At 64.3% G+C, this 110,315-nt stretch carries 111 protein-coding genes and 2 tRNA genes (1 of these 113 running past the window's edge); 45 read left to right on the forward strand and 68 right to left on the reverse strand.

What is annotated here, in order from left to right; all coding sequences use genetic code 11:
- Positions 1-701: the 5' portion of an LPP20 family lipoprotein gene (locus ACFOKJ_RS02290; protein ID WP_390276376.1), read on the reverse strand. The gene continues 22 nt to the left of window position 1, outside the view; only the first 701 of its 723 coding nucleotides appear in the window; it begins with the start codon at positions 699-701; its stop codon lies beyond the left edge, outside the window.
- Between the two features lie 168 nt (positions 702-869).
- On the opposite strand from ACFOKJ_RS02290, the gene ACFOKJ_RS02295 reads away from it, so the two are divergent.
- The 3 genes from ACFOKJ_RS02295 to ACFOKJ_RS02305 all read left to right on the forward strand — a co-directional run bounded on the left by ACFOKJ_RS02295 (position 870) and on the right by ACFOKJ_RS02305 (position 2,763).
- Entirely contained in the window at positions 870-1,433 is a 564-nt protein-coding gene (locus ACFOKJ_RS02295; RefSeq protein ID WP_390276377.1) for a peptidylprolyl isomerase, read from the forward strand.
- A 20-nt stretch (positions 1,434-1,453) separates the two neighbouring features.
- Positions 1,454-1,951 carry a peptidylprolyl isomerase gene (locus tag ACFOKJ_RS02300; RefSeq protein ID WP_390276378.1) on the forward strand — a complete coding sequence of 166 codons (498 nt, stop codon included), beginning with the start codon at positions 1,454-1,456 and terminating at the stop codon, positions 1,949-1,951.
- Between the two features lie 77 nt (positions 1,952-2,028).
- A complete protein-coding gene (locus ACFOKJ_RS02305; protein WP_390276379.1) occupies positions 2,029-2,763 on the forward strand; it encodes a UDP-2,3-diacylglucosamine diphosphatase in 735 nt (244 codons plus the stop codon).
- Positions 2,764-2,823: 60 nt separating this feature from the next.
- On the opposite strand, the gene ACFOKJ_RS02310 is transcribed toward ACFOKJ_RS02305, so the two are convergent.
- From ACFOKJ_RS02310 to cmk, 14 genes are all read right to left on the reverse strand, one after another.
- Complete coding sequence (locus ACFOKJ_RS02310) at positions 2,824-4,308, reverse strand: carboxypeptidase M32 (RefSeq protein ID WP_390276380.1); 1,485 nt, start codon at positions 4,306-4,308, stop codon at positions 2,824-2,826.
- A 152-nt stretch (positions 4,309-4,460) separates the two neighbouring features.
- Complete coding sequence (locus ACFOKJ_RS02315) at positions 4,461-5,147, reverse strand: hypothetical protein (RefSeq protein WP_390276381.1); 687 nt, start codon at positions 5,145-5,147, stop codon at positions 4,461-4,463.
- Positions 5,148-5,247: 100 nt separating this feature from the next.
- A complete protein-coding gene (gene ribD, locus ACFOKJ_RS02320) occupies positions 5,248-6,357 on the reverse strand; it encodes a bifunctional diaminohydroxyphosphoribosylaminopyrimidine deaminase/5-amino-6-(5-phosphoribosylamino)uracil reductase RibD (RefSeq protein ID WP_390276382.1) in 1,110 nt (369 codons plus the stop codon).
- A complete protein-coding gene (locus tag ACFOKJ_RS02325; RefSeq protein WP_390276383.1) occupies positions 6,354-6,890 on the reverse strand; it encodes a GNAT family N-acetyltransferase in 537 nt (178 codons plus the stop codon). Before ACFOKJ_RS02325 ends, ribD begins: the two co-directional genes overlap by 4 nt.
- A 193-nt stretch (positions 6,891-7,083) precedes the next feature.
- Positions 7,084-7,539, reverse strand: a complete 456-nt coding sequence (gene nrdR / locus ACFOKJ_RS02330) for a transcriptional regulator NrdR (protein WP_390276384.1) — start codon at positions 7,537-7,539, stop codon at positions 7,084-7,086.
- Positions 7,540-7,749: 210 nt separating this feature from the next.
- On the reverse strand, positions 7,750-8,745 hold the full coding sequence (rfaD, locus tag ACFOKJ_RS02335) for an ADP-glyceromanno-heptose 6-epimerase (protein ID WP_390276385.1): 996 nt from the start codon (positions 8,743-8,745) through the stop codon (positions 7,750-7,752).
- Between the two features lie 52 nt (positions 8,746-8,797).
- A complete protein-coding gene (locus ACFOKJ_RS02340) occupies positions 8,798-9,376 on the reverse strand; it encodes a DUF924 family protein (protein ID WP_390276386.1) in 579 nt (192 codons plus the stop codon).
- A 27-nt stretch (positions 9,377-9,403) separates the two neighbouring features.
- Positions 9,404-10,366, reverse strand: a complete 963-nt coding sequence (gene rfaE1, locus ACFOKJ_RS02345) for a D-glycero-beta-D-manno-heptose-7-phosphate kinase (RefSeq protein ID WP_390276387.1) — start codon at positions 10,364-10,366, stop codon at positions 9,404-9,406.
- A 14-nt stretch (positions 10,367-10,380) separates the two neighbouring features.
- On the reverse strand, positions 10,381-11,127 hold the full coding sequence (gene pyrF, locus ACFOKJ_RS02350) for an orotidine-5'-phosphate decarboxylase (protein ID WP_390276388.1): 747 nt from the start codon (positions 11,125-11,127) through the stop codon (positions 10,381-10,383).
- A gap of 17 nt (positions 11,128-11,144) precedes the next feature.
- Complete coding sequence (gene lapB, locus ACFOKJ_RS02355) at positions 11,145-12,308, reverse strand: lipopolysaccharide assembly protein LapB (protein WP_390276521.1); 1,164 nt, start codon at positions 12,306-12,308, stop codon at positions 11,145-11,147.
- A gap of 33 nt (positions 12,309-12,341) precedes the next feature.
- Complete coding sequence (locus ACFOKJ_RS02360) at positions 12,342-12,635, reverse strand: lipopolysaccharide assembly protein LapA domain-containing protein (protein ID WP_390276389.1); 294 nt, start codon at positions 12,633-12,635, stop codon at positions 12,342-12,344.
- Positions 12,636-12,805: 170 nt separating this feature from the next.
- On the reverse strand, positions 12,806-13,102 hold the full coding sequence (locus ACFOKJ_RS02365) for an integration host factor subunit beta (protein WP_390276522.1): 297 nt from the start codon (positions 13,100-13,102) through the stop codon (positions 12,806-12,808).
- 9 nt (positions 13,103-13,111) lie between these two features.
- Positions 13,112-14,791: a 30S ribosomal protein S1 gene (gene rpsA / locus ACFOKJ_RS02370; protein ID WP_390276523.1), complete on the reverse strand. Its 1,680-nt coding sequence runs from the start codon at positions 14,789-14,791 to the stop codon at positions 13,112-13,114.
- 154 nt (positions 14,792-14,945) lie between these two features.
- The gene (gene cmk, locus ACFOKJ_RS02375; protein WP_390276390.1) at positions 14,946-15,605 is read right to left on the reverse strand and encodes a (d)CMP kinase; all 660 of its coding nucleotides are present in this window, start codon (positions 15,603-15,605) and stop codon (positions 14,946-14,948) included.
- Positions 15,606-15,751: 146 nt separating this feature from the next.
- Between cmk and aroA the strand changes: the two genes are divergently transcribed.
- Positions 15,752-17,044: a 3-phosphoshikimate 1-carboxyvinyltransferase gene (gene aroA, locus ACFOKJ_RS02380; protein ID WP_390276391.1), complete on the forward strand. Its 1,293-nt coding sequence runs from the start codon at positions 15,752-15,754 to the stop codon at positions 17,042-17,044.
- A 116-nt stretch (positions 17,045-17,160) separates the two neighbouring features.
- Positions 17,161-17,580 (forward strand): pyrophosphohydrolase domain-containing protein, encoded by a 420-nt coding sequence (locus ACFOKJ_RS02385; RefSeq protein WP_390276392.1) that lies wholly within the window; start codon positions 17,161-17,163, stop codon positions 17,578-17,580.
- Here ACFOKJ_RS02385 and ACFOKJ_RS02390 read toward each other — a convergent pair.
- Both ACFOKJ_RS02390 and ACFOKJ_RS02395 read right to left on the reverse strand, forming a co-directional pair.
- Entirely contained in the window at positions 17,577-18,032 is a 456-nt protein-coding gene (locus tag ACFOKJ_RS02390) for a YaiI/YqxD family protein (protein WP_390276393.1), read from the reverse strand. The two genes, ACFOKJ_RS02385 and ACFOKJ_RS02390, sit on opposite strands and share 4 nt — an antisense overlap.
- Positions 18,029-18,922 carry a prephenate dehydrogenase gene (locus tag ACFOKJ_RS02395; protein ID WP_390276394.1) on the reverse strand — a complete coding sequence of 298 codons (894 nt, stop codon included), beginning with the start codon at positions 18,920-18,922 and terminating at the stop codon, positions 18,029-18,031. Before ACFOKJ_RS02395 ends, ACFOKJ_RS02390 begins: the two co-directional genes overlap by 4 nt.
- Positions 18,923-18,992: 70 nt before the next feature.
- On the opposite strand from ACFOKJ_RS02395, the gene ACFOKJ_RS02400 reads away from it, so the two are divergent.
- Positions 18,993-19,265 carry a DUF4936 family protein gene (locus tag ACFOKJ_RS02400; RefSeq protein WP_390276395.1) on the forward strand — a complete coding sequence of 91 codons (273 nt, stop codon included), beginning with the start codon at positions 18,993-18,995 and terminating at the stop codon, positions 19,263-19,265.
- A 97-nt stretch (positions 19,266-19,362) separates the two neighbouring features.
- Here the strand turns inward: ACFOKJ_RS02400 and pabC are convergent, their stop codons facing one another.
- The 10 genes from pabC to ACFOKJ_RS02450 form a co-directional block, all read right to left on the reverse strand.
- Entirely contained in the window at positions 19,363-20,190 is an 828-nt protein-coding gene (pabC, locus tag ACFOKJ_RS02405) for an aminodeoxychorismate lyase (RefSeq protein WP_390276396.1), read from the reverse strand.
- Entirely contained in the window at positions 20,190-21,488 is a 1,299-nt protein-coding gene (locus ACFOKJ_RS02410; RefSeq protein ID WP_390276397.1) for an aminodeoxychorismate synthase component I, read from the reverse strand. The genes pabC and ACFOKJ_RS02410 overlap by 1 nt, the downstream gene beginning before the upstream one ends.
- 105 nt (positions 21,489-21,593) lie before the next feature.
- Positions 21,594-22,835: a beta-ketoacyl-ACP synthase II gene (gene fabF, locus ACFOKJ_RS02415; RefSeq protein WP_390276398.1), complete on the reverse strand. Its 1,242-nt coding sequence runs from the start codon at positions 22,833-22,835 to the stop codon at positions 21,594-21,596.
- A gap of 165 nt (positions 22,836-23,000) precedes the next feature.
- Positions 23,001-23,240 carry an acyl carrier protein gene (acpP, locus tag ACFOKJ_RS02420; RefSeq protein WP_019103041.1) on the reverse strand — a complete coding sequence of 80 codons (240 nt, stop codon included), beginning with the start codon at positions 23,238-23,240 and terminating at the stop codon, positions 23,001-23,003.
- Between the two features lie 152 nt (positions 23,241-23,392).
- Positions 23,393-24,130, reverse strand: coding sequence for a 3-oxoacyl-ACP reductase FabG (gene fabG / locus ACFOKJ_RS02425; protein WP_390276399.1), 738 nt, complete (start codon positions 24,128-24,130; stop codon positions 23,393-23,395).
- Positions 24,131-24,172: 42 nt separating this feature from the next.
- Complete coding sequence (gene fabD / locus ACFOKJ_RS02430; RefSeq protein ID WP_390276400.1) at positions 24,173-25,102, reverse strand: ACP S-malonyltransferase; 930 nt, start codon at positions 25,100-25,102, stop codon at positions 24,173-24,175.
- A gap of 162 nt (positions 25,103-25,264) precedes the next feature.
- Positions 25,265-26,224, reverse strand: coding sequence for a beta-ketoacyl-ACP synthase III (locus tag ACFOKJ_RS02435; protein WP_390276401.1), 960 nt, complete (start codon positions 26,222-26,224; stop codon positions 25,265-25,267).
- Between the two features lie 9 nt (positions 26,225-26,233).
- A complete protein-coding gene (gene plsX / locus ACFOKJ_RS02440; protein ID WP_390276402.1) occupies positions 26,234-27,268 on the reverse strand; it encodes a phosphate acyltransferase PlsX in 1,035 nt (344 codons plus the stop codon).
- Between the two features lie 64 nt (positions 27,269-27,332).
- The gene (gene rpmF / locus ACFOKJ_RS02445) at positions 27,333-27,512 is read right to left on the reverse strand and encodes a 50S ribosomal protein L32 (protein WP_390276403.1); all 180 of its coding nucleotides are present in this window, start codon (positions 27,510-27,512) and stop codon (positions 27,333-27,335) included.
- A gap of 30 nt (positions 27,513-27,542) precedes the next feature.
- Positions 27,543-28,043 carry a YceD family protein gene (locus tag ACFOKJ_RS02450; protein ID WP_390276404.1) on the reverse strand — a complete coding sequence of 167 codons (501 nt, stop codon included), beginning with the start codon at positions 28,041-28,043 and terminating at the stop codon, positions 27,543-27,545.
- Between the two features lie 127 nt (positions 28,044-28,170).
- Between ACFOKJ_RS02450 and ACFOKJ_RS02455 the strand changes: the two genes are divergently transcribed.
- Genes ACFOKJ_RS02455 through ACFOKJ_RS02465 form a run of 3 tightly spaced genes read left to right on the forward strand, consistent with a single transcriptional unit; the run spans position 28,171 to position 29,784 of the window.
- Positions 28,171-28,749, forward strand: coding sequence for a Maf family protein (locus ACFOKJ_RS02455; protein WP_390276405.1), 579 nt, complete (start codon positions 28,171-28,173; stop codon positions 28,747-28,749).
- Positions 28,749-29,453, forward strand: coding sequence for an SAM-dependent methyltransferase (locus ACFOKJ_RS02460; RefSeq protein ID WP_390276406.1), 705 nt, complete (start codon positions 28,749-28,751; stop codon positions 29,451-29,453). Before ACFOKJ_RS02455 ends, ACFOKJ_RS02460 begins: the two co-directional genes overlap by 1 nt.
- Positions 29,454-29,463: 10 nt before the next feature.
- A complete protein-coding gene (locus tag ACFOKJ_RS02465) occupies positions 29,464-29,784 on the forward strand; it encodes a hypothetical protein (protein ID WP_390276407.1) in 321 nt (106 codons plus the stop codon).
- A 17-nt stretch (positions 29,785-29,801) separates the two neighbouring features.
- Here the strand turns inward: ACFOKJ_RS02465 and ACFOKJ_RS02470 are convergent, their stop codons facing one another.
- Complete coding sequence (locus ACFOKJ_RS02470) at positions 29,802-30,671, reverse strand: Rossmann-like and DUF2520 domain-containing protein (RefSeq protein ID WP_390276408.1); 870 nt, start codon at positions 30,669-30,671, stop codon at positions 29,802-29,804.
- Between the two features lie 82 nt (positions 30,672-30,753).
- Here ACFOKJ_RS02470 and ACFOKJ_RS02475 point away from each other — a divergent pair, with 82 nt between their 5' ends.
- Entirely contained in the window at positions 30,754-31,323 is a 570-nt protein-coding gene (locus ACFOKJ_RS02475) for a LemA family protein (RefSeq protein WP_390276409.1), read from the forward strand.
- 1 nt (position 31,324) lies between these two features.
- Positions 31,325-32,206, forward strand: coding sequence for a hypothetical protein (locus ACFOKJ_RS02480; RefSeq protein ID WP_390276410.1), 882 nt, complete (start codon positions 31,325-31,327; stop codon positions 32,204-32,206).
- Between the two features lie 74 nt (positions 32,207-32,280).
- On the opposite strand, the gene ACFOKJ_RS02485 is transcribed toward ACFOKJ_RS02480, so the two are convergent.
- A complete protein-coding gene (locus ACFOKJ_RS02485) occupies positions 32,281-33,432 on the reverse strand; it encodes a pyridoxal phosphate-dependent aminotransferase (RefSeq protein WP_390276411.1) in 1,152 nt (383 codons plus the stop codon).
- A gap of 106 nt (positions 33,433-33,538) precedes the next feature.
- Here ACFOKJ_RS02485 and ACFOKJ_RS02490 point away from each other — a divergent pair.
- Positions 33,539-33,628 (forward strand) — tRNA-Ser (locus ACFOKJ_RS02490).
- Positions 33,629-33,715: 87 nt separating this feature from the next.
- Here the strand turns inward: ACFOKJ_RS02490 and ACFOKJ_RS02495 are convergent.
- Positions 33,716-34,207: an Lrp/AsnC family transcriptional regulator gene (locus tag ACFOKJ_RS02495; protein ID WP_390276412.1), complete on the reverse strand. Its 492-nt coding sequence runs from the start codon at positions 34,205-34,207 to the stop codon at positions 33,716-33,718.
- A gap of 157 nt (positions 34,208-34,364) precedes the next feature.
- Between ACFOKJ_RS02495 and kynU the strand changes: the two genes are divergently transcribed.
- Positions 34,365-35,615 carry a kynureninase gene (kynU, locus tag ACFOKJ_RS02500; RefSeq protein WP_390276413.1) on the forward strand — a complete coding sequence of 417 codons (1,251 nt, stop codon included), beginning with the start codon at positions 34,365-34,367 and terminating at the stop codon, positions 35,613-35,615.
- A 143-nt stretch (positions 35,616-35,758) separates the two neighbouring features.
- The gene (locus ACFOKJ_RS02505; RefSeq protein ID WP_390276414.1) at positions 35,759-36,634 is read left to right on the forward strand and encodes an EamA family transporter; all 876 of its coding nucleotides are present in this window, start codon (positions 35,759-35,761) and stop codon (positions 36,632-36,634) included.
- Between the two features lie 151 nt (positions 36,635-36,785).
- Here ACFOKJ_RS02505 and ACFOKJ_RS02510 read toward each other — a convergent pair whose 3' ends face one another.
- From ACFOKJ_RS02510 to ACFOKJ_RS02530, 5 genes are all read right to left on the reverse strand, one after another.
- Positions 36,786-37,235, reverse strand: coding sequence for a universal stress protein (locus ACFOKJ_RS02510; RefSeq protein WP_390276415.1), 450 nt, complete (start codon positions 37,233-37,235; stop codon positions 36,786-36,788).
- A 13-nt stretch (positions 37,236-37,248) separates the two neighbouring features.
- On the reverse strand, positions 37,249-37,989 hold the full coding sequence (locus ACFOKJ_RS02515) for a TerC family protein (protein WP_390276416.1): 741 nt from the start codon (positions 37,987-37,989) through the stop codon (positions 37,249-37,251).
- Between the two features lie 30 nt (positions 37,990-38,019).
- Positions 38,020-38,745 carry a substrate-binding periplasmic protein gene (locus tag ACFOKJ_RS02520; RefSeq protein ID WP_390276417.1) on the reverse strand — a complete coding sequence of 242 codons (726 nt, stop codon included), beginning with the start codon at positions 38,743-38,745 and terminating at the stop codon, positions 38,020-38,022.
- A 107-nt stretch (positions 38,746-38,852) separates the two neighbouring features.
- Positions 38,853-39,713, reverse strand: a complete 861-nt coding sequence (locus ACFOKJ_RS02525; RefSeq protein ID WP_390276418.1) for a pirin family protein — start codon at positions 39,711-39,713, stop codon at positions 38,853-38,855.
- Positions 39,714-39,722: 9 nt separating this feature from the next.
- Entirely contained in the window at positions 39,723-40,574 is an 852-nt protein-coding gene (locus ACFOKJ_RS02530; protein ID WP_390276419.1) for a pirin family protein, read from the reverse strand.
- Between ACFOKJ_RS02530 and ACFOKJ_RS02535 the strand changes: the two genes are divergently transcribed.
- Positions 40,573-40,716, forward strand: coding sequence for a hypothetical protein (locus ACFOKJ_RS02535; RefSeq protein WP_390276420.1), 144 nt, complete (start codon positions 40,573-40,575; stop codon positions 40,714-40,716). The two genes, ACFOKJ_RS02530 and ACFOKJ_RS02535, sit on opposite strands and share 2 nt — an antisense overlap.
- 160 nt (positions 40,717-40,876) lie before the next feature.
- On the opposite strand, the gene ACFOKJ_RS02540 is transcribed toward ACFOKJ_RS02535, so the two are convergent.
- The 3 genes from ACFOKJ_RS02540 to ACFOKJ_RS02550 form a co-directional block, all read right to left on the reverse strand.
- Complete coding sequence (locus tag ACFOKJ_RS02540; protein WP_390276421.1) at positions 40,877-42,271, reverse strand: EAL and HDOD domain-containing protein; 1,395 nt, start codon at positions 42,269-42,271, stop codon at positions 40,877-40,879.
- A gap of 101 nt (positions 42,272-42,372) precedes the next feature.
- Positions 42,373-43,473, reverse strand: coding sequence for a chorismate synthase (aroC, locus tag ACFOKJ_RS02545; protein WP_390276422.1), 1,101 nt, complete (start codon positions 43,471-43,473; stop codon positions 42,373-42,375).
- A gap of 160 nt (positions 43,474-43,633) precedes the next feature.
- The gene (locus ACFOKJ_RS02550; RefSeq protein ID WP_390276423.1) at positions 43,634-44,560 is read right to left on the reverse strand and encodes a LysR family transcriptional regulator; all 927 of its coding nucleotides are present in this window, start codon (positions 44,558-44,560) and stop codon (positions 43,634-43,636) included.
- Here ACFOKJ_RS02550 and ACFOKJ_RS02555 point away from each other — a divergent pair.
- From ACFOKJ_RS02555 to aguB, 4 genes are read left to right on the forward strand one after another with little or no spacing between them, the layout of a single operon-like run.
- A complete protein-coding gene (locus ACFOKJ_RS02555) occupies positions 44,559-44,681 on the forward strand; it encodes a hypothetical protein (RefSeq protein WP_390276424.1) in 123 nt (40 codons plus the stop codon). The two genes, ACFOKJ_RS02550 and ACFOKJ_RS02555, sit on opposite strands and share 2 nt — an antisense overlap.
- The gene (locus ACFOKJ_RS02560) at positions 44,678-45,772 is read left to right on the forward strand and encodes a polyamine ABC transporter substrate-binding protein (protein WP_390276425.1); all 1,095 of its coding nucleotides are present in this window, start codon (positions 44,678-44,680) and stop codon (positions 45,770-45,772) included. The genes ACFOKJ_RS02555 and ACFOKJ_RS02560 overlap by 4 nt, the downstream gene beginning before the upstream one ends.
- A 15-nt stretch (positions 45,773-45,787) precedes the next feature.
- On the forward strand, positions 45,788-46,906 hold the full coding sequence (locus ACFOKJ_RS02565; protein ID WP_390276426.1) for a class II histone deacetylase: 1,119 nt from the start codon (positions 45,788-45,790) through the stop codon (positions 46,904-46,906).
- Positions 46,899-47,768 carry an N-carbamoylputrescine amidase gene (gene aguB, locus ACFOKJ_RS02570; protein ID WP_390276427.1) on the forward strand — a complete coding sequence of 290 codons (870 nt, stop codon included), beginning with the start codon at positions 46,899-46,901 and terminating at the stop codon, positions 47,766-47,768. Before ACFOKJ_RS02565 ends, aguB begins: the two co-directional genes overlap by 8 nt.
- 300 nt (positions 47,769-48,068) lie before the next feature.
- Here aguB and ACFOKJ_RS02575 read toward each other — a convergent pair whose 3' ends face one another.
- Both ACFOKJ_RS02575 and ACFOKJ_RS02580 read right to left on the reverse strand, forming a co-directional pair.
- Positions 48,069-49,154 (reverse strand): polyamine ABC transporter substrate-binding protein, encoded by a 1,086-nt coding sequence (locus ACFOKJ_RS02575; RefSeq protein ID WP_390276428.1) that lies wholly within the window; start codon positions 49,152-49,154, stop codon positions 48,069-48,071.
- Between the two features lie 68 nt (positions 49,155-49,222).
- Positions 49,223-51,136, reverse strand: a complete 1,914-nt coding sequence (locus ACFOKJ_RS02580) for an amidohydrolase (RefSeq protein WP_390276429.1) — start codon at positions 51,134-51,136, stop codon at positions 49,223-49,225.
- 167 nt (positions 51,137-51,303) lie between these two features.
- Between ACFOKJ_RS02580 and ACFOKJ_RS02585 the strand changes: the two genes are divergently transcribed.
- Entirely contained in the window at positions 51,304-51,990 is a 687-nt protein-coding gene (locus ACFOKJ_RS02585; RefSeq protein ID WP_390276430.1) for a TetR/AcrR family transcriptional regulator, read from the forward strand.
- A 43-nt stretch (positions 51,991-52,033) separates the two neighbouring features.
- Here the strand turns inward: ACFOKJ_RS02585 and ACFOKJ_RS02590 are convergent, their stop codons facing one another.
- Entirely contained in the window at positions 52,034-53,239 is a 1,206-nt protein-coding gene (locus ACFOKJ_RS02590; RefSeq protein ID WP_390276431.1) for an MFS transporter, read from the reverse strand.
- A 123-nt stretch (positions 53,240-53,362) separates the two neighbouring features.
- Between ACFOKJ_RS02590 and ACFOKJ_RS02595 the strand changes: the two genes are divergently transcribed.
- Positions 53,363-55,033: an ABC transporter substrate-binding protein gene (locus ACFOKJ_RS02595; protein ID WP_390276432.1), complete on the forward strand. Its 1,671-nt coding sequence runs from the start codon at positions 53,363-53,365 to the stop codon at positions 55,031-55,033.
- Between the two features lie 12 nt (positions 55,034-55,045).
- On the opposite strand, the gene ACFOKJ_RS02600 is transcribed toward ACFOKJ_RS02595, so the two are convergent.
- Positions 55,046-55,672 carry a 2OG-Fe(II) oxygenase gene (locus ACFOKJ_RS02600; protein WP_390276433.1) on the reverse strand — a complete coding sequence of 209 codons (627 nt, stop codon included), beginning with the start codon at positions 55,670-55,672 and terminating at the stop codon, positions 55,046-55,048.
- Between the two features lie 70 nt (positions 55,673-55,742).
- Complete coding sequence (locus tag ACFOKJ_RS02605) at positions 55,743-56,750, reverse strand: YeiH family protein (RefSeq protein WP_390276434.1); 1,008 nt, start codon at positions 56,748-56,750, stop codon at positions 55,743-55,745.
- A 99-nt stretch (positions 56,751-56,849) separates the two neighbouring features.
- On the opposite strand from ACFOKJ_RS02605, the gene ACFOKJ_RS02610 reads away from it, so the two are divergent.
- Positions 56,850-57,728 carry a LysR family transcriptional regulator gene (locus ACFOKJ_RS02610; protein ID WP_390276435.1) on the forward strand — a complete coding sequence of 293 codons (879 nt, stop codon included), beginning with the start codon at positions 56,850-56,852 and terminating at the stop codon, positions 57,726-57,728.
- A 338-nt stretch (positions 57,729-58,066) separates the two neighbouring features.
- Here the strand turns inward: ACFOKJ_RS02610 and ACFOKJ_RS02615 are convergent, their stop codons facing one another.
- The 3 genes from ACFOKJ_RS02615 to ACFOKJ_RS02625 all read right to left on the reverse strand — a co-directional run bounded on the left by ACFOKJ_RS02615 (position 58,067) and on the right by ACFOKJ_RS02625 (position 59,957).
- Positions 58,067-58,489: a DUF6691 family protein gene (locus tag ACFOKJ_RS02615; protein ID WP_390276436.1), complete on the reverse strand. Its 423-nt coding sequence runs from the start codon at positions 58,487-58,489 to the stop codon at positions 58,067-58,069.
- A gap of 2 nt (positions 58,490-58,491) precedes the next feature.
- Entirely contained in the window at positions 58,492-58,950 is a 459-nt protein-coding gene (locus ACFOKJ_RS02620; protein ID WP_390276437.1) for a YeeE/YedE family protein, read from the reverse strand.
- A gap of 80 nt (positions 58,951-59,030) precedes the next feature.
- Positions 59,031-59,957: an alpha/beta hydrolase family protein gene (locus ACFOKJ_RS02625; protein WP_390276438.1), complete on the reverse strand. Its 927-nt coding sequence runs from the start codon at positions 59,955-59,957 to the stop codon at positions 59,031-59,033.
- Between the two features lie 198 nt (positions 59,958-60,155).
- On the opposite strand from ACFOKJ_RS02625, the gene ACFOKJ_RS02630 reads away from it, so the two are divergent.
- Complete coding sequence (locus tag ACFOKJ_RS02630; RefSeq protein WP_390276439.1) at positions 60,156-61,400, forward strand: DEAD/DEAH box helicase; 1,245 nt, start codon at positions 60,156-60,158, stop codon at positions 61,398-61,400.
- Between the two features lie 557 nt (positions 61,401-61,957).
- Here the strand turns inward: ACFOKJ_RS02630 and rlmF are convergent.
- From rlmF to ACFOKJ_RS02660, 6 genes are all read right to left on the reverse strand, one after another.
- A complete protein-coding gene (gene rlmF, locus ACFOKJ_RS02635) occupies positions 61,958-62,905 on the reverse strand; it encodes a 23S rRNA (adenine(1618)-N(6))-methyltransferase RlmF (protein ID WP_390276440.1) in 948 nt (315 codons plus the stop codon).
- Between the two features lie 96 nt (positions 62,906-63,001).
- Positions 63,002-63,934, reverse strand: a complete 933-nt coding sequence (locus ACFOKJ_RS02640; protein WP_390276441.1) for a GlxA family transcriptional regulator — start codon at positions 63,932-63,934, stop codon at positions 63,002-63,004.
- 12 nt (positions 63,935-63,946) lie between these two features.
- Positions 63,947-64,144, reverse strand: coding sequence for a DUF1737 domain-containing protein (locus ACFOKJ_RS02645; RefSeq protein WP_390276442.1), 198 nt, complete (start codon positions 64,142-64,144; stop codon positions 63,947-63,949).
- Between the two features lie 12 nt (positions 64,145-64,156).
- Positions 64,157-64,621 carry a GNAT family N-acetyltransferase gene (locus ACFOKJ_RS02650; protein ID WP_390276443.1) on the reverse strand — a complete coding sequence of 155 codons (465 nt, stop codon included), beginning with the start codon at positions 64,619-64,621 and terminating at the stop codon, positions 64,157-64,159.
- A complete protein-coding gene (locus ACFOKJ_RS02655) occupies positions 64,621-65,520 on the reverse strand; it encodes an EamA family transporter (RefSeq protein WP_390276444.1) in 900 nt (299 codons plus the stop codon). Before ACFOKJ_RS02655 ends, ACFOKJ_RS02650 begins: the two co-directional genes overlap by 1 nt.
- Before the next feature lie 116 nt (positions 65,521-65,636).
- The gene (locus tag ACFOKJ_RS02660) at positions 65,637-65,990 is read right to left on the reverse strand and encodes a DUF1272 domain-containing protein (RefSeq protein ID WP_390276445.1); all 354 of its coding nucleotides are present in this window, start codon (positions 65,988-65,990) and stop codon (positions 65,637-65,639) included.
- A gap of 145 nt (positions 65,991-66,135) precedes the next feature.
- Here ACFOKJ_RS02660 and ACFOKJ_RS02665 point away from each other — a divergent pair, with 145 nt between their 5' ends.
- The 4 genes from ACFOKJ_RS02665 to ACFOKJ_RS02680 all read left to right on the forward strand — a co-directional run bounded on the left by ACFOKJ_RS02665 (position 66,136) and on the right by ACFOKJ_RS02680 (position 69,361).
- The gene (locus ACFOKJ_RS02665) at positions 66,136-66,648 is read left to right on the forward strand and encodes a hypothetical protein (protein ID WP_390276446.1); all 513 of its coding nucleotides are present in this window, start codon (positions 66,136-66,138) and stop codon (positions 66,646-66,648) included.
- A gap of 75 nt (positions 66,649-66,723) precedes the next feature.
- Positions 66,724-67,431 (forward strand): response regulator, encoded by a 708-nt coding sequence (locus ACFOKJ_RS02670; protein WP_390276447.1) that lies wholly within the window; start codon positions 66,724-66,726, stop codon positions 67,429-67,431.
- Positions 67,432-67,444: 13 nt separating this feature from the next.
- The gene (locus tag ACFOKJ_RS02675; protein WP_390276448.1) at positions 67,445-68,545 is read left to right on the forward strand and encodes an ATP-binding protein; all 1,101 of its coding nucleotides are present in this window, start codon (positions 67,445-67,447) and stop codon (positions 68,543-68,545) included.
- Positions 68,546-68,653: 108 nt separating this feature from the next.
- Positions 68,654-69,361: a hypothetical protein gene (locus ACFOKJ_RS02680; RefSeq protein ID WP_390276449.1), complete on the forward strand. Its 708-nt coding sequence runs from the start codon at positions 68,654-68,656 to the stop codon at positions 69,359-69,361.
- Here the strand turns inward: ACFOKJ_RS02680 and ctlX are convergent.
- The gene (ctlX, locus tag ACFOKJ_RS02685; protein ID WP_390276450.1) at positions 69,345-70,292 is read right to left on the reverse strand and encodes a citrulline utilization hydrolase CtlX; all 948 of its coding nucleotides are present in this window, start codon (positions 70,290-70,292) and stop codon (positions 69,345-69,347) included. The two genes, ACFOKJ_RS02680 and ctlX, sit on opposite strands and share 17 nt — an antisense overlap.
- Before the next feature lie 183 nt (positions 70,293-70,475).
- Between ctlX and ACFOKJ_RS02690 the strand changes: the two genes are divergently transcribed.
- On the forward strand, positions 70,476-70,931 hold the full coding sequence (locus ACFOKJ_RS02690) for an Lrp/AsnC family transcriptional regulator (RefSeq protein ID WP_390276451.1): 456 nt from the start codon (positions 70,476-70,478) through the stop codon (positions 70,929-70,931).
- A 117-nt stretch (positions 70,932-71,048) separates the two neighbouring features.
- Here ACFOKJ_RS02690 and ACFOKJ_RS02695 read toward each other — a convergent pair whose 3' ends face one another.
- The 7 genes from ACFOKJ_RS02695 to ACFOKJ_RS02725 all read right to left on the reverse strand — a co-directional run bounded on the left by ACFOKJ_RS02695 (position 71,049) and on the right by ACFOKJ_RS02725 (position 78,743).
- Positions 71,049-71,903: a metal-dependent hydrolase gene (locus tag ACFOKJ_RS02695; protein ID WP_390276452.1), complete on the reverse strand. Its 855-nt coding sequence runs from the start codon at positions 71,901-71,903 to the stop codon at positions 71,049-71,051.
- Positions 71,904-72,042: 139 nt separating this feature from the next.
- Positions 72,043-72,786: a substrate-binding periplasmic protein gene (locus tag ACFOKJ_RS02700; protein ID WP_390276453.1), complete on the reverse strand. Its 744-nt coding sequence runs from the start codon at positions 72,784-72,786 to the stop codon at positions 72,043-72,045.
- A 206-nt stretch (positions 72,787-72,992) separates the two neighbouring features.
- Positions 72,993-74,519 carry a fumarate hydratase gene (locus ACFOKJ_RS02705; protein WP_390276454.1) on the reverse strand — a complete coding sequence of 509 codons (1,527 nt, stop codon included), beginning with the start codon at positions 74,517-74,519 and terminating at the stop codon, positions 72,993-72,995.
- A 184-nt stretch (positions 74,520-74,703) separates the two neighbouring features.
- Positions 74,704-74,780, reverse strand: a tRNA-Met gene (locus tag ACFOKJ_RS02710).
- A gap of 74 nt (positions 74,781-74,854) precedes the next feature.
- On the reverse strand, positions 74,855-75,040 hold the full coding sequence (locus ACFOKJ_RS02715) for a hypothetical protein (protein WP_390276456.1): 186 nt from the start codon (positions 75,038-75,040) through the stop codon (positions 74,855-74,857).
- Positions 75,041-75,295: 255 nt separating this feature from the next.
- Positions 75,296-77,365, reverse strand: coding sequence for a methionine--tRNA ligase (gene metG / locus ACFOKJ_RS02720; protein WP_390276458.1), 2,070 nt, complete (start codon positions 77,363-77,365; stop codon positions 75,296-75,298).
- A gap of 127 nt (positions 77,366-77,492) precedes the next feature.
- Entirely contained in the window at positions 77,493-78,743 is a 1,251-nt protein-coding gene (locus tag ACFOKJ_RS02725) for an MFS transporter (protein WP_390276459.1), read from the reverse strand.
- Between the two features lie 284 nt (positions 78,744-79,027).
- Between ACFOKJ_RS02725 and apbC the strand changes: the two genes are divergently transcribed.
- A complete protein-coding gene (gene apbC, locus ACFOKJ_RS02730; protein ID WP_390276460.1) occupies positions 79,028-80,128 on the forward strand; it encodes an iron-sulfur cluster carrier protein ApbC in 1,101 nt (366 codons plus the stop codon).
- An 11-nt stretch (positions 80,129-80,139) separates the two neighbouring features.
- Entirely contained in the window at positions 80,140-80,928 is a 789-nt protein-coding gene (gene murI / locus ACFOKJ_RS02735; protein WP_390276461.1) for a glutamate racemase, read from the forward strand.
- Between the two features lie 409 nt (positions 80,929-81,337).
- On the opposite strand, the gene ACFOKJ_RS02740 is transcribed toward murI, so the two are convergent.
- Positions 81,338-82,630, reverse strand: coding sequence for an O-acetylhomoserine aminocarboxypropyltransferase/cysteine synthase family protein (locus tag ACFOKJ_RS02740; RefSeq protein ID WP_390276462.1), 1,293 nt, complete (start codon positions 82,628-82,630; stop codon positions 81,338-81,340).
- 203 nt (positions 82,631-82,833) lie between these two features.
- On the opposite strand from ACFOKJ_RS02740, the gene ACFOKJ_RS02745 reads away from it, so the two are divergent.
- Positions 82,834-85,419 carry an EAL domain-containing protein gene (locus ACFOKJ_RS02745; RefSeq protein ID WP_390276463.1) on the forward strand — a complete coding sequence of 862 codons (2,586 nt, stop codon included), beginning with the start codon at positions 82,834-82,836 and terminating at the stop codon, positions 85,417-85,419.
- 433 nt (positions 85,420-85,852) lie between these two features.
- Here the strand turns inward: ACFOKJ_RS02745 and ACFOKJ_RS02750 are convergent, their stop codons facing one another.
- Positions 85,853-87,157, reverse strand: coding sequence for a hemolysin family protein (locus ACFOKJ_RS02750; protein ID WP_390276464.1), 1,305 nt, complete (start codon positions 87,155-87,157; stop codon positions 85,853-85,855).
- Between the two features lie 175 nt (positions 87,158-87,332).
- On the opposite strand from ACFOKJ_RS02750, the gene ACFOKJ_RS02755 reads away from it, so the two are divergent.
- Positions 87,333-88,955, forward strand: a complete 1,623-nt coding sequence (locus tag ACFOKJ_RS02755; RefSeq protein WP_390276465.1) for a methyl-accepting chemotaxis protein — start codon at positions 87,333-87,335, stop codon at positions 88,953-88,955.
- Here ACFOKJ_RS02755 and ACFOKJ_RS02760 read toward each other — a convergent pair.
- Positions 88,935-89,426: a RidA family protein gene (locus tag ACFOKJ_RS02760; protein ID WP_390276466.1), complete on the reverse strand. Its 492-nt coding sequence runs from the start codon at positions 89,424-89,426 to the stop codon at positions 88,935-88,937. The genes ACFOKJ_RS02755 and ACFOKJ_RS02760 overlap by 21 nt on opposite strands.
- A gap of 9 nt (positions 89,427-89,435) precedes the next feature.
- Positions 89,436-90,677 carry an MFS transporter gene (locus tag ACFOKJ_RS02765; protein ID WP_390276467.1) on the reverse strand — a complete coding sequence of 414 codons (1,242 nt, stop codon included), beginning with the start codon at positions 90,675-90,677 and terminating at the stop codon, positions 89,436-89,438.
- 98 nt (positions 90,678-90,775) lie between these two features.
- On the opposite strand from ACFOKJ_RS02765, the gene ACFOKJ_RS02770 reads away from it, so the two are divergent.
- The 6 genes from ACFOKJ_RS02770 to ACFOKJ_RS02795 all read left to right on the forward strand — a co-directional run bounded on the left by ACFOKJ_RS02770 (position 90,776) and on the right by ACFOKJ_RS02795 (position 95,740).
- Positions 90,776-91,675, forward strand: a complete 900-nt coding sequence (locus ACFOKJ_RS02770) for a LysR substrate-binding domain-containing protein (protein WP_390276469.1) — start codon at positions 90,776-90,778, stop codon at positions 91,673-91,675.
- Between the two features lie 46 nt (positions 91,676-91,721).
- The gene (locus ACFOKJ_RS02775; RefSeq protein WP_390276471.1) at positions 91,722-92,783 is read left to right on the forward strand and encodes a PLP-dependent cysteine synthase family protein; all 1,062 of its coding nucleotides are present in this window, start codon (positions 91,722-91,724) and stop codon (positions 92,781-92,783) included.
- Positions 92,784-93,035: 252 nt separating this feature from the next.
- Complete coding sequence (locus ACFOKJ_RS02780; RefSeq protein ID WP_390276472.1) at positions 93,036-93,548, forward strand: fimbrial protein; 513 nt, start codon at positions 93,036-93,038, stop codon at positions 93,546-93,548.
- Between the two features lie 236 nt (positions 93,549-93,784).
- Positions 93,785-94,486 carry a substrate-binding periplasmic protein gene (locus tag ACFOKJ_RS02785; RefSeq protein WP_390276473.1) on the forward strand — a complete coding sequence of 234 codons (702 nt, stop codon included), beginning with the start codon at positions 93,785-93,787 and terminating at the stop codon, positions 94,484-94,486.
- A 118-nt stretch (positions 94,487-94,604) separates the two neighbouring features.
- Positions 94,605-95,306 carry a hypothetical protein gene (locus ACFOKJ_RS02790; protein ID WP_390276474.1) on the forward strand — a complete coding sequence of 234 codons (702 nt, stop codon included), beginning with the start codon at positions 94,605-94,607 and terminating at the stop codon, positions 95,304-95,306.
- An 11-nt stretch (positions 95,307-95,317) separates the two neighbouring features.
- Positions 95,318-95,740 (forward strand): cytochrome-c oxidase, encoded by a 423-nt coding sequence (locus ACFOKJ_RS02795; RefSeq protein ID WP_390276475.1) that lies wholly within the window; start codon positions 95,318-95,320, stop codon positions 95,738-95,740.
- A gap of 42 nt (positions 95,741-95,782) precedes the next feature.
- Here ACFOKJ_RS02795 and ACFOKJ_RS02800 read toward each other — a convergent pair whose 3' ends face one another.
- Positions 95,783-97,132, reverse strand: coding sequence for a GAF domain-containing protein (locus ACFOKJ_RS02800; protein ID WP_390276476.1), 1,350 nt, complete (start codon positions 97,130-97,132; stop codon positions 95,783-95,785).
- On the reverse strand, positions 97,132-97,629 hold the full coding sequence (locus tag ACFOKJ_RS02805) for a hypothetical protein (RefSeq protein WP_390276477.1): 498 nt from the start codon (positions 97,627-97,629) through the stop codon (positions 97,132-97,134). The genes ACFOKJ_RS02800 and ACFOKJ_RS02805 overlap by 1 nt, the downstream gene beginning before the upstream one ends.
- Positions 97,630-97,843: 214 nt before the next feature.
- Here ACFOKJ_RS02805 and ACFOKJ_RS02810 point away from each other — a divergent pair, with 214 nt between their 5' ends.
- The 3 genes from ACFOKJ_RS02810 (at position 97,844) to ACFOKJ_RS02820 (ending at position 99,667) form a co-directional block, all read left to right on the forward strand.
- Positions 97,844-98,053 carry a vir-repressed protein gene (locus ACFOKJ_RS02810; RefSeq protein WP_390276478.1) on the forward strand — a complete coding sequence of 70 codons (210 nt, stop codon included), beginning with the start codon at positions 97,844-97,846 and terminating at the stop codon, positions 98,051-98,053.
- Positions 98,054-98,437: 384 nt separating this feature from the next.
- The gene (locus ACFOKJ_RS02815) at positions 98,438-98,824 is read left to right on the forward strand and encodes a hypothetical protein (protein ID WP_390276479.1); all 387 of its coding nucleotides are present in this window, start codon (positions 98,438-98,440) and stop codon (positions 98,822-98,824) included.
- A 279-nt stretch (positions 98,825-99,103) separates the two neighbouring features.
- A complete protein-coding gene (locus ACFOKJ_RS02820; protein WP_390276480.1) occupies positions 99,104-99,667 on the forward strand; it encodes a suppressor of fused domain protein in 564 nt (187 codons plus the stop codon).
- A gap of 229 nt (positions 99,668-99,896) precedes the next feature.
- On the opposite strand, the gene ACFOKJ_RS02825 is transcribed toward ACFOKJ_RS02820, so the two are convergent.
- Positions 99,897-102,788: an adenosylcobalamin-dependent ribonucleoside-diphosphate reductase gene (locus ACFOKJ_RS02825; RefSeq protein ID WP_390276481.1), complete on the reverse strand. Its 2,892-nt coding sequence runs from the start codon at positions 102,786-102,788 to the stop codon at positions 99,897-99,899.
- 403 nt (positions 102,789-103,191) lie between these two features.
- The gene (locus tag ACFOKJ_RS02830) at positions 103,192-106,485 is read right to left on the reverse strand and encodes a DUF748 domain-containing protein (RefSeq protein ID WP_390276482.1); all 3,294 of its coding nucleotides are present in this window, start codon (positions 106,483-106,485) and stop codon (positions 103,192-103,194) included.
- Between the two features lie 191 nt (positions 106,486-106,676).
- On the opposite strand from ACFOKJ_RS02830, the gene ACFOKJ_RS02835 reads away from it, so the two are divergent.
- The 4 genes from ACFOKJ_RS02835 (at position 106,677) to efp (ending at position 110,084) form a co-directional block, all read left to right on the forward strand.
- Positions 106,677-106,838, forward strand: coding sequence for a hypothetical protein (locus ACFOKJ_RS02835; RefSeq protein WP_390276484.1), 162 nt, complete (start codon positions 106,677-106,679; stop codon positions 106,836-106,838).
- Between the two features lie 15 nt (positions 106,839-106,853).
- Positions 106,854-108,194: a glutamine synthetase family protein gene (locus ACFOKJ_RS02840; RefSeq protein ID WP_390276486.1), complete on the forward strand. Its 1,341-nt coding sequence runs from the start codon at positions 106,854-106,856 to the stop codon at positions 108,192-108,194.
- A gap of 118 nt (positions 108,195-108,312) precedes the next feature.
- Positions 108,313-109,464, forward strand: a complete 1,152-nt coding sequence (earP, locus tag ACFOKJ_RS02845; protein ID WP_390276488.1) for an elongation factor P maturation arginine rhamnosyltransferase EarP — start codon at positions 108,313-108,315, stop codon at positions 109,462-109,464.
- Between the two features lie 56 nt (positions 109,465-109,520).
- Complete coding sequence (gene efp, locus ACFOKJ_RS02850) at positions 109,521-110,084, forward strand: elongation factor P (protein WP_390276489.1); 564 nt, start codon at positions 109,521-109,523, stop codon at positions 110,082-110,084.
- Positions 110,085-110,315 lie beyond the last annotated feature (231 nt).

A 110,315-nucleotide genomic window follows, 5' to 3' on the forward strand; every position in this document is an offset into this window, starting at 1 on the left:
CCGCCGTACACGCAGCCGCTATCAGTGCAGCCCAGCTTGCTGCCATCGTTGGCAGGCAGCACACGGGCAGCGGTAGCCACGTTGCCGGTGGTCGCCAGAGCCGTACGGTAAGCCTTGAAGAAGCCCTCGTCCAGCACCACTTCGGCAATGCTCTCGCTGCTGCCATCCGGCTTGAACTCGGTGGAAAGCAGGCGCACGCCGCGCAGGTAGGCATCTACATACACGCGGAAGCTGTCGTTGGTGGTAACCAGGTTGCCTACCGAGCTGTTACCGGACAACTTGAAACCCTGCACCTGTTCCGCCATGGCGCGGTAGGCATCCAGCTGCGCGGCACGCATCGCCAGCAGGCGGCGCTGCACCAGTGACAGGTCCTTGCCCAGCGGCGGCGCGCCGCGGCCAACCACGCGGATGCGCAGCGCATTGTACTGCTCCGGCTTGGGCGCGGCCGGCTCGGCCAGCGGGCCAACATAGCCACCGCCCATCATCACCCCGCCCGGCGTCATCATCGGCTGACGGGCAATGCCCAGTTGCTCGCTGCTGCCGGCCACGCCGGGTGCCGGCTCCAGCTGCGTGCCGGGCGCGGTGCCGGGCGCCGCGGCCACCACCATCCATTGCTGGCCGGCATCCGCGCCGGGGGTCGAGGCGCAGGCGGTCAGGGCCGTGATGGCCATCAGGCCGGGTAACAGTCGGGTGAGTTTCATCGCATGCTCCGCTTGCTATTCATATGCTTGTATCGCGTGTCTGCTTTATCGGCAGCGATTCACAAAGCTTGAGGCCATTTGCAAGCCCATGCTTGAAAAGCGCAGCCGCTGCCGGCAAACGGCGGCCATGCTACACTGCCGCCGGTAATTGCTTCCATGGATTTGCGCATGAAAAAACTGCTGCTTCCGCTGCTGATGCTGCTGCCGCTGGCAGCCCAGGCGGCCCCCAAGGTCGAACTGAGCACCAACAAGGGCCAGATCATCATCGAACTGGACCCGGTCAAGGCGCCCAAGACGGTGGAAAACTTCGTGGCCTACGTCAAGGCCGGCCACTACAGCAACACCCTGTTCCATCGCATCATCGATGGCTTCATGATCCAGGGTGGCGGCTTCGTCGTGAAAGACGGCGAGCTGCAGCAAAAACCCACCCGCGCCCCGGTGGCGATCGAAGCCGACAACGGCCTGAAGAACGTGATCGGCAGCATTGCCATGGCGCGCACGCCCAACCCCAATTCCGCCACGTCGCAGTTCTTCATCAACCTGGTGAACAACGACTTCCTCGACTTCCGCAGCAAGACGCCGGAAGGCTGGGGCTACACCGTATTCGGCAAGGTGACTGCCGGCATGGATGTGGTGAACCGCATCTCCAAGGTGCGCACCGGCTATATCGGCGGCATGCAGGATGTGCCGCTGGAGCCGGTAGTGATCACCAAGGCCATCTATAAACCCTGAGCACACGCAAGGATTACCCCATGATCAAGCTGACCACCAACCACGGTGACATCGTTCTGGAAATGTTCGCCGACAAGGCCCCGAAAACCGTGGCCAACTTCGAGCAATACGTGCTGGACGGCCACTACGACGGCACCATCTTCCACCGCGTGATCAACGGTTTCATGATCCAGGGCGGCGGCTTTACCGCCGACATGGAGCAGAAGGACACCCGCGACCAGATCAAGAACGAAGCCAACAACGGTGTGTCCAACAAGGCCTACACCATTGCCATGGCCCGCACCCCGGACCCGCACTCCGCCAGCGCCCAGTTCTTCATCAACGTGGCCGACAACGACTTCCTGGACTTCCGCACCGAGAGCATGCAGGGCTGGGGCTACTGCGTATTCGGCCAGGTAGTGCAAGGCCAGGACGTGGTTGACCGTATCAAGACCGTGGCTACCGGCCGCGCCGGCGGCCACCAGGATGTGCCGCTGGAGCCGGTGGTGATCGAGAAGGCCGAGATCATCCAGGGCTAAGCCTGGGCACGATCTGTAACACGTCACCAGCCGAACCCGGGCCGCCTTGCGCGGCCCTTTTTGAATCCGAAGCGATCATGGCCATTCATTTCATTTCCGACCTGCACCTGCAAGACGAAGCCAGCTGGCTGGGCGAGCTGTTCAGCCGCACCCTGGCCGACTGGCGCGGCAAGATCGATGCGCTGTATATCCTGGGCGACCTGTTCGAGTACTGGGTAGGCGACGACGACGACAGCCCGTTCCACGCTGCCATGTTGGCCGCAATGCGTGATTTCAGCGCCGTCACGCCGCTGTATGTGATGCGCGGCAACCGCGACTTTCTGCTGGGCGCGGGTTTCGCCGCCGCCAGCGGCGCCACCCTGCTGGACGAGCCGCAGCTGCTGCAGCGGCATGGCCGCGATTACCTGCTGGTACATGGCGATGGCGAATGCACCGACGATGCCGCCTATCAGCAGTTTCGTGCCATGGTGCGCCAGCCGGCCTGGCAGGCGGCGTTCCTGCAAAAGCCGCTGGCCGAACGCCATGCCATTGCCCGCCAGATACGCGGCATGAGCGAACACAAGAAACAGACCCAGGGCATGAGCGAGATCAGCGATGTCAGCCCGGCGGCCATCGAGCAGCTACTGGCTGCCCACCCCGGCGCCACGCTGATTCACGGCCACACCCATCGCCCGGCTCGCCACGAGCACCTGGTCAATGGCGAACTGCGCGAGCGCTGGGTGATTGCCGACTGGCACGACGGCCACGGCGGCTATCTGCGGCTGGACAGTGTGGGCCTGAGCGCCCACCCGCTGACACTGCACCACCACTAAGAAAGTTCCCGTGGCAGGCCGGCTGCCACGGGTGTCGTCTTGTCTTACAGCTAGCGCGCCTTACAGGTAGCGCGCTTCCAGATGCGCGCGGAAATGCGTCGGGTTCAGTGCTTCGCCGGTGGCGCGCTGCACCAGCTCGGCGGTTTCCCAGCGGCTGGCCTGCGACCAGATATTGGCCTGCAGCCAGTCGAATACCGGCGCCAGATCGCCAGCAGCGATACGGGCATCCAGATCCGGCACGCTGCGGCGGATGGTGGCGAAATACTGCGCCGCGTACATGGCACCCAGGGTGTAGCTGGGGAAGTAGCCGAAGCTGCCGTCGGTCCAGTGAATATCCTGCAGGCAACCGTCACGGTAGTTGTCGCGCGTGTCGATACCCAGGTAGGCCTGCATCTTTTCCGCCCACAGCGCCGGAATGTCCTCGGCCTCGATGTCGCCCTCGATCAGCGCACGCTCGATCTCGAAGCGCAGGATCACGTGTGCCGGGTAGGTCAGCTCGTCGGCATCCACGCGGATGAAGCCGGGGCGCACGCGGGTGTACATGCGCGACAGGTTGGCCGCATCGAAAGCCGGCTGCTGCCCCAGATGTTTTGTTACCAGCGGCGCGATCAACTGCAGGAAGGCCGGGCTGCGGCCCAGCTGCATCTCGAACGACAGGCTCTGGCTTTCGTGGATGCCCATCGAACGCGCCTGCCCCACCGGCAGGTGCACCAGCTCGCGCGGCAGGCACTGCTCGTAACGGGCATGACCGGTTTCGTGCACGATGCCCATCATGCTTTGCATGAAGTCGTCCTCGCGGTAGCGGGTGGTGATGCGCACGTCTTCGGCCACGCCGCCGCAGAACGGGTGCACCGACACATCCAGCCGGCCGGCGTCGAAATCAAAGCCCAGCAGGCCCATGATCTCCACCCCCAGCGCGCGCTGGCTGTCCACTGCGAACGGCCCTTGTGCCGCGATCAGCGTCTCGCCGGCCTGCTTGTCCATGGCTTGCTGGATCAAGCCCGGCAGCCAGGTTTTCACGTCACCGAAGATGCGCTCCACCTCGGCGCTGCTCATGCCCGGCTCGTATTTGTCCATCAGCGCGTCGTAACGCCCCTTGCCGCTGGCATCGGCCAGCAGCTGCGCCTCTTCGCGCGACAGGCGCAGCACTTCACGGAAATTGGCGAGGAAGCCCTGCCAGTCGTTGGCCTTGCGCTGTTCGCGCCAGGCGTGTTCGCAGCGGCTGCCGGCCAGTGCCTTGGCTTCCACCAGCGAGGCCGGCAGCAGGTTGGCATGCTGCCAGCTGCGGCGCATCTCACGCAGCGAGGCGCGCTGGGTAGCGTCCAGGTCTTCCTGCTCGGCGGCAGCCAGCCAGGTCTTGAGCTGCGGGTCGGTGAGCGTGCCGTGCATCAGCACCGACAGCTCGGCCATGGCGGCGCCACGGGCATCGTTGCCCTTGGGGGGCATCATCGCCGCCTGGTCCCAGCCGGCAATGGCAGCCAGGTGCTGGTAGCGGTACAGGCGGGTAAAGGTGGTTTCCAGTTGCAGGTAGGCGGCAGTGCGCATGCGGGTCTCCGGGGGGATCAGGGTTGGCCGCATGATGCCATTGGCAAGACCGATACTCAATTGGCCGGCGGAACAGCTGGCTTCAGGGCACAGCCGCTTGTGCCTGGGCGCCATGACTTCCTGGCGCCGCAGGCGAGATCACACCCGCGCGCTCAGGCGGACTGCACGCCGAACTGGCCGCGGATATCGGCATCCGGAAACGACAGCCAGTAGTAGAAGAATTCGCGGGCAATGCTGAGGAAGCTTTCCTTCGCCTCGCTGTCTGCCAGGTGCAGCAGCATGGCATCCACCGCCATGCGGTAGCTATCCGGGTGATGCGCCTGGTCGTGCAGCAGGAACAGCAGCGGCTTGAGCAGTGCACCGCGCTCGCCCAGCACCACCTCGTCGGAACCCAGTTCGTACAGCTGCCCCAGGTACAGCTCCAGCGAAGGGGGAAACTGCTGGTAGCCGGCCTGCTGCATGCTCTGCTGCAGGTCATCGAAGGAGGACAACACCGGCAGGCGTACATGCCGGGTGGTAAAGCCGGAACGGGCGTTCATCTCGGTGACTTTCTTCACGTCACCGATCCAGAAATAGTAGTACTCGCGCGCGGCAGTCATGGCGCCAGGGCGGTCTTCCGGCAGGCACAGCGACAGCAGCGCATCCACCGCCGAGCGATAGATGGTGGTGGTGCGTGGCTGACCACGCATGATCAGGTTCAGCCTCGACAACACGCGCCGGCGCAGAGCCAGCACCTCGCTGTCCGCCCCCTTGCTTTCCAGCAGTCGCAGGTAGGCATCCAGTGCCTCCTGGCCATCGCCAGAGTCCTGCTTTTTATCGCTCTTATGCGCACTACTCATGCGAGACTGTCTCCACAATGCGCGCAGAGGGTCCTGCGCGGGCCCCAGCATAGCGCCTCATTCTTTATCAGACAATTCCGAAAGAGTACCAAGCGCGAAATCAACGGTACCGTGGCAGCAGACTCAGGCGCAGATCGCAGCCAACCTGACGTACATCAACAATATCCAGCGGCAGCTTGTCATCCAGCGACTGCAGCGCCGGCCAGGCAAACAGGCCGCGTGCGGCATCGCCGACCAGATACGGCGCCAGATACAGCACCGCCTCGTCCACCAGCCCGGCCTGCAGCAGCGCGCCATTCAGCCCGGCGCCGGCTTCCACCATCAGTTCATTGATGCCGGCCCCCGCCAGTGCGGCGAACAGTGCCGGCAGATCGACATGGCCATTGCTGCCCGGCAGCACCAGCAGTTGCACGCCACGGGCGCGGAACGGCGCCAGCCGTGCCTCGTCGCTGACGCAGGTGGCCAGCCAGGTAGCGGCCTGCGTGGTGTCATAGATGCGCGCCTGCGGCGATGTGGCCAGACCACCATCCACCACCACCCGCGCCGGCTGGCGCAGGCAGGGCGCGTCGCGCACCGTCAGCTGCGGATCATCCGCCAGCACGGTGCCGCTGCCGGTGAGCACGGCACAGTTGGCCGCACGCAGCGCATGTACATCGCGGCGCGCATCGGCAGAGGTGATCCACTTGCTGACGCCGTTGAGCAGCGCGGTCTTGCCGTCCAGCGTGGCGGCAGCCTTCAGCGTCACCCACGGCCGCTGCCGCGTCACCCGCGACAGGAAGCCGCGATGCACGCGTCGTGCCTCGGCCTCCAGCAGCCCTGCCTCGGCCGGAATACCGGCCGCCTGCAGCATGGCAATGCCGCGACCTGCCACCTCGTGATACGGGTCCACCATGGCAGCGACAACGCGGCCGATGTTTTCAGCGATCAGCCGCTCGGCACATGGCGGCGTGCGGCCGTGGTGGCTGCACGGTTCCAGCGTCACATAGGCGGTGGCACCGGCCGGGCTCAGGCCGCGCGCATGGCAATCCTTGATCGCCTGGATCTCGGCATGGTCGCCGCCTACCTGCAAGGTGGCGCCCTCGCCAATCACCACGCCGTCGCGTACCAGTACACAGCCCACGCCGGGGTTTGGCGCAGCACGGCGAGTGGCGGCAGCAGCCAGGCGCAACGCCTGCTGCATGTAGCGGTGATCATCGGCGGAGAAGCTCATGGCTGTGCGGCCCACTCGCCCTGCAGCAGGCTATAGATGCGGGCATCCCAGAAGCGGTCGCGAATATGCAGGTAGCCGCGCAGCACGCCTTCCTGATGGAAGCCCATGCGCTCTGCTACCGCACAGCTGCGCAGGTTGGCCGCAGCGGTGATGATTTCCAGCCGGTGCAGGCCCAATTGCTGGAAAGCGATAGCCAGCAACTGCTGCAGTGCCTGCGGCAGGATGCCATGGCCGACGAAAGCATCGCCCAGCCAGTAGCCCAGACTGGCGCGCTTGTCCTGATGGCTGATGTCGTGCAGATCGCACATGCCCGCCGGGACATCATCAATCAGGATCAGCCAGGTACGCGCGCTACCCACGCTACTTTCGCAGGCGCGCAACTGCAGGAAATCGCGCACGTCTTGCTCGCTGCGGGCATTTTCCACCCACGGCAACCACTGCCCCAGCGCATCGCGGCTAGTGTTGACCAGATGGTAAAGCTGGCCAGCGTGGCGTTCTTCGGCATCGCACAACGTGATGCGGGATGTGGTCATGACAGGCCCCATGGCAGATCGGAGAGTGTTTACAAAGCCCGAGAACAGGAAGGCTGCCGACACCATGACTCCACTGGATCGACCCGGTCATCCTAGGGCAGGCAGCCGCTACACGCAGAGCCTAGCGGCAGCTTGCACAGCGGGCAGCCGCAAAAGGCAACGGGCCGCAGCATGGCGGCGGCACGGCCAGGCATCAGGGTTTCTTCTGAATTTCCTTGATGGCATCGCTGAACTCGGCGATGTCCTGAAAGCTCTTGTATACCGAGGCGAAACGCACGTAGGCCACCTTGTCCAGCTTGGCCAGTTCACTCATCACCATTTCGCCGATCTGGCGGCTGGACACCTCGCGCTCGCCCAGCTGCAACAGACGCTGGCAGATGCGATCGATGGCGTCGTCCACCAGCGGAGTGGACACCGGGCGCTTGTGCAGCGCGCGCATGAAGCTGGTGCGCACCCGCTCCACGTCGAAATCGATGCGATGGCCACCGGCCTTCACTACCTGCGGCATGCGCACATCGGCAGTCTCGAAGGTGGTGAAACGCTTCTCGCAGGCAAGACAGCGGCGGCGGCGGCGAATGGTGCTGCCGTCATCGCTGACGCGGGAATCCACCACCTGGGTATCCATACCACCGCAGAAAGGACATTTCATTGTTTTACATCTCGCTTGCTGGCCATAGCGGAATGTTATCAGCAAACCCGCTGTCAATTTAAGAGCCTGTTGATGATCTTTTTACCGCTATCTCCAAAAGATCATCAACCGCCGCCAAGCATCGCCAAGTGGTGGTTTTGGCAACCCATCATCCCGAATGCAAAACGGGCCGCCGCTGGCGACCCGTTGCAATGCATGCGGCCAACTCGCTTAACGGGTCATGAGCCAGTCCACATAGCGATCCACGCCCTGCTCCACGGTGAGCATCGGCTCCTGGTAGCCGGCCTCGCGCAGCTTGCCGATATCGGCTTGGGTAAAGCTCTGGTACTTGCCCTTCAGCGCCTCCGGGAAGTCGATGTACTCCAGGATGCCCTGCTGCACCAGCTCGGCCAGGCTCAGCGCCGGCTTGCCTTCGTGGCGGCGGCAGGCATTGACGGTGGCCACCGCCACGTCGTTGAACGGCTGCGCGCGGCCGGAGCCGAGGTTGAAGATGCCACTCTGGTCGGGGTTATCCAGGAAGTACAGGTTCACCTTCACCACGTCTTCCACCGACACAAAGTCGCGGCTCTGGGTGCCGTTGGCGTAACCGTCGTAGCCGCCGAACAGCTTCACCTTGCCGGTTTCGCGGTACTGGTTGAAGTTGTGGAACGCCACCGAGGCCATGCGGCCCTTGTGCTGCTCCTGCGGGCCGTAGACGTTGAAGTAGCGGAAGCCGGCCACCTGGGCGGTAAGACCTTCGCGCATGCGGCGACGCAGCACCTGGTCGAACAGGAACTTGGAGTAGCCGTAAACGTTGAGCGGGCCTTCGTACTGGCGGTCTTCCTTGAACACCGTGCCCTTGCCGTAGGTGGCGGCACTGGAGGCGTACAGCAGCGGCACGGACTCGGCCTGGCAGAATTCGAACAGCTCCAGCGTGTACTGGTAGTTGTTCTCCATCATGTACTTGCCATCGTGGTTCATGGTGTCCGAGCAGGCACCCTGATGCAGGATGGCGCGGATCTCGCCATCGAAATCGCCACTGCCGATCAGGTTGATGAAGTCTTCCTTGTCCAGGTAGTCGCTGATCTCGCAATCCACCAGGTTGACGAACTTGTCGCCCTTGGTAAGGTTGTCTACCGCCAGGATGTCGGTTTCGCCACGCGCATTCAGTGCCTTGACGATATTGGAGCCAATGAAGCCGGCGGCGCCGGTAACCACGATGGTCATGTGTATTCCTTGTTAAGCAGGCTGGCCTGCGGCCAACCCAGCAAATAATTGATCAGAAACCGCTGCCAGGCTGCTGCAGGAAGGCGGTTTCTTCCACGGTGTTGCCACGCCCCAGCGCAGCATTGCGATGCGGAAAGCGACCGAAGCGCGCGATGATCACCTGATGGCGGCGGGCAAAATCCAGTACGTTGGCGTAACCCGGGCTGTCCGGTGGCAGCGCGGCAAAGCGGCGCACGCATTCGTCCTGGTCCGCCAGTTGCTCGCTGTGCTCCAGCGGTAGGTAGCAGAACCAGCGCGCCACCGGCGGCAGCCCGGCGTCCAGCCCAGCTGCCAGTACCAGGTGCGCCACCTCGCGTGCCAGTGCATCGCTGGCAAAGGCCCGTGCCTCGCCGCGGAACAGGTTGCGCGGAAACTGGTCGGCCACGATCAGCCAGGCCAGTGCCTGGCGGGCATCGTCCAGCACTGGCGCCAGCTTGCCAGCTTGCAGCGCCTCCACCAGCGCACCAAAGCGCTCGCGAATGATGCTGTCAAACACCTCGTCCTTCTTGAACCAGGCATCGCGTGGAATGGCCAGCATCTCGTCGCTACTGCCACCAAACCAGAACTGCAGGACTTCCTCATGCCACAACATGCCGTCCTCGCTTTCCGAGCTACAACGTTACAGGGCGAACAGCTCGCGTTGCTGGCATACCGCGGTGCCCAGCTTGGCCACCACGATGCCGGCAGCGGCATTGGCCAGCGACATTGCCTGTGGCAACGGCAAGCCTGCGGCCAGCATCAGGCCCAGGGTACCGATCACGGTATCGCCGGCACCGGACACGTCGTACACCTCCTTGGCCAGCGTCGGCTCGTGCAGCGCGCCTTCGGCGCGGAACAGGGTCATGCCCTCTTCGCTGCGCGTTACCAGCAGCGCATCCAGGTTCAGTTCGCTGCGCAGGGCTTCGGCCTTGGCATTGAGCTGCTCCTCGTTCTGCCAGCTGCCGGCCACCTGGCGGAATTCGCTACGGTTCGGGGTCAGCAGGGTGGCGCCGGCGTACTTGCTGTAGTCGTCGCCCTTGGGATCGATCAGCACCGGTTTGCCGGCGGCACGCGCCAGTTCGATCATCCGCGATACGTGCGTCAGACCACCCTTGCCGTAGTCGGACAGGATCACCACATCGTGCTCGGCAACGATGGCGGCGTACTCGTCCAGCTTATCGGCCAGAATCTCGTGGCTTGGCGCGTCTTCGAAATCCAGGCGGATCAGCTGCTGCTGCCGCGCCACTACTCGAAGTTTCACCGTGGTGGAGATTTCCGGATCGCGCTTGAGCGACGCCGTAATGCCATCGGCGGCCAGCAGGCGCGACAGCGCGCTGGCCGCCTCGTCGTCACCCACCACCGACAGGATGGTGGCCTTGCCGCCCAGGCTGGCGATGTTGCGCGCCACGTTGGCCGCACCACCGGCACGCTCTTCCATGCGGTTGATGCGCGCCACCGGCACCGGTGCTTCCGGCGAAATACGGCTGACATCGCCGAACCAGTAGCGGTCCAGCATCACGTCGCCCACCACCAGCACGCGGCTGGTGGCCAGTTTGTTGCTCAGGGTGTCAGGGGTCAGGCCCAGTTGCTGCAGCAGACTCATCGATGCCCCTACCCTCAGCCGCGCGCCTGTTGCCAGGCGCGGATATCGGCGTTGATGTCGGACAGCACGCCCAGCGGGTCCTCGGCGCGGGTGATCGGCCGGCCGATCACCAGGTAGTCGGCACCGGCTTCCAGTGCTGCCACCGGGGTCATCACCCGGCGCTGGTCGTCGGCGGCGCTATCGGCCAGGCGGATGCCCGGGGTCACCAGCTTGAAGTCCTGCCCCAGCAGCGACTTCAGCTCGCTGGCTTCCTGTGCCGAACACACCACGCCGTCCAGGCCGCTATCGCGGGTGAGCTGCGCCAGGCGCAGCACCTGCTCGTGCGGCGACACGGTGATGCCGATTTCGGCCAGGTCGGCAGCTTCCATGCTGGTGAGCACGGTAACCGCAATCAGCAGCGGTGGCTGGCTACAGTGTGCCAGTGCGTCTGCAGCGGCGCTCATCATGCGGCGGCCACCGGAGGCATGTACGTTGACCATCCACACACCGAGGTCGGCGGCCATCTTGCAGGCCTGCGCCACGGTGTTGGGAATATCGTGGAATTTCAGGTCCAGGAATACCTGGAAGCCGCGTGCGGCCAACTGCTCCACCAGCTGCGGGCCGGCAGCGGTAAACAGCTCCTTGCCCACCTTCAACCGGCACTCGGCCGGGTCCAGACGGGTAGCGAAAGCCAGCGCGGCATCGGCGGTGGCGAAATCCAGTGCCACCAGCACTGGCGACGCGGTAACACCCGCGGCATTGTCGAGAATCAGGGGGTTCATGCTGTTCCGTATTCTATTCAATGGGTTTCCGAGCGGTTGGGCGTAAAGCTTTCCCACTCGCCACAGGCCGGGCAGTGCCAGAAGAACGCCCGCGAGCGGAAATTGCAGCGCTTGCAGCGGTGCACGTTCAGCTTCTGCGCGTGCTTCATCACCAGCGCGCGCGCCACCTCGGCATCCATACGCCCTTCCGGGCTCAATTCATCCATCTGCGCCTCGATGAGGCGGTAAACACCCAGCAGGTTGGGGCGGGCATGTACCGCTTCACGCACGGCTTCCAGCGCCTTGGCCTCGCCTTCGTAGGTGGCCACTTTCTGGTATAGAAGATCGGTGAGCTCCAGCTGCGAAAAGGTGCGCTGGTAGCCACGCAGCAGGGCAATACCCTCCTGCGGTTTGCCCAGCGCTTCGTAGGCGTCGAACAGGCGTTCGGCCACCATCGCCAGGTACTCGTAGTTCTGTTTTTCGATTGCCTGCCAGGCGGCAATTGCCGCTTCCAGCTGGCCTTCGGCCACCTCGATATCGCCCAGCAGAATGCTGGCGCGCACGCACTTGCGGTTGGCCGCAAACGCTTCAGCCACGTAATGGCGGGCTTTGGCATAGTCGGACTGGTACAGCGCGGCCTGCGCCAGCTCGCAGAAGAACTGCGCCACTTCATGCTGGAAGGAATGCGCGTCGCTGCGCAGTTCGCGCGCGGTGGCAATTGCCTTTTCCCAGTCGCGGTCCTGCTGGTAGATGGTCAGCAGCTGCTCGCGCGCCGGCTTGCCCATGCTGTGGCTTTTCAGCAATGTCAGCAGCGTTTCTTCCGCGCGGTCCACCAGACCGGCCTTGTGAAAATCCTGCGACAGCTCGTAGCGCACTTGCGCCCGCTGCTCGGCGGTAAGATCCGGCAGCTCCAGCGTCTGCTGGTGCAGGCGAATGGCGCGATCGTTTTCGCCGCGGCGACGGTACAGCTTGCCCAGGCTCAGTTGCACATCCAGCGCATCCGGGTGCGCGCGCGCCACTTCGGCCAGCGAGCGCGAGGCCACGTCGGTGCGGTCATCCACCAGCGCGTCCAGCCCTTTATAGAAAGCAGCCGGCACTTCCTTGGCCTGTTTCAATACCGCGCGCAAATCGACGCGCGCGGCCAACCATCCCAGACCAAAAAACGCCGGGAACAGCAACAGCCACCACAGATCTAGATCCAACATTCAACCTCGGAACACAGGAAAGCCGCCAGCCTAGTCGGCCAGGGCATCACTCGGATCAACCACCACCTTGCTGGCGGTCTGACGGGAACGCAGTTCCTTCTTGAGCTGCGACAGCTCGCGACGGACGCGCAGGGAATAGGCAAACGTGGCCACCAGGCCAATGACGGCTCCAGCGACAAAGAAAATCAGCAGCAACAGGATCAACGGCACCTGCCAGCTATGGCCGAAGAACAGCTTGAACTCAACCACGGTGCTGTTCTGCACAGTGACGGCAACCAGCAACACGAGCAGCAGCAGCTCAAACAAGCGGAACAGGTAACGCATGGCAATCTCACTTGGTTGGCACAGAAAACGGCCGCAGGCGCCATGACAACGGCGGCAGAACGGCCAGCGGGGCAAGTTTAAACGAAAGCGCCCGCCCCCCCAAGCACGCCGGAAATAAAAAAACGCTGCGACCGTGGGGTCGCAGCGTTGCTTGACAGGCTGCCAGCAGTTTACTGGTCGGCTTCGTTCGCGAGATCTACCCGCTCACGCAGTTCCTTGCCTGCCTTGAAGTGAGGCACGTATTTCTCAGGAACGACAACGCTGCTGCCTGACTTCGGGTTGCGGCCAACCCGCGGTGGACGGTAGTTCAGATCGAAGCTGCCGAAACCGCGAATCTCGATTCGCTGCCCTTTTGCCAGACTGCCGGCCATCGCATCCAGAATGGTCTTGACGGCCAGCTCAGCATCTTTGGCGACCAACTGAGGATAACGCTCGGCAAGCCTCGCAATAAGCTCAGATTTGGTCATGTCCATGGCTTACTCGTTGCCGCCGGACAGTTTAGCCTTCAGCAGCGCGCCCAGGCTGGTAGTACCAGCGGACACGTTTGCATCGGAGGATACGGCTGCCATGGCAGCTTTCTCTTCCTGCATGTCCTTGGCCTTGATGGACAGGCTGATGGAACGGCTCTTGCGATCCACGGCGATGATCACGGCTTCAACTTCGTCACCCTCTTTAACGTGGGTGCGGATGTCTTCAACGCGGTCGCGGGATACTTCGGAAGCGCGCAGGTAGCCTTCAACGTCGGTATCCAGCTGGATCACGGCGCCCTTGGCGTCAGCAGACTTCACGGTACCCTTCACCAGGGAGCCCTTGTCGTTCATGGCAACGAAGTTGTTGAACGGATCGCCTTCCAGTTGCTTGATGCCCAGTGAGATACGCTCTTTTTCCACGTCGATGGACAGAACGATGGCTTCAACCTCGTCACCCTTCTTGAACTTGCGCACGGCGTCTTCGCCGGTTTCGGTCCAGGACAGGTCGGACAGGTGCACCAGACCATCGATGCCGCCCGGCAGGCCAACGAACACGCCGAAGTCGGTAATGGACTTGATCGCGCCCTTCAGCTTGTCGCCCTTCTTGAAGTTGTCGGCGAATTCGTTCCACGGGTTGGCCTGGCACTGCTTCATGCCCAGGCTGATACGACGACGCTCTTCGTCGATCTCGAGGATCATCACTTCCACTTCGTCGCCAACCTGAACTACCTTGGACGGGTGTACGTTCTTGTTGGTCCAGTCCATTTCGGACACGTGTACCAGACCTTCGATGCCCTGCTCGATTTCCACGAACGCACCGTAGTCGGTCAGGTTGGTCACCTTGCCGAACAGGCGGGTGCCGGACGGGTAACGACGGGACAGGCCCACCCACGGATCTTCGCCCAGTTGCTTCAGGCCCAGGGATACGCGGTTCTTCTCTTGATCGAACTTCAGTACCTTGGCTTCTACTTCGTCGCCAACTGCCAGCACTTCGGACGGGTGCTTCACACGACGCCATGCCAGGTCGGTGATGTGCAGCAGGCCGTCGATGCCGCCCAGGTCAACGAACGCACCGTAGTCGGTGATGTTCTTGACGATACCCTTGATAACAGCACCTTCGCGCAGGGTTTCCAGCAGTGCCTTGCGCTCTTCGCCCAGGGTCTCTTCCAGAACGGCGCGGCGGGATACCACAACGTTGTTACGCTTGCGGTCCAGCTTGATAACCTTGAACTCGACTTCCTTGTTTTCGTACGGAGTGGTGTCTTTCACCGGACGTACGTCAACCAGGGAACCCGGCAGGAAGGCACGGATGCCGTTGACCATAACGGTCAGACCACCCTTCACCTTGCCGCTGATAACACCGGACAGGATCTTGCCGGCTTCCAGCGCTTCTTCCAGATCAACCCAGGCCGCCAGGCGCTTGGCTTTTTCGCGGGACAGCTTGGTTTCGCCGAAACCGTTTTCCAGGGAATCGATCGCAACGGTAACGAAGTCGCCTACGTTAACTTCCAGCTGGCCGTTGTCGTTCTTGAATTCTTCAACCGGGATCAGGGATTCGGACTTCAGACCGGCGTTCACGGTCACGAAGTTGGAATCAACGCCAACAACTTCAGCGGTGATCACTTCACCGGCGCGCATTTCCTGCAGGGACAGGCTTTCTTCAAACAGCGCGGCAAAGCTTTCCATTTCGAAGGTAGTCATTCGATATACTCACATAGGCGTGCCTTGCGTCACGCGGGGTCAGGTTGATAGACGCAGCCAGCGCAAGGAAATACAAGCTGCGTTTACAAAAAATTAATGGCCGGGCCACGTCGTTGCGGTTATCGCCTGCGGTCTGTTGTCAGACGGCGGCAAACCACGCCAGCACCTGATCGACCGCCTGGTCGATAGTCAGGGCCGAGGTGTCCAGCAAGCGGGCATCCGGCTCTTGCCTCAGCGGGGCAACCGCTCGGGCGGCATCGCGCGCATCCCGTTCGGAGATATCCAGCTGAATCCGATCGAGATTAGCAGATTCCCCCTTAGCGATCAACTGCTTATAGCGCCGCTCGGCCCGCACCTCGGCGCTGGCGGTCAGAAAAACCTTCAGTTCGGCACGCGGAAACACCACCGAGCCCATGTCGCGGCCATCGGCCACCAGCCCGGGCGGTACCAGAAAAGCGCGCTGGCGCTCCAGCAACGCGGCACGCACTTCCGGCAGCGCCGCCACTTTCGAGGCGCCCATGCCGATATCCTCGGCGCGAATCGCCGCGCTGACATCGTTGCCATCCAGCCACACCTTGCCATCGCGAAATGCTGCCGGCAGCTGTGCGGCCAACCTGGCCACACCCAGCGCGTCTTCCCAGTTCACACTTTCGCGCAGCGCATACAACGCGGTAAGCCGGTACAGCGCGCCGGAATCCAGGTAATGAAAGCCAAGCTTGTCCGCCACCAGCGCGGCTACGGTACCCTTGCCGGACGCCGACGGGCCATCAATGGTGATAACAGGTTTCAAGGTAGGCATGTCTTATCGCCCCGAATCAAAACCGACGATTGTAACGCAGCTCGCCTGCTGGCTGCAGGCTTGCGTCGCAGTGCACAAAACCGGTACAGTCGCAGCACGAGATCACCCCGTGCGGCACGCCCGCCGCCCGCCAAAAAGACAAGACCATGGAACAACTCACGCTGCACCCGATTCCCCGCCTCGCCGGCACGGTAAAACTGCCAGGCTCTAAGAGCATCTCCAATCGCACCCTGCTACTGGCCGCCCTGGCCGATGGCCCGACCCTGGTGCGTGAATTGCTGGATTCCGACGACATCCGCCGCATGCTGGAAGCCCTGGCCACGCTGGGCGTGAAAGTGGAACAACAAGGTGACAGCCGCGACTTCCTGGTGCACGGCACTGGCGGTGCTTTTGCGGTGAAGGATGCCGACCTGTTCCTGGGCAATGCCGGCACCGCCTTCCGCCCGCTTACCGCTGCGCTGGCGCTGATGCAGGGCAACTACCACCTGCATGGCGTGCCGCGCATGCACGAGCGCCCGATCGGCGACCTGGTGGACGCGCTGCGCGTGGCCGGCGCCGACATCCGCTACCTGGGCAACGATGGCTACCCGCCGCTGCAGATCCACCCGGCCAGCATCAGCGCCGGCAAGATAATCCCGGTGAAAGGCAACGTTTCCAGCCAGTTCCTTACCGCGCTGCTGATGGCCCTGCCGCTGACCGGCGAGAGCGTCACCATCGAAGTGGTGGGTGAGCTGATTTCCAAGCCGTATATCGAGATCACCCTCAACTTGATGGCGCGCTTCGGCGTAACCGTGCAGCGCGACGGCTGGCAGCGCTTCACCATCGCTGCCGGCCAGCGCTACCGCGCACCGGGTGAAATCCACGTGGAAGGCGACGCCTCCAGCGCCTCCTACTTCCTGGCAGCCGGCGCACTGGCCGGCGGCCCGGTACGGGTGGAAGGGGTTGGCCGCAGCAGTATCCAGGGCGATGTGAAGTTTGCCGATGCGCTGGCCCTGATGGGTGCCGAGATCAGTATGGGCGACAACTGGATCGAGGCGCGCGCGCCGCAAGGCGGGCTGAACGCCATCGACGTGGACCTGAACCACATTCCGGATGCGGCGATGACCATCGCGGTAGCGGCATTGGCAGCCAAGGGCACCACCACCATCCGCAATGTGGAAAGCTGGCGCGTGAAGGAAACCGACCGCCTGGCAGCGATGGCTACGGAGCTGCGCAAGGTCGGCGCCAGCGTGGTGGAGACGCAGGACAGCATCAGCATCACCCCGCCGGCCACGCTGACTGCCAACGCCGAGATCGACACCTACGACGACCACCGCATGGCGATGTGTTTCTCGCTAGTGGCGCTGTTGGGCACACCGGTGATCATCAACGACCCCAAATGCGTGGCCAAGACCTTTCCGGACTACTTCGAGGTACTGGGCAAGCTGGCGGCCAACTGATCGCCCACTGCCCCGACAAGGCCGCTGCGATGCAGCGGCCTTTTTCATGCCATCAACTTGCCAAGTCGATTAGCAAAACACAAAATATTGCGCCGCCAATATAAAGAAAACACAAGATGAGCAATCCGTTCGCCCTGCGCCGCGACTTCATGCAGCGCTTCGACATGGCGCTACCCGCCAGCCCGCAATATCACGCCGAAGCGCTGACCATGTGGCAGAACATGCTGCAGGAGGAGTGGCAGGAATTCATGACTGCACTGCAGGACTACCAGCGCCTGCAGCAGGCCGACGCGGCCGAGCAGACCCGACTGCGCGCCGAACTGGCAGCCGAGGGCGTGGATGTGCTGAATGTGCTGATCGGCCTGCTACTGTCGCAGGGTCTGCCGCTGGAAGACATGTTCGCCGCCATTCATGCAGCCAACCTTGCCAAATGCGTGGACGGCAAGGTGGTGCGCCGCGCAGACGGCAAGATCCTGAAACCGGCCGGCTGGCAGCCGGCAGATAAAGAGGGCGTAATTCGCGCCAGCGGCGGCTAGCGCTTTGCGGCCAACTTGTGCAGCAGCTTATCCAGCTGCGCGGCGAAGTTGGCGCGGTCGCGCTGGCTGAAGGCTGCCGGGCCGCCGGTCTGCACGCCGCTGTCGCGCAGCTCGGTCATGAAGTTGCGCAGCGCTAGCGCCTCGCGGATGGTGGCGTCGCTGTACAGCTCGCCGCGCGGGTTCAGCGCCAGTGCGCCCTTGGCCACCACCTGCGCCGCCAGCGGAATATCCGCCGTCACCACGATGTCACCCGGCTGCGCCTGCTGAGCGATGTGGTTGTCGGCCACGTCGAAACCGGCTGGCACCTGCAACGCGCGAATGTACGGCGACGGTGGCACCCGCAGCAGCTGGTTGGCCACCAGCACGGTGGCCACGCCGGTGCGCTCGGCAGCGCGAAACAGGATGTCCTTGATTACGCCGGGACAGGCATCGGCATCCACCCAGATGGTCATGCGTTGCCCCGGTTGAATTTCTGTTGCCAGCTGTGGCGTGCGGCGCGGGCGCGCTCGAAACGCTGCATCATCGCCTCGGCATCGCCAGCCTGCAGCTCGGCACGCAAGGCATCCAGCGTGCGCTGGAAGGTATCCAGCTCCACCAGCAGCGCATCGCGGTTGGCCAGGGCGATGTCGCGCCACATTTCCGGGTGGCTGCCGGCAATGCGGGTGAAATCGCGGAAGCCGGTAGCGGCGAAATCGAAGCAGCGCTCGGCATCGGCCTTGCCGACGATGGCATCCACGTAGGCAAAGGCCAGCAGGTGCGGCAAGTGGCTGACAGTGGCGAACACCGCATCGTGCTCGCCGGCGCTCATCTGGTAGACACGGGCACCGCAGGCCTGCCACAGCTCGCGCACCAGCTCGGCGGCGGCGGGAGAAGTTTCCGGCAGCGGCGTCACCACGATGCGGCGGTTGTCGTACAGGCCGTACTGCGCAGCAGCGGCGCCGGACAGGTCGGAGCCGGCAATCGGGTGCGCCGGCACGCAATGCGCCAGCTGGGCGGGCAAGTGCTGGCGCATCAACGCCACCACGTCGCTCTTGGTACTGCCGCCGTCAGTCACTACGCAATGAGCCGGCAGGTGCGGCGCGATCTCGGCGAACACCCGCCCCATCTGCCCTACCGGCGTGGCCACCAGCACCAGGTCGGCGCGCTTTACCGCCTCGGCGGCGCTGTGGCTGGCTTCGTCTATCACCCCCAGCTCCACCGCCCGCTGCAGGTTGGCCGCAGAACGCCCGACGCCGATCACCCGCGCCACCTTGGCGGCGCGCTTCAGCGCCAGGGCAAACGAACCGCCGATCAGACCGACGCCGATCACTACCAGGGTCAAGCCACCCTCACCCACCTGCATACCGCATCCCGTGCCATTGAATCAGAAGCGGCTATCATAACCGCATTTTGTCGCCACCACTGGAGCAGCCATGGCCCTGTCGCTGTATATCTATTACCGAGTTGACGGCAATATCCTGCCAATACAGCAGCAAGCAAATGCGCTACTGGCAGAAATTCAGAAAAAAACAGAAGTAGAGGGAAGATTATTGCGACGTCGCGATGACGCGCATACCTGGATGGAAATCTACGAGCCGATCAGCGATATCGCCGCCTTCAGCACCGTGCTGCGGGCGGCTGTCTGCCGGCAGCCACTGCTGGCGGCGCTGCAGCGGCATGAGGAGTGGTTCCAGCCGCTGGCATAAAAACGCATTCACGATCTAGCGAGCTAGGGCGAGACAAGGCGAAAACGGCTAAGGAAGCGGAATTGACATGAAGTCAATGAGCATTCCGAAGCCGGCTTCAACGCCGTATCGCCGACGCGCAGCAGATCGTGAGCAACGCTTGCTGCAGCCGCCGTGTCAGCGGCCACGCCAGCCACTGCCGCCCGTCCAGCTGGCGCAGTGGCCAGATGCCGGCCAGGCTGTTGCAGACAAAAGCTTCGTCCGCCGCTAGCACATCCTCCGGCTGCAGCCGCACCTCGCGAACCGGGATGCCAAGGTTGGCCGCAAGCTGCAGCACGCAGGCGCGCATGGCACCACTGACGCCGCAGCGGTCCAGCAGCGGAGTAAACAGCTCGCCACCACGCACGATGAACAGATTGCTCATGGTGCCTTCCACCACCGTGCCGTCCATGTCCAGCATCAGCCCTTCGGCGATGGCCGGGTCATGCCATTCGCTGCGCGCAAACACGTTCTCCAGCCGGTTCAGGTGCTTGATGCCAGCCAGTAGTGGCTGGATCGCCAGCCGGGTGTCGCACCAGCGCACCGCTACGCCATGCTCGGCGCGCTCGGCCGGGTAGCCGCCCCAGGCGGTGGCGCTGACGATGCGTGTCGCCGTGCACGTCGCCGGCATCGCGTAGCCGCGCTGGCCGCTGCCGCGGGTGAGCACGATCTTCACCACCGCGCGCGGCAGCGTGCCGGCGACTTGTGCGATCTCCGCCAGCAGCAATGCCTCATCCGGGCAGGGCAGGTGCAGGCTGGCGCAGTCTGCGGCCAACCTTTGCCATTGCCAGCGCCACAGCAGCGGCTGGCCGTAGTGCGCTTCCAGCGTGCGGTACAGGCCATCGCCATAGGCGAGGCCGCGGTCGCTGGCGTCGATGCTGTCGCCGGGCTGGCCGTTGATCAGCATCAGGCTTGTTCCACGCCCAGTGCACGCAGCAGGCCACGCGCCTTGTGGCGGGTTTCCTGCAGCTCGCGCTCGGGGTCGGAGTCGGCAACGATGCCGCCGCCGGCACGGAAGCGTAGTTGCTGGCCCTGCTGCATGAAGGTGCGGATCAGGATGTTCAGATCCATGCTGCCGTCGCGGTTGAGGTAGCCCAGGCTGCCGGTGTAGGCGCGGCGGGCGCTGTTTTCCAGCTCGCGGATGATCTGCATGGTGCGCACCTTGGGGCAGCCGGTGATGGTGCCGCCGGGGAACAGCGCGCGGAACACGTCCACGGTATCCACGCCAGGGCGGATGCGGCCACGGACATTGGATTCGATGTGATGCACGTAGGCGTAGCTGGCCACCGCCATCAGCTCGTTCACCTCCACCGTTCCCGGCTGGCAGATGCGGCCCAGGTCGTTGCGTTCCAGGTCGATCAGCATCACGTGCTCGGCACGTTCCTTGATGCTGCTGATCAGCCGCTGCTTCAGTGCAGCGTCTTCGCCGGCATCTGGTGAGCGCGGATGGGTGCCGGCGATCGGGCGGGTATCCACCCAGCCGTCGTGCACGCGCACCAGCCGCTCCGGCGAGGAGCTGACGATATGCGCATCGCCGAAATCCGCCAGCGCCGAGAACGGTGCAGGGTTGGCGCGGCGCAGCGCGGCGAACAGGTCGACCGGCCGCACTTCCTCGTCCAGCGTGGCGCGCCAGCCGCGCGAGATGTTCACCTGGAACACATCGCCTTCGTAGATGTAGTCCTTCAGCTTCACCACTGCGTCGGTGTACCAGTGCGGCGGATCTTCCTCCAGCCCGGCCAGGCTCACCGCGCGCGGGGTGAACGGCACAGCAGTGGCCAGCGCAGCCTTGAGCTCGTCCAGCTGCGCGGTAGTCTCCGCCAGCAGCCAGCTTTGCTTGCCAGCGCGATCGTAGATCAGCGCCGCCGGGATGCGCGTCAATGCGGCCAAGGGGAAGCTGTCGCTAATGGCCTGCGGCACGCTGGGCTCGAACTCGGACAGCAGGTCGTAGCCCATATAGACGAACCAGCCACCGGTAAACGGCAGGCCATACGAGTTGGCCACTGCCTGCGGCGCCGGCAGTGCCCGCACGTCGGCAAGAAACGCCGCGCCCTCGCCTTCGCGGTATACGCGGCGACTCTGCGGCAACGCCATCAGGATGTCCCAGCCGATATCGCCCGAAGACTGCAGCAGGTAGGGAAAGCGCGCCCGATCGGCGGCATGCAGCGCCAGCAGGTCGGGGGTATGGTTCAGCAGTTCGAAGTGCATGATTTCGGGCCTGACGCGGGTAACGTTGGCCGCAAAAGAAAAAGACCGCGCGAGTTTATCGCAGCGGTCTTGGCTGTCAATGTCGCCTGTGCGACAGGACATGGCTTAAATGCGCTTGAACACCAGGGTACCGTTGGTACCGCCGAAGCCGAAGGAGTTGGAGATCGCCACATCGATCTTCATCTCGCGCGCGGTGTTCGGCACGTAATCCAGGTCACAACCGGCCTCGATGTCCTGCTCGTGCAGGTTGATGGTCGGCGGCGCGATCTGGTTGTGCACGGCCAGGATGGAGTAGATGGCTTCCACACCACCGGCAGCGCCCAGCAGGTGGCCGGTCATCGACTTGGTGGAGTTTACCGCCAGCTTCTTGGCATGCTCGCCAAATGCCAGTTTCAGCGCATTGGTTTCGTTGGCATCGCCCAGCGGGGTGGAGGTGCCATGCGCGTTCACGTACTGCACCTGGTCGGCGTTGATGCCGGCATCGCGCAGCGCGTTGCTCACACCGCGGGCCGGGCCTTCGGCGTTCGGCGCAGTGATGTGGTAGGCGTCGGAGCTCATGCCGAAGCCGATCAGCTCGGCGTAGATCTTGGCGCCACGCTTCTTGGCGTGCTCGTACTCTTCCAGTACCACCACACCGGCGCCCTCGCCCATCACGAAGCCGTCACGGCCCTTGTCCCACGGGCGGGAGGCGGTAGCCGGGTCGTCATTGCGGGTGGACAGCGCCTTCATGGCAGCAAAACCGCCCACGGCCAGCTTGGTGATGGCACCTTCGGCGCCACCGGCAACCATCACGTCGGCATCGCCGTACTTGATCAGGCGCGCAGCATCGCCGATGCAGTGCGCACCGGTGGTGCAAGCGGACACGATGCCGTAGCTCGGACCCTGGAAGCCCTTGAGGATGGACACGTGGCCGGCGATCAGGTTGATCAGCGAGCCCGGAATGAAGAACGGGCCGATCTTGCGGATACCGCCTTGCTGCAGCGCCACGCCGGTTTCCTCGATCAGCGGCAGGCCGCCAATACCGGAACCGATGTTCACGCCCACGCGGGTCTTGTCCAGACCCGGCACGTCATCCAGGCCGGCATCGGCCACGGCTTGCAGCGCGGCAGCGATACCGTAATGGATGAACACATCCATGCGGCGCGCTTCTTTGGCCGAGATGTATTCGGTAATGTCGAAACCTTTGACTTCACCGGCGATCTGGCAGGCCACATCGCTGGCGTCAAAACGGGTGATGGCAGTGATGCCACTCTTGCCGGCGAGGAGATTGGCCCAGCCGCTGGCGACATCGTTACCGACCGGGGACACGTGTCCGAGGCCGGTCACTACTACTCTGCGTGTAGACACAGGGTATCTCCAAATGAGCGGGAGGCAGGCTCCCGGGGGTTTCCTGAGCGCGAGGCAATGTCCACGGACATTGAATCAAACATGCGTTTCAGGAGCACTACAGCAAAAAACCCCTGCAGGCGCGTTTAGCCACACCGGCAGAGGTCCTGTAAATCCGGAATGGAATTACTTGTTCAGGTGAGCAGTCACGTAGTCAACGGCTTGCTGAACGGTGGTGATCTTCTCGGCTTCTTCATCCGGAATCTCGCACTCGAACTCTTCTTCCAGTGCCATAACCAGCTCAACGGTATCCAGGGAGTCAGCGCCCAGATCGTCAACGAAGGAAGATTCGATCTTCACTTCGGCTTCATTCACGCCCAGTTGCTCGGCAACGATCTTCTTTACGCGCGCTTCGATGTTTTCCATTTGTTTAAACCCTTTACCTTTCTGTGTTCGGGACAACAAAACCCCGACATTCTACAAAAAAAAACCTCAGTAGCCTACCTGGAGCAATCTGCTACTGCAAAATGCTGTCCGGGCGGCCACCCAAGTGTTGGTTGGCTGCCGCAAATGATGCCTTACGGCATCAGCATGCCGCCGTTCACGTGCAATGTCTGACCGGTAATGTAGGCAGCCTTGTCGGATGCCAGGAACAGCACCGCGTCGGCGATATCCTGTGCATCGCCCAGGCGACCCAGGGCAATCTGCCCTACCAGCGCCTCGCGCTGCGCTTCCGGCAGCGCGCGGGTCATGTCGGTGTCGATAAAGCCAGGTGCCACGCAGTTCACGGTAATGCCGCGGCTACCCACTTCACGCGCCATGGACTTGGTAAAGCCCATGATGCCGGCCTTGGCGGCCGCGTAGTTGGCCTGGCCGGCGTTACCCATCGCACCCACCACCGAGGCGATGTTGATGATGCGACCGGTGCGGGCCTTCATCATGGCGCGCAATACAGCCTTGGATGCTTTGAATACCGACTTCAGATTGGTATCCATGATGGCGTCCCAGTCTTCGTCCTTCATGCGCATCAGCAGGCCATCGCGAGTGATGCCGGCGTTGTTCACCAGAATGGTGACATCGCCGTATTCCTTGCTGATGGTGTCGATCAGCGCGTCGATGGCGCCTTCTTCACCCACGTTCAGCACCATGCCGACACCGCCCCACTGCGACAGGCGCTCGCCGATGGCGGCAGCGCCGCTGTCGGAAGTGGCAGTGCCGATGACCTTGGCGCCGGCCGCAGCCAGCGTGTCGGCAATGGCAGCACCGATGCCGCGCGATGCGCCGGTCACCAGTGCGACTTTACCTTGCAAACTCATGTCTCTCTCCTAAGTTGGCCGCATGCGGCCAACCTGCATTGTTTACGCCAGCTCGGCGCGGGCAGCTTCCAGCTTGGCGGCATCGGTCAGCGCATGGCAGTTGACGTTGCCGTCGATGCGCTTGGCGAGGCCGGCCAGTACCTTGCCCGGGCCGCATTCGGCCATCAGCACGATGCCGTCGGCGGCCAGCTTCTGCACGGTTTCAGTCCAGCGCACCGGGCAGTACAGCTGACGGGTCAGCGCATCGCGGATCTGTGCCGGATCGCTATAGGCGGCCACGTCGGCGTTGTGCAGCACCGGGATCTGCGGCGCCTTGATGTCTACCGTGGCCAGTGCCGCGGCCAGGCGCTCGGCAGCCGGCTTCATCAGCGAGCAGTGCGACGGCACCGATACCGGCAACGGCAGCGCACGCTTGGCGCCCTTGGCCTTGCACAGCTCCATGGCACGTTCCACGGCACCCTTGCTGCCGGCAATCACTACCTGCCCCGGCGAGTTGAAGTTCACCGGCTCCACCACTTCGCCCTGTGCGGCTTCGGCACAGGCGGCGCGGATGTCGTCATCCGACAGGTTGAGGATGGCAGCCATGGCGCCTTCGCCAGCCGGCACCGCTTCCTGCATTGCCTGGGCACGCAGGCGCACCAGCTTCACCGCATCGGCAAAGTCCAGCGCACCGGCCGCTACCAGCGCGGAGTATTCACCCAGGCTGTGACCAGCCACCACCGCCGGCACCGAGCCGCCCTGGGCCAGCCAGGCGCGGTAGGTGGCCACACCGGCAGCCAGCATCAGCGGCTGGGTGTTGACGGTAGCGTTGATCGCGTCGGCGGACTCGGCCTGCAGCATGGCCCACAGGTCTTCACCCAGGGCGGCGGAGGCTTCGTCGAAAGTCTGTTTTACTACCGGCAGGTCGGCAAAGCCGTCCATCATTTTCAGGCTCTGTGAGCCCTGGCCGGGGAAAAGAAAGGCAAACGCCATTGCGGGTCTCCTTTTTGAAACGGGGTGAATGATGACGACTTGCCGGCATTAATGCAAAAAAACACTCAAACGGCCGTATGAACACACGTTCACCGCTGTTTGCCGACAATCACTGTCAATCAACAAAAAAGGGCATGGCAGCGCCACGCCCGTTGGCCGCAATCAGTAGCGCAGCAGCAGCGCGCCCCAGGCGAAACCGCCGCCGATACCTTCCAGCATCACGGTCTGGCCACGCTGGATCTTGCCGCTACGCACGGCGTGGTCGAACGCCAGCGGAATGGATGCCGCCGAAGTATTGCCCTGCTCCGGCAGGGTGACAATCACCTTGTCCATGGACAGGCCCAGATGCTTGGCGGTGGATTCGATAATGCGCAGATTGGCCTGGTGCGGCACCAGCCAGTCCACATCGGCCTGTGCCACGCCGGCCTCGGCCAGGGTTTTCTCGGCGATATCGGACAGCGCCTTGACGGCAAACTTGAATACCGCCGGGCCATCCATGTACAGATAGGGAGCACCAGCCAGCTCGCCACCGGCAATCTGCGCCTCGGTCTTGAGAATATCGCGGTAGCGGCCATCGGCTGCCAGCTTGGCATGCAGGATGCCCGGCTCGTCGGACGGCCCCACCACCACGGCGCCGGCGCCATCGCCGAACAGCACGCAGGTGCGGCGGTCTTCCCAGTCCAGCAGGCGGCTCATTACTTCGGCGCCTACCACCAGCACATTTTTGGCCATGCCGCTCTTGATGTAGCCGTTGGCGGTAGCCAGTGCATAGACAAAACCGGCGCACACTGCCTGCACATCGAAAGCCGGCACACCCGGAATGCCCAGCTTTTCCTGCAGGATGCTGGCAGTGCTGGGGAATACCATGTCTGGCGTGGTGGTAGCCACGATGATCAGGTCGATATCGCTGGCAGCCAGGCCTGCGCTTTGCAGCGCCTGCAGCGATGCCTGGTAGGCCAGATCGCTGGTCTTCTGGTCATCGGCGGCGATGCGACGTTCGCGGATGCCGGTGCGGGAGACGATCCAGTCATCACTGGTCTCCACCCGCTCAGCCAGCTTGGCATTGGTCAACACGGTTTCCGGCAGGTAGCTGCCGGTACCGAGAATGCGGGAATAGGTCATGAGCTAACTTTAAGCTTCAGACTCGGAGCGCTTGAGATTTTGTAATTGGGAAGCGACCCGGTCCGTGATGTGACCAATCACATTGGCGCGAACTTCCTCGCAAGCCTGCTCCAATGCAATACGGAATCCCAGCGCATCGGTGCCGCCGTGGCTTTTCACCACGATCCCGCGCAGGCCCAGAAAACTGGCGCCATTGTAGCGACGGGGATCAACGCGGGCCTTGAAGTGCTTGAGCACCGGCATGGCTGCCAGTGCGCACAGCTTGGTCCACCACGTGCGGGCAAACTCTTCGCGCAGGAAGGTTGCAATCATGTGCGCCAGCCCCTCGGAAGCTTTCAGCGCCACGTTGCCGGTAAAGCCGTCGCAGACTACCACATCTACCGTTGCCTTGAAGATGTCGTTGCCCTCAACGTTACCGTAGAAATTCAGGCCGGAATCGCGCAGCAACTCGGCTGCACGCTTGATATTGTCGGTGCCCTTGATGTCTTCGGAACCGATGTTCAGCAGCCCCACACTGGGGTTCTGCTTGTGTTGCAGACTGGCCGCGAGCTCAGCACCCATGATGCCGAATTGCAGCAGTTGCTCGGGCGAACAGTCCACATTGGCGCCAAGATCCAGCACGCAGGTCTCGCCACCGGTACCCGGCATCATCTTGGCGATGGCGGGACGGTCGATACCCGGAATGGTCTTGAGCACGAATTTGGCGGTAGCCATCAGCGCACCGGTATTGCCGGCGGAGACAGCCGCTTGCGCCTGGCCATCCTTGACCAGGTTGATCGCCACCCGCATCGACGAATCTTTCTTGTTCTTCAGCGCCAGCTGCGGCGCCTCGTCCATGCCTACCACCTGGGTGGCATGCTGCACGGTAATGCGCGCGCGCACGGAAGCCGGCTGCGCGGCCAGTTCGGCTTCAATGCCGGCACTGTCACCTACCAGAATCAGATTGACGTCGGGGGTGTCTTGCAGAAAATTTACGGATGCCGGGACGGTGACCTTGAGGCCAACGTCACCGCCCATGGCATCGATCGCTACGGTAATAGTCATTAACGTGGAACGGTAGTGAGCCTACCTGTAGTTATGAGGGTAAGTAGCGATGGGGCGACGAGGATTACTCGCCTTTGGCCTTCACAACCTGACGACCACGGTAGAAGCCGTTCGGGCTGATGTGGTGACGCAGGTGGCTTTCACCGGTGGTCGGCTCTTTGGCCAGGGCCGGAGCGGTCAGAAAATCGTGTGCACGATGCATGCCGCGCTTGGACGGGGACTTTTTGTTCTGTTGAACAGCCATGGTCGACTCCTAAGAAATACAAGTAAAAGTTCAGGACCCGGATTTCTTAAGCGTTGCCAGTACCGCGAACGGATTAGGCTTGTCAGCCTTGGCGCGCTCCAGATGCTCCGAGCCGCAGTCGTCGTGTTTCGCCGACAGCGGCAAGCCCATAATGATTTCGTCTTCGATCAGTGCCAGCACGTCGAACTCGTCTTCAGCCATGATGGCGTCCAACTCTTCGTCCTGCGCCACCGCGTCTTCCAGCTTCGCTTCGCTGGTGAACAGCGTAATCACGCCGTCACTTGCGACATCGAAGGGCATGACACCCAGGCAGCGCTGACAACTCAGTTCGACGCTGGCCGTCAACGTATAACGCAGCGAAGGACGACGCAGACGGTCGACAAAACCGGCAAGCGTAAACTTCACCGCGCCAGCAGTAGACGCCAGCACTTCATGCACTCGCTCATCCAGATCGGCAACGCTGAGTTCCTTGTGGAATTCGGCGCCGTCGCGGGCGAAAGCGAGCGGATCAATCAAAATCGGGTTAGACATAAACCTTGGATGATATAATCGCGGCAGGTAATTTGTCAAAACAATCAGGGCTTAGGCTGCATTTCGTCCGGCAAGCAGTGGCAAAAGCCATGAAACGGATGCGCAGCTTACCGCAAATGGAATCTTCATGCAGATCGTCCTTGCTTCCACTTCCCGCTACCGCCGCGAAATTGTCGAACGCCTGGGGCTACCCGTGCAGGCAGTGGCTCCGGTATGCGACGAAACCCCGCTGCCGGGTGAATCCGCGCTGGACACCGCCGTGCGCCTGGCACGCACCAAGGCCATGTCGCTGGCGGAGCGCTTTCCCGATGCGCTGATCATCGGCGGCGACCAGGTGGCACTGCTGGATGGCCAGCAGATCGGCAAGCCGGGCAGCTTTGAAAACGGCGTGGAGATGCTCAAATGGATGAGCGGCCGCACCGTGGTATTCCACTCTGCTCTTGCTGTTTATAACAGCCGCAACGGCCATATCCAGGAAGATGTTGGCATCACCCGCGTTACCCTGCGTCAGCTCACCGAGCAGCAAATCCGCAACTACCTGACCCGCGAGCCGGATGCGCTGCACTGCGCTGGCAGCGCCAAGAGCGAAACCCTGGGCGGCGCGCTGCTGCAGAAGGTGGAATCGGACGACCCCAATGCGCTGATCGGCGTGCCGCTGTTCGCACTGGTGACCATGTTGCAGAACGAAGGCGTGGAGATCCTGTAATGGCCGGCACCCTGTATCTGATTCCCACCCCGCTGGGCGAAGGCGACACCCCGTGGCTGCCGGAGGGTGAACGCGCCCGCGTCACCCACATCAACCACTTTGTGGTGGAAGCGGAAAAGACCGCGCGCAAGCACCTGAAACAGCTGGGCGTGACGACGCCGATTCGCGAGCTGGTGATGAACACGCTGAATGAGCACACCAAGCCTGCCGACGTGGCCGCGCTGCTGGCACCGTTGGCCGCAGGGCTGGATGTGGGCCTGGTATCGGAAGCTGGCTGCCCCGCGGTGGCCGACCCTGGCGCACAGCTGGTGGCGCTGGCACATGAGAAAGGCTACCGCGTGGAGCCGCTGATCGGGCCGTCGTCGATTCTGCTGGCAATGATGGCCAGCGGCGCCAACGGCCAGTGCTTTGCCTTCCACGGCTACCTGCCGGTGGATGCCGCCGAGCGCGCCAAGGCTATCAAGGCGCTGGAGGCGCGTTCGCGGCAGAACAACGAAACCCAGCTGTTCATCGAAACGCCTTACCGCAACAACGCGCTGCTGCAGCAGCTGCTCGAGACGCTGGCACCGGCCACCCGCCTGTGCGTGGCCGCCGACCTGACTGCGCCGACGCAGACCATCGTCAGCCGGCTGGTGAAGGATTGGCCGAAAGAAGCGCCGAACTTCCACAAGCGGCCGGCGATCTTCGTGATTCACGCCGGCTAGGGCGGCAAGCATGGCCACCAGCGAGCAGCGCTGTTTCTATCACCCCACCCTGCCCGAGCGGCAGGTGAACAGTGGCTGCAGCTGGCTGGCCCTTGTCACGCCCACGCTGTGGGCGCTGAGCGAAGGGCTGGTCTGGCACGCGCGCTGGCTGCTGCTGTCCGAGTTTGTGTTTGCCGGGCTGGTTCTGGCCAGCCGTGATCTGGCAATACTGCTGCCCTGCCTGGCGTATCTGGCGCGTAATATCTGGGTAGCACGCAAAGGCGCGCAGTGGCTGATCGACAGCCTGCTGCGCCAGGGCTACCGCCAGGCGCCAGCCAATCCTTTCCCCTAGCCCATTCACCACACCGCTTACTCCGCGCTAGGCCCCGGCAGCAACACCTGGCCCAGTGCCGCCTGCGCCGCCGCATCCAGCCTGCCTGCGGCCAACCTTGCCGTCGCCAGACCCAGCGCGCAGTACAGCGCATCATCTTGCGCAGCCAACACCGCGCGATGCCTGGCCACGGTGCCGGCGTCGCCACGGGCGATGGGGCCAGTGAGCGCCGCCTGCGGCCCCAGCGCCAGGGTGTTTTCCAGCGTCTGCCGCATCAGCCCGCCCAGCACCGCTGCCGCCACCTCATCCGCCATGCCGGCCTGCGCCGCCACCCGCGCCGCCAGATCGTGCAGCGTTACCAGGTAGTTGGAGGCAATCGACAGCGCGGCGTGGTAGGCAGCCTTGCCGCCCGGTGCCAGTGCAAACGGCACCGCACCGATGGCGCCGGCAAAGTCCTGCAGCGCGGGAAAGGCCGCCGCATCGCCTTCCAGCGCACAGCGGGTGCCGGCAAAGCCCTGCACAGCCCGCGCCGGTTCGGCGAAGGAAAACGCCGGGTGCAGGCTGGCGCAATGCACGCCGGCGGCGGCCAAGGGCGCCAGCAAGCTCGCCTCGCCCACGCCGCTGGCGTGAAACGCCACGCTGCCCGCCGCTAGCCTGCCACTGGCCGCCAGCTCGGCAGCCACGTTGGCGATGGCCCCATCCGGCACCGCCAGCAGGGTAAGGTTGGCCGCAGGCAGCGCCTGCAGGCTGTCACACGGCTCGCCGCCGCCGATAAAAGCGCATGCCTGCTGCGCCGCCGGCAAGCTGCGGCACAGCACCGCGCCGATGCGGTAGCGGCCGCTGTCTTGCGCCAGTCGCGCCAAAGTCTTGCCCAGACGCCCGGCGCCGATGATATTGAGGGTAAGCATGTTTCATTCCTTGTGCATGCCGGCGGCTTGACAGCCTCGCGCCACGCCGCTGACGATGGCCACCTACCCAACGGAGACCACCATGCCACTGATTCTGTTTCTGGCTGCCTTTGCCGTACTGTTTTTCTACGCCGTGGCGCTGTACAACGGCCTGGTGCGACTGAAGCACGAGGTCAGCAAAAGCTGGGCCAATATCGATGTGCTGCTGAAGCAGCGCAACGAGGAACTGCCCAAGCTGGTAGACGTGTGCCGCCACTACAGCCAGTTCGAACAGCAGACACTGACGCAGGTAATGGAAGCGCGCGCCATGCTGTCCGAAGCCGCGCGCGCGGCCAACGTTGGCCGCGTCGGCGAGCTGGAAAGCACGCTGCGCGGCCTTACCGGCCAGATCTTCGCGGTGGCCGAAGCCTACCCGGAGCTGAAGGCTGACCAGCAGTTCCAGCACCTGATGCAGCGCATCAGCCAGCTGGAAGAGAGCATTGCCGACCGCCGCGAACTCTACAACGAAGCAGTGAACAACAACAATGTGCGCATCGAGCAGTTTCCGGATGTGCTGGTAGCCAATGCCTGCGGCTTCCACAGCGCCCGCCCGCTGAGCTTTGCCGAGGCGGAAAAGCGCGACGTGGACGTGCACGAGCTGTTCAGCCGCTGACATGCGCCAGTTGCTGGAATACGGCTGGTTCTCGCTGCTGGCCTACCCGCTGCTGGCCTTTGCCTACTGGCAGCTGGCAGTGGCTCCGCCCCTCCCTTTCGTGCTGCTGGCCAGCGGCTACGGCCTGCTGCTGTGGGCCGGCTTCTATCACCACTACCGCCACGTGGCAGACACCCCCACCGCCACCACCGGCGCGGCAGCGCAGGGCTATACCGAATGCCACGGCGAGGCTGCCGCACCGGCTGGCCACCCCCTGCTCACCCCCTACGGCAAGATGCGCTGCCTGTGGTACCACGCCGAATGTCGCTACCAGGGGCGCGATTATGGCCACCCGGCCAGCGAGCAACATCGCAGCGACGATGTGTTCCGCCTGCTGGATCACCGTGGCGAAGTGTGTGTCTACCCGGCCGGCGCCCTGGTGGAAAGCCGCCACCGCGCCAGCTGGCACCATGGCGACTACCAGTACACCGAGCGCTGGATTGCCGCCGGCGACCCGCTGTACGTGCTGGGTGAGCTACGCGGCGGTGGTCAGCGCCTGCAGCGCGACGATTACCGCGCCGATCTGCAACTGACACTGAACGAATGGAAGGCAGACCAGCGCGGCCTGTTGCGCCGCTTCGACAGTGACGGCGATGGCCATATCTCGCCGCAGGAGTGGGAAAGCGCCCGTCAGGCCGCGCACCAGCAGGTGCAGAGCCTGCACCGCGAGCTGCACGCCGCGCCACAGGGCAGCCAGCTGCAGCGCCCAGCCGACGGCCGCCCGTTCATCATCAGCTGGCGCAAGCCGCACGACACTGCCCGCCGCCTGCAGCGCCTGGCCTGGAGCCACGCTGCCGTAGCCACGCTGGCGGCACTGCACAGCGTCAAACTGCTGCTGCATTGAGCCTGCCCCCCTGGCGTGGCCGCAACGACAAGGGCGTGGCCGCCGGCCACGCCCTTGCTCCCTACTGCAGCGGCTTAGCGCACGCGCTGCATGCGCGCAATCGCCTGCTCCAGCCGCTCGATACCGGTGGTGTAGGCCACCCGCACATACTGGCCGGCACGATGGCTGCCGAAATCCGCCCCCGGCGTAATCGCCACCTTCACCTCGTCCAGCATGCGCTGGCAGTAGGCAAAGCTGTCATCGGTCACTGCCGATACATCGGCGTAGATATAGAACGCGCCATCCGGCACCGAGTCAATCTTCCAACCCAGCCGTGGCAGCTCGCGCAGCAGGTAATCGCGGCGGCGGCCAAACTCGGCGCGGCGCTCCTCCAGCTGCGCCTGCACCTCGGGCTGGAATGCTGCCAGTGCCGCATGCTGCGCTGCTGCCGGCGGGCACAGGAACAGGTTCTGCGCCAGGCGCAACGCCGGCTCCACGTAATCCTGCGGCACCACCAGCCAGCCCAGGCGCCAGCCGGTCATCTGGAAATACTTGGAAAAGCTGTTGATCACGAACACATCGTCCGCCAGCGACAACGCGCTGAACGAATCCGCGCCGTAAGTCAGCCCCTGGTAGATCTCGTCCACAATCAGCGCCGCGTCTTTGTCGCGGCACAGCGCCGCCAGCTCGCTCACCTCGTCACGACTCAGCACCGTGCCGGTAGGGTTGGCCGGCGTAGCCACCATGGTGGCCACGGTATTGGCCTGCCAGTTGGCCGCAGCGGCATCCGCCAGCAGCTGGTAACGGGTGGACGCATCCACCGCCACCGTCTGCGGCACACCGCCCAGCAGGCTGACAAAGTGGCGGTTACACGGATAGGTTGGGTCCGGCATCAGCACGCCATCGCCCTGGTCCACCAGCAGCCCCAGCGCGATCTGCAGCGCACCGGAGGCACCGGGCGTAACGATGATGCGCTCCGGCGATACCGTCACGCCAAAGCGCTGCAGGTAGAAGTCGGCAATCGCCGAGCGCAGCTGCGGCAGCCCCTGTGCCGCGGTATAGAAGGTGTGCCCGGCCGCCAAGGCCGCGCGCCCGGCCTCCACGATGGCCTGCGGAGTGGCGAAGTCCGGCTCGCCCACCTCCAGGTGAATCACGTCATGCCCCGCCGCCTGCAAGGCGCGCGCCTTTTCCAGAATCGCCATCACCTGAAACGGCGCAATTGCGGCCAACCTGTTCGATAGTTTCACTGCATCCCTTTCAACGGGCCTTCCGGCCTCCAGGCTGCCAAGTATGCCGCAGCACGCCGACGGTTGACAGTCACAGGGGTCGCATCTATACTGCGCAGCCTGTCGCGGAGAGGTGGCAGAGTGGTTGAATGTACCTGACTCGAAATCAGGCGTAGGTGCGAGCCTACCGAGGGTTCGAATCCCTCTCTCTCCGCCACACCAAACATTGAAGCCCCTGACTTGTCAGGGGCTTTTGCTTGGTTCCGCCTGTTGTGCCGCGGCCAACAGCAGCACATCCATCTGCCTACAACGGCAACTCTCCCAGTTTGTCTTTCACTGTCTTCAACACGATATACGAGCAGATATCGCGCATGCCCGGCAGCTTGTTGAGTTTTTCCACCACAAAGCTGGAAAACGCCGGCAAGCCCTTGGCGCGGATATGCAGCACATAGTTGCTGGCGCCGCTGACCACATAGGCGGCCACTACCTCGTCGAATGAATTGACTTGCTGCAAAAAGGCATCATGCCAATCCGGCCGGCTGTGATCGACTGTCACATGCACGATGGCTTCCAGTTCGAAGCCAAGCTGCTGAGCATCCAGCCGTGCGTGGTAGCCCCGGATCAGGCCGTTATCTTCCAGTGTGCGCACCCGCCGCAGGCAGGCGGATGGCGATAGCGCCACCTTGTCAGCCAGGTCCTGATTGCTGAGCCGACCATTGGCTTGCAGGATCGTCATTATCCGAAAATCAATGGCATCTAGCTGCATACGCAATTTCCTTTCGCCTAGTAAATCCATAGCTGCATGATTTGCGAAAAACAACTGTTTCGCAAGTCAAGTTTGCAATCGCCACAGCTTGCCACAGTGCTACGATTTTCCTGTGGAGAGCGGTGCGGCCAACGCACCGAAGTTTGCAAGCCGCCGGCACCGCCGGTGCAACAGAGAGGAAATCAACATGCTGACCCGTGCCGACTGTCTGGCTGCCGATGCGCGTGATGCGCTGGCGTCGTTCAAGCAACAATTCAATATCCCGCAGGGTGTCATCTATCTGGATGGCAACTCGCTGGGTGCCCAGCCCAAGGCGGCGATGTCGCGCTGCGCCGAGGTGGTATCCCAGGAATGGGGTGTGGGCCTGATCCGTAGCTGGAACACCGCCGGCTGGTTCGAGCTGCCGGGCCGTCTGGGCAACAAGCTGGCCAAGCTGATCGGCGCCGGCGAAGATGAAGTGGTAGTCACCGACACCACCTCGCTGAACCTGTTCAAGGCACTGGCCGCCGCCGTGCGCATCCAGCAGCAGGACCAGCCGCAGCGCCGCATCATCGTATCCGAGCGCGACAACTTCCCCACCGACATCTACATGATCGAGGGCATGATCGACCTGCTGCAGCAGGGCTACGAGCTGCGCCTGATTGACGATGCGCTGTCGCTGGAACAGGCGCTGACCGAAGACGTGGCGGTGGTGGCGCTGTCGCACGTGAACTACCGCACTGGCGCCATGTACGACATGGCTGCCGTGACCGCACAGGCGCATCAGCGCGGTGCGCTGGTGATCTGGGATCTGGCACACGCCGCCGGGGCGGTGGAAGTACCGCTGAATGCAGCCAATGCCGACTTTGCCGTGGGCTGCACCTACAAGTACCTGAATGGTGGCCCGGGTTCCCCGGCTTTCATCTGGGTGGCAGCGCGTCACCAGGACCGTTTCTGGCAGCCGCTGTCCGGCTGGTGGGGCCACAACCGCCCGTTCGCCATGGCCGACAACTACCAGCCGGCACACGGCATCCGCCGCTTCCTGTGCGGCACCCAGCCGATCACCTCCATGGCAATGGTGGAATGCGGTCTGGACGTGGCACTGCAGGTCGACATGGCCGATATCCGCGCCAAGTCGCTGGCGCTCACCGACCTGTTCATCCAGCTGGTGGAAGAGCGCTGCGGCCAGCACCCGCTGACGCTGATCACCCCGCGTGAACACGGCAAGCGTGGCAGCCATGTCAGCTACCGCCACCCGCAGGGCTTTGCTGTCATGCAGGCGCTGATCGCCCGTGGCGTGATCGGCGACTACCGCGAACCGGAAGTGCTGCGCTTCGGCGTGACCCCGCTGTACCTGGGCCATGCCGATATCTGGGATGCGGTGGAGATCCTGCGCGATATCCTGGACAGCGGCAGCTGGGATCGTCCCGAGTTCCATCAGCGTGCGTCGGTGACCTGATGCCACGGCACTGATTGCCCACCCACAATGCCCGGCCCTGTGCCGGGCATTGTCGTTTCTGTCTCCTCCGTGCTGGCGACAGTTTTCATGCGGCCAACGCTGGCCTATCATCGCAGCCCCGATTGCCACTCCCGGTCTGCACCATGCCTTATCTCATCATCGTCACCATCCTGTGGGCGTTTTCCTTCAGCCTGATCGGCCAATACCTGGCAGCCCAGGTGGACAGTGATTTTGCCGTGCTGCTGCGCGTGCTGATCGCCGCGGCGGTATTTCTGCCGCTTACCGTGTGGCATGGTCTGCCGCGACGCCTGCTGGGCGGCTTCTGGCTGGCCGGTGCGCTGCAGTTCGGCATTACCTATCTGTGCCTGTATCGCAGCTTCAATGTGCTGAGCGTGCCGGAGGTGCTGCTGTTCACCGTGCTTACCCCGATCTACGTAACACTGCTGGACGATGCGCTGGCGCGCCGCTTCAACCGCTGGGCCCTGCTAGCGGCCGCGGTGGCGGTGGGTGGCGGCGTCATCATCCGCTTCCAGCCGCTGCACGGAGAATACCTGCTCGGCTTCCTGCTGCTGCAGCTGGCCAACTTCACCTTTGCCGCCGGCCAGGTACTGTGCCGCCGCCTGTTGCAGCAGTATCCGGTAACGCTGCCCCTGTATCGCTACTTTGGTCATTTCTTCCTGGGGGCGCTGCTGCTGGCCTTGCCGTCCTTCCTGCTGTTCGGCAATGCCGAACGCCTGCCGCAGACGGCAATGCAGTGGGGTGTGCTGGTTTATATGGGGCTGTTCGCCACCGCACTGGGCATGTACTGGTGGGTGAAAGGCAGTGTGCAGGTCAGCGCCGGCACGCTGGCGATCATGAACGAGCTGCATGTGCCGGCCGGGCTGCTGGTGAACGTGCTGATCTGGAACCGCGATGCCGACCTGCCACGGCTGGCGCTGGGCGGCGCGGTGATCATGGCCTCGCTATGGCTGAACCGGCTGGGACGGCGAGATTCCGCAGCCATGGCTACCGCGGCCTAGTCTAAGAGCCTGTTCACGATCTGCTGCGCGTCGGCGATACAGCGTTAAAAACGGCTTCGGAATGCTCATTTACTCTGTGTAAACTCCGCTTCCTCAGCCGTTTTTGCCTTGTCTCGCTCTAGCTCGCTAGATCGTGAACAGGCTCTAAGGCTCAGCGCGGGTCGCTGCTGTCGTGGCTTACCACCGTCACCGGCACGCGTGACAGGTGTATCACCTCGCTGGTCACCGAGCCCAGCAGCATGCGCCCCAGCCCGGCGCGCCCGTGCGAGCCCATCACCAGCACATCGGCCGCCACTTCGCTGGCGTAGTGGGCGATGGTGTTGGCGGTGTGGCCCACCGCGATATGCCGCACGTAGGGCTGACCGGCGGCATCCAGCGCCGCCTGTGCCTGCTGCAGGGCAGCCGTGCCTTCTTCGCGATAGTAGCTTTCCAGCTGTTCGTGGCTGACAAACCAGCGCACATGGCCGGAATCCACCGGAATCTGCACGGTGAGCAGGTGTACTTCCAGCTCCCCCACCAGTTCGCGCAGCCGCAGCACGTGCCGCACCGCCCGCATGGCGCAATCGGAACCATCCACTGCCAGCAATATCCGCATGCTCATGCCACTGCTCCTGTCATGGTTGGGGCGGGCGATCGTCGCCCAGGGGAATCTCGTGTATCACCGCTGCGGTGGCGCGACGGGCCAGCCAGCGGCCCAGCAGCACCACCAGCAGCGCACCGGCGGCGCCCGACAGATAATGCAGCCAGTGCGGCGCACCGGCCAGCAATGGCCTGACCACCGCATCCCCCAGCCACATGTCACCGGCGATCCAGCCCAGCAGCGCAGCGCCCAGGGTGATGACCAGCGGGAAGCGGTCCATCAGCCGCAGCACGAACTGGCTACCCCACACGATGATGGGAATGCTGATCACGATACCGAACACCACCAGCCCCAGCTCGCCGCGCGCCGCGCCGGCCACGGCAATCACGTTGTCCAGGCTCATTACCGCATCGGCCACGATGATGGTCTTGATGGCACCCAGCAGGTGGGTGCTGCCGGCGATATTGCCGTGGGCATCGTCGTCGTCCGGCTGCAGCAGCTTGATGCCTATCCACAGCAGCAGCAGTGCGCCGATCACTTTCAGGTACGGCAGCGCCAGCAGCTGCAGCGCAAAGAAGATCAGCACCACGCGCAGGGCAATGGCGCCGGCCACGCCCCACAGGATGCCGCGGCGGCGCTGCTGCGGTGTCAGCTTGCGGCAAGCCAGCGCGATCACCACCGCGTTGTCGCCCCCCAGCAGGATGTCGATCATCACGATCTGCAGCACGGCGGTGACAAACGCCATGCTGAACGGGTCCATGCCAAACAGCATCATGAGTGCTCTCCACTGAACATTACTGTCAGCTTAGCGGTAGCGGCGGGAAATGGCAGCCAGACTGCCATCATGCTGCACGGCACGAATGGCGCGGTTGAGCTGGGCCAGGCTGACGCTGCTGGCGGGCGACAGTGCGCAGCGCACCTGGTTGTGGCTGACCAGCAGCCGCGGGTGCAGCGCCAGGCTGAAGCGCCCGCGCTTGATCTGGTAATCGAGATACTGGCTGTTGATCACCACATGACGGATGCGCCCCGCCACCAGCTTGTCGAGGTTGGCCTCGGCGCGCGGCGCGTCGTCCCGCATGAAACGCGCGCCCAGCGCAGCTTCCAGCTCCGGGTAGTGAAAGCCCAGCACGGTACCGATGCTCTGGCTGGCCACATCCTGCAGCCGGTGCGGTCGCAGGTAGCGGTTCGGGGTAATCAGCACGTCGTTGTGATCCGCCAGCACGATGCTCCAGGCAAACGGCCCCGGCAACCATTCCGGCTTGTAGCCGCACACCATGTCGGCGCCACCGCTATTCAGCTCCACCGGCAGGCGGTTGCGCGGCCGAATGACAAATACCGCCTCCCGCCGCAAGCGCCGGGCCAGCAACTCGCCGACATCCTTGTGCCAGCCCTGCAGCAGCCGGTCGTCACGCAGTTCGGCCAGCGGCATCTCGGTGCTGTCGTCCACCACCACGCGCAATATCGCGGATTGCGCCAGCGCCGCTGACGCCAGCAAACCGGCGGCCACCAACCATTGCAGCCAGCGTGCCATGCATTCTCCATCCTCGTCCGCAGGCCGCTCTGCGGCCAACGCTTGGACGATATTTATCGAAAAGCATAATGTGCCACAGCGGTTTTACCCTGTCATGAATCTGCGCATCAGCCTGGCAACGGAATGAACTCGGTCTCGCCCGGCACCATGGTGAAACGGCCGGCGGCCCAATCCTCGCGCGCCTGCTGCAAGCGCTCGCGGTTGCTGGCCACGAAATTCCAGTCCAGGAAGCGCGGCGCATCCAGTGGCGCCCCGCCGAACAGCACGCCGTGCGCGCAAGCGCTGGCGGTCAGCTGAATCTCCCCCTCCCCCAGTTGCACCAGCTCGCCGGCGCGCACGGTTTCCCCGCCCACCTGCACTTCGCCATCGAACAGGTACAAACCGCGCTCGGCCGCCGCCGGCAGCAGCAGCTCGCCCCCGGCCTGCAGCTGCCAGTCCAGGTACAGCGTGTCGCAGAAGGTGCGGACCGGCGAATGCATGCCGAACGCGCTGCCGATCAGCAGCCGCACCAGTGCACGCGGCAGCTGTGCCTGCGGCAGCTCGTCCGCCGGGTAGTGGTGGAACGCCGGCGCGCAGGCCTCGTCCGCCAGCGGCAGCGCCAGCCACATCTGCAGACCTTCCACCGCCAGCTGGCTTTCGCGGATGTCGGGAGGAATGCGCTCGGAGTGCACGATGCCGCGCCCGGCCACCATCAGGTTCACCGCGCCCGGCTCGATGCGCTGCACCGTGCCCAGGCTGTCGCGGTGCATCATCGCGCCCTGGGTGAGGTAGGTAACGGTGGCCAGCCCGATGTGCGGATGCGGCCGCACATCGCCGGAGGTACCGCCGGCCACGAAATAGGCCGGCCCCATGTGGTCCAGAAACACGAAGGGGCCGATATGGCGGCAGCCGCGCACCGGCAGCAGCCGGCGCACGATGAAGCCGATGTCCTGCTGCTTGGGTTCGATACGTTGCATGATGGCGTTCATTGCTGCTCCTCAGGCCAGGGTGCCGGCCTGGTAGTCGGCAAACGCCTGCTCCAGTTCGGCACGGCTGTTCATCACGAATGGGCCGTACTGCGCGATCGGCTCGCCCAGCGGCTTGCCGGCCAGCACCAGCACGCTGGCGCCCTCTTCGCTGCTGAAGCTCACGCCATCGCCACTACCGGACAGCACCGCCATGCGGCCCTCGGTTACCGGCCGCGCCAGCTCGCCGACGCTGATCTGCCCCTGGTACACGTAGAGGAAGGCATTGTGCCCGGCCGGAATGCTGATCTGCTGCGCCTGCCCTGCGGCCAACGCCACATCCAGGTACAGCGGCTCGGTATCCGGCTGCTGGATGGTGCCGGCAGTATCGCCGTAATGGCCGGCAATCACCTTCACCTTGCTGCCATCGTCCAGGCTGACTACCGGAATATCGCTGGACGGAATGTCCTGGTAGGCGGCGGGAATCATCTTGCGCTTGGCCGGCAGGTTGATCCACAGCTGGAAGCCGTGCATCAGCCCCTCTTCCTGCTCCGGCATCTCGGAGTGGATCACGCCGCGGCCAGCGGTCATCCACTGCACGCCGCCCGGCCCCAGCAGGCCTTCGTTGCCGCCGCTGTCACGGTGGCGCATGCGCCCGGCCAGCATATAGGTAACGGTTTCGAAGCCGCGATGCGGATGCGGCGGGAAGCCGGCGATGTAATCGTTCGGGTCGTCGGAACGGAACTCGTCCAGCATCAGGAACGGGTCGAGGCGGCGCTGCAGATCCTGCGTCAGCACGCGCTTGAGATTCACCCCGGCACCGTCGGCGGTGTCGATACCGACGACCAGTCGTTCTACCTGGCGGGATTGGAAAGCAGTGGTCATGGTGGCGTTCCTCATCATGTTGTTGGCGGCGGCATCTGCCGGCGGCACCCATGCGGCCAACTATAAGAAAGCTGCTGTCGATAGCAAAGCGCAAAAATCTGCAAGCTTTCTTCAAAAAAGGCGAGTGTGCCCGAGAACCTGAACCAACCCCGTAGCCCGGATAAGCGCAGCGCATCCGGGAACATCGGCACCACTCCCCGGATGCGCTACGCTTATCCGGGCTACGGGTATTTGCCGCAGCCGTAAAAAATGCCGCCCACTGCAGGCAGTGAACGGCAGTGTCGCGCGATGGCGAACGGCGCTTACTCGCTGGCCGGTGCCAGCATCTCCTGCGCCCACACCATGGCATCCAGGTGGCAGCGGTTCACCGCCGCCGGCTCCAGCTTGAGCATGCGCGCCAGCGTGGTAACGCGCTCGATATTGTCCTGCTCCTCGGCCATGGCCAGCGCCAGGTAGGGCGCGAACAGGCCGCGCTGGTTCAGCAGCGCCTCGGCCACGGTCGGCGGTAGCTCCAGCGGCTCCAGCGCATCGGCCAGCTTTACCTGCATCAGCGCATCCAGCAGCGAGAACATGCCGGTAAGGAACAGGTGCTCGCACTCCAGCTTGTGGTTGCCGCCCAGCTCGCCCAGCTTCTGCATGAACTGGGCGCGGAACAGCGAGCGCTCCATCAGCGCGATGGAGCGGCCATCGTCCTTGCGGGTAGTGAACAGCAGCAGCGTCAGCCACTTGAACAGCGAATCGCGGCCGATCAGCATCAGCGATTCCTGGATGGTCATCACCTTGCGCGACAAGCCGTTCATCGGCGAGTTGATGAAGCGCAGCAGCTTGAACAGCAGCAGCGAATCCAGCTTGAACTGAGCATCGATCTCGTTACCGTCGGCACCGGCGCGCAGCAGGCGCATGATTTCCATGATGCGCATCTGGCTGGCGTCCACCTGTGCCGCCGGCAGCGGGTGGAAGTTGGTAAGGAAGCTACCCTGGTACAGCGCAAAACGCTTGGCGGCGCCCGGCGTCTTCACGCACACGTCGAACTCCTCCGCCGAGCCGATATTGCGTGCATACCAGCGCGCCGCCGGGTACTTGCCCGGCAGCTGGTCCAGGAACGGCGCCAGCACGGTATCCACCGCGGCGGCAAAGTCCAGCACCAGGATATCCATGCGCGACAGCAGCTCGTCCTGCAGCAGCTCGGATGCCACGTGGTGGCCGAACAGCGCCGGCTCCAGCGCAAAATGGCGACCCTGCGCCTTGTGACGGTCGATCTCGGCGATGATCTCCTGCGTTACCGGCTCGTCGGATGGCGGGTTGAGCACGAAGAACACGCGATCGGCCGGAAAGCCCTCCAGCGCCGGATCGGACAGCGAGGTGGTGGAGATGTGCACCAGCGCGCGGCGGAAGGCCAGCAGGCGGAACACATCCATATTGATCAGGGTGCTGATCATCAGGTGATCGTACTGCACCCACTGGCTGGCGGTGGACTCCTTGCGGCGCAGCGCATCGCGCACCATGAATTCGTACGCCACCACCCGCTGCTGGTTGTCGTGCACCGCCTGGTGCATCACGAAACCGAAGGTGGGCGGCAACGCTGGCTCGGGTTGGGAGGCGGGATCCGGCGCTGCTGCAGCCGGCTGCACCCCCGGCTCGTTGGCTGCAGGCTCGTTCTTGCCGCCCTTCAAACCACCAAACAGATTCTTCAACATGATCGGGTATTCCGTCGTCTGACCTGTGTTTGTGATGCTGGCCACCACTGCCGCCGGCGGCTGCCGGCGATCAGTACAATGCCAATTCGTTGTCTATCAATCTAGCCGATACGGCCCGGAATGCGCGGGGTATCGACATGCACATCGCCGCACTGCGCGCGATGGCGCAATGCGTGGTCGATCAGCACCAGCGCCAGCATCGCCTCGGCGATAGGCGTGGCGCGGATGCCCACGCAAGGGTCGTGGCGGCCATGGGTTTCCATCTCGATCGGCTCGCCGGCCTTGTTGATGGAGCGGCGCGGCTGGGCAATGGACGAGGTGGGCTTGATGGCGATGGATACTTCGATGTCCTGGCCGGTGGAAATGCCACCCAGCACACCGCCGGCGTGGTTGCTGGCAAAGCCCTGCGGCGTCAGTTCGTCACCGTGCTCGCTGCCGCGCTGGGTCACGCAGCCGAAGCCGGCGCCGATCTCCACGCCCTTCACCGCGTTGATGTTCATCATCGCGTAGGCGATGTCGGCATCCAGGCGGTCGTACACCGGCTCGCCCCAGCCCACCGGCACGTTCTCGGCCACCACGCGCAGGCGCGCGCCCACCGAGTCCAGGCTCTTGCGGATGCTGTCCATATAGGCTTCCAGCTCGTCCACCTTGCTGGCGTCGGCGGCGAAGAACGGGTTGTCGTTGACCACGTCCCAGCTCTGGAACGGAATCTCCACCTCGCCGATCTGCGTCATGTGGCCGCGGATCACGATGCCGAATTTCTCACGCAGCCATTTCTTGGCTATGGCGCCGGCAGCCACGCGCACCGCGGTCTCGCGCGCCGAAGAGCGGCCGCCGCCACGCGGGTCGCGGATGCCGTACTTGTGCCAGTAGGTGTAGTCGGCGTGCCCCGGGCGGAAGGTGTCGGCGATATTGCCGTAGTCCTTGCTGCGCTGGTCGGTGTTGCGGATCAGCAGCGCGATCGGCGTGCCGGTGGTCTTGCCCTCGTACACGCCGGAGAGGATTTCCACCGTGTCCGGCTCGCGGCGCTGGGTCACGTGGCGGCTGGTGCCCGGTTTGCGGCGATCCAGCTCGGCCTGGATGTCGGCCTCGGACAGCTCCAGCCCCGGCGGGCAGCCATCCACCACGCAGCCGATACCCGGCCCGTGGCTTTCGCCGAAAGAGGTGACAGAAAACAGCAAACCCATGCTATTGCCAGACATCGCTTCATCCCTAGATTCTTGTGGTGATCGCGATGGATTCTAGCACGGCTGGCGGCGCCTCCAGACAGGCGCTGACATGGCAGCCGGCAGCATTGCGTCCTATCGCGATCCTCCACGCCTTACCGGCGACCATTTGCGGCCAACGCTCAAACGCCCACGCTCAATTGGCGGCAGCCGGCGCGGCGAAGTGGCTGTCCATCCATTGCTGGATCTCCTGCACGAATAGCCGCACTTTCAGTGAATTGCGCCGGCTGGCCGGGTATACCGCGTAGATGTGATCGCGGCCGAAGCTCTCGCCGGTGCAGACATAGTCCGGCAGCAGCTGCAGCAGCCGCCCGGCCTGCACGTGGCGCCAGGCGCTCCAGCGCGGGCACGGCAGGATGCCCTGCCCGGCGCAGGCGGCATCCAGCAGCAGGTCGAAGTTGTCGGACTGGATGCGGCCAACCGGTTCGATGCGCTGGGTGCTGCCATCGCGGCTGAAGAACCACGCCGGGTTGAGCAGCGGGTGGCGGTAAATCAGGCAGCGGTGCTGCGCCAGATCCAGCGGCGACTGCAGCGGCGGCGCGCTGGCCAGGTAATCCGGCGCCGCACACACCAGCACACGGTTATCGCCGATCACCTTGGCGATCTGCCCCGGCAGGTCGTGATGCCCCAGCCGCAGCGCCAGGTCGTAGTTTTCCGCCACCAGGTCCACGTAGCGGTCGGCCAGGCTGACATCCAGCTCCACCTCCGGATAGCGCTGCATGAAGGCCGGGCAGAACGCCGACAGCACCGCGCGCCCGAACGACAGCGGCGCGGTGATGCGCAAGCGACCGCGTGGCATGCCGTCCAGCTCGCTGATGCGCTGCCCGACGCGGGTGAGCTGCGTCATCGCCTCGCTGGCGGTTTCCAGGTAGATGCGGCCAGCCTCGGTAAGCGCCACCTGCCGCGTGGTGCGCGTCAGCAGCCGGGTGCCCAGCGAGGCCTCCAGCGCGTTGATGGCCTTGGTAATCGCCGATGGCGTCTTGCCCAGCTTCAGCGCCGCGCGCGACAGGCTGCCGGTTTCCGCTACTGCCAGAAAGGCGGAAATCGCTTGAAAGGTATCCATGAGTTTTTCCATTCAGGAAAAAAAGAACTGCGCATCCGGCGCTTTATCCGCCGGGGCGCTTGCCGCCATGATGGCTGCACCGCCAGCAATGTTGCGGACTACAACAGGAGAAAAGCAATGAGAGCATCCATCCACACCCTTGCCGCCAGCTGTATTGTCGGCTTTCTGCCGCTGGCGGCGCAGGCCGCCGGCGAACTGAACATCTACAACTGGGGCGAGTATTTCGCCCCCGACACTATTGCCAATTTCGAAAAGGAAACCGGCATCAAGGTAAGGCTGGATGTCTATGACAGCAACGAGGTGCTGCAGACCAAGCTGCTGGCCGGCAACAGCGGCTACGACCTGGTGTTTCCATCCAATGATTTTCTCAGCCGCCAGATCCAGAGCGGCGTGTACCAGAAGCTGGACAAGCGCAAGCTGCCCAACCTGAAGAACCTGGACCCGGCCTTCATCCCCAAGGTGAACAGCGTGGACGCCGGCATGCAGTACAGCGTGCCGTATATGTGGGGCACCACCGCCATCGGCTACAACGTGGACAAGGTGAAAAAGGCGCTGGGCGGCCAGCTGCCGGCCAACAGCTACGAGCTGCTGTTCAACCCGGCACTGCTGGCCAAGCTCAAGAGCTGCGGCGTGGCCTACAACGATGCCGGCAGCGCCATGTTTCCGCTGGCGCTGCGCTACCTGGGCCGCGACCCCAACAGCAGCAACCCGAAAGACTACGAGGCCGCCGCCGCCATGCTGCAGCAGGCCCGCCCCTATGTGCGCCGCCTGATCGCCACCCCGGTGATGAATGACCTGGCCAATGGCGAAGTGTGCGTATCCACCGGCTACTCCGGCGCGGTGCTGGTAGCCAAGCTGCGCGCCCGCGACAGCAAGAACGGCAACAACATCGCCTACAGCATTCCCCCCGCCGGCGCGCCGATCTGGTTCGACAGCATGGTGATCCCCAAGGACGCACCGCACGTGGACAACGCCCACAAGTTCATCAACTACATCCTGCGCCCGGATGTGGTGGCAAACATCAGCAACGCGGTGATGTACCCCAGCCCCAATGCCCAGGCGGTGAAGCTGATGAGCAAGGACCTCACCGGCGACCCGATGATCTTCCCGGACGCCAAGCGCATGCAAACACTGTGGGTGCAGCGCCCGTTCGAGCCGGCCACTATGCGGCTGCAGACCCGGCTGTGGCAAAAATTCAAGACCGGCCGATAAGCGGGAGCGCCAGACATGAGCACCACCGGTATTCTCTACGACCCGCTGTTTACCGAGCATGACGCCGGGCGGCAGCTGTATCAGGGCACGGCAGGCAGCGCCGACTGCGGCGAGGAATTCGACAGCCCGCTGCGCCTGCGCTACAGCAAGGCGCTGCTGGACGCCACCGGCATGAGCGCCCGGCTGCGGCCCATCGGCTACCAGCCGGCCAGCGACGCCATGCTGCTGCGGGTACACAGCCCGGACTACCTGGCACGGCTGGCGGCGGATTGCGCGGCGGCAGGCGATGCCATCGTCGATCTTGGCGACTTTGCCCGTGGCAACAGCGCCACCGAGCGCATCGCCCGCGCCGCTGCCGGCGCCGCCTGCGCCGCGGTGGATGCGGTGCTGCAGGGCGAGGTGGACAACGCCTATGCGCTGATCCGCCCCTCCGGCCACCACGCCGGCCCGGACTACGCCATGGGCTACTGCTACTACAACAACGTAGCGTTGGCCGCACGCCATGCCCAGGCGCGGTACGGCATCGAACGGGTGGCCATCATCGACTGGGACGTGCACCACGGCAACGGCACCCAGCACATCTTCTACGGCGACGACAGCGTGCTGTTCTGCTCGCTGCACGAAGAGGACAACTACCCGCAGCAAAGCGGCAGCGAGCAGGAGCACGGCACAGGGCGCGGCGAGGGCTACAACCTCAACATTCCGCTGCCGGCCGGCAGCGGCTATGCCGCCTATGCCGATGCCTTCGCACGTGTGCTGCTGCCCATCCTGCGTCGCTTCGCACCGCAGCTGATCCTGGTTTCCGCCGGCCAGGACGCCAATGCCTACGACCCGCTGGGCCGCATGCGCCTGACCCGCCCCGGCTTTCGCCGGCTGGCCGCCAGCCTGGTGGCCGAGGCCGCCACGCTGTGCGCAGGCCGCATCGTGATGCTACAGGAAGGCGGCTACAGCCTGCCCTACCTGCCGATTGCCACCCTGGGCGTGATCGAGGGCCTGAGCGGGCAGCAGGTCGATTTCGATGACCCGCACCTGATAGCCGACCGGCCGCTGACGGCCGGCGAAGCCGCGGCAGTCAGCCGCGCGCTGGACACACAACGCCCGTACTGGGCGCTAGAGGAGAACCACCATGCGTAACGTTACCGTCGCCACCACCCAGATGCGCTGCAGCTGGGACCGTGCGGCCAACCTGGACCGCGCCGAAACGCTGGTGCGCGAAGCCGCCGGCCGTGGCGCCAACATCATCCTGCTGCAGGAGCTGTTCGAAACGCCGTATTTCTGCATCGACCAGCGCCACCACCACAACGCGTTGGCGGCGCCGTTCGACGGCCACCCGTGGCTGGGCCGCTTCGCCGCACTGGCGCGCGAGCTGCAGGTGGTGCTGCCGGTGAGCTTTTTCGAACAGGCCGGCAACACCCAGTTCAACAGCCTGGCGATGATCGATGCCGACGGCAGCATCCTCGGCCACTACCGCAAGATGCACATCCCGGACGGCCCCGGCTACAGCGAGAAGTTCTACTTCTCGCCCGGCGACATGGGTTTCAAGGTGTGGGATACCCGCTACGGCAAGCTGGGCGTGGGCATCTGCTGGGATCAGTGGTTTCCCGAGACCGCACGCTGCATGGCGCTGATGGGCGCCGAGATCCTGCTCTACCCCACCGCCATCGGCAGCGAGCCGCATGACCCCACCATCAACTCCAAGCGCCACTGGCAGAACACCCAGCGCGGCCACGCCGCGGCCAACGTGATGCCGCTGTTGGCCAGCAACCGTGTCGGCACCGAGCACGGCGAAGCCGGCACCCACATCAGCTTCTACGGCGGCTCCTTCATTGCCGGCGAAGACGGCGAACTGCGTGCCGAGGCGGCAGACGAAGATGGCTGCATCCTCACCGCCAGCTTCGACCTGGACGCACTGGCCGCCAAGCGCCGCGCCTGGGGGGTATTCCGCGACCGCCGGGTGGAGCACTACGGCACGCTGCTGGGCTTTGCCGCGCGGTAACAACCGTAGCCCGGATAAGCCGCAGGCGCATCCGGGGACGCAGCTCAAGGTAGGCAAGTCGGATGCTCCACCCCATGCGTGCAACCCCGGATGCGCTGCACTTATCCGGGCTACGACAACCCTCCGCATGTGCGTGCGGGGATATCGAGGCAGCATGTGTGGCTTCTGCCTTATGCCACCTGTAGCCCGGATAAGCCGCAGGCGCATCCGGGGACGCAGCTCAAGGTACGCAAGCCCCGATGCGCAGCCCCAGACGTGTACCCCCGGATACGCGGCGCGTATCCGGGATTCAACAGCCCATCAGCGCCCGGTGCGGAAGCGCTGCCACAGCCGGGTGTAGCCCTGCACCGTGGCCGGCTTCAGCGTCTTGGCGACAAAACTGCCTTTCAGGTCATCGCTGCTCGGGAAGATGGTGCGGTTGTTCACCAGCTCCGGCCGCATGAAGGCACGCGCCGCCGGCACGCCTGGCGGGTAGCTCACCGCGTTGGCATTACGCGCTGCGGTTTTCGGGTCGAGCATGGCGTTGATGAAGGCATGCGCCTCGGCCACGTTGGCCGCATCCTTGGGTATCGCCAGCACGTCCAGCCACACTTCCAGCCCGTTGCCCGGCAGCAGCACACTGATGTTCACGCCATTCTTGCCCTCCAGCGCGCGCTGCCGCGCCATGTTCAGATCACCGGAAAACCCCATTGCCACGCACAGGCTGCCGCCGGCCAGCTCGTTGATATAGCTGGAAGACGAAAACAGCGTGTAGTACGGCCGCAGCTTCTGCAGCGCCGGCAGAATCGCCTGGTAGTCGGCCAGGTTTTCGGTATTGGGGTTCTTGCCGTAGTAATGCAGCGCGGCGCTGAAGAATTCGCTGGGCGAGTCGAACACGCTGACGCCGCAGCCCTTGAGCCGCGACACGACCTCTGGCTTGAACACCAGGTCCCAGGGGTTGTCCGGCAGCTTGCCGCCCAGCGCCTTCTGCACCTTGTCCACGTTGATGCCCAGGGTGTTGATGCCCCAGAAATACGGCACGCCGTAGCGGTTGCCGGGGTCGAAGCTGTCCATCAGCTTGAGCAGCGCCGGGTCGAGATTTTTCCAGTTGGGAATGCGGCTGCGATCCAGCGGCAGGAACATGCCGGCCTTGATGCCGGTGCCCAGGGTGTTGTGGGTGGGCACCACGATGTCGTAGCCGGTCTTGCCGGTAAGCAGCTTGCCTTTCAGCGTTTCGTTGCTGTCGTACACGTCGTAGCGCACCTTGATGCCGCTGGCCTTCTGGAACGCCGGCACGGTATCCGGGGCGATGTAGTCGGACCAGTTGTAGATATTGAGTACACCGCCGGCCTGGGCCAGCGGCAGCAGCACGGTGCAGCCCAGCGCCGCCAGCCATGTCTTGTTCATGTTGTTGCTCCTGTAAAGGCGGCCCCCGCCGGGGCGGGTGCCGGAAAATGGCCAAGCAACGCTAGGCCTCAGCGGCGGCGGTACACCGGCTGGCCCTGGAACACGGTCAGCTCGACCCGGGTATCGGCGATACGCTGCGGCTTGCCGGCCTGCATCAGCTGGTACAGGTTGCGATCCAGCACGATGAAGTCGGCGGACTTGCCGCTTTCGATGGAGCCGGTGATATCGCCCTGCCGCACCGCCCGCGCGCCATTGATGGTGTAGGCGGCCAGGATTTCGTCCAGCGAGGTGTGCTGCGCGGCGTTGTAGTAGGGCTTGCCGTCGGCCACACGGGTAAGCGCGGCGGCGATATTGGTGAACGGCCGCGGGTCGCGGCTATCTACCGGCGCATCGCTGCCGGCAGCCAGTACCGCACCGGCACGGCGGCTGCTTTCCACCGGGTATACCGCGCTGGCGGCATAGCCCTTGGGGTCATATACCATGGCGGCCAGGTCCTGCCCCTTGCGGCCCGGCTGCAGGAACGGCGTCACCAGCATGTCGTAGGCCAGCTGCGGGTTCATCCACGCATAGGTGAAAGTCAGGTAGACACCCAGCTCGCCCAGGCGCTGCTGGTCGTCCGGGTGCACCATCTGCAGGTGGGCGATGGTGTGCGGGATGCCGCTGTTGCCGTTGCGCTGCCGCGCTGCCTGCAAGGCGTCCAGCGCCCAGCGGGTGCTGCGGTCGCCAATGCTGTGCAGGTGGATGCCGAAGCCGGCCTTGTCCAGCGCGGTGGCGTAATCCAGCAGCGCGTCATGCTGGAAATTCACCGTGCCATTCTGGCCGCTGTCCTGGCTGTCGGCAGTGACCCTTCCCTGGTCGCGGGCGGCGTCGTAATGGATGTGCGGCAGCTGGAAGTTGCTCAGCATGCCGGCATTGGGCAGAAATGGCGGCTCGGTGAACGGGTCGCCTTCCATGGTGCCGTCAACGAAGATCTTCACCGTATCGGCCTTGATCAGCGGGTTGGCCGCAAACTGCGCGCGCACCGCCTCGGCCTTGGCCAGGTGGGCGGGAATATCCAGCTTGCCGCCGTAGTCATCCTGGTGGAAGCAGGTGGCGGCGTTCACCCGCATCTGCAGCAGGCCGCGCTGCTGCATGGTCAGATAGCGCTGGCGGATGAAATCATTGGCGCAGGCATCCTGGATGCCGGTGATGCCGCTACTGGCCAGCAGGGCAGACACCCGTGGCAGGATGGCGTCGTACAGCGCCGCCGCCTTGTCGCTGTTGGCCGACAACAGGCCGGTGTCCGGTACCGGTATCGCCTCGCGCGCGCCTTCGCGGATCACCCCGGTATTCAGGTCGACATACTGCGCCTGGCTGGCCAGCACGCCGTCCTTGCCCAGCGTGGCGGCGTTGTAGCCCACGGTATTGCCGTCCTTGTCGTGCGCCAGCGCCAAGGCGCGGCTGTTGTAGGCGGCGGCGTGACCATCCACCCCCATCAACGCCACCGGCCTATCCGCTGCCGCCGCATCCAGCGCCGCGCGCACGGTCTTGAAGCGCTTGGTCGGGGTATTACCGTCATACGGCGACCATTGATTGACTACCAGCCAGTCGCCAGGCTGCGGCGCGTATTTCGCCACGCAGCCGCGCACCTTGCTCGCCAGCTGATCCAGGTTCACCGGCTTGCCGTCCAGATCGCACATGTCCAGCGGCACCGTACCCAGCGCGTGGATATGGTTGTCGTGCAGCCCCGGCAGCACCATGCGGCCGCGCAGGTCCACCACCGCATAGCCTTGCTGACGCAGCCCGGCCAGTTCGGCATTGCTGCCAACACGGCCGAACTTGCCGTCCTCCACCACAAAGGCCTGTGCCACGCTGCGGCTGCCATCCTGGGTATATACCTTGCCGTTCAGATACACCGTGCCGGCGGCCTGGCTGGCGCTGGCGGCCAGTGCCAGCGTGCTTGCCAGCAGCAGCTGCCGTGGCCGGATATTGCTGTGTGCCATGGTTGTCTCCTCCTTATTATTGCAGTGATTACTGCAAATTATGAGCAAACCTTAGCACAGGCCATTCCGGATAATTCAGCAATTACTGCAAATATGATCAAATACTGTCGTTGCCACACCACAACGCTGCCACTACAGTGGCGGCGAACCGTTCAAGGCCAGACACCATGACCGACAGCACACTCCCCGCCGACCTGAGCATGCGCCGCACACCGCGCCAGCAACGCAGCCAGGACGCCATGCACAAGATCGAACAGGCCACGCTGGCCCTGCTGGCCGAGCATGGCTACCCGGCGCTGAACACCAATGCCATCGCTGCCCGTGCCGGTGTGGGCATCAAATCGCTGTATCACCTGTTCCCCAACAAGGAAGCCATCGTCTGCCGGCTGGCCAGCGGCTGGCTGGCGGCGGTGAACCAGGTAAAAGAGGAATTGCGGCAGCAGGACCTGCCGCTGCCGGCACTGCTGGACGCGGTGGATGCGGCACTGGACGCGCTGGACGCGCAGTTTGGCGGCTACGGGCCGCTATGGCAGGTAATGGATCTGGTGCCGGCGCTGGCCGAGCTGGAAGCGCAGCACGAGGCACGGCAGGTGGCGTACTGGAGCGAGCGGCTGCAGCACTACGGCTGCCGTTGGCCGCAAGCCGAACTGGCGGCGCTGGCGCTGTACTTCTACCGCATGAGTGATACCGGCAAGCAATATGCCAAGGAAAGCGGCGCCAGCGGACGCGGGCTGTGGCAGCTGCACCGGCAGTGGCTGCTGTGGCTGCTGCAGCGCGCCATCGCCGAGCCCGACCCGGCACGGGTTTGGCCGGACGGCCAGCCACCGCTCCCGCCCAACCGCGGCCAACAGTAGCCCGCCATGAAAAATGCAGCCCGCTTCAGAAGGATGCGGGCCGCTACGCGGCTTCCACCTTGCCCTGCGCTTGGGGCGTGGCAGGGTGTGCGCGATGCTCCCGATCCGCCTGCCACACGAACAGCGCGCCCAGCAGCGTCAGCGCCAGCATGCTCCACAGCATGCTGTTGCCGGGCAAGGCGCTGAGCAGCAGGCCGGCCAGCACCGGGCTGCCGGCGGCCCCCAGCTGCGCCAGGTTCTGCGCGCCGTAGTAGCTGCCCTTCAGCTGCTCCGGCGCAATGGCATCGATATACAGATACTCCGCCGGCACCAGCAGGATCTCGCCCAGGGTGAACAACACCATCCAGCCGCACCACTGCCATAGCGACGGCGATAGCGCGAAACCGGCCAGGCCGCCGGCCAGCAGCAGCGAGGCCAGCATGATCCAGCGCAGCAGGTTGTGCGGCCGCAGCAGACGGCCCAGCCAGTACTGGCACAGCACCACGGTCAGCGCATTGCTGGTGATCAGTGCCGACATCCAGCGCAGCACCTCGGCATCGCTATGACCCTGCAGCAGATACAGCGACAGGTAATCGGAAAAGCGCCCGTGCACCACGCAGGCCAGCAGGCTGCCAATGGTGAACAGCACCAGGGTGCGGTCGCGGCGCAGCAGCTGCAGCGTGGCGCTGAACTGCAAGCGCGGGGCATGGCGCCCGCCATGACCGCGCGGCACCTGCCGCAGCAGCGGCAGGGCGATCAGCGCCAGCACCGCAGCCAGCACGAGCGCCCACGCCGGCCGGGAGCTGGCCAGCCAGCTGCCCAGCAAGGGGCCGATGGCGTAGCCGACATTGGCCAGGGTGTAGCGCAGCGAGAAGGCGCGACTGCGCTCGGCTGGCGGCAGCAGGTCGCTCAGCAGCGCCTTGAGCGCAATGCCAAACAGCACAAAGGCCAGCTCCACCAGCAGCAGCGCCACACCGGCCAGTGCCAGCTGCCGGCTGCCGGGCAGCAGCGCAAAGCCGACGGCCACCGCCAGCAGGGAACACTGCAGCAGGCGGCGGCGATCGCTGCGGTCCACCAGGTAGCCGGCGTAGAGGCCGCCCAAGGTGGCACTGACCAGTACCACGCCAAGCAGCAGGCCGATCTGCTGCGCCCCCAGCTGCAGCTGCCGGCCCAGCGTCAGCACCAAGAGCGGCGACACCAGCGCCCGGCTGATCGACAACACAAAGCTGCACAGCAGCAGCTGGCGCACTAAGGGCGAGAAACGCGACACGGGAATACTCCAGATGACATTAGCGCCAGTATCGACAAAAAAGCAGAAGCAAAAAATGGATAGAATGCCGGCAGACTACTTCCGCTTTTAGCCGGCCAAAGCTTGGCCGCAACAGGAGCAGACATGCGTCTGGAACAACAATACCGGCTGCTGTACCGGCACTACGGCGAGGGCGATGCCTACCCCGGCCTGCCGGCACTGGCAGCGCTGCTGAACTGCAGCGAGCGCAATGTGCGGCTGCAGCTGGCGCGCATGCAGGCGCAGGGCTGGCTGAGCTGGCTGCCCGGCCGTGGCCGCGGCCGGCGTTCCACCCTGCGCTGCCTGCTGTCACCCGACGCGCTGGCCTTGCAGGGCGTGGGGCAGCTGCTGGCACAGGGCGAGCTGGAACAGGCTTTCGCCCGCCTGCCGCCGGCACAGCGCGGCCAGCTGATGGCGCAGCTGCCGCGCTACCTGGGCGCCGGCAACAATCGCCGCCAGCTGCGCATCCCGCTGCATCGCCAGCTCACCACGCTGGACCCGATTGCGGTGAGCAGCCGGCTGGAGGCACACCTGGTGCGCCAGCTGTTCGACCGGCTGTGCGATTTCGACGTGCACAGCCAGACCCTGCTGCCGGCGCTGGCCCACCACTGGGAGGCGGCAGACGAGGCACGGCGCTGGCGCTTCTGGCTGCGCCCCGGCATCAGCTTTCACGACGGCACGCCGCTGGATGCCGCCGCGGTGGCCGCCAGCATCCGCCGGCTGGACAGCCCGGCCTGCCCGTGGCGGCGCCAGTACCGCGACCTGCGCGCCATCCGGGTACACGATGCGCTGTCGCTCAGTTTTGAACTGGCCGACAGCGACTGGCTGTGGCCGCAGCGACTGCTCACCGCCAATGCTTCCATCGTGCCGCCGCGCCGCGCCGCCGACTTTGCGCGCCAGCCGGTGGGCAGCGGGCCGTTCCGCGTGCTGCGCCATAGCCCGCAGCGGCTGACGCTGCAGGCCAACCCGCACTACTACCGTGCACGGCCGCTGCTGGACGAGATCGACCTGTGGGTTATCGAAGACGATGCCAGCACAGCGCAGGGCTTCGACCTGCGGCTGGATGCCGGCGACACGGTGCGGGCACTGCAATCGGCCTGCACCTACCTGTTGCCCAACCCGCAGCGCCCGCTGCTGGCCGATGCCGCATGCCGGCGCTGGTTGCTGCGCTTGCTGTCGCAGCCGGCGCTGGTCGCCACCGACGACCCGCTGCGCCGCCCGGCGCTGGGCCTGCTGCCGGACTGGCAACAGCCACCGGTAGCGCCCGGCGAGGCGGCGCTGCCCGCCGGCAGCAGGCTGCGGCTGGTCACCTACGAGCTGCCGGCCTTCCAGCCGCTGGCACAGGCGCTGGCAGCGAGGTTGGCCGCACACGGCATCACGCTGGATATCGACACCCTGAGTTACCCGCGTTACGAAGATCACCCCAGTTGGTGGCCGCACACCGACCTGGTGCTGTCCAGCGAGGTGCTGCACGACGACCGCGACTACAGCTGCCACGAGTGGTTCGGCAGCAACCCGGTACTGCAACAGGCACTGCGGGGGGAGGCCGGCGCGCGCATGGATGCGGCGCTGCTGGCGATCCAGCATCAGCCGGAGCGCGCGGCGCGCATGGCGGCCTACCGGCAGATAGGCGACTGGCTGGTGGCGGAAGGCTGGCTGCTGCCGCTGTCGCATGAGCGGCAGGGCATTCTGGCCAGCCCGGCCGTGGCCGGGCTGAAACTGGGGCTGAACGGCTGGATGGATTTCAGCAGCCTGTGGCTGAGGGAAGAAACGTGAAACCGGTGGCGGCTACCAGTTCACGCCATCGACGCGGCGGCGGTACCAGCCGGTAACCGACAAGCGCTGCTGGCTGGCCGGCAGCACCTCGTGCCAGAAACGGTCGGAGAGGAACAGCACCAGGGTGCCGGCTTCCGGCTCCACGTCGAGGTGTTGCGTGCAGTCGGCATCCAGGTACAGGCGGATCTGCCCGCCGGCATCCTGCGGCCAACCTTCGTTCAGATAGAACACCGTGGTCAGCGTGCGCGCGTCGTCATCGCGGAAGCGGTCCAGGTGCTTCTTGTAGAACGCGCCTTCCGGGTAAACGGCGAAGTGCGATTCCAGCTCGGCCAGCCCCAGGTACAGGCCGCGGTTCACCGCCTGCATCACCTCGTCCATCGCCGCGTTATAGGCCTGCACCGCCGGCAGCTCGGCCACCTGGTCCAGCCACAGCACCGAGTCGCTGCGGATCTCGGCGCGGCGCGCCTGGCCATCGCCACGGCCGGTGGCGGCCTCGTGGAAGCGTCCTTCCTGCCATACCTGCAGGCAGGCATCGCGCAGCTCGGCGGTAAGCGCAGCCGGCAAGGCATGGGGAATCACCACCCAGCCATCGCTGGCCAGGCGGTCGAGTACGGCATCAATATCGAATTGCAGGGACATCGCGAGCTTCGGCTAAAAATCGGACAGCCGGCTTTCTACCATGCGCGGCGGCGATCGCCAATGCGCGATATCAAGCCTGCAGCAGCCAGTTGATGCCGCCGCCACCCAGCAGCAGCCAACAGAACAACAAGGCGGCCAACAGCAGCGGGCGCCAGCCGGCGCGGCGCAGCGCGGCAAAGCGGGTATCCAGCCCCAGCGCCGCCATGGCGGCAGCCAGCAGCAAGCGATCCAGCTGCAGCAAGGCATCATGCAGGCCGGCGGGCAGCCAGCCGCTGCTGTTGAGGCCGATCACGGCGATGAAGCCAAAGGCAAACCACGGGATGGTAATGGAGATGGGCACGCGCTGCCCCGGCTGCGCCACGCGGCGTTGCCAGCCGGCCGCCAGCAACAGCAGGAACGGCGCCAGCAGCATCACCCGCAGCATCTTGGTCATCACTGCGCTGGCGGCGGCTGCCTCGCCCACCGCCTTGCCGGCCACCACCACCTGCGCCACCTCGTGCATGGTGGAGCCGGCCAGCACGCCATAGCCGGCCTGCGTCAGCCCCAGCGGCGCCAGCAGCCCGTACAGCCATGGGTATAGCAGCATGGCGATGCTGCCGAACAGCACCACGCCAGCCACCGCCACCCCGGCGCGCTCACCGCTGGCGCGGATCACCGGCTGGGTGGCCAGCACTGCCGCTGCGCCGCATATGGCGCTGCCGGCGCCGATCAGCACGCAGCTGTCGCGGTCCAGCCCCAGCCGCCGCCCCAGCCACAGCGCCAGGCCGAAGGTGCTGCCCAGCACCAGCGCATCGATCAGCAGCACCCGCCCGCCCAGCTGCTGCAGCTGACCCAGTGTCAGCTGCAGGCCGAACAGCACGATGCCGGCGCGCAGCAACTGCTGCCGGCTTAGTTGCAAGCCCGGCTGCCAGCTGACTGGCAACCGGCGCAGATTGGCCAGCAGCATGCCGCCGACAATCGCCAGCAGCAGCGGCGACACCGCATGCGCAGCCAGCCAGGGCAGGCCAGCCAGCCACTGTGCGGCAGCGGCGAGCAGGAGGGCGGCCAGCAGGCCGGGCAGACAGGCAGTAGGCGACATGGCAGGCACCACATGGTTGGACGGTGCTGTCAGCTTACGCAGCCGGCTTTTAGTGGTAAAACGGATAATATCGATCAATACCATTAGCAATACCGATCAATGACTCTCAAGCTCAGCCTGCGCGAACTGGAAGTGTTCGCCGCCATTGCCGATGCCGAATCGGTTACCCGCGCCAGCGACAGCCTGGCCATGTCGCAGTCCGCCGCCAGCCAGGCGCTGGCACAGCTGGAGGGCGCACTGGGTGCCGCGCTGTTCGACCGCGTGGGCCGCCGCCTGCAGCTGAACGAAAACGGCCGCAGCCTGCTGCCACGCGCCCGCGCCCTGCTGGACGAAGCGGCGGTGCTGCAGGGCATGTTCGGCAGCGCGGTGCTGTCGCTGCGGCTGGGCGCCAGCACCACCATTGCCAACTACCTGCTGCCGCAACGGCTGGCGGTGCTGCGCCGCGACTGGCCGCAATGCAAGGTTGCGCTGCAGGTGGCCAACACCCGCGACATCGTGGCGGCAGTAGCCGCGCTGCGGGTGGACTTCGGCCTGATCGAAGGCCCCTGCCACCACCCCGAACTGCACGCCACGCCGTGGCTGCAGGACGAACTGGTGCTGATCGCCGCCCGCGACCACCCGCTGGCCAGGCAGCCGCTATCCCGCGAACGGTTGGCCGCAGCACCCTGGCTGCTGCGCGAGGCCGGCTCCGGCACCCGCGAAGAGGTGGAACGCGTGCTGCTGCCTGAGCTCGGCAGCCTGCAACTGGAAATGGAGCTTGGGGATTCGGAAGCCATCAAGCGCGCGGTGGCCGCCGGGCTGGGCATCAGCTGCCTGTCGCGGCGCGTGGTGGCAGAGCTGCTGGCAGATGGCAGCCTGGTGGAACTGGACAGCGGCCTGCCGCCGCTGGCGCGCACGCTATGGTGCGTGCGCCACCGCGACCGCCCGGCGGGGCGCAGCATGCAGGCTTTTTTGCAGCTGGATGCCAATAAGGGTTAAGGACATCTGCTCACATCAACGCATTTGCACAAGCCGTCAGACAGTAGAACGATAGCGACCTAGCCCAGGCCCGTTGACGCGAGCCGGGCAAAATGGCATGCCCCAGGTCTTAAGCCGCCGCATGCCTGAGCCGCGCGACGCTAGCGCGCGGCGAGTTCGGCGGCGCCTGGGGCGTGCCGTTTTGCACGGGGTTTCGAGCAGTCCCGGGGAGCCGGGGATTGCCAAGGGGGCCGCGGTGGCCCCCTTGGCACGTGCGCCGGGCGGAACCGGCACCCGAATCAGCATCCGCGCAGCGGATTCAACACCACTGGCTCAAACGGGCCGGATCGCGGATCGCCTCATCTCCGCCCCGCCCACCAGCCATGCAGCCCGGCCCCCAGCACAATACCCAGCAGGGCCAGCAGCACGCCGCCGTCGCCGCTGCCGCTGGCGGTAAGCGCCGGCCCCGGGCAGACCCCGCAGATGCCCCAGCCGAGGCCGAACAGCACGCCGCCGGCCACACTGCGACGATCCAGCACGAACGGCCGCTGCTGATAGCTGCCACCCAGCAGGGGGGTTGGCCGCAGGCGTGGCCACAGCTGGTACACCAGCAGGTTTACCGTTACCGCGCTGCCCAGCACCAGCAGCAGCCCCAGGTCGCGGAAGTTGAGGAAATCCAGCACCGTTTCCGGCCGGGTCATCCCGGCATAGCTGAGGCCGATGCCGAACAGCAGGCCGGCCAGCAGCGTGGCCAGCCCTTGCAGCAAAGCATTTGCGCTCATGCTCACATCCCCCACCAGCTGAACAGCTGGGCGGTAACGATAGCCGTGCCCAGGAAGGTGATGACGATCGCCAGCGAGCCGCCGGACAGCGACGCCAGCCCGCAGATGCCATGCCCGGAAGTGCAACCACCGCCCAGGCGGGCGCCGAAGCCCACCAGCAGGCCGCCCAGCAGCAGCTTCCACGCCGGCAGCGCGGTGTGCGGCTGCGCCAGACCGGCCAGCAGCATCAGCACACCGCCCAGCAGCAGCCCCAGCGCGTACAGCAGGCGCCAGCCGCGGCTGTCGCGCAGTGCCGGCTGCTGGAAGAACGGCGTGCGCAGCAGGTAGGACCACACCGCGCTGAAGAAGGTACTGGCGCCGCCCAGGCGCCCGGTGGTGATGAACAGCAGCGCCACGCCGCTGCCGATCAGCAGGCCGCCAAGCAGGTAGCGCTCGAAACCGTGAGGGAAATACGCAAGCATGATGAGGCACCCCTGCCATCGCAATGGCTGACATTATACAAACAAAAATATTGTATCAGGCCAGCCGCCCTGCCCGCTGCTCAGTAGTTCTCCACTACCCGCTGGTAGTCGCCGCCAAGCCAGTGCAACACCAGCGGGAAATGGTCGCGCACGGCATCCGGGTGGGTGAGCAGGCTCACGTGGTCGTAGTCGTGACGGTGGCCCTTGTGCCGTGCCAGCAGCCGCAGCCGCGACAGGTGCTGGCCGCTTTCGTCGCGAAAGCGCTTCACATCGGCCGGGTGGCCGCGGCAGGGGTCGTTGTGCGCGGCAAAGTACAAGGCTGGCGGCAGCTGCTGGCGCTGCGCGGCAGCGGCGTAGTCGAAGCCGTCGTCGCTATCCACCCACGGCGCCACCCGTGCCCACTGCTTGCTCTGCCAGTGGCTCTTGTCGGTTTCGTCGTCCGCGCCCAGGCCGATGCGCTGCGCCGGCAGGTAGCCCACCGTGCGGCACAGCATGCGGCCAACGATGTTCCACATCAGGTCCACCTCCAGCCGCTTGCGCCAGTTGCGCACATGCACGCAGCGCTTGCTGCCGAAGTACACCAGGCTCTGCACCTCGGCAATCAGCTGCGGCTGGCGCAGCAGGCAGCTACTCATGTGCACGCCGCCCCAGGAATGCGCCATCCAGTGAATGGGCGCCCCACCCTTCATATGCCGCACCGCGGCATGCAAGGCGGGCAGGTCTTCGGTGATGGTTTCGGTCTGGCCATGGCGCGCGTGGCGGTCGATGCGCGGCGTGCTGTTGCCGCGCCCGCGCAGATCGGCCACGAACACATCGTAGCCATGCGCCGCAAGATACGGCGCCAGCCCCTTGCCGTTGGCGGAGTAGAAAATACGGCCATTGGCCATCACCCCGTGCAGCAGCAACACTGCCGGTGCATCCGGCTGGCGTTTGGGATGCAGGCGTTTCAGATACAGCGTGTCGCGGTCGTTGACCGGCAGGTAGATGTCATCCTGACGTATGTCCATGATTCCTCGCATTGTGGTGCTAGCCTGGCTGTCTGATGCAGCCATTCAAACAAGCGACTGAATAGAACGCCATTGCTGCCATGGCGTCAACCGGAAACCATCCGCCAGCCACCTGCTTGCTGTGCTAGTTGCCACAGAGGAAAAGCCGTAGACTGCCGCCTTTCCGTTTTTTACCGCGTGGCGCCAGCCACGCCCGCCATGCCCTTTTCCTCCTTTGCCCTGGACCCGGCGCTGCTGCACGCGCTGGATGAAGCCGGCTACCCGGCCGCCACCGCCATCCAGCAGGCGGCCATTCCGCTGATTCTGGCTGGCCACGACCTGCTGGCCACCGCCCCCACCGGCGCCGGCAAAACCGCCGCCTACTGCCTGCCGCTGCTGCAAAAGTGGCTGCACACCAGGGGCCAGCACGGCAAGCGCTGCAGCCTGATTCTGCTGCCCACCCGCGAGCTGGCGCAGCAGGTTGGCGCCACGCTGCAGCAGCTGGCCGCGCACCTGCCGCGCTGCAAGATCGTCACCGCCTATGGCGGGGTATCGATCAACCCGCAGCTGCTGGCGCTGCGCGGCGGAGCGGACTTCCTGATTGCCACCCCGGGGCGGCTGCTGGACCTGGTCGCTAACAACGCCGTGGCCATGGCCGACATCGACACCCTGGTGCTGGACGAAGCCGACCGCCTGCTAGCGCTGGGCTTTGCCGACGAGCTGAACCGCGTGCTGGCGCTGCTGCCGGCCAAACGGCAGACGCTGCTGTTCTCCGCCACCTTTGCGGCCAACATCAAGCAACTGGCCGCCGAGCTGTTGCAGCAGCCGCAGCGGGTAAGCATCACCGCCGACACGCCGGACATCACCCAGCGCGCCATCGAGGTGGATGCCCGCCGCCGCAACGCGCTGCTGCTGCACTTGTTGCAACAGGAGGGTTGGCCGCAGGCCATGCTGTTCGTCAACAGCAAGCACGACGCCGCCGAGCTGGCGCAATGGCTGCAGCGCGAAGGCATCCGCGCCGCCGCGCTGCATGGCGAGCTGGCGCAGGGGCGGCGCGAGCGGGTGCTGGAGAATCTCAAGAACGGCACGCTGCAGCTGCTGGTGGCCACCGACCTGGCGGCACGCGGCATCGACGTGCCAGCGCTGCCGGTAGTGGTCAACATGGCGCTGCCGCGCTCGCCGCAGGATTACAGCCATCGCATCGGCCGCACCGGCCGCGCCGGGCACAGCGGCATGGCCATCAGCCTGATCGACGCCGACAGCCGCGCCCACTTCCGCCTGATCGAGAAGCGCCTGGGCCTCTCCCTGCCGCGCGAAGTAGTGCCCGGTTTCGAACCAACCGACCAGCCGGCCCCGCGCCTGCTGGCCAGCGACGACAACGGCGGTATCAAGGGCAAGCGCATGAGCAAGAAGGACAAGCTGCGGGCGGCAGCGGCCGCAGCACAGAACGGGCAGCCGACATGAAAAATGCGGCCAACCGGGCAAGGTTGGCCGCATCGGGGCGGAACAAGTTTTAGCAATTGATACCTTCTTGGCCGTCAATCAACGTTGTGAAGCGCCAGATTGCCCCACGGGGAGCGCCGGCCAAAATGGTGTTCGCCAGGTTTTAAGACGGCACTTGAGCCGTTTGACGTTAGCAAACGGCGAATTGCCGGCGCCTGGCGAATGCCTTTTTGGCCGGGGTTTCGCGGACCATTGGGGCGAGCGGGGTCGCGAGGGGGCGGCGGCACGCCCCCTGGCCCGTCTGCCGGGCGGAACCGGCGACTTCAAACATCATCCGCGAAGCGGATACAAAACCTGACGCGGTAAACGTTGGGCTTCGCTGCGCTCAACCCAACCTACGCTCGGCAACACAGAACGGGAAGCCGGCATGAAAAATGCGGCCAACCGGGCAAGGTTGGCCGCATCGGGGCGGAACGGACTGCAATCGTAGGGTGGGCAAAGCGCAGCGTGCCCACCAGTGAAACCTTGCCGGTGGGCACGGCCTACGGCCTTTGCCCACCCTACGGGTCATACGACGCTCAGCTCTCCCAGCGCTCCTCGCGCCAGGTCGCCATTTCCTCTTTATCGAGGAAGGTCCACGCCACCAGGCGGCTGATCTTGTTGCCCTGCGCCATGTCGATCACCACCACGCGGCGGGCATCGCACATTTCCAGCTCGCGCTGCAGGCCGCGCACATTGTCCACCTTGGACACCAGCGAGCTGAACCATGCCACCTGGTGGCCGTAGCGCACGCTCTGCCGCGCCATGGTGGCCAGGAAGAACTCCTCGCCGCCCTCGCACCACAGCTCGTGATGCTTGCCGCCGAAGTTCAGCTCGACATTGGCCATGCGCTGGCCGGTAAGGTTGGCCACCTTGCGCCGTGCTGCCGACTCCGCCTCCTGCGCCGAGCCGTGGAACGGCGGGTTGCAGATGGTCAGGTCGAAGCGGTCGTCGCGCTTGATGATGCCGTCGAACACATCGCTCGGGTTGGTCTGCTGGCGCAGCTTGAGGCCGCTTTTCAGCTGCGGGTTGGCGTCCACCAGCAGGCGCGCCATGCGCAACGCGTCGGCGTCGATATCGCAGCCGACAAAGCGCCAGCCATACACGCTGCGGCCAACAATCGGGTAGATGCAGTTGGCGCCCACGCCCACGTCCAGCACGGTAACGCGCTTGGGGATGGTGCCCTTATTGCTCTTGGCCAGCAGGTCGGCGGCATGGTGCAGATAATCTGCGCGCCCCGGTACCGGCGGGCACAGGTAGCCCGGCGGAATGTCCCAGTACAGCACGCCGTAGTGATGCATCAGCAGTGCGCGGTTCAGCGCCTTCACCGCAGCCGGATTGTGGAAATCCACGGTCTCGATGCCGTGTTCGTTGTGACGCACGAACTCGGCCAGCTCGGGATTGACCGCGATCAGCTTGGCGAAGTCGTAGGGGTCGCGATGGACGCTGCGAAAATGCAGGCCAGGTTTGGGTGCAGAAGTAGTCATGGCAGATACCGCAAGAGCAATCGGCGGATTGTACGGATTTATCGCGCACTGTGCAGGCTTGCGGCCAAGCTTATGCCCACGGCTTGGCCGCAAAACTTACACCGCAGGACGCCCCGGGCTGCCCGGCAGGTACTTGCTCCACACCCGGCGCATATCGCGCGCCGAGCCGAAACCGGCACCCTCCGCCGCGCGCTCCACGCTGACACCCTGCTGCAGCAGCTGGCGCACCAGCGAGATACGCAGCCGCTGCTGGTACTCGACGATGCCCACCCCGGCCTGTTCGCGGAACAGCCGGGTAAGGTGGCGCGGGCTCAGGTGCACGCGCCCGGCCAGTTCCTCCACCGCCCAGCGCTGCGCCGGCTCGCGTGCGATCAGATCCTGCGCGCGGTGTACTGCCGGGTGCAGGTGGTTGCGGTAGGCCAGCCACGGCGACAGCTGCGGATCGTCGCCGCTGCGCCGCATGTACAGCACCATGCGCCGCGCCACGCGGGCGGCAATGTCGGCGCCGGCATGACGCTCGATCAGCGCCAGCGCCAGGTCCATGCCGGTGGTGATGCCGGCCGAGGTGGCGATGTTGCCATCCTCCACGAAGATGCGGTTGTCCAGCACCCGTGCCGCCGGCGCCACGGCTGCCAGCTTGCCGACAATGCTGTGATGGGTGGTGCAGCTGCGGCCATCCAGCAGCCCGGCCATGCCGGCCAGTAGCGCGCCGGAGCAGATGGTGGCCAGCTGCACCTGCGGCGTGATGTGCCGGCGCAGCCAGGCCACCAGCTGCTGCGCCTCGGGTGTAGCGTAGTCGGCGTCTTCATCCACCGTGCCGCACAGCACCACCAGGCTGCCGTCGGCCAGAACCTCTGGTAGGGGGTCGATCAGCGAGGCCAGCCCCAGCGAGCTGACGCATTCGCGCGCCGGGCCGGCCACGCGCAGGCGGAACGGCGCCCCCTCGTCGATGGCCATGCGCAGTGCCTCGGCCGGGCCGACGAAATCCAGCGCCAGGTAGCGCGGGGTGAGCAGGAACCAGATATCCATGCGATCTCCGGCTTACAGCTCGCCCAGCTTGATGTCCGGCGTGTAGTCGCCGTCCACTTCCTTGACGATGGCCTGGCCGGCGATCACCCGTTCGCCGTTGAAGGTGAGCGTGGGCTGGCCGTGCAGCTGCCAGCCGCGGTTCAGCGCCTCGGTAACGCGATGGCAGAAGGCGGAATCGTCGGGGCCGGTCAGCAGGCGGTACAGCTTCATCAGTCGTGCTCCTTACAGCATTGCGCGGTAAACAATGAATCCGGTGGCACTCGCCAGCTGGTCATACAGCCGGCGAGCGGTGGCGTTGTCCTGGTGCGTGTGCCAGTACACGCTGGGGCAGCCCCGGGCGCGGGCGGCATCTTCCACTGCCGCGATCAGCGCCCTGGCCACGCCCTGCCCGCGCGCCTGTGGCGCGGTGAACAGGTCCTGCAGGTAGCAGGCGTAGTGCGGCAGCAGCGTGTTGCGATGGTAGATGCAGTGCGCCAGCCCCAGCACTTGCCCGTCCCGCTCCGCCAGCAGCAGCTGCATCGGCTCGGCCTCATCGAGCAGCCCCAGCAGCCGCTGCCAGGTGAGGCGCACTTGCGCCTCGGGCAAGGCCGTGTCGCCGTGGCGGCCGTAGAAGGCGTTGTAGCCGGCCCACAGCTCACACCAGGCCGGGAAATCGGCGGCCGTGGCCGCGCGGATTTGCAGCGCCATCAGGCTCTCCCCAGCGCCGGGCGGCGGGCCAGCGCCAGCAGCCGCGGGCCGAGCATATTGATGACCAGGCCGGACACCAGCACCACGCCGCCGGCCAGCTGCCAGAAGCTCAGTCGTTCGCCCAGCGTCACGGCCGAGGAAAACACCCCCACCAGCGGCACCAGCAGCGAATACGGCGCCACCACGTTGGCCGCATGCCGCGACAGCAACTTGCTCCACTGGCCGTAGCCGAACAGGGTGGCAACCAGCGCCAGATAGGCGATGGCGAACAGGCTCTTGCCGCTGGCTACCTGCGCCCAGTCGATGCTGGCCGACTCGAACATGGCGGACAGCGCGAAGAACGGCAGGATAGGAGCCAGGCTGCTCCACACCACCAGCCCCAGCATGTCCGGCTTGTAGCCGGCGCCCACGATGCGGCGCACCACCACGTTGGAAAACGCCCAGCTGGCCGCGGCGCACAGGGTAAGCAGGAAACCGGCCAGCGGCATGCCGGCGGCGCCCAGGCCACCGATCAGGTACAGGCCGACACCGCCAACGATCAGCCCGCCCAACTGCCAGCGGGTAAAGCTCTCGCGCAACCAGGCCATGCCGATCAGCAGCGTAAAGAAGGCGGAGGACTGCAGCACGATGGAAGCCAGCCCGGCCGGCATGCCCAGCTTCACCGCCGAGAACAGGCAGGCAAACTGCCCCAGCCCCATGGTGAGGCCGTACAGCAACAGCCAGCGCCACGGCAGCGCCGGGCGGCGCACGAACAGCAGGCCGATGCCGGCGGCGGCGCTAAAGCGCAAGGCCCCCAGCAGGAACGGCGGCACCCCCACCACTCCCCACTTGATGACCACGAAATTGAAACCCCACACCGCCACGATGGCGAGGGCGATCAGACGGTCTTGCCAGTTCATGGCTTGCTCTCCGCTTGCATGCAAAAAGTAGCGATACAACTGGTACCGCACCCATGCCGTCACCATACGCCAGCCATCACGGCGACAACAGCAACAGTGTGTTCAACATTGTCCGGTTACAGCTGCCGTGGCTTGTAGATGCGCTGCGTGCTGGCAGGGTTGGCCGCCAGCCGCGCACCCGTGCGTCGTGGCCGCGGCTGCAGGTCGCCACCGCAGTTGGGGCAGCCATGGCCCAGCCGGGCCGCGCAATCGTGGCAGAAAGTGCATTCAAAACTGCAGATGAAGGCCCCGGCCAGATCGGCGGGGAGGTCGCGGTCACACAGTTCACAGCCGGGTCGCAGGGCAAGCATGTTATCGCTCCAGGGTTGGCCGCCGCTCTGGCAGGCACAGTGACAATAAGCGCCATTGTGCCGCAGTACATAGCTGCTTGCGATGCGCCATGCGGCCAGCTTGCGGACAGATTGCGCCATCCATGTATCCATGCATGCCCATAGCAGGAATAGCGCCAGCGGCCATGCTGTAAGCAGCCGGATACAAAGCCGACAACAGCGCGACAAGGCCACCGGCGACACTGCAGCCTGTCGGGGAAAGCCCCACTGCACGAAAGCCCAGATCATGAACACTCGCATTGTTACCCGTGGCCTTGCCACCCTGGCCGCCACCCTGTTGCTCGGCACCGCCCTGGCGGCGCCGCCGCAGCCTACTGCCGTGCCTGCCGGCTGCCAGCTGCCGGCCCGCGAGCATGGCCCGGAAAAAGGCGGCGCCCTGTCGCTGGAACCGCTACTGCCGCAACTACAACTGAACGCGCGGCAGGATGCGCTGTGGCAGCAGGCGGAAACCGCGCGCCTTGCGCGCCAGATCGCCCAGCGCCGCGCCATGCAACAGGCACACGCCACCCTGCAGAGCAATCTGGCCAACCCCAAGCTGCCTCTGTCGCTGGCGCTGCGCGATGCCTTGCCGGTAGTGGCCGACAGCCCTTATGCCGGCGTGGAATGGGCGGCATTCTTTGATAGCCTGAACCCGCAGCAGGTACAGCAAGTGCGACAATTCCTGCTGGCCCGCCCCGGTGATGGCATCATGCCAGCCAAGCCGGACATGCCTGCCGAGGGTATGCCGCCCCGATCCTGAGCTGGGTCGCCGCGCGGTGGCGGCATTTGCTGCCAGCCACTGCGCCTGCCCCACTCCCCGTAACGGAATACCGCTATGTCAGCCCAAGCCACCCGCCTACTGATTGTCGATGACGACCCGGACATTCGCAGCCTGCTTGCAGACTACCTGCAGGGCTACGGCATGCAGTGCAGCAGCGTTGCCAATGGCAGCGCCATGCTGGAGCTGCTGGCGCGCGACAGCTTCGACCTGATCATTCTCGACCTGATGCTGCCGGGCGAGGACGGGCTGTCGCTGTGCCGCCAGCTGCGCGGCCAGGGCGAAACGCCCATCATCATGCTGACTGCGCGTGGCGAAACCGCCGACCGCGTGGTAGGGCTGGAACTGGGCGCCGACGACTACGTGGTAAAGCCATTCGACCCGCGCGAACTGGTGGCGCGCATCCATACCGTGCTGCGCCGCAGCCGGCGCCAGGCGGCGCCGCTGGAAGTGCAGGAAGTGCGCTTTGCCGGCTGGACGCTGCACCACATCAAGCGCGAAATCACCACCCCGGATCAGTTACTGATTCCGCTGTCGCATGCCGAATACCGGCTGCTGTGCGTGTTCCTGGAGCGCCCGCAGCGCGTGCTCAGCCGCGAGCAGCTACTGGATGCGGCGCGCGGCCGCACCATCGAGGCCTTCGACCGCAGCATCGACCTGCTGGTATCACGACTGCGGCAGAAGCTGGGCGATGACCCCAAATCGCCGCGGCTGCTGAAGACCGTGCGCGGCGAAGGCTATCTGCTGGACTGTAAGGTGGAATGAACGGAACCCGATAATGAAACGCCTGGCTAGCCTGTTCCCAGACACCATGTTCACCCGCCTGTTCGGTCTGGCGGTAGCGGCATTGCTGACCACCCACCTGGTGATGACCAGCCTGTTCCTGTTTTTCGAGCCACCACGCGAGCCGCCGCCGCCACCGGCCAGCACGGCCAGGGCAAGCGCGCCGCCGCTGCTGGCCAGTACCCCCTTGCGCCATGCGCCACCGCCACCGCGCTCCCACTTTCCACCGGCATTCTGGCTGGGCCAGCTGCTGACCCTGGCGATCATGAGCCTGGTGGCCTGGTACGGCGCCCGCCGCCTGGCGCGCCCGATTCAGCACCTGACCCATGCCGCCGCGTTGCTGGGCGACAACCTGCAGGCCCCGCCGGTACAGGAGACCGGCCCGCGCGAAACCCGTCAGGCGGCACGGCTGTTCAACCGTATGCAGGACAAGCTGCGGCTGCAGATGGCCGAGCGCAGCCGCTTTCTGGCCGCGGTATCACATGACCTGCGCACCCCGCTTACCCGCATCCGCCTGCGCTGTGCGCAGCTGGACGATGCGGCGCTGCAGGCACGGCTGGGCAAGGATATAGACGATATGGCGGCGATGCTGGACGCCACCCTGGCCTACCTGCGCGATGACGCCAAGGAAGAAGCCTGGCAATGGCTGAATGTCACCGCGCTGCTGCAGGCCATGGCCGAAGATGCCGAGGAGCTGGGTCACCGCGTACAGGTCAGCGGGCATGCCGACCGGGTGTACACCCTGCCGGCCAGCCTGCGCCGCTGCCTGGAGAACCTGCTGGAAAACGCCATGCGCTATGGCGGCGGCGCGGCGGAGATTACCCTGCAGCGCCAGGATGGCGAGCTGCGCATCGATATCCACGACCACGGCCCCGGTATTCCGGAAGCGCAGCTGGACGTGGTATTCGAGCCGTTCGTGCGGCTGGAGGAGTCGCGCAACCGCCACACCGGCGGCACCGGGCTGGGCCTGTCGATCTCCCGCGAGGCGGCGCGCCGGCTGGGTGGCAGCCTCACGCTGTTCAATGCCGCCGAGGGCGGCCTGACCGCCCGCCTGACCCTGCCGCTGGACCACGGTGCCGCTTTGTATCGAAACTGATACCAAGCCGCTACATGCACTGGACATAGTCCCTACACACTGGCAACAGCCCGCCATCCCGGCGGGTGTATGCGTGTGCCCGCAGTTTCGGGTACAGGGAGAAGGATCATGACAAGTGCAATCGGTAGTTATGGCAGCTATCAGAGCATGATGCCTGCCATGCAGGGACCGCGACCGCGCCGGCCGGAGGCCAGCGATATCGCCGCGCAGATATTCAGTGAGCTGGACACCGGCCAGCAGGGCTATCTGCAGGAAAGCGATTTCAGCGATGTACTCGGCGCCAGCGGCAGCAGTGATGGCGCCGAGCTGTTTGCGGCGCTCGATGGCGACAGCGACGGCAAGCTGACGCAGGACGAACTGACCAGCAAGCTGCAGGAAATCGCCTCGCAGCTGGACAGCGGCTTCAATGCCATGCGTACCCAGGGCATGCCGCAGATGATGGCTGGCGGCATGCAGGGAATGGGCGGTATGCCGCCTCCGCCGCCACCGGGCGACGACGAAGGTCTGGATGCCGAGCAGCTATCGGCCATGGCCAGCAGCGCCAGCGAAAACGGCGACACCACGGCCGCCGAACGCTTTGCCAACCTTGCGGCCAACCTGGACGCCGCCGACACCGATGGTGACGGCAAGGTCAGCTTCCAGGAAAGCATTGCCTACCAGCAGGCGCAGAATGGCAGCAGCAGCGCCGATGCCAGCGGCAGCGACAGCCAGGGCGGCGGCGTGAACGAACGCTCGCTGCAACGGCTGCTGGGCATGCTGCGCCTGTACGGCAACAGCGACGACAGCAGCAGCCAGCAGCTCAGTATCGCTGCGTAAACGCGGCCGGCGCGGTGGGGTGCGCCGGCAGGAACAGCTCGGCCAGCATGCAGCGCACGCCGCCGCCGCCCAGGGTTTCAATCACCGGAATGGCCGGCGTCAGCAAGCGGCCATGGCTGGCCAGCCGGCTGCGCTGCGACGCGTCCAGCGCGTCATGCGCGCGTTGCGACAGCACCACCAGCGGCTCGCCGCTGGCGTTGTGCAGCGCCAGCATATTGCCGGCCAGCGCCACCACCTGCGCCCGGCTGATCGCAATCACCTCCTTGCCGTCGGCCTGCAGCTGCTGCTGCAGGCTGCGGCGTTCTTCCGCATCTTCCACTGCCTCCAGGCACACCACGGCCCAGTCCGGACCCACGCACATCAGCACATTACTGTGGTAGATCGGCCGCCCGGCGGCATCGGTGGCGGTAAAGGCAGTGACCTGGTAGCCGATGCGTTCGGCAAAGGCCTGCAGCTCGCCGGCATCGGTACGGGTGGACAGCGCGGCGTAGATACGGCGCTGCGCACGGTCCAGCACCATGCTGCCGGTACCTTCCAGGTAGCGGCCCTGGTGCTCCGCCGCCGACAGGTCCACCAGCTCGCGCACCGCGAAGCTGCCACGCAGCCAGGCCACGATGTCCACGCGGCGCTCCAGCCGGCGGTTGGCGCCCTCCATCGGGTACAGGAACAGCCGGCCATCGGCATGGGTGCTGAACCAGTTGTTGGGAAAGATGGAATCCGGCGTGTGCGGCTCGGGCGTGTCCTGGAACACGTCCACGGTGACACCGTTGGCACGCAGCAGCGCTACGTAGGCATCGAATTCGGCCACGGCAGCAGCCTGCGCGGTTTCGGCATCCAGCGTGGCCTGCTGGTAGGCATTGCTGGCGGCGGTATCCGGATTGAAGCCGAAACGACAGGGGCGAATCATCAGGACGCGATTGGTGGTTTGCATGGCAGTGTCGGGCAGTGGCCGTGAAGTGGACATGGCTGGATTGTGCAAAAGGTGTCGCATTGATAAACGACGAATCCATGCTGCGTGACGCACACTTGCGGTTGTTATCACGCCCCGCCACAGCGGATTCCGCTGCGGCCAAACGCTGGATTCGACCGCCCTCCTGCCTACAAGACCACGCCCATGCAACTGGACCGTATTGATCTGCTGATCCTCGACATCCTGCGCCGTGATGGCCGCATCACCTACCAGGCGCTGTCCGAGCAAGTGCACCTGAGCCCCCGCCCCTGCCAGGAACGGGTGCGCAAGCTGGAGCGCGCCGGCATCATTCGTGGCTACCACGCCGCGGTCAGCCTGCCGCAGCCGGAAGGTGTGGTGGTGATGGCGCAACTGGCGCTGGGGGACAAGCTGGGGCGCACCGCGCAACAGGCGTTCGAGGACACCATGCGCAATACGCCGGAGGTGGAGGACTGCTGGCTGGTAAGCGGCGAGTTCGATTACCAGCTGCGGGTGCGCTGCCACGATCTGGCGCACTTTCGCGAGCTCTCCGGCGGCTGGCTGGATGACAAGCGTTTTCGCATCAGCCGCATCGTCAGCAGCCCGCAGCTGCAGCAGATCAAGCTGGGCGGGCGCGGCTAGCCCGGCAACGATGGGCACACCGCTTACCACTCTGCTGCTTGCATTGCGACACTGCCTTGCCGATCACCACCGTCTTGTTGCGTAAACCTGTGCACTAGCGGTTGCGACCTTTGCGTCTTAGCAATCCGGCTGTTTTGCAGTGCCATGGTGCCATGGCCGATAGCTGTCGGCATGACTGGCAAGCCATTGCTGTATCAAATGCTGGCTATCAAAACGTTCTGGATGATAGCGAGGATGCCAGTAGGCCAAACCATGATGCAGCAGTGACCAGCCAAAGCCCTCACGTCCCCAGGCTAGCTGCATGCTGCGCCACAGCGTGTGTCGCAGCTGCCCGCGACGAAGCGCACCGTCTTTCCAGAGCATGTGCCAGTACTGGCGACAAAACAGCAGGCTGAAATTCAGGCTCACCAACAGAAACAGCAAGTTCCGCCGCCAATAACCACCACCAGCACGGTGGTACAGCTCGAAACACACCGCCTTGTGCTCCAGCTCCTCTACCGCATGCCATTGCCACAGCAAGGCCAGCCATGGTTCTGCCTGCTGCAGCAGCTGTGGGCGCCGCAACAGGTAATCGCCCAGAATTGTGGTGTAGTGCTCGTAGGCACAGACGATTGCCAGCCGTGACAGGACATGCATGCTGTGGGCCTGCTGCTGCAAGCGCGTGATTGTTTTTGCTACCACGCTGCGAAAGCCCCGGCGGTGCATGCTGTCGTTGTAGAGCTGGTGCTGACGGCTATGTATGGCCTCCTGTACCACGAAGGCCTGTAGTTCATGGTTGAACGATGTCACCAGTGGTGACGACAGCTCGGCAGCTACCGCACGTACCACATCGATGAAGAAGCGCTCTCCCGATGGAAACAACCAGGACAGCGCATTGAACACGTGGCTGGCGGCGGCGTCACCACCATTCCAGCGCACAGGGAAATCTTGTCCGAAGCTGATATTGGGGACACGAGGTGTGATGCTGATCATGCTGGAGACTCCGGTATGCCAGCTATCAGCTTATGCCGGGAATGCCGCAATCTGCAGAGTCAGAAGCGCAGCAATTCAAAACGCATAATCCGGCCACCAGACTTGCCCGCAGGTAGCAAGCACATAACAAACTGCAGCCTCACAACGGCGGGCGGCTCCAGCGCGTCGTGATAGCAGCATATCTGCCATTACTGCGTATCATCGACAAGCCTTGATCCAGCTGCCGCAGTGCGCTTTCCGCCCGCAAATTGGTTCGGGAAAAACTCAGATACAGCGGGTTTTCTATCACCTTGCCTACCACTTGCAGCTTTCCATACAGCTCATAGGAATAGGCACCCTGCAGATAGTCGGCCACCCGGGTGTACACCAGCGCGTAATCCAGCCGCCCCAGAGCCAGCTTGCGCAAACTGGCCAGATCATTGCGCGCGTACTCCTTGATCATGCGCCGGTCGGTTTCCACCTCGGTGCCGTAGGTATAGCCATTGGTCAGCCCCACCCGTTTGCCGGCCAGGTCGGCCAGGGTAACCGGCTGCGACTTGCCGCTCTGGGCATAGATGGTGATTGCGCCATGGAACAATGGCTGCTGGCCGAACAGGAAGCGGTCGCGGGTGCTGCTGTCCTGCAGCGAGTTGAAACAACCTACTTCGCGTCCAAGCTCGGTCTGCCGCATGCAGCGCGCGTACGGCATGCTGCGGAACAGCACCTCCACCCCCACCGCGCGGTAAGCCTCGCGCACGATCTCCACCGCCATGCCCACTATCTTGCCATTGTGCACGGCGGCAAACGGGTACCAGTCGTCCTCCACCGCCAGGGTGAGCCGCTCGGCGGCATGGCAGACAGGCAGTAGACAAGCCAGCAACAACAGGTAGGGACGCAACTTCACTCGCACACTCCGGCACTCGGATATTTATGCGGCTCATTCTGCCAGTTAAGAAAGTCATTAACCATTGCTTAAACAGGGTTTTAAAGAACGGGCACGGATTACCGGGGATACGCTATTTTCCCGGCTGGCAGGCAACAAAAACGCCCGCCCCGGTTACCGGGCGGGCGTTTTGAAATTTGCGGCCAACCTTGGCCGCAAGCCATGCCTTAGCCAGCGCTGACCGGAATCTTGCCAATCTTCACGCGCCACTCGGCCGGGCCGGTGTTGTGCACGGAAGTACCGTTGGAATCCACTGCCACGGTTACCGGCATATCCTGCACCTCGAACTCGTAGATGGCTTCCATGCCCAGATCCTCGAAGCCCACCACGCGGGAGGCCTTGATCGCCTTGGACACCAGGTAGGCGGAGCCGCCCACTGCCATCAGATACACCGCCTTGTTGTCCTTGATCGCCTCGATGGCGGTCGGGCCGCGCTCGGCCTTGCCGATCATGCCCAACAGGCCAGTCTGCTCCAGCATCTGGCGGGTGAACTTGTCCATGCGGGTAGCGGTGGTGGGGCCGGCCGGGCCAACCACTTCGTCGCGCACCGGGTCAACCGGGCCCACGTAGTAGATGAAGCGGTTGGTGAAGTCCACCGGCAGCTTCTCGCCCTTGTTCAGCATGTCCACCATGCGCTTGTGCGCGGCATCGCGGCCGGTGAGGATCTTGCCGTTGAGCAGCAGCACATCACCCGGCTGCCAGCTGGCCACTTCTTCCGGGGTGATGCTGTCCAGGTTCACGCGCTTGCCGTTGGAGCTGTCGTAGGTGATTTCCGGCCAGTCTTCCAGCTTCGGTGCTTCCAGTTTGGCTGGGCCGTTGCCGTCCAGGTGGAAATGCACGTGGCGGGTAGCGGCACAGTTCGGAATCATCGCAACCGGCAGGCTGGCGGCGTGGGTCGGGTAGTCCAGGATCTTCACGTCCAGCACGGTGGTCAGGCCGCCCAGGCCCTGCGCGCCGATGCCCAGCGCGTTCACCTTCTCGAAGATTTCCAGGCGCAGCGCTTCCACACGGCTCAGCTCGGCGCCGCTGGCGGCCTTGGCCTTCAGCTCGTGGATGTCCACGTGGTCCATCAGCGATTCCTTGGCCAGCAGCATGGCCTTTTCCGGGGTACCGCCGATGCCGATACCCAGAATGCCCGGCGGACACCAGCCGGCGCCCATGGTCGGTACCGTCTTGATCACCCAGTCAACGATGCTGTCGGACGGGTTCAGCGCGTAGAACTTGGACTTGTTCTCCGAGCCACCGCCCTTGGCGGCACAGATCACTTCCACGCCGTCGCCTTCCACGATCTCGAAGTGCACCACCGCCGGGGTGTTGTCCTTGGAGTTCTGACGCTTGCCGGCCGGATCCAGCAGCACGGAGGCGCGCAGCTTGTTGTCCGGGTTCAGGTAGGCGCGACGCACGCCTTCGTTGACCATCTCCTGCACGCTCAGGGTGCTGTCCCACTGCACTTTCATGCCCACTTTTAGGAACACCACGGCAATGCCGGTATCCTGGCAGATCGGGCGGTGGCCTTCGGCACACATGCGGCTGTTGATCAGGATCTGCGCCATGGCGTCCTTGGCCGCCGGGCTTTCTTCGTGCAGATACGCCTGGTACAGCGCGTCGATATAGTCTTTCGGGTGGTAGTAACTGATGTACTGGAAGGCATCGGCGATGCTCTGGATGAAGTCTTCCTGACGGATGATGGTCATTATTGCGATCTCCAGCGTGGGGCTGTTTCAGGTTAGCCCGCCCATTTTAGGCAGTTACGCTGCACTGCGCCATCGTTGGGTCACCACCACCGGGTTCGCCAGCCATGAACGGGCATGACGACACTGCCTGGCGGTGCAGCAATGCAAAAAGCCAACTCGAAGAGTTGGCTTTTTACTTGAAACTTGGTTGCGGGGGCAGGATTCGAACCTACGACCTTCGGGTTATGAGCCCGACGAGCTACCAGACTGCTCCACCCCGCGGCAGAGAAGAACAATAGTAACTGTAGACCATTTCCCCGTCAACAACTTTATCAATTTATTTTATGGCACGCGGTTCAGGCAGCGGTCTGCACATAGGCGTTGGCCGGGTACAGCACGCTTTCCACGCCTGCGGGGGTGCGCATGGTGACTTCGTAGCGGCGGCCGATGGCGCGCACGTTTACCACTTCGAAGCGCACGACTTCACCTTTGTCGGTTGTTTCCAGGATGTTATGGCCAGGCAACAGTTGGCTGATTTGCATGATATTTACCTTTGCGTTGTCATTCTTGTTATGCCGATTATGATTCGGAATGATAGTTTGTATTTACAAATTACTGTATTGCGATTGAATTGACCATAGGTAGTTTCACGGAGTTCCCGCTTGCCGCGGCAGAATGTCTACACATATGGCTTAAGCCTGTGGCAGCTTAGCCCAGCCGCATGACAGCGCTGTGACATGCATCAACAAAAACGCCCCGCTAGTAGCGGGGCGTTTGCTTGCCATGCTGGGGAAGGCTTAGCCGATGCGCATGCCCGGCTCGGCACCGTCGTCGGCATCCAGCAGGAACAGGCCGGAGCCGTCTTCCACGCCGGAGGCACACACGATCATGCCCTGCGACACGCCAAAGCGCATCTTGCGCTCGGCCAGGTTGGCTACCACGATCACCTTGCGGCCAACCAGCTTCTCGGGCTCCTGGTAGGCAGCGCGGATGCCGGAGAAGATGTTACGGGTTTCAAAGCCCAGGTCCACGCTGAACTGCAGCAGTTTGTCGGAGCCTTCCACAAAGTTGCAGGCCAGTACCTTGCCCACGCGCAGATCCAGCTTGGCAAAGTCGTCGATCTTGATGGTGTCGGCCAGCGGCTCGTAGTTGGCCGCGGCGGTCGGTGCTTGTGTTTCCATACTCTGTTTGTTCGCTTCGATGAGTTTGTCGATCAGCACCGGGTCGATGCGCTGCATCAGGTGCTGATACGGTTTGATGTGGTGGTTCAGCAGCAGCTGCTGCGCATCGGCCCACTGCAGCGGCTCGATGTTGAGGAACACTTCCACGCTCTCCGCCAGCTTGGGCAGTACCGGCTTCAGGTAAATGGTGAGCAGGCGGAAGGCGTTGATCAGCACGCTGCACACTTCGTGCAGGCGCGCGTCCTGGCCTTCCTGCTTGGCCAGATCCCACGGCTTGTTGGCGTCCACGTAGCCGTTGATGATGTCGGCAATGGCCATGATCTCGCGCAGCGCCTTGGCGTATTCGCGCGCTTCGAACGCGGCGGCGATGTTTTCCGCCTCATTGGCGATATTGCCCAGCAGTCGGGTTTCGTCTTCAACGTTGGCCGCAAGCTGGCCGCCGAAGCGCTTGGTAATGAAGCCGGCGGCGCGGCTGGCGATGTTGACGTACTTGCCCACCACATCGGAGTTCACCCGTGCCACAAAGTCGGACAGGCTCAGGTCGATGTCTTCGATGCGACCGTTGAGCTTGCCGGCGATGTAGTAGCGCATCCATTCCGGGTTCAGGCCGCAGTCGAGGTAGCTCTTGGCGGTGATGAAGGTGCCGCGCGACTTGGACATCTTCTGGCCGTCCACGGTGAGGAAGCCGTGGGCAAACACGCCGGTGGGCGCGCGGTAGCCGGCGTATTTCAGCATTGCCGGCCAGAACAGCGCGTGGAAGTACAGGATGTCCTTGCCGATGAAGTGGTACAGCTCGGCGTCGGAATCGGCGCGGAAGTAGTCGTCGAAATCGATGCCGCTGCGCTCGCACAGGTTCTTGAAGCTGGCCATGTAGCCGATAGGCGCGTCCAGCCACACATAGAAGTACTTGCCCGGTGCGTCCGGAATCTCGAAGCCGAAGTACGGCGCATCGCGGCTGATGTCCCAATCCTGCAGGCCGCCTTCGATCCACTCGTTCATCTTGTTCAGCGACTCGGGCTGCAGGTGCGGCTGGCTCACGCCGTCGGCACGCTTGCTGCTGCCGCCGGTCCAGCCCTTGAGGAAGTCCACGCACTCGCCCAGGCGGAAGAAGAAATGTTCGGAGGTCTTCAGCACCGGGGTGGCGCCGGATACCGCCGAGTACGGGTTCTTCAGCTCGGTGGGGTTGTAGGTGGCACCGCACACTTCGCAGTTGTCGCCGTACTGGTCCTTGGCACCGCACTTCGGGCATTCGCCCTTCACGAAGCGGTCCGGCAGGAACATCAGCTTTTCCGGGTCGAACAGCTGCTCGATGGTGCGGCTGACGATCTTGCCGTCGGCCTTCAGCGTCTTGTAGATGTGCTCGGCGAAGTGTTTGTTCTCCGGCGAGTTGGTGCTGTAGTAGTTGTCGTAGCCGATGTGGAAACCGCTGAAGTCGGCCAGGTGCTCGCTCTTCACGCGTTCGATCAGCTGCTCCGGGGTGATGCCCTGCTTTTCCGCCGCCAGCATGATGGGCGCGCCGTGGGTGTCATCGGCACACACATAATGGCAGTCATGACCACGCATCTTCTGGAAGCGCACCCAGACATCGGTCTGGATGTGTTCGAGCATGTGACCAAGGTGGATGGCGCCGTTGGCATACGGCAGCGCGCTGGTTACCAGAATCTTGCGTTTGCTGGGTTTGGTCATGGGTGCATCCCGGTTGGTATTCTGAAACGGTCGATTATAGCGGCCAAGCCTGGCCTTACCCACCCCTTTTGCTTGGCTGCAGGGGCAGGCAAATGGTTGGCCGCAAGCCATGCGGCCAACATTGTGCTTACGCGCCCTGCGGCAGCAGGTCGGGGTCGCTGCGCTCTGCCATGGCCAGCTTCACCTGCGGCCGCGCCAGCCGCACGAACGCAGCGGCGAACAACAGCGCCATCACGGCAAAGCCCGGCAGTCCGGCAACCAGGTAGGCCCAGCGGAACAGCTCGATGCCCAGCGCGTAGCCGGCCATCGACAGCATGCTCATGCCGGCGGACACAATGCCCTTGGCCTGGATGCTGGCGGTAAGCGCAAAACGGTACAACACGGCAAAGGACAGCCCCTCGCCCAGCGCCATCAGCGACATGCCCAGTGCCAGGTAGACGTGGCGATTGCTTGCAAACACCACGCTGCCCAGCATCAGCACCAGGCCGGCCAGCAGCGGCCACATGCCCACCAGCACCGAGCGCCCCAGCGGCCAGCGTTCCGCCACCAGCGCCAGCAGCAGGTTGCCACCGATCAGGCCGGCAAATACCGGAATCTGCCACAGGCCGTACTGCAGCGCCGACAGCCCCATGTCTTCCACCAGCAGCACCGGCGACAGCGCGATCCACGCCATCAGCGGCATGGCCAGCAGCGGGATGCACAGCGCGGCACGCACGAAACGGCCATGGCGCAGCAGGCGCGAATAGCCCTGCCACAGCGCGCGTGGCGTCAACTTTACCTCCGGCGAGGGCTGACGGGTTTCCGGCATCTTCCACCACAGCCCGATCAGCGCCAGCAGTGAGCAAACGGCGATCAGCAGGAAGCCGGTGCGCCACGGCGCCAGTGTCACCAGCGCGGCGCCGGCCAGCGGGCCGGCCAGCGGCGCGATCAGCGCCACATTGGCCATCAGCGCGGTAACGCGCACCGCGGTGGTTTCGGCATAGGCCTCCTGGATGGCGGCATAGCCGACGGCATTGATGAAGCACAGCCCGAAGCCCTGCAACACACGCAGCAGCATATAACTGTGAATATCGCTTACCAGGTAGGTGGCCAGGCAGCTGGCGGTAAACCATATCACCCCGCCCAGCAGCACCGGGCGGCGACCAAAGCGGTCGGAAAGCGGGCCGGTGAGCCACGGCAGCAGCGCGCCGCCCAGCAGGTAGGCGGTCATCGACAGCGGCACCCAGGAGGTATCGACGCCGAATTCCTGTACCACCAGCAGCATGGCCGGCTGGGCCATGTCATTGCCGATGTAGACGGCGAACTCGAACAGCACCAGCGCCAGCGGGAACAGCAGCGTGGTGAGATTGAGACGGGAAATCTTGTGTTGCTGATTCAAACGGAAACCTCGGACGCGGCGCGGAACAATGCACCATTCCGCGCAAAAAAAGGGGCGGATTCTACGCCAAATCAGCCAGTTATCCAAGCCGAGCATGCCGGGCGGGGCCCAGCGGCGCACAATCGGCAAGCTTTGGGCTATCATTTCCGCCATTGTTGCCGGCTCGCATCCGGCCATTATTCCGACTAAAATAGTCGGCTATCCAATCAGGCCACTCCGCTATGTTCTCCCGAATCGGCAAACTGTTCGGCGCCGGCGCCGACGACTCTGCACGGAACACCACCATGACCTCCAGCTCTACCTACAGCGACGACGACATCCTGGCCGCCCTCGGCACCCTGCTCGACCCGGACACCGGCAAGCCCTATCGCCATGCCAAGGGCGTGAGCATTGCGGCCAACAGTGCCGCCGAGCTGGTAGTGAACGTTACCCTGCCCTACCCGGCGCAGAGCCGCTTTGCCGCCATCCGCGAGGAGTTTCTGGCCGCGCTGGCGCCGTTTGCCGCCGGCCGCCAGCCGGTGGTGAACGTGGCCAGCCAGATCACCAGCCACGCGGTACAGCGCGGCATGTCGCCACTGCCGGGGGTGAAGAACATCATCGCCGTATCGTCCGGCAAGGGCGGCGTGGGCAAATCCACCACCGCGGCCAACCTGGCGCTGGCGCTGGCGGCCGAAGGCGCCCGCGTCGGCATTCTGGATGCCGACATCTACGGCCCGTCGCAACCCTTGATGATGGGCCAGCAGGGCCACAAGCCGGAGGCGGACAACGGCAAGCTGCTGCCGCTCATCGCTTACGGCGTGCAGACCATGTCCATCGGCTACCTGGTGGACGAAGACCAGGCCATGGTGTGGCGCGGCCCGATGGTGAGCCAGGCACTGCAGCAGCTGTTGAACGACACGCTGTGGGACAACCTTGATTACCTGGTGATCGACATGCCGCCGGGCACCGGTGACATCCAGCTGACGCTGTCGCAGAAGGTGCCGGTAACCGGCGCCATCATCGTGACCACACCGCAGGACATCGCGCTGCTGGATGCGAAAAAAGGCCTGAAGATGTTCGAGAAGGTAGGTGTGCCGGTGCTGGGCATCGTCGAGAACATGGCCATGCATGTGTGCAGCAACTGCGGCCACGAAGAACACATCTTCGGCCACGGTGGCGCGGAAAAAATGGCGGAACAGTACGGCGTGCCGGTGCTGGGCTCGCTGCCGCTGGATCTGGCCATCCGCCTGGCGACCGACGAAGGCAAGCCGACCGTGGTGGCAGAGCCGGACAGCAAGCTGGCCGCACGCTACCAGCAAATCGCCCGCAAGCTGGCGGTGAAGGTGGGTGAGAAGGCACGCGACTTCTCCAGCAAGATTCCCAAGATCGTGATCCAGAACAACTGAGCGGGCAGCGCATGATCGGCATGTTCGATTCCGGCCTCGGCGGCCTGTCGGTATGGCGGCAACTGGTGCGCGCGCTGCCGCACGAGTCGGTGCTGTACCTGGCCGACCAGGGCTATTGCCCGTATGGCGGCCGCAGCCAGGACGAGATCATCGCCCGTTCCGAGGTGATTACCGACTACCTGCTGGCGCAGGGCGCCACCCTGCTGCTGATTGCCTGCAATACCGCCACCAGCGCCGCGGTGCGCCACCTGCGCGCCAAACACCCGGCACTGCCGATTGTCGGCATGGAGCCGGCGATCAAGCCGGCGGTGCAGGCCACGCAGAGCGGCCGCGTCGGCGTGCTGGCTACCCGTGCCACGCTGGCCGGCAGCAAGTTCCGCGAGCTGGCCGAGCAGTTCCGCGAGCACGCGCAGATTGTCAGCCAACCGGGCGACGGCTTTGTGGAGCTGGTGGAAAGCGGCGATCTGGCCAGCCAGCAAGCGCGCGACACCGTTGGCCGCGCGCTGGCGCCGCTGCTGGCCGCCGGCGTGGACCACGTGGTGCTGGGCTGCACCCATTACCCCTTCCTGGCGCCGCTGCTGCGCGAGCTGCTGCCGGCGCAGATCGACCTGATCGACCCCAGCGATGCGGTGGTGCGCCAGACCGCGCGCCTGCTGGACCAGCACCAGCTTGCCGCGCCGGCGGATGCCGTGGCGCAGTATCGTTTTGCCAGCACCGGCGACACGGCCAGCATGCAGACCTTCATGCAGCAGATCCTGGGGCGCAGCGACGTGGTGGAGTATTTGCCGCTGCCCGGTTGATAACCGCGCCGGCATGACAATGCGGCCAACCTGCAAAGGTTGTCCGCATGTTTTTGGATCAATAACTACACGTAGGTTGGTGTCGAGCGAAGCGAGGCCCAACGTTTACCGCGTAGGGCTTTGTATCCGCTGCGCGGATGATATTTGAAGTCGCCGGTTCCGCCCGGCGGACGGGCCAGGGGGCGTGCCGCCGCCCCCTCGCGACCCCGCTCGCCCTAATGGTCCGCGAAACCCCGGCCAAAAAGGCATTCGCCAGGCGCCGGCAATTCGCCGTTTGCTAACGTCAAACGGCTCAGGTGCCGTCTTAAAACCTGGCGAACACCCTTTTGACCGGCGCTCCCCGTAGGGCAATCTGGCGCCTCACCACGTTGGCCGCATGCTTTTCAGCGCGACAGCCAAGACGGTATCTCTAGCCCGCCGCCTGCAGCGCCTGCTCCACGTCGGCCCAGATGTCATCGATATGCTCGATGCCAATCGACAAGCGCACCATTTCCGGCCGCACGCCGGCGCGCAGCTGCTCTTCCGGCGACAGCTGGCGGTGGGTAGTGGACGCCGGGTGGCAGGCCAGGCTCTTGGCATCACCGATGTTCACCAGGCGGGTCACCAGTTGCAGTGCGTCGATGAAGCGGCCGCCCGCCTCCACCCCACCCTTGATGCCGAACGACAGGATGCCGGAGGCGCGGCCGCCCAGATATTTGTCCACCAGCGGGCGGCTGGGGTGGCCTTCCAGCCCGGCGTATTCCACCCAGGCCACCGCCGGGTGCTGGGCCAGCCGCTGCGCCACTTTCAGGGTGTTGTCGCAGATGCGGTCCATGCGCAGCGCCAGGGTTTCGATACCCAGCAGGATCTGGTGCGCGTTGAACGGCGAGATGGCGGCACCCATATTGCGCAGCGGCACCACGCGGGCGCGGGCAATGTAGGCGGCGGCGCCCAGCGCCTGCACGTAGTTCACACCGTGGTAGCTCACGTCCGGGGTATTCAGGCGCACGAAGCGTTGTGCATGCTCGCCCCACGGAAATTTGCCGGAATCCACGATGATGCCGCCGATGCTGCCGCCGTGGCCGCCCATGTATTTGGTGAGGCTGTGCACCACGATGTCGGCGCCGTGCTCGAACGGGCGGCACAGGTAGGGCGACGGCACGGTGTTGTCCACGATCAGCGGCAAGCCGTGCTTGTGCGCCTCCTCGGCAAAAGCGCCGAAGTCCACCACATTGCCCAGCGGGTTGCCGATGGATTCGCAGAACACTGCCTTGGTCTTGTCGTCCACGTTGGCCGCAATCGCCTGCGGGTCACGCGGGTCGATGAAGCGCACGGTAATACCCAGCTGCGGGAAGGTATGCGCAAACAGATTGTAGGTGCCGCCATACAGCGTGCTGGTGGCGATGATATTGTCGCCGGCCTCGGCAATGGTCTGGATGGCGTAAGTGATGGCGGCCATGCCGGAGGCCAGTGCCAGCGCGCCGATACCACCTTCCAGCTCGGCCACCCGCTGCTCCAGCACCGCGGTGGTGGGGTTCATGATGCGGGTGTAGATATTGCCCTGCACCTTCAGGTCGAACAGGTCGGCGCCGTGCTGGGTGCTGTCGAAGGCATAGCTGGTGGTCTGGTACAGCGGCACCGCCACCGCCTTGGTGGTGGGATCCGGGCTGTAGCCGCCATGGACGGCAATGGTTTCCAGTTTAAACGATTTATTATTGCTCATCTCAGATTATCCCTTGGTATTGTGTTGCGTCTGTGCTTGGCGGAAAATGCTGCCGCCACTACCTTAGCGCGAACTCGCTTCAGGACAAACCAATAAAAGCGTATGTCTTGATCAATATCCTGACTATCAAATCACCACCCTGCTTTCCCGGCCAGCTGCATTAGCCTCGACTATGCTGCAGTAGCCGACACCCCAGTGCTCTCATGACCTTGCCCCGCTTTTCCCTGTTCAGCTCCCCCAGCAGCAAGCTTTCCTGGCTGCTATTGCTGCTGCTCGCCATGCTGGGCGGCATCGTGCTGTTCTATCACCAGGCCAACCAGCGGCTGGTGGGCGAGCTGAACAGCCTGAACGGCATCCATGCGGCCAACCTGCGCACCAGCAGCCAGATGCTGGGGCTGCTGGGCTCGGTGCAGAATCAGCTGGGCCAGTTGCTGGACGACGACAACGAGGACAGCCTGCGCTACGGCGAACTGAACCGGCAGATTGCCTTGATCGAAGCACGGCTGGCGCAATTGCAGCAGCTGCCGCGCCAGCTCACGCCGCCGCCACTGCAGCAGGAAAACACCCGGCAAATTGCCATGCTGCAGGCGGAAATCGCCCGTGATATGGACAGCTTTGCGCAGCAGGTATCCGGCCTGCTGCTGCTGGTGCAGGCCGACAGCAGGCATGCCCGCCGCCAGGCGCGCCTCGTCACCCGCCAGGTACGCGACGATACCGAGCAGCTGGCCCAGCTGGTGCAATTGCAGGAACAGGCCACCCAGCACGCGTTTGACCGCTACCTGGAGCAGGCCAGCAACCGCTTCAAGATCATCGAGCTGCCCCTCTTGTCGCTGATGCTGCTGGTGCTGCTGCTGATGCTGCGCACCTTCCGCCGCATCGGCAGCCAGATGCGCACTACCGAACGCACCCTGCTGCAACTCAGCGCCGGCGATACCGATGTACAGCTGCCGGAGGACAACGATGCCAGCTTCCAGCCCATCGTCACGGCCTTGCAGCGCTTCCGCAATTCCTTGCATGGCAACCGCCGCACACAGCAACAACTGGCGCAGCAAGTCGAAGAACGCACCGCCCACCTGCAGGCGGCCAACCAGCAACTGGCGGACGAGATCAGCCAGCGCCGCGAGGCGGAAAAGCACCGCCGCCTGTTCGAGATCGTATTCCGCAACACCGATAACGCGGTGCTGATCACCACCCCGGACAGCCGCATACTCACCGCCAACCAGGCCTACCTGCAGATGACCGGCCGCACGCTGGACGAACTGGTGGGACAGCAGCCGCCGATCAGCCGCTCCGGTCACCATGACAGCAATTTCTACCAGCAGCTGTGGCAGGAGCTGTCGCACCGAGGCCGCTGGCAGGGCGAGATCGTCAATCGCCACGTGGATGGCGCGCTGGTGCATGCGCTGCTAACCATCAACGCGGTGCACGACGGCGATGGCAGCCTGACGCACTATGTCGGCATCCTGTCCGATATCACCCAGCTGAAAGCGGCGGAAAACCAGCTGCGGCGCATGGCCTACTTCGACCCGCTGACCGCGCTGCCCAACCGCGTGATGCTGAAGAACCGGCTGGAACACGAGATCGAGATCGCCGAGCAGGAAAAGAAAAGCTTCGCCGTGGTGATGCTGGACCTGGACCGCTTCAAGTTCGTCAACGACACCATGGGGCACAAGGCCGGCGACGAGCTGCTGATGGACGTGGCCGAACGCCTGCGCGGCACCATCCGCATAGAGGACACGGTGGCGCGCCTGTCCGGCGACGAGTTCTGCCTGATCCTGCGCGACAGCAGCCCCGCTCAGGCGGCGCTGATCTGCGAGGCGGTACTGCAGGTGCTGGGGCTGCCGTTCCGCCTTACCGAGCGCGATGCCGAGATCGGCGGCAGCCTTGGCATTGCCATGTTCCCGGCCGATGGCGACAACGTCACCACCCTGCTCAAGCATGCCGACGCCGCCATGTACCAGGCCAAGGCACAGGGCCGCAACCGCTACAGCTTCTTCGAGCCCGCCATCGGCGCGCGCCTGAAAGAGGAGATGGAGCTGTTCAGCGCCCTGCGCACCGCGGTGAAGCAAGGCGCCTTCACCCTGCATTACCAGCCGGTGATCGCGCTGCAGCCGGGGCTGCCGACCTACGCCGAGGCACTGCTGCGTTGGCCGCAGGGTGGCCAGCATGCCTCGCCCGGCGTGTTCATTCCGTTTGCCGAGAACCACGGCCTGATCGATGCCATCGGCGACTTCGTGCTGGACAACGCCTGTGACTTCGTGGCGCGGCAGCGCGATAACGGCCAGCCGCAGACTATCAGCATCAACCTGTCGGCCAAGCAGCTGGCGCAGGGCAACCTGCCGGCGCGGCTGGCAGCCAGGCTGGCCGACAGCGGCATCAGCCCGGCCTGCATCGAACTGGAGCTGACCGAATCGACGCTGATCCAGGACCTGGCCGCCATCGGTGGCACCCTGCAGCAGCTGCGCGATGAAGGTTTCCGCATCGCCATCGATGACTTTGGCGCCGGCTACTCCTCGCTCAACTACCTGCTGGAACTGCCGGTGGACAAGGTGAAGATCGATCAGCGCTTCATCGGCGGCCTGGGCGACAACCCGCGCAACCAGGCGGTGGTGGCTGCCATCCTGGAGCTGGCGCGCGCCATCGGCGTGCAGACCGTGGCCGAAGGGGTGGAAACCGCGGCACAGCTGGCCTTCCTGCGGGCGCATGGCTGCCATTACGTGCAGGGCTATTACTTCGCCCGCCCGATGCCGGAGGCGGACTACCTGGCCTTCCAGCTCCCGGCCGCCTGACACGGCAACGCCCCGCACGGGGCGGGGCGTTGCCGTCACTAGCTGCAGGCACAGTCTTGGCGGTCAAGCCGTGTAAAACCATGCGGCCAACGTGGTACAGCAGCCAGGCTGCCCTACGGGGAGCGCCGGTCAAAATGGTGTTCGCCAGGTTTTAAGACGGCAGCTGAGCCGTTTGACGTTAGCAAACGGCGAATTGCCGGCGCCTGGCGAATGCCATTTTGAGCGGGGTTTCGCGGACCATTAGGGCGAGCGGGGTCGCCAGGGGGCGGCGGCACGCCCCCTGGCCCGTACGCCGGGCGGAACCGGCGACTTCAAACAACATCCGCGCAGCGGATTCACCAGGACGGTGCAACACGACAACGCCCCGCACGGGGCGGGGCGTCATGTTGATACGGAGGGCGGGGTGAAGCCGCCCAGAGGCGCAGCCTCAACCTCAGCTATCTGCGTCAGCCAGCGGCGGCGGCGCAATCACCAGCACCTTGTCCACCCGGGTGCGGTCCATGTCCACCACCTCAAAGCAGAAGCCGTTCCATTCCACCTTGTCGGCAGCAACCGGCACCTTGCCCAGCATGAACATCACGAAGCCACCCAGCGTCTGGAAGTCGCCGGATTCCTCGCCTTCGATGCTGTCCAGGTCGAAGTGCTCCTTGAAGTCGTCCAGCGCCATCATGCCGTCCACCAGCCAGCTGCCATCCTCGCGCTGCACGATTTCCTGATCGGTATCGGACAGGTCGGTGGGCAGGTCGCCGACAATGGCCTCCAGCACATCGTTGATCGACACCAGGCCTTCGATCTCGCCGTATTCATCCACCACCAGCGCGGTGTGGTTGCGGGTGCGCTTGAACTGCTCCAGCAGCTGCATCGGCGAGATGGCTTCCGGCACGTACAGCGGCGGGCGCACCAGCCCCTCCAGCGTGACCGAGGCATCCTCCAGCAGACGATGCAGCAAGTCCTTGGCCTGCACGAAGCCCAGCACGTTCTCGAAGCCGCCACGCACTACCGGGTAACGGGTGAACACGCTGCCACGCACGATGCGCAGGTTGTCCTCGATGGGGTCTTCCACATCCAGCACCACGATGTCCTTGCGTGGCGTCATGATGGACACCACCTTCTTTTCATCCAGGCTGAAGATGTTTTCCACCAGCTCCTGCTCGGCGCGCTCGAAAATGCCTTCCTCGGCGCCCTGCTCCATCAGCACCTTGATTTCTTCTTCGGTGATGGACGGATCGGTGTTCTTTTTTACCCCCAGCACCCGCAGCACTGCCTCGGTGGACAGGCTCAGCAGCCGCACCAGCGGCGCAGTGGCACGCGCCAGCAGCAGCATCGGGCGGGCCAGGATGGAGGCCAGCAGCTCCGGGTTCTGCATGCCCACGCGTTTGGGCACCAGTTCGCCGATGATCAGCGAGAAATAGGTAATGCCGATCACGGTCACGCCCAGCGCGATCGGTCGCGCCAGTTCGGCCAGCAGTGGCACGGTAAGCAGGTAGGCCTGCAGGCGGTCGGCAATGGCGGCCTCACCGAAGGCACCGGACAGAATGCCGATCAGGGTGATGCCGATCTGAATGGTGGAGAGAAAACGGGTGGGTTCGTCTGCGAGACGGAGTGCGGCAGCGGCGCCGCGGTTGCCTTCGTCTGCCCACTGCTGCAGGCGCACCTTGCGCGAGGAAACGATGGCGATTTCGGTCATGGCAAAAATGCCGTTCACCAGAAACAGTACAACCAGTATGAGCACGTCCATTGGACAGTGAGACCCCTTTATTACGCAGAAGGCCACATTCTACATGCCCGTGGCAATTTCACCAGTAGCGCATGTGCCGGCCGGGAAGGTGCCGCGCGGCAATGGCAGCCAGGACTGGCTATAGTCAACAGGCATCAACTGTTGCAAGCCCCACTTATGTCTGCAGGAGATTCGCATGCGACCGCTCTCCCTGCGCACCCACCTGCTGTTGCTGGTGGGCGGCGCCATTACCGCCTGTATCGTGCTGGCGCTCTCCGGGCTGGCCGGCAGCCGTTACCTGGCCGGCGAGGTATCCCAGCTGCTGGTCACCCAGAAGATGATCCGCCAGCAGACCGAGGCCGACATGATGCACGACGCCATCCGCGGTGATGTGTTGTCGGCGCTGTACCGGCTCAGCCGCGGCGAAAGCGACAAGCTGGCAGCAATCCGCGACGATGCCAAGGCGCACGGCGACAGCTTCCGGCAGCTGCTTGCGGCCAACCGGGAGTTGGCCGGCAACAGCCCGCTAGGCAGTGAGATCGACAAGGTTCTGCCACTGGTGCAGCGCTACATCGACAGTGCTGGCCGCATTACCGGCCAGGCTGGCGGCCAGATGGAACTGGCGCTGCAGGCCCTGCCCGGCTTCGAGGCCGACTTCAAGACCCTGGAAGACGGCATGGAGGCGCTGACCGATAGCATAGAAGCCCAGTCCAGCCATTCGGAAAGTGGGGTCACCGATGCGGTAAACCGCCAGGCCATGCTCAGCCTGCTGCTGGGCGGCATCGCCGCCGTACTGCTGCTGGCCTATGCGCTGTACCTGATACGCATCCTGCTGCTACCGCTGCAGCGGCTGACCCATACCGCCAACCGCGTCAGCCAGAGCGGCGACCTGTCGCTACGGGTGGACGAGCGGGCCGGGCTGGAGCTGTCGCAGGCCATCCGCGCCTTCAACGGCATGCTGCAGTCGCAACAGGCGCTGGTGAGCGGGCTGCGCGAAGTCAGCAATTCGCTGCAGCACAGCGCCAGCAGCATTGGCGGCCTCACCCGCCGCCTGCACCATGATGCCGAGACCCAATGTGCCGCCGCGGAGCGCATCAGCGAGGCAATCAGCCAGATGAGCACCAGTGTGGGCACGGTCAGCGACAGCACCCATCACGCGCTGCAGCGCACCCTGCATGCCGGGCAGCAGGCCAGTGACAGCAGCCGCACGGTGACGCTGGCGGCCGATGCCATTCTGGCCGCCAGCGAATCGGTGCAGCAGGTGTCGGGCGTGATCCACTCGCTGGACAACCGCGCCCGCGATGTCAGCCAAGTGGTAAATACCATCAGCGGCATTGCCGAGCAGACCAATATGCTGGCGCTGAATGCCGCCATCGAGGCCGCCCGCGCCGGCGAATCCGGCCGCGGTTTCGCCGTGGTGGCGGATGAAGTGCGCGCGCTGGCGGTACGCACCTCGACCGCCACCGTGGAGATCCAGCAGATCGTCACCGGCATCCAGGAATCGGCCCGCCAGGCCGTGGAGGCGATGCAGCGCAGCATCCAGCAGGTGGCGCAGAGCTCGCAGCAGGCGCAGATGGCCGGCAGTGCCATCGAGGATATCCAGAGCGGCGCCCGCGACAGCGCCGAAACCATGCAGCGCATCCACGCCGAGCTGCAGCAGCAGGCAAACAGCAGCCACACCATCGCCAGCGATGCCGACCAGGTATCCACCATGGCGCGTGACAGCCTGGGCAGCGCGCGCGAGGTAGCGGAGGAAACCGGCCAGCTGGAAGCGCTGGCCGGCAAGCTGGATCAGTCGCTACGCGGTTTCAGTGTCTGAGGGGTGCAGCGCCAGCTGCATATCGATTTCCACCGCCGCATTCTTGGGCAGCTGATACACCCCCAGCGAGGTGCGGGTATGCACGCCGGCGTTGCCAAGCACGCGACACAGTAGCTCGGATGCGGCATTGGCCACCTCGCTCTGACGACTGAAGCCGGCAGCGCTCTGCACATATACATTCATGCGCAGCACCCGGGCCACAGGCTGCAGCGAACCCAGCGTCTGCTGCAGCAGGATCAGGCAGCGCAAGACACTGATGCGCGCTGCATGACAGGCGGCATCTTCGCTGCATTCGTCGCCCACCTTGCCCGTTACCACCACGGTATCCCCCACCCGTGGCACCTGGCCACTGATGAAGACCTCGCTGCCATGCTGCAGGATAGGCGTGTACTGACCGCCTATCTTCAACGTTTCCGCCGGATCCAGCCCGACTTCCGCACAACACGCGGCCAACACTTGCTCTGGTGACATATCCCCTCCTCAAACCGTTTGCGGCAGCGGCTCCACCCGGCGCAGCTGCCAGGTCAGCCACAGGCACAGCGCCAGCAGCGCGGCGATCAGCCCGGCCACGCCCAGCCAGCCGTCCAGTCGCCACATCAGGCCGGAGCCGGAACCGATCAGTGCCGAGCCCACGTAATAAGAAGTCAGGTAGAAAGCCGAGGCCAGGCCGCGGGCATGACTGGCCCTGCGGCCAACCCAGCTGGCAGCCACCGCGTGGGCGGCGAAGAAGCCGAAGGTAAACAGCCCGACGCCAAGCACCACCAGCCACAGATTGTTGGCCAGCGTCAGCGCCAGCGCCGGCAGCATCAGCGCCACCATTTTCCACAGTACCTCGCGGCGGCCCAGGCGATCCGCCATGCGCCCGGCAATGGTGGAAGCGGCCATGCCCACCACGTACAGCAGGAAGATCAGGCCGATCAGGCTCTGGCTCAGCGAGAACGGCGCCGCCTGCAGGCGGAAGCCCAGGTAGTTGTACAGGCTGACAAAACCGCCCATCAGCATGAAACCCAGCACGAACAGCCGCGCCAGACCCGGATCGCGCCAGTGGCTGCGGCTATCGGCCAGCACGCTGGCCAGCGACACCGGCCGCGCCACGAAGCGGCGGGAATCCGGCAGCAGCTTCCAGAATGCCAGCGCGGTAAGCGTACCCATGGCCGCCAGCGCCAGCATGCCCTGCTGCAGCCCGGCGGCATCGGCCACCACCGCCGACAGATAACGGCCGCTCATGCCACCCAGCGCGTTACCGGCAATGTACAACCCTACCGCGCGCCCCAGCGAGGCCGGCTCCAGTTCCTCGGACAGATAGGACAGCGCCAGCGCCGGCAGGCCGGCCATTACCACGCCGAACAGGCCGCGCCACAGCAGCAGCCAGCCGTAGCTGTCGCTGAACGCCGCACACCACGACAGCAGCACGCCCAGGAACAGCGACACCACCATCATGCGGGTACGGCCGAAGCGCTCCGCCAGCAGGCTGGCCGGAATCAGCATCAGCGCCATTGGCAGCGTGGCTACCGACAACACACCGCTGGAGGCGGCCGGCGACAGGCCATAGTGCGCGGCCAGCATCGGCATCAGCGGCTGCACGCCGTACAGCAGGGAAAAGGTTGCAAAGCCGCCGATGGCGGCCGCCCAGGTGGCGCGCCACCAGGCAGTGGAGCCGCCGGAGTGCGGCTGGGAGGAAAGGTTGGCCGCATGGGCGGCGCAGCAGGCGGTTGCCATCATTATCACCAGAAAGACTGTGCTTACCCCGCAAGACTAGGCTCGCCATTTGGCAACGTCCAATATATATTTCCTTATCTTTTGAGACGAAAATCATATCAATGGAATTGCGCCACCTGCGCTACTTCGTTGCCGTTGCCGAGGAGCTGCACTTCACCCGCGCTGCCGAGCGGCTGCATATCGCCCAGCCGCCGCTGAGCCAGCAGATCCGCGCGCTGGAGGATGAGCTGGGCGTGCGGCTGCTGGAACGGCACCAGCGTTCGGTGCGCCTTACCGCTGCCGGCGAGCGCTTTCTGCAACGCGCCCGCGCGCTGCTGGACGACAGCCGCCAGGCCGCCGACGAGGCACGCCGTGTGGCGCGCGGCGAGCTGGGCGAGCTGCGCATCGGCTTCACCTCCTCGCTGCCGCTGATGTCGGTACTGCCGGCCACGCTGCAGCGATTCCGCCTGGCACGGCCGGATGTCACCCTGCACTTTCACGAGCAGTTCACCCGCGAGCAGTTCCAGCTGCTGCGCCAGCGCAAGCTGGATGTGGGCGTGGTGCGCTTCAACCGCGACGAGGACACGCCAGGGCTGGAAGTGCGTGAAGTGCGCCGCGACCGGCTGTGCGTGGTGCTGCCAAGCACCCACCCGTTGGCCGCACGCGACGCGCTGCGCATCGCTGACCTGCAGGCGGAACGGGTGATCGGCTACCCGGCCGGCAACGGCAACTGGCTGAATAATCGCCTGCACAGCCTGGCACGCCAGAGCGGCTTCGAATGGCAGGTACACCAGCTGGCCGGCGAGGCCACCACCCAGATCGGCCTGGTGGCTGCCGGCCTCGGCATAGCCGTGCTGCCGGCGCCGCTGCAATGCGTGCAGCTGCCGGATATCCGTTACGTACCGCTCACCGATGAAGATGCCTACATGACACTGGCGGTGGCATGGCGAAGCGGGGACAATTCGCCGCTGATCGCCGCCTTCGTCAGCAACTTGCTGGCGGTGGGACAACAGATGCCGTGAGCACACGGCCAGCGGCACAAGACAACACTGAACTGAAGGGAACATCATGCGCACCTGGCTGATGCAGGCCATTCGCAAGATCGAGGCCGATTTCAACCGCTCCAGCGACACCCACCTGATACCGCTGCCAATTCCCGCTGCACCGGACATCCAGCTGTATTTCAAGGACGAATCCACCCACCCCACCGGCAGCCTCAAGCACCGGCTGGCACGTTCGCTGTTCCTGTACGCGCTGTCCAACGGCTGGATCAGCGAAGGCACCCCGGTGATCGAAGCCTCCAGCGGCAGCACCGCGGTATCGGAAGCCTACTTCGCACGCTTGCTGGGCCTGCCCTTTATCGCGGTGATGCCGGCCAGCACCTCGCAGGAAAAGATCCGCGCCATCGAGTTCTACGGCGGCCGCTGCCACCTGGTCACCGACCCGGCCACCATCTACGACGAATCCATGCGCCTGGCGCGCGAGCTGAACGGCCACTACATGGACCAGTTCACCTACGCCGAGCGCGCCACCGACTGGCGCGGCAACAACAATATCGCCGACACCATCTTCAAGCAGATGGCGCTGGAGCCGCACCCGGAACCGACCTGGATCATCAACGGCGCCGGCACCGGCGGCACCAGCGCCACCTTTGGCCGCTACGTGCGCTACCAGCAGAAAAGCACGCAGATCTGCGTGGTGGACCCGGAAAACTCGGCGTTCTACGCCAGCTTTGAGAGCGGCAACCCGGACTGTACCTGCGAAGGCGGCTCCGGGGTGGAAGGCATCGGCCGCCCGCGGGTGGAGCCATCGTTTATCCCCAGCGTGATCGATCGCATGATCCGCGTGCCGAATGTGGCCAGCTATGCCGCGATCCACTTCCTGGAAGAAGTGCTGGGCCGCAAGTGTGGTGGCTCCACCGGCACCAACTTCTACGGCGTGTGCGTGCTGATGGAGGAGATGCTGCGTCGCGGGGAAAGCGGCAGCATCGTCACCCTGATCTGCGACGACGGCAACCGCTACCTGAACAGCTACTACGATGCCAACTGGCTGGCTGCCGGCGGTCACGACATCCAGCCGTGGCTGCAACGCTATCGCCAGTTCTTCAACCAGGGCATCTGGCAGGCCTGAGCCTGACACCGCTGCTGCCAGCGGAGCGGGCTGGCAGCGGTTTTCCCTCCTGATATACCGGGCATGACAATGCGGCGGCATTGGTCGCAACATTTCAGATGATTCCCAGTCATGACCACAACCCTGATTATGCAAAATAGCTAACCGGATTTTTCCTAATCCGGTAATCGCAATTTTGACAACTGCTCCCTGCCAAAACACTTAGCCGCTCCGTGTAGGCAAGGGCAAAGCAGCATCTCTGGAAGGGAACTCATGAAAATCGCTAGCACAATGCTGGGACTGATGCTGGCCGTACCGGTGCCGGCAGCACTGGCGTCTGACGGCACCGTCAACATCAATGGTCTGGTCGAACCCTGCACCTGCGTAATCAACGACGGCAACAAGGACATCACCCTGACCTTGCCCCCCCTGTCTGCCAGCACGCTGGCAAAGGCGGGCGCCACCGCTGGCGACACCAAGTTCACCATCAAGCTATCCGGCTGTGCCACCAACCGCGCGGTGTATTTCTTTGAAGCCGGCCCGAATATTGACTTCACCAATAACATCCTTGCCAATATCGCCGACACTGACCGCGCCAAGAATGTCGGTATCCAGTTGCTGAACGGTGCCGGCAAGCCAGTAAAGCTTGGCGCGCTGGAAAGCGGCGTGGAAGGACCGCTGCCCGGCGTGCTGTATGTCGATCTGTATGCTCGCTACTACGCCACTGGTGTGGCCACTTCCGGCCAGGTCAAAGGTTTTACCAGTTTTTCCATCCAGTACCTCTGATCCAGCGCCGCGCGCAGCATGCCAGCCAGCATACCTGGCTGGCATTATTATTGCCGGCTTGCCGTCCCCCGCCCCGCCTGCCATACCGTGTTTATATCGATGCCGGCAATTCGACCAGCACCTGGCGCCATGCTGTGGCACCATGACCAATGTCTTTGGCATGCCAGTGCCCATCCGGGCGGCTGCACGCCGTCAACACCCGTAGCTGGCACGGCTACCGTTTCAGGAACCAGGGGATGTTAATCCGCATCTTGGCCGCACTCTGTTGCTGCAGCAGCCTGCTCGCCCACGCGCAGTCAGCCTTGCTACGCATCGCCATCGATGCCAACAACCCGCCATTCATGTATGCCGACAGCAGTGGTCGCCCGGCCGGCATCTATGCCGAGCAGTTGCTGGCGCTGGCACAACACAGCGGCATTACCATCAGTATCGAAACCATGCCGTGGAAACGCGCACTGGCCTATCTGCAGCGCGGCAGCCATGGCGTGGCCGGCCTGTACAGCAACCCGGAACGGCAGAAGCATTACCTGTACAGCAAGCCGCTGCACCTGGAGGTGTTGACGGTATATGGCCGCAAACAGGATCACCGCCCCCGCTACAACCAGATCGGCGACTTCGACGGCAAGCGCGTGGGAGTGCTGGCGGGCTGGTTCTATTCCGATGCGTTCAGCCAGGCGCGCGACCACGGCCGGCTGCGGGCGGATGAGGCCAGCCGCGACGCGCAGAATGTGGAAAAGCTCAAGCTGGGTCGTATCGACTACCTGATCGGCATCCGGGAAAGCATAGAACCCATGCTGGGCGACCAGCTGGAAGCGCTGGGCGTGTTTGCCGTGAACCCCACCTACATCGCGCTGCCGCGTAGCGCGGCCAACCTGCGGCTGCTGCAGCGTATCAACCAGGCTCTGCCCACCCTGCCCCAGCCTGCCACCAGCCCCTGAGTGCCTTATGTTTTTTTAAGATTTCACAACTGGAGTTTTACGAAACAGCAGCAAGGCCGCGCCGTAGATTGACGACAGCAGGCAGCGCATACCGCGTTGCCGTTACGGAGTCAGAAACATGGCAAGTCTTGATGGCAAGCTGGCAGCCGTGGCCAGTACCCAACGCTTCAACCTCTACCAATCGGTGCACAAGGGCCTGCGCGCCATGCTGTGCGACATGCTGCTGGCACTTGGCCACTGCGACCTTTACGAGCCGGAGCAACGCCGGCGCACGCTTGCCCAGCTGCAACAGGTGCTGTCGCTGTGCCACTGCCACCTGCAACACGAGGATCTGCACCTGCACCGGGCGATGGAAGCCCGTGCTCCAGGCAGCAGCAGCCAGCGCGACAGCGAACATCACCACCATGTCGGCGAGATCATCGCGCTGCAGCGCATGGCGGATGGCGTGAACCACTTGCCGGAAAGCGAGCTGGATGCCGGCGGCCAGGCCTTGTATGCCCGCTTCAGCCTGTTTGTTGCCGATAACTTCGAGCACATGCTGCACGAGGAACAGGACAATATGGCCGTGCTGTGGGCGCACTACAGCGATGCCGAACTGGTCGAGCTGCACGATGTGCTGGTGGCCGGCATTCCCGCAGACGAAATGGCGCACTGGTTTCGCTGGATCGTGCCGCACATCGCACACAGCGAACGGGTAGCCATGTTCCATGGCATGCGCCAGGGCATGCCGGCGGAAATCTTCGCCCAGCATCTGCATGCCGCCGCCGAGCTATTGCCGGCGCAGCAGGCGCGCAAACTGCAACAGGCCCTGGCGGCGTAAGGAGGCTGGACATGCTGGCAAATCGATTCTTGCGCCTGGCCGTGCTGTACGCACTGTTCGGCATTGGCCTGGGCGTCTACATGGGTGCCACCGGGCAGTTTCTGAACCGCGGCATCCATGTGCATGCCAACCTGGTGGGCTGGGTGTCGCTGGCGCTGATGGGCATGCTCTACCGGCTGTACCCGCAGCTGGCGACACACTGGCTGGCGCGCTGGCACTTCTGGCTGCATAACAGCGGGCTGCCGCTGATGCTGCTGGGGCTGTATGGCCTGTTTCACGGCCTGTCATGGGGTGAGCCGCTGACGGGCGCCGGCTCGCTGCTGGTGGCGCTGGCTTTCCTGTGCTTTGGCCTGAATGTGTTGTGGCGGCTGGATGACAGCCATACCGCTGCCGCACAGCCGGCACTGCGCGGCCAGCATGTGGCCAGCCGCTGACGCCGCCGGGTTGGTCGCACGCTGCGGCCAACCCTGCGGCCATCAACACTCGGGCTGTGGAATCAGTGGCTGGCTGACCTGCAGCATGAAGCGGCCCCGCCCGGTCTTCAGCATCTGCACACAGGCCTGGCGCTCCACCAGCCGGCGCTGCAGCAGCACCAGCCGGGCTTCCAGGTTGTCGCTGATTTCCGGCAAGCCCAGATCGGGCATCAGGCGCAATTCGCGGTTGCTGAACTGCTGCCGCTGCTCGTCGCAGTAACAGCGCACCAGCTTCCAGAAAATGGCGCCGGCCACGCCCTTGATCAGGTAGTCATCGTTCAAGAACACACTGTGATCGGCAGCGAAGTAGCGCACCTGCACCGGGCTGCCTTCCGGTAGCGCAGTAACCGGAGCCGTGGAGACAGGGTTGGCCGCAGCCGGCTCCACCGCCGCCTGGCAGGCCATGCCACGCGCCATCCAGCCGAACTGGTTGGCCAGGGTCTGCAAGGCATCCTCGTCGTCGTAGCCGAAGCGCAGATCCTGCGGGCTTTCCACGTACAGCACGCCATACAGCTCGCTGCCGGCCAGGATCGGTACCGCCATCTGGCTGCGGCACTGCTCCAGCCCCGGCATGGGAATGGCGGTTTCCAGCGGCAGCTGCATGCCCAGCGCCACCGCGCTTTCGCGCACTGCCTTGCCATACATGTATTCGCTGGTCATGTGCGAGATGCGGATCGGCGTGCGCTCGCGCGCCGCCACGCCGATGACACCGTGGCCAAGTGGAATCTCCGAGCCGATGCCGGCCTGGGCATAGCCGCTGCTGGCCACGGTGAACAGGCACTGCCGAGCCTCGTCCAGCTTCAGCACCATGGCGTGGGCAATGCCGTACAGCTGCTGCAAGATGGCCAGCAAGGTGTCGAACAGGTCATCCAGATCGCAACTGGCATTCAGCCGGTTGCTGGCCTCACGCAGGATAGGCAGGCTGGCCGCAGGGTTGGGCGGCAGCACCGGCTTGGCGGCAGTCACGAACGCCTCTACCCGGCCGACCTCGTACACGTCCGCCCCCTGCAGGCGGAACACGCCCTCCATGCCGGTATGCGAAGCGATGCCGGCCAGCTTGGCCTTCATCTTCTCGAACAGCGGCCCACTGGTTTCGGTACGCAGATAACGCGCATGCAGCCGGTAGCTGCTGCCACTGTGCGGATCCACCACCTTCACCACCGCATGCGGATGCTGCAGGATGTTCTGCCGCGTCTTGTTGAAGAACTGGAAGGTCAGCGCGATATGGCTGGCATCGACATACTGCACCTGCGACAGGTAGGCGATATTCGGTGTGCCATCCGGCGCGCAGGTGGCGATCGGGCTGGGAATGGCGCCTTCCATGCAGTGGCGCAGCGGGGTGATGTCCACCATCAGGCAGCCCCCCGCTCCGGCAAGGCCCGACCGGCGCCCGGCCCTGGTGTCTGTTCGAACACCACCTCCGGCACAAAGCTCAGCGCCACGGTATCCGCCGGGGTGATATGCATATAGGCCTCGGCGAACAGCCGCCCATGCCCCAGCGGTATCACCCCGGCAACAAAACGCGCCACATGGCGGGCAACCACCTGCACACCATGCTCGTCCGCCAGCGACAGGCTCACCTGCCGACCCTTGATCTGCAGCGCCGATTCGGTGGCCGGCAGGCAGAATACGGCGGCAATACGATCGTGCACCAGCACGTCCTGCAACAGCTGCCCGGCCTCGCTGCGCTTGAGGTACAGCGTAATGCGGCGGCGATCCGCTGCCACGCTGCAGCCATAGGCGCGTGCGGTACTGGGCAACAGCTCGCTGCCACAACTGGCAACGTCGATAGCCACTTCCCGCTCGATGAACGCCTGTGTGGCGTCGCTGATGATGCAATCCGGTGTCATGCCCGCTTCCTGTTCGTCATCAAGCCCATACAACTTTAATAATTGTTAGCAGCTTTCCGCTAGGGGTGACGGTTTGCATCACGTATGCTCGAAGTGCCTGCGCCATCGGCTGTGCAGCACACTGGCCGGCACGACATGACGACCGTGGCCGCCGCCGCTCGCCAGGCACCAGACAAATCCCCCCTGCCCGCCCGCCGGGCCCATGGAGAAGAACATGAAATCCCTGCTGCTTGCCCTGCTGGCCGCTGTTGGCCTGTCCGCCTGTGTGGTGCAGCCGGCACGCGTGCACCTGCGGTCCCCCATCGTGCTGGAACCGGCTCGTGTGGTGGTTCCGGTGTATGACTACGATGATGATGACGATTACCATCACTACCACGGCGGCTACTTCTGCCCGCCGGGCCAGGCCAAGAAAGGCCGCTGCTGATCTGCACCAGCCCCACACCCTGAGCCCTGCACATGACAAGGCCCTTGCGCAACCCGCAAGGGCCTTGTGCTTTATCCATCCCCTTCCCGGCAACTAAGCCATGGACATGTTGAAACTCGCGGGAGTTAGCGCGCGATGCAGGCAGACATGCTAATGTGCTGCATGGCGGGTGTCGGACAGTCGGCAGACATTATCTCCATGACGGAGAGCAGACTGACTGGTCAACCTCATTATGCGAGGGCCTACAGACTGGCGATGGCCAGCTGCGCGTGCTCGGACTCGGGCAACCTTGCAAGTGATTGGAGCCGCAAAAGCGAGCTCGTTACTTCTCTTTCTGGAAATTGCTAGTAACTACGGCTCTATTGAACATAAAGGAGAATAACTATGGGTATGCGTGAGAGCGTTAAGTCACTGAGGGCATATTTTATTTTTGTTGGCGCCCTTACGGCTCTGCAAGGAATTGGCATGGCAAGGGGCTCTAACTTTAATGCAATCATTGCAATATTCTGCCTTGTTCAGTTTTCATTGGCGGCAGGCTATTTGTATGTCGGGGCAAAACTGAATAAACTACTAGCAACATCAATTAGACCAATCGCTATAGTTTTGTCGGCAGGCGTGGCTGTACTTGCACTTGTGTTTCTCGTTAGCTTGGTTGGTGGATTTGATTTTAAATACGCATTCCAGCTTGCCCTTGGTGCTGTAATTGCCGGGTATCTTTATAGAAATGCTAAAAGGCTTCACCTGGAAGAGACAAGTAGAGTGACTACCTAGGTGATTTCATCGCATAACAGGTTGTTCCAGCCAACAAGCAGCCAGATTCGTTGTCCGCTGGTTGCTGAACTTCATCGCTTAAGGTCCGCTTTCGCAAGTCACGGCCAGCAGCTTTGAGTCGGCTGTTGTCGTGAACTGGTTGGCAGCAATCGGCCAGTTGCAGCCTTCTGACAGTGAAGCAGTAGCACTAAAATCTACAACTGATTATCTATCTTGACGGTTGTTTGATAGAAGCACTTGATATGCTATCTTTTTATTTAATTAATTTATCTCCAAAACATGGCAGCCCTATCTGAACTTCATCTTGTCAAAGAACATCTTTTACAGTTTTTTTCCGGGCACGACTGGGCTGAGTTTCAGTTTTCAGATGGACCTCTGATTAAGATTGCACCGTGGCTTAAGATTCTACGATTCGCACCAGGCCCACAATCCAGTCTCTGGACCTATGTCACGCTCGGAGCATGCACCCTCCGAGAGGAGGAGAACGGAATTGAATTCTCTGTTTTTGTTCAGGATGAGTCGCCACGGTTTATAGAATTACTCACAATGACTGCCTACTACCACCGGAACAATCTTCTCGGCATTGGTCACACGGTCCCACTTGGGGAGTCATGGGTCGATGGATCTATGTGCAACTGCTCGCTAATTTCGCTGCCGTATCCGCTTGGGGCAGAATTTGAAATCTGCAACACAAGGACAAATCACATTCACATCCTTTGGGTCCTACCTATAACGGAAAAGGAGCGTGATTTCAAAATAAAGCATGGCCTTGAGGAAATGGAGTCAAAATTCGAAAGTGTGGCACTAGAGTATTGGAACTTCAAACGGGCTTCTGTCGTGTAAAAATCAATCTTTCATTTGAAGCGAATAGCCTCAATCTGCGCTACCTGTATGACTTTCGATTTTTTGTCTACCAAGTACCGCCTTGGGGTCGCTAGCCGCCAGCCCAAAACCTGCCACCACCGCCCACTGCACCCAATGCTGTAGCCTGCTTACGCCGATCGCACAATGGCAAACAGCCTCCCGATCTGGAGGCTGTTTGCTTACTGCCAGGGAATAACGTGCTGCTGGCTCAGCCGCAGGCGCCCACGTGGCCGCAGGCGGTGCAGAATTCGCAGCCGTCCTTCTTGATCAGCGCGCGGTTGCCGCATTCCGGGCAGGCCTTGCCGGCCATCGGCGCCGGCGCCACGCTCACCACCGCGCTTTCGAACAGGTCGCCCTGCTCCGGCACCATCACCCCCATTTCCTCCACCGGCACACCTTCCTCGCTGAGAATGCCCAGCATGGCGTAGCGGTGGATCACCAGCCGCGCCAGGTACGCCTCGGTGGACGGCCAGCTCTGCGACTTGTCGCTGCCCGGCGTGCGGGCAAAGAAGTCGGCCTGCGGCTCGGCATAGCTCAGCAGCTTGCGCAGCTTCATGCCGATCCACGCCGGGTCGATCACCCGCATGTCCAGGCTGAGCATCTTGCACAACCCGTCCAGCTCGCGCGGGTAGTGGCCGGCCAGCCACAGCGAGTACGGTCGGCGCTGGCCGTTGGGCAGCACCAGCTCCTTCACGAACAGCACGAAATCGTCGCCGGTCTGCGGGTTGTTCACGTCCACCGACCAGCTGATGGTGCCGTCGGTGCCGGATTTCGGCTCCTTGCGCGCGAACAGCGCATCCATCACCGGGGTGGCGTCGCCGTCGGCCTGGCTCAGCGCGCCCAACTGCTCGACGCGGTATTTCACCACCCGGCCCAGCGCGGCGGCGGCGGCGCTGCTGCCCACCGGGCCATCTCCCAGCTCGGCACGGTAATGGCGATCGCCACGAGTGGCAGCCAACGCATCCAGCTTGGCGCCCAGCCAGGCGCGGTCGCGGCAGCGCATGTCCATCGACAGCGTCTTGGCAATCGCCCCCAGGCCGCGCGGCACGTCGCCGTTGACCCAGCATTCGAACGGCAGCGGCGCTTCGCCCGGCTGCTGGCCTTCGATATGGCCGACCATCACCGCGAAGTCGCCCTCCTCGCCTTCCACCATGAAGGTCCACGACGGGTTGCCATGCTTGAGCTTGGGGCGATGCGGCCACTTCAGGCTGGCCAGCGCCGGGCTGGGCGCGGTGTTCAGCGTGATACGGCGGTCCGGGTCGTTCTGATTGCCCAGGTCCTGCGGCAGCTGCTGGCTGCCAGTGCTGCCAGACGCAGGGTTGGCCGCAGGCGTCGGCTCAATCGACAGCACCGAACCCAGCACGCTGTTGGGGCGATAGGTGGTGATGCCCTTCAGCCCGGCGCGCCAGGCTTCCAGGTACAGGCTTTCGAAATCGGCAAACGGGTAATCGCCCGGCACGTTCACGGTCTTGGAGATGGCGGTATCCACGTACGGCGCCACCGCCGCCACCATGCGCATGTGGTCCAGCGCGCTCATCTGCAGCGCGCTGACGAAGTACTCCGGCAGCGCATTGGTATCGCCGCCTTGCATGCGGTACACGCGGTAGGCGTGGTCTTCTACCAGGTATTCCTGCTGCGTGCCGTCTGCCATGCGCTTCTTGCGGGTGTAGTACCAGCTGAACGGCGGCTCGATGCCGTTGGAAGCGTTGTCGGCAAACGCCAGCGAGATGGTGCCGGTAGGCGCAATGGACAGCAGGTGCGAGTTGCGGATGCCGTGCTTCTTGATGCGTGCCTTGATCTTGTCCGGCAGGCGGCTGGCGCAGTGCGGCGCTGCCAGGTATTTTTCGGCGTCGAACAGCGGGAAGGCGCCCTTCTCGATGGCCAGGTCCACCGAGGCGTCGTAGGCGGCGTCGCGCATGTGCTCGGAGATGCTTGCGGCCAACCTGCGGCCTTCTTCGCTGTCGTAGCGCACCTTGAGCATGATCAGCGCATCGCCCAGGCCGGTGAAGCCCAGGCCGACGCGGCGCTTGTTCTGCGCCTCGCGCAGCTGTTCCTGCAGCGGCCACACCGTGAGGTCCAGCACGTTATCCAGCATGCGAATCGAGGTGCGCACCACCTTCTCGAACGCCTTGTAGTCGAAGCTCGGCGCCTCACCGAACGGCTGGCGCACGAATTTGCACAGATTGATCGAGCCCAGGTCGCAGCAGCCATAGTCCGGCAGCGGCTGTTCGCCGCATGGGTTGGTGGACTCGATCACCTCGCAGTAGGACAGGTTGTTGTCGGCGTTGATCTTGCTCATGAACAGCACGCCTGGCTCGGCGTGGTCATAGGTGGAGTGCATGATCTGCTGCCATAGCTCGCGGGCGCGCACCTTGCGGTACACCCACAGCCCGTCGGCGCGCTGGTAGCTGCCGGGGAAGGCGTCGGACGCCGGCGCCACGGCGTGGGTAAGCTCCCAGTCGCCGTCGGCATCCACCGCCTGCATGAAGGCGTCGGACACGCCTACCGAGATATTGAAGTTGGCCAGGTCGCCCTGGTCCTTGGCGTGGATGAAGGCTTCGATGTCCGGGTGGCTAACGTCGAGTACGCCCATCTGCGCACCGCGGCGCGCGCCGGCGGATTCCACTGTCTCGCAACTGCGATCGAACACACGCATATACGATACCGGGCCGGAAGCGCGGCTGTTGGTGCCCTTCACCCGCGCGCCCTTGGGGCGGATGCGGCTGAAGTTGTAGCCCACGCCGCCACCGCGGCGCATGGTCTCGGCCGACTGCAGCAATGCTTCGTAAATACCGACCTTGCCGTTCTCGGACTCGGACACCGCATCGCCCACCGGCTGCACGAAGCAGTTGATCAGCGTGGCCTTGAGGTCGGTACCGGCAGCGGAGTTGATGCGACCACCGGGAATGAAGCCACCGTCCAGCGCCTCGTAGAACAGCGGGGCGAAACGTTGCGGGTCTTGTTCCAGCGCCGCCAGTGCTTGCGCCACGCGCTGGCGCACTTCGCTTACCGACTGTTCGCCGTTTTTGGCGTATTTTTCCAGCAATACTTCGCGTGAAATATCCTGTTCCGCAAACACGGCGCTATTGTCCCGGTTCATGCCACCTCCGCTATATGTGGTGTCAGAAAAATAGAAATATAACTAGATATAGCGGGCAATAACATTGATAGCCATCAAAGCTGTACCGCCGGACAGTCCGGTGCGGCAGCCTTGCAACAGCGCTAGCGCATCCGGGGATGCCGCCGTCTCGCCACTTCCCGGATGCGCCTTCGGCTTATCCGGGCTACGGGCGGCGTCTGACAGCCACGTGAACAACTGGACAGCTTGCGGCCAACCCGCTGCAGCGGCCTTGCAACACCACCACCGTAGCCCGGATAAGCGCAGCGCATCCGGGGATGCCACAGCCGCATCGCTACCGGATGCGTTGGTGGCTTATCCGGAGATACCACGCATTCATCGCCCCCGGATGCGCCTTCGGCTTATCCGGGCTACGGGTATGGCATTACTTCAGTTTCAGCAGCAGCGGTACCCCGTCCTTGTCGGCCTTCACCTTGTCCGGCTCCAGCACGCTGATGCGCGACTCCAGCTCCGGCCGGGCTTGCAGCAGCAGCTTGCGGGCCGCTTCGCCGCGCGCCTTGGCCAGTGCCGCCAGTGCCGCCTGATCCACTTTCTGTGCGGCCAACAGCTCCTGACGCATGGCCTGTGCGCGCTCGGCGGTGTCCTTCTCGCTGGCCACGCGCTTGAGCCAGGCAAAGCGGCCGATCTGCGCGGCGTAGACATCGCCCACCGCCTTGCGGATCGCCGGGTCGCCCATGTCCGGCAGTGGCAGCGGCTCGTCGGCCTGCAGCTGGTAGGCGGCGCGCTTGAGGATGTCGCTGTCCACGCGATAGCGCGCCAGCTCACGGCTGTCCTGCTCGGCGTCGTAACCGCCGCCGATGGCCAGCGCCAGCTTGGGCCGCTTCAGCATCAAATCGGCCAGCTTGCCCAGCTTCTCGCGCTCCGGCGGCGGTATGCGGTCGTCACCGGCATCGGCATAGATCTCGTCGAAACCTTCGCCACCGAACAGCGCGCGGAACGGCGCGGTCACCACTTTCACCAGAATGTTGCGGATCGCCTGCCACACCAGGTGGCCGTAGGAGAAGTCCGGCTGATCCAGGCTGCCGGCCACCGGCAGCGACAGGTCAATACGGCCATCGCTGTCTTCCAGCAGCGCCACGGCAAGGCGTAGCGGCAGGCGGGTGCCGTCATAATCCGCCACCTCGTTGCCCAGCTGGATGTGGTCGATCACCACCCGGTTGTCGCCGTTGAGCTGGCGATCCTTCAGCAGGTAGCGCAGCTCGGTGGTGAGCCGGCCATCGGTGATCTGCCAGCCGGCAAAGGTCATCGAGTAGGGGTTGAGGCTGCCCAGCGGGATGTTGCGGAAGTTCAGCGTCATGTCCAGGTCGCGCGTTACCTCGAACGGCGACAGCGCGCCACGGATGCGCACGTCGCCGAACTGGTCGACACGGCCATCCAGCGTTACCGTGCCACGCCGGCCCGGCTTGCTGGACAGCCCCAGCACGGTACCGGACAGCGAATGGATGCGGGTGCCGAAACTGGGCTGCAGGCCCAGATCGGCGAAATCCATGCGCGCATTGCGCACGCGGATGGCCCGCACATCCACCACCGGCACCGCGCTGGCGGCAGCCGGTTTGGCGGCCACCGGTTTGGCAGCAGCCGGCGCAGGCTTCATCAGATGGGCAAAATTGGGCACCCGTTTTTCGTCCAGGATAAAGCGCAGCTGCGGCGCCACCAGCCGCACGTCGGCAATCGCCACCCGCTCCGGCTGCGCCTTGATGCCGCTGATGGCCAGCTGCTGCCAGCCCAGCAGCGGCTCGCGCCGACCCGGCTCGAACAGCGCCAGCTTGTCCAGCTGTGCCTTGCCGTCCGCCTGCCAGCGGCCAGCGGCCAGGCGAAAACCGATATCGCCGGACACCAGCCCGGAGCCGAAACGCAGCACGGTGCTGTCCAGCGCATACGGCGCCACGCCCTGCAGCGGCAGGCTGCTGGCCTGCAGCTGGCCCTGGATGTCCTGCAAGTTGGCCGCAAGCGTAGCGTCCAGCTGCAGCTTGCCCTGGCCGATATTGCCGCCCAGCTGCAGCGCCCACCCCTGCTGCACATCGCCACTGGCCTTGGCGGCCAGCTCGCTCAGCTGCAGCGCCACCGGCGTGGCGGTGGTGGCATCCTGCCAGCGCACATCGCCGCCAGCCAGGGTGATGGCCGGATAGCGCAGTTGCCAGCCAGGGTTACCGGCCGGCTGGGCAGTATTTGCCGCCGGGCTGGCTGTAGCGTTCCCGCTCTGGCGCAGTGCCTCGACCACGTCCAGCCGGCCCGCCTTGTCGCGGTTGGCGGCGAGCTGCAGCCCCTGCAGGCTGATGTCGCCCGGCGTGATACGACGTGCCGCCAGATCCAGCTCGCTGCTGGCCAGCTGCAGGCCGGCCAGGCGGGCAAACGCCGGCTGTTCGCCACTGGCCAGCGCCAGCTGCGACAGTGCCAGCGTGGCGCCATTCACTTTCAGCGCGCCCTTGGCGTCCATATTGATGCCAGCCTGCAGGCTGTCCAGTTTCAAGCTGGCTTGCAGCGGCGCAGCAAAGCCCTGGTGTATCGCCTTGAGTTGCCAGTTTTCCAGGCGCAGCTGCGGCACGCTGATCTGCCAGCCTGGCTCGGCCTTGGCGACCGGTTTGGCCGCAACAGCGGGCGCAGGCTGCGCCGCTGATGGCGACAGCGCGGCCAACCAGTCCGGCTGCTGGCTGGCATCCAGCACGGTGGCAAACTCGCCGCCAGCCAGCGTGACCTTGCCCAGTTTCAGCTGCTTGCCGATCAGCGAGAAATCGCCATGGCTCACGCTCAGGCTGGCGAGCTTGAACGGGCTGCCAGTACGCGGCGCCGCCAGCGCCAGGCCATCCAGCCGCGCGCTGAAACCGCGTGACCAGACACTGGCCGATACGCCGGCCAGGTCAAAGTGGTACGGCAGTTTCAGCGCCAGCTTGCCCTGCGGGGCCTCCAGTTTCAGGTAGGGGCGCACATACGGCCACAGACCCCGCAGTGTCAGACCATCCACCTGCAGCACGCCATCGGACTGCAGCGGCTGCAGCAACAGACTGCCCTGCCAGGCGAGGCGGGTGCCGTCGTCCAACTCCGCCGCCAGCTGGTAGCGACCATAGTTGTCCGGCAGCGTGGACAGGTTCTGCAGGCGGAAATCCATCGGCAGCAGCTGGCGTTGCACATCGCCAGCCAGCGCGTCGACCATGTGCACCTGGCCCTTGTTGAGCGCCAGTTGGCGGATCAGCAGCTTGGCCGGGTCTGCCGGCGGCTCCGGCTGCGGTTCGGACTGCGACTGCGCGTTGATGTCCTGCACCAGCCGCGCCCAGTTCCACAGCCCCTGGCGGTTACGCACCGCCCACAGCCGCGGCACATCCAGCGAGATATCGGCAAACTGGATGCGGCCGATCAAGAGCGGCAGCGCCTCGGCATCCACATTCAGCCGCGCGGCGCTGAACATGCTGCTGCCGTCCCGGTCGCGCAGCGCCACATCGTGCACGGTAAGGCGCAGCGCCCACGGCGCGAACTCCACCTTGCCCAGCGTGAGCTTGCGGCCAAGCTTCTGCGCCCAGTTGCCGGCAGCGTAATCCACCGCCTTGGGCACACCGGCCCACAGGCCGCCCATCAGCAGCGCCACGGCGGTTGCCGCCCAGGCCAGGCGACGCGGCCAGGGGCTGCGTGTTACGGGAGCTTGGGGCGCCTCGGTATCATTCATGATTAAACAGTTCCGAAAATGTCGGCGTGGTGTGGGTTTTCCTCCACAACCCCCGCCATGGAAAGCAAGCAGAAGTTGCCGCCGGGCGGCGGCTACTTTTAGCATGACGTTCGCGCCGATGATGATTTTAAACACCAGCAGCTGGCGCGAAAATTTCACCCTTCATTTTATATCCATAAAGGACACGCATTTTGATTGATCTGTCCGGGCTCGGCTTCCAGCGCCAGCCCCTGCCCCGCCACCCCAGCGACCAGCGCCTGTGCGCCACGCTGGCTTTTCTCACCCTGGCGCAGCGCCGCAAGACGCTGCTGAACCACGAACGCCGCTGCACCAGCTCCGGCGCCCATACCTGATTCCGAGACCGCTACATGAACCACAATGCCCAAGCAATCCAGCAATGGCTGGACGACCATCACATCACCGAAGTGGAATGCCTGATTCCGGACATGACCGGACTGGCCCGCGGCAAGATCGTTCCGCGCCACAAGTACAACCCCGCCGAAGGCCTGCGCCTGCCGGAAGCCGTGCTCAGCATGACCGTGACCGGCGATTACCCGGAGCAGGACTTTACCGCGGTATCCGACCCGGACATGCGCCTGATCCCGGATGCCAGCACCATCCGCCCGGTACCATGGGCAAAAGAACCCACCGCCCAGATCATTCACGACTGCGTCAATTTCGATGGCAGCGATGCCGACCTGGCGCCACGCAATGTGCTCAAGCGCATCCTCAAGCTGTACGAGCAGCAAGGCCTGTCCGCCATCGTGGCCCCGGAAATGGAGTTCTACCTGGTAGAGGTACAACCCGACGAAGACATCCCGCTGCGCCCGCCGGTTGGCCGCACCCGCCGCACCGAGGCCGGGATGCAGAGTTTCAGTATCGACGCAGTCAACGAATACGACGACGTATTCGACGTGATGTACGACTGGTGCGAGGCGCAGGGCCTGGCGCTGGATACGCTGATCCACGAGATGGGCACCGCGCAGATGGAGATCAACCTGGACCACGGCGACCCGCTGGCGCTGGCCGACCAGGTGTTCCTGTTCAAGCGCACTGTGCGCGAGGTGGCGATCCGCAACAATATGTACGCCACCTTCATGGCCAAGCCGATGCAGGGCCAGCCGGGCAGCGCCATGCACATCCACCAGAGCGTGGTGGATGCCGACGGCCGCAATATCTTCAGCCAGGCCGACGGCAGCCCGTCCGATGCCTTCCTGCACTTCATTGGCGGCCTGCAGACCTACCTGCCGGCGGCCATGCCGTTCTTTGCGCCATATGTGAACAGCTACCGCCGCCTCAGCCGCTTCACCTCGGCGCCGATCAACCTCAGCTGGGGCTACGACAACCGCACCTGCGGCCTGCGCGTACCGCATTCCGGCCCCGAGGCACGCCGGGTGGAAAACCGCCTGGCCGGGGTGGACGTGAACCCCTACCTGGCAATGGCCGCCAGCCTGGCCTGCGGCTACCTGGGCATGCAGCAGCGCATTGCACCGTCCGAACCGCTCTCCGGCAGCGCCTACGAGCAGCCGCACCAGCTGCCGCGCCACCTGGATGACGCCATCGATACCCTGCTCAAGTGCCAACCACTGGCGGAGATCTTCGGCGAGCACTTCATCCAGACCTATGGCGCCATCAAGGAAGCCGAGTACCGCGAGTACTTCGACGTGATCAGCCCGTGGGAGCGCCGCTTCCTGCTGCTGCACGTGTAAGGTCTGTCGCGGCATCATGCGGCCAACCCGTCACGCGGGTTGGCCGCATGTTTTTGTGCGCCACCTTTTGGCGTGGCCCTGGCTGCGCTATGCTGCGCAGCCATTCAAGGAGACCGACATGCCGCAGCTGCGCTGGGACATTTTCTGCACCGTCATCGACAACTTCGGCGACATCGGCGTGACCTGGCGCCTGGCGCGCCAGCTGGCAGCCGAACACGACGCCGCCGTGACACTATGGGTGGACGACCTGGCCAGCTTCGCCCGCATTGCCCCGGCATTGGATGTGGCACAACCCGACCAGCCGCTGGGCAACATCCGCGTGCGCTACTGGGGCAAACCGTTCACGGCGGATTTCGCCGTGGCCGACGTGGTGATCGAGGCGTTTGCCTGCGAGCTGCCCGAGGCCTACCAGCAGGTGATGGCGGCGAGAGAGAAAAAACCGGTATGGCTGAACCTGGAATATCTGTCGGCGGAAGACTGGGTGGCCGGTTGCCACCGCATGGCCTCGCCGCACCCGCGGCTGCCGCTGAGCAAATATTTCTTCTTTCCCGGCTTTGACGAAAATAGCGGCGGCCTGCTGTGCGAAAGCGGCCTGCTGGCAGCGCGCGATGCCTGGCAGGCGGATCGCACCGCACTGGACGCCTACTGGCAGGCGCGCGGCGTGCCGCCCTGCCCGGCTGGCGGCATGCGCATCAGCCTGTTCGCCTATGACACCCCGGCGGCGGCGCAGTGGGCGGCAACGTTGGCCGCCGGCGCGCAGCCGGTGCAACTGCTGGTCCCGCAGGGCCGCGTGCTGCCGGACGTGCTGGCCGGCATCGGCATCACACAGCCGGCACAGCCCGGCGACAGTTTCCGCCACGGCGCGCTGCAAGTCTGCGTGTTGCCAATGACCGATCAGGACGGCTACGACCGCCTGCTGTGGAGTTGCGACCTGAATATCGTGCGCGGCGAGGACAGCTTCGTGCGTGCGCAGTGGGCCGGCCGGCCGTTCATCTGGCACATCTACCGCCAGGATGAGGACGCGCACCTGGAAAAACTGGATGCCTTCCTGCAGCGTTATCTGGAGGAACTGCCAGCCGATACCGCCGCCGCCATTCGCGACTTTCACCACGGCTGGAACCGCGACGCACTGGCACCGGATGCCTGGCCGCGCCTGCTGGCGGCCCTGCCGGCATGGCAAGCGCATGCCAGGGCCTGGCCGCAGGCGCTGCTGGCCCACGGTGAGCTGGCGACGAATCTGGTGCAATTTGCCAAAAAGCAGCTACAATAGCGGGTTTTCTGGAAACCCGTTTCCATTCTGATTCAAGACTTTAGGACTTTAAACGCATGAAAACCGCTCAGGAACTCCGCGCTGGTAACGTATTCATGGTTGGCAGCGACCCGATGGTGGTGCAGAAAGCCGAATTCTCCAAATCCGGCCGCAACTCCTCTGTTGTAAAAATGAAGATGAAGAACCTGCTGACCGGTTCGGCTTCCGAAGCCGTATACAAGGCCGACGACAAGTTCGACGTTGTGGTACTGGAAAAGCGCGAGTGCACCTACTCCTACTTCGCCGACCCGATGTACGTGTTCATGGACAACGAGTTCAACCAGTACGAAGTTGAAGCCGAGAACATGGAAGAAGTCGTGCCGTTCATCATCGACGGCATGGAAGACAAGTGCGAAGTGACCTTCTACAACGGCAAGGCCATTTCCGTTGAGCTGCCGACCACCGTGGTACGCGAAGTGGAATACACCGAGCCGGCCGTACGTGGCGACACCTCCGGCAAGGTACTGAAGCCGGCACGCATCAAGGGCACCACCCTGGAAATCCCGGTACCGGCCTTCGTTGAAATCGGCAACCTGATCGAAATCGACACCCGCACCAACGAATTCAAGAAGCGCGCCTGATCTTCGCATCCAGCGCTTCAGCAAAACCGGCAGCCCTGTGCTGCCGGTTTTTTTTTGCACCCCACCATGTCGTGAAGATTCTTTTTTTGTAGGGTGGGCAAAGCGTAGCGTGCCCACCACCACTACCTTGCCGGTGGGCACGGCCCAAGGCCTTTGCCCACCCTACGCATGTAACGCACCCACGATGTCGTGAAATCCCTTTTTTTCCACCGCAGCCACCGCCCAAAACCC

This window comes from Vogesella amnigena, from assembly GCF_042648905.1.
In the GTDB taxonomy this organism is placed as follows: Bacteria; Pseudomonadota; Gammaproteobacteria; order Burkholderiales; family Chromobacteriaceae; genus Vogesella; species Vogesella amnigena.

Coding starts and splice junctions, on each gene's coding strand:
- ACFOKJ_RS02295 (WP_390276377.1), top strand. CDS start 870: ATGAAAAAACTGCTGCTTCCGCTGCTGATGCTGCTGCCGCTGGCAGCC.
- ACFOKJ_RS02300 (WP_390276378.1), top strand. CDS start 1,454: ATGATCAAGCTGACCACCAACCACGGTGACATCGTTCTGGAAATGTTC.
- ACFOKJ_RS02305 (WP_390276379.1), top strand. CDS start 2,029: ATGGCCATTCATTTCATTTCCGACCTGCACCTGCAAGACGAAGCCAGC.
- ACFOKJ_RS02310 (WP_390276380.1), bottom strand. CDS start 4,308: ATGCGCACTGCCGCCTACCTGCAACTGGAAACCACCTTTACCCGCCTG.
- ACFOKJ_RS02315 (WP_390276381.1), bottom strand. CDS start 5,147: ATGAGTAGTGCGCATAAGAGCGATAAAAAGCAGGACTCTGGCGATGGC.
- ribD (WP_390276382.1), bottom strand. CDS start 6,357: ATGAGCTTCTCCGCCGATGATCACCGCTACATGCAGCAGGCGTTGCGC.
- ACFOKJ_RS02325 (WP_390276383.1), bottom strand. CDS start 6,890: ATGACCACATCCCGCATCACGTTGTGCGATGCCGAAGAACGCCACGCT.
- nrdR (WP_390276384.1), bottom strand. CDS start 7,539: ATGAAATGTCCTTTCTGCGGTGGTATGGATACCCAGGTGGTGGATTCC.
- rfaD (WP_390276385.1), bottom strand. CDS start 8,745: ATGACCATCGTGGTTACCGGCGCCGCCGGCTTCATTGGCTCCAATATC.
- ACFOKJ_RS02340 (WP_390276386.1), bottom strand. CDS start 9,376: ATGTTGTGGCATGAGGAAGTCCTGCAGTTCTGGTTTGGTGGCAGTAGC.
- rfaE1 (WP_390276387.1), bottom strand. CDS start 10,366: ATGAGTCTGCTGCAGCAACTGGGCCTGACCCCTGACACCCTGAGCAAC.
- pyrF (WP_390276388.1), bottom strand. CDS start 11,127: ATGAACCCCCTGATTCTCGACAATGCCGCGGGTGTTACCGCGTCGCCA.
- ACFOKJ_RS02360 (WP_390276389.1), bottom strand. CDS start 12,635: ATGCGTTACCTGTTCCGCTTGTTTGAGCTGCTGCTGCTCGTGTTGCTG.
- ACFOKJ_RS02365 (WP_390276522.1), bottom strand. CDS start 13,102: ATGACCAAATCTGAGCTTATTGCGAGGCTTGCCGAGCGTTATCCTCAG.
- rpsA (WP_390276523.1), bottom strand. CDS start 14,791: ATGGAAAGCTTTGCCGCGCTGTTTGAAGAAAGCCTGTCCCTGCAGGAA.
- cmk (WP_390276390.1), bottom strand. CDS start 15,605: ATGCCTACCTTGAAACCTGTTATCACCATTGATGGCCCGTCGGCGTCC.
- aroA (WP_390276391.1), top strand. CDS start 15,752: ATGGAACAACTCACGCTGCACCCGATTCCCCGCCTCGCCGGCACGGTA.
- ACFOKJ_RS02385 (WP_390276392.1), top strand. CDS start 17,161: ATGAGCAATCCGTTCGCCCTGCGCCGCGACTTCATGCAGCGCTTCGAC.
- ACFOKJ_RS02390 (WP_390276393.1), bottom strand. CDS start 18,032: ATGACCATCTGGGTGGATGCCGATGCCTGTCCCGGCGTAATCAAGGAC.
- ACFOKJ_RS02395 (WP_390276394.1), bottom strand. CDS start 18,922: ATGCAGGTGGGTGAGGGTGGCTTGACCCTGGTAGTGATCGGCGTCGGT.
- ACFOKJ_RS02400 (WP_390276395.1), top strand. CDS start 18,993: ATGGCCCTGTCGCTGTATATCTATTACCGAGTTGACGGCAATATCCTG.
- pabC (WP_390276396.1), bottom strand. CDS start 20,190: ATGCTGATCAACGGCCAGCCCGGCGACAGCATCGACGCCAGCGACCGC.
- ACFOKJ_RS02410 (WP_390276397.1), bottom strand. CDS start 21,488: ATGCACTTCGAACTGCTGAACCATACCCCCGACCTGCTGGCGCTGCAT.
- acpP (WP_019103041.1), bottom strand. CDS start 23,240: ATGGAAAACATCGAAGCGCGCGTAAAGAAGATCGTTGCCGAGCAACTG.
- fabG (WP_390276399.1), bottom strand. CDS start 24,130: ATGAGTTTGCAAGGTAAAGTCGCACTGGTGACCGGCGCATCGCGCGGC.
- fabD (WP_390276400.1), bottom strand. CDS start 25,102: ATGGCGTTTGCCTTTCTTTTCCCCGGCCAGGGCTCACAGAGCCTGAAA.
- ACFOKJ_RS02435 (WP_390276401.1), bottom strand. CDS start 26,224: ATGACCTATTCCCGCATTCTCGGTACCGGCAGCTACCTGCCGGAAACC.
- plsX (WP_390276402.1), bottom strand. CDS start 27,268: ATGACTATTACCGTAGCGATCGATGCCATGGGCGGTGACGTTGGCCTC.
- rpmF (WP_390276403.1), bottom strand. CDS start 27,512: ATGGCTGTTCAACAGAACAAAAAGTCCCCGTCCAAGCGCGGCATGCAT.
- ACFOKJ_RS02450 (WP_390276404.1), bottom strand. CDS start 28,043: ATGTCTAACCCGATTTTGATTGATCCGCTCGCTTTCGCCCGCGACGGC.
- ACFOKJ_RS02455 (WP_390276405.1), top strand. CDS start 28,171: ATGCAGATCGTCCTTGCTTCCACTTCCCGCTACCGCCGCGAAATTGTC.
- ACFOKJ_RS02460 (WP_390276406.1), top strand. CDS start 28,749: ATGGCCGGCACCCTGTATCTGATTCCCACCCCGCTGGGCGAAGGCGAC.
- ACFOKJ_RS02465 (WP_390276407.1), top strand. CDS start 29,464: ATGGCCACCAGCGAGCAGCGCTGTTTCTATCACCCCACCCTGCCCGAG.
- ACFOKJ_RS02470 (WP_390276408.1), bottom strand. CDS start 30,671: ATGCTTACCCTCAATATCATCGGCGCCGGGCGTCTGGGCAAGACTTTG.
- ACFOKJ_RS02475 (WP_390276409.1), top strand. CDS start 30,754: ATGCCACTGATTCTGTTTCTGGCTGCCTTTGCCGTACTGTTTTTCTAC.
- ACFOKJ_RS02480 (WP_390276410.1), top strand. CDS start 31,325: ATGCGCCAGTTGCTGGAATACGGCTGGTTCTCGCTGCTGGCCTACCCG.
- ACFOKJ_RS02495 (WP_390276412.1), bottom strand. CDS start 34,207: ATGGATTTACTAGGCGAAAGGAAATTGCGTATGCAGCTAGATGCCATT.
- kynU (WP_390276413.1), top strand. CDS start 34,365: ATGCTGACCCGTGCCGACTGTCTGGCTGCCGATGCGCGTGATGCGCTG.
- ACFOKJ_RS02505 (WP_390276414.1), top strand. CDS start 35,759: ATGCCTTATCTCATCATCGTCACCATCCTGTGGGCGTTTTCCTTCAGC.
- ACFOKJ_RS02510 (WP_390276415.1), bottom strand. CDS start 37,235: ATGAGCATGCGGATATTGCTGGCAGTGGATGGTTCCGATTGCGCCATG.
- ACFOKJ_RS02515 (WP_390276416.1), bottom strand. CDS start 37,989: ATGATGCTGTTTGGCATGGACCCGTTCAGCATGGCGTTTGTCACCGCC.
- ACFOKJ_RS02520 (WP_390276417.1), bottom strand. CDS start 38,745: ATGGCACGCTGGCTGCAATGGTTGGTGGCCGCCGGTTTGCTGGCGTCA.
- ACFOKJ_RS02525 (WP_390276418.1), bottom strand. CDS start 39,713: ATGAACGCCATCATGCAACGTATCGAACCCAAGCAGCAGGACATCGGC.
- ACFOKJ_RS02535 (WP_390276420.1), top strand. CDS start 40,573: ATGGTGGCGTTCCTCATCATGTTGTTGGCGGCGGCATCTGCCGGCGGC.
- ACFOKJ_RS02530 (WP_390276419.1), bottom strand. CDS start 40,574: ATGACCACTGCTTTCCAATCCCGCCAGGTAGAACGACTGGTCGTCGGT.
- ACFOKJ_RS02540 (WP_390276421.1), bottom strand. CDS start 42,271: ATGTTGAAGAATCTGTTTGGTGGTTTGAAGGGCGGCAAGAACGAGCCT.
- aroC (WP_390276422.1), bottom strand. CDS start 43,473: ATGTCTGGCAATAGCATGGGTTTGCTGTTTTCTGTCACCTCTTTCGGC.
- ACFOKJ_RS02555 (WP_390276424.1), top strand. CDS start 44,559: ATGAGTTTTTCCATTCAGGAAAAAAAGAACTGCGCATCCGGCGCTTTA.
- ACFOKJ_RS02550 (WP_390276423.1), bottom strand. CDS start 44,560: ATGGATACCTTTCAAGCGATTTCCGCCTTTCTGGCAGTAGCGGAAACC.
- ACFOKJ_RS02560 (WP_390276425.1), top strand. CDS start 44,678: ATGAGAGCATCCATCCACACCCTTGCCGCCAGCTGTATTGTCGGCTTT.
- ACFOKJ_RS02565 (WP_390276426.1), top strand. CDS start 45,788: ATGAGCACCACCGGTATTCTCTACGACCCGCTGTTTACCGAGCATGAC.
- aguB (WP_390276427.1), top strand. CDS start 46,899: ATGCGTAACGTTACCGTCGCCACCACCCAGATGCGCTGCAGCTGGGAC.
- ACFOKJ_RS02575 (WP_390276428.1), bottom strand. CDS start 49,154: ATGAACAAGACATGGCTGGCGGCGCTGGGCTGCACCGTGCTGCTGCCG.
- ACFOKJ_RS02580 (WP_390276429.1), bottom strand. CDS start 51,136: ATGGCACACAGCAATATCCGGCCACGGCAGCTGCTGCTGGCAAGCACG.
- ACFOKJ_RS02585 (WP_390276430.1), top strand. CDS start 51,304: ATGACCGACAGCACACTCCCCGCCGACCTGAGCATGCGCCGCACACCG.
- ACFOKJ_RS02595 (WP_390276432.1), top strand. CDS start 53,363: ATGCGTCTGGAACAACAATACCGGCTGCTGTACCGGCACTACGGCGAG.
- ACFOKJ_RS02600 (WP_390276433.1), bottom strand. CDS start 55,672: ATGTCCCTGCAATTCGATATTGATGCCGTACTCGACCGCCTGGCCAGC.
- ACFOKJ_RS02605 (WP_390276434.1), bottom strand. CDS start 56,750: ATGTCGCCTACTGCCTGTCTGCCCGGCCTGCTGGCCGCCCTCCTGCTC.
- ACFOKJ_RS02610 (WP_390276435.1), top strand. CDS start 56,850: ATGACTCTCAAGCTCAGCCTGCGCGAACTGGAAGTGTTCGCCGCCATT.
- ACFOKJ_RS02615 (WP_390276436.1), bottom strand. CDS start 58,489: ATGAGCGCAAATGCTTTGCTGCAAGGGCTGGCCACGCTGCTGGCCGGC.
- ACFOKJ_RS02620 (WP_390276437.1), bottom strand. CDS start 58,950: ATGCTTGCGTATTTCCCTCACGGTTTCGAGCGCTACCTGCTTGGCGGC.
- ACFOKJ_RS02625 (WP_390276438.1), bottom strand. CDS start 59,957: ATGGACATACGTCAGGATGACATCTACCTGCCGGTCAACGACCGCGAC.
- ACFOKJ_RS02630 (WP_390276439.1), top strand. CDS start 60,156: ATGCCCTTTTCCTCCTTTGCCCTGGACCCGGCGCTGCTGCACGCGCTG.
- rlmF (WP_390276440.1), bottom strand. CDS start 62,905: ATGACTACTTCTGCACCCAAACCTGGCCTGCATTTTCGCAGCGTCCAT.
- ACFOKJ_RS02640 (WP_390276441.1), bottom strand. CDS start 63,934: ATGGATATCTGGTTCCTGCTCACCCCGCGCTACCTGGCGCTGGATTTC.
- ACFOKJ_RS02645 (WP_390276442.1), bottom strand. CDS start 64,144: ATGAAGCTGTACCGCCTGCTGACCGGCCCCGACGATTCCGCCTTCTGC.
- ACFOKJ_RS02650 (WP_390276443.1), bottom strand. CDS start 64,621: ATGGCGCTGCAAATCCGCGCGGCCACGGCCGCCGATTTCCCGGCCTGG.
- ACFOKJ_RS02655 (WP_390276444.1), bottom strand. CDS start 65,520: ATGAACTGGCAAGACCGTCTGATCGCCCTCGCCATCGTGGCGGTGTGG.
- ACFOKJ_RS02660 (WP_390276445.1), bottom strand. CDS start 65,990: ATGGCGCAATCTGTCCGCAAGCTGGCCGCATGGCGCATCGCAAGCAGC.
- ACFOKJ_RS02665 (WP_390276446.1), top strand. CDS start 66,136: ATGAACACTCGCATTGTTACCCGTGGCCTTGCCACCCTGGCCGCCACC.
- ACFOKJ_RS02670 (WP_390276447.1), top strand. CDS start 66,724: ATGTCAGCCCAAGCCACCCGCCTACTGATTGTCGATGACGACCCGGAC.
- ACFOKJ_RS02675 (WP_390276448.1), top strand. CDS start 67,445: ATGAAACGCCTGGCTAGCCTGTTCCCAGACACCATGTTCACCCGCCTG.
- ACFOKJ_RS02680 (WP_390276449.1), top strand. CDS start 68,654: ATGACAAGTGCAATCGGTAGTTATGGCAGCTATCAGAGCATGATGCCT.
- ctlX (WP_390276450.1), bottom strand. CDS start 70,292: ATGCAAACCACCAATCGCGTCCTGATGATTCGCCCCTGTCGTTTCGGC.
- ACFOKJ_RS02690 (WP_390276451.1), top strand. CDS start 70,476: ATGCAACTGGACCGTATTGATCTGCTGATCCTCGACATCCTGCGCCGT.
- ACFOKJ_RS02695 (WP_390276452.1), bottom strand. CDS start 71,903: ATGATCAGCATCACACCTCGTGTCCCCAATATCAGCTTCGGACAAGAT.
- ACFOKJ_RS02705 (WP_390276454.1), bottom strand. CDS start 74,519: ATGACCATCATCCGTCAGGAAGACTTCATCCAGAGCATCGCCGATGCC.
- ACFOKJ_RS02715 (WP_390276456.1), bottom strand. CDS start 75,040: ATGCAAATCAGCCAACTGTTGCCTGGCCATAACATCCTGGAAACAACC.
- metG (WP_390276458.1), bottom strand. CDS start 77,365: ATGACCAAACCCAGCAAACGCAAGATTCTGGTAACCAGCGCGCTGCCG.
- apbC (WP_390276460.1), top strand. CDS start 79,028: ATGACCTCCAGCTCTACCTACAGCGACGACGACATCCTGGCCGCCCTC.
- murI (WP_390276461.1), top strand. CDS start 80,140: ATGATCGGCATGTTCGATTCCGGCCTCGGCGGCCTGTCGGTATGGCGG.
- ACFOKJ_RS02740 (WP_390276462.1), bottom strand. CDS start 82,630: ATGAGCAATAATAAATCGTTTAAACTGGAAACCATTGCCGTCCATGGC.
- ACFOKJ_RS02745 (WP_390276463.1), top strand. CDS start 82,834: ATGACCTTGCCCCGCTTTTCCCTGTTCAGCTCCCCCAGCAGCAAGCTT.
- ACFOKJ_RS02750 (WP_390276464.1), bottom strand. CDS start 87,157: ATGGACGTGCTCATACTGGTTGTACTGTTTCTGGTGAACGGCATTTTT.
- ACFOKJ_RS02755 (WP_390276465.1), top strand. CDS start 87,333: ATGCGACCGCTCTCCCTGCGCACCCACCTGCTGTTGCTGGTGGGCGGC.
- ACFOKJ_RS02760 (WP_390276466.1), bottom strand. CDS start 89,426: ATGTCACCAGAGCAAGTGTTGGCCGCGTGTTGTGCGGAAGTCGGGCTG.
- ACFOKJ_RS02765 (WP_390276467.1), bottom strand. CDS start 90,677: ATGATGGCAACCGCCTGCTGCGCCGCCCATGCGGCCAACCTTTCCTCC.
- ACFOKJ_RS02770 (WP_390276469.1), top strand. CDS start 90,776: ATGGAATTGCGCCACCTGCGCTACTTCGTTGCCGTTGCCGAGGAGCTG.
- ACFOKJ_RS02775 (WP_390276471.1), top strand. CDS start 91,722: ATGCGCACCTGGCTGATGCAGGCCATTCGCAAGATCGAGGCCGATTTC.
- ACFOKJ_RS02780 (WP_390276472.1), top strand. CDS start 93,036: ATGAAAATCGCTAGCACAATGCTGGGACTGATGCTGGCCGTACCGGTG.
- ACFOKJ_RS02785 (WP_390276473.1), top strand. CDS start 93,785: ATGTTAATCCGCATCTTGGCCGCACTCTGTTGCTGCAGCAGCCTGCTC.
- ACFOKJ_RS02790 (WP_390276474.1), top strand. CDS start 94,605: ATGGCAAGTCTTGATGGCAAGCTGGCAGCCGTGGCCAGTACCCAACGC.
- ACFOKJ_RS02795 (WP_390276475.1), top strand. CDS start 95,318: ATGCTGGCAAATCGATTCTTGCGCCTGGCCGTGCTGTACGCACTGTTC.
- ACFOKJ_RS02800 (WP_390276476.1), bottom strand. CDS start 97,132: ATGGTGGACATCACCCCGCTGCGCCACTGCATGGAAGGCGCCATTCCC.
- ACFOKJ_RS02805 (WP_390276477.1), bottom strand. CDS start 97,629: ATGACACCGGATTGCATCATCAGCGACGCCACACAGGCGTTCATCGAG.
- ACFOKJ_RS02810 (WP_390276478.1), top strand. CDS start 97,844: ATGAAATCCCTGCTGCTTGCCCTGCTGGCCGCTGTTGGCCTGTCCGCC.
- ACFOKJ_RS02815 (WP_390276479.1), top strand. CDS start 98,438: ATGGGTATGCGTGAGAGCGTTAAGTCACTGAGGGCATATTTTATTTTT.
- ACFOKJ_RS02820 (WP_390276480.1), top strand. CDS start 99,104: ATGGCAGCCCTATCTGAACTTCATCTTGTCAAAGAACATCTTTTACAG.
- ACFOKJ_RS02825 (WP_390276481.1), bottom strand. CDS start 102,788: ATGAACCGGGACAATAGCGCCGTGTTTGCGGAACAGGATATTTCACGC.
- ACFOKJ_RS02830 (WP_390276482.1), bottom strand. CDS start 106,485: ATGAATGATACCGAGGCGCCCCAAGCTCCCGTAACACGCAGCCCCTGG.
- ACFOKJ_RS02840 (WP_390276486.1), top strand. CDS start 106,854: ATGAACCACAATGCCCAAGCAATCCAGCAATGGCTGGACGACCATCAC.
- earP (WP_390276488.1), top strand. CDS start 108,313: ATGCCGCAGCTGCGCTGGGACATTTTCTGCACCGTCATCGACAACTTC.
- efp (WP_390276489.1), top strand. CDS start 109,521: ATGAAAACCGCTCAGGAACTCCGCGCTGGTAACGTATTCATGGTTGGC.